This window comes from Chitinophaga niabensis, from assembly GCF_900129465.1.
In the GTDB taxonomy this organism is placed as follows: Bacteria; Bacteroidota; Bacteroidia; order Chitinophagales; family Chitinophagaceae; genus Chitinophaga; species Chitinophaga niabensis.
The window spans coordinates 2,501,195-2,616,537 of the sequence record NZ_FSRA01000001.1; the positions used below are offsets into that span (position 1 = coordinate 2,501,195).

Genomic DNA, 115,343 nt, shown 5'->3' on the forward strand with positions numbered 1-115,343 from the left:
CCAACCGCCTTGTAGAGATCATTTGTGCACTGCCGCCGAAAGATATTGCGGCCTTGCTCAATATGGTGCTGCAGGAAGAGCATACGGAAAAAGCCATGAGCATACAGTATGTTATGAATGGAGAGCCCTACAAAACTTTGAACAGCCGGGCAGTAAAAGGATATGCCGCGATCTCCGTACTGTCTGGATTGGCTTTTATCCTGGTTTTTTTCTATGGTTTTGCTCCCATACCTTTTGGTTGGTATTGTTTGCTGTTATTCCTGTTGTTCGGGCTTTGTTTCCTCTTATCCGGCTTTATTGGTTTGGCATTGAAAGCAATTTTTAATGACGAATGGGTACATAATGGTAAGTTTTACAGGAAAGAAGGCAATAAGTACCTGGGTTATGTGAAAGTAGCCTATTGCCCATACCCTCATTGTGATGGTTTCATTTGTGTACAGGAGCCGCCGGAAAAAGAAAAAAAGCGGTTTGAACTGGTGGGATGCTGTACCACAGAGCCCATGTTACATACATTCTCTTATAACGAAAACAATATAGGATATCCCGTTCATTTAGATTTTAGCGCTAAAAAATAGCGCTCCTTTTCATTTGTCATCCAATTGTATCAAAATCTTTCCCGCTCTCCTTTGGAGAGATCATACCTGACATACAAATGTCATATTAAGGCTGCGTGCTATACAGTTTGCGTCAGGAAATATTAGATTCAAAGTACGTGTGATAAGCTATTTATTTACCTGCCAAAATCAACCCAATGCGTACTTATTTGCTACTCTTCCTGGCAACGGTATGGTGCTGCCTGTATGTGGCGCCACCGGCAAAAGCCCAAAGCAGCAATGCTGCTCCTTCTCAACACCTTGTGTTCAGTTTTCCCGCGGATGCATCATTAAAAATGATGAAAGTAAAGATCACTCAAACCGCCTACACATCGTACTTTTCGGTGTTTAACTGGAGCGGTGGTTATGCCGGCCTGCAACACACGCCGGACAGTTCATCCGGCTCCGCCAGGATCCTGATCGCCTCCCAATGGGACCCCAACACAGCGGGAGGTGTGTTAGCGCGTCAGGCTTACCTTGGCGCAGGCACCATCTACAGCCGCTTTGGAGGCGAAGGTGATGGCGCAAAAACCATCAATCCTTACAACTGGACGCTCAACACCTGGTACAACTTTGTGATCAGGGCCTGGAAACTGAACGGAGAACTGTTTATTGGCACCTTTGTGCAGAACCTCAGCACCAATCAGTGGTTCCACACTTCTACGCTCGCCATCCCAACACGCGCTACCTTTTTAGGAGCGGGTTCAGGTGCCTTCCTTGAAAACTGGCATGGCAGCGATCCGCGTTTCGATGGAAGATTTGTACGCAAAGCCTATTTCAAGGATTGCTGGAACCGGACCGATGCAGGCGTTTGGCAAAAATCCAGCAGCCGCTATTTCAGTTGTAATGCAAACGATGCATATCGCAATGGTATTTATGATCTGGCTTACAATGCCGGATTCGACAGCGGGGAAGATGCCTATTTTATGGAACATGGTGGCAATGTAACCCCCAGTGCAGCCTTCAATGGAGGCCGTACGCTTAACCTGCCCGATCAGACCAACCAGCCGGCTACTCCCACGCTTACCATTGGCGAAGTAAGCACCGTAAGCGCCTCCTATAACGCAGGTGCCGTAACCGTCAACTGGACAAACAATAATACCAAAAGCCCACAGTTTTCCTCCACGGTTGAGGTACTGAACGCTGCTAACACGGTGACAGGCTCTTCAACAGAAACACTGCCGCAAAAACGCAGTGCGGTGATCACCGGCACATTATCAGCCGGTACTTACACTGCCCGCGTTACCATCACAGATATATTCGGCGGTGTATCCACTGCTAAAACCACAACGTTCACAGTAAGATCCGGTGGAATATCCGGTAACTGGTACAAGATCAAAAACGTTCACAGCGGTAAATACCTGGGGATAGAAAACAGCAGCACCGCTAACCTCGCCTACATTGCCCAATACGCAAATGGCAGCAGCAACAACCTGCAATGGAAACTGGTATCCCTGGGAAGCAACTATGTATTGGTAAACCGCAATAGCAGCAAAGCCATAGACATTGCTAACAGTGATCAGACTTCAGGTGTACAGCTCATACAGTACACCGTTACCAATGGACTCAACCAGCAATGGCAACTCGTATCTGCCGGATCTGGCTCCTATCTTATCCGCACCGCAATGAGCAGCGGGAACATCATTGACAATCCGGGAAGCAGCACAGCAGATGGTACAAAAATGATACTCTATGCAGCAAACGGTACTACCGGTACCCCGAACCAGCGTTGGTTACTGGAAGATCAGGGTGTAGCTGCCGCGCAAATGCTTTCCTACTCAAAAAACAGTACTACTGAATCAACAACCCTGATGGTTTCTCCTAATCCCGCGTCCTCATTCGTGTATGTGAACCTCCCGGCCAAAGGAAAAGAGATCAGGGTATTTAATGTGAGTGGCGCATTAGCGAAAGTAATAAAAGGAGACCTCTCCGGGAAAGTACGGGTAGATATATCCAGCCTTGACGCAGGAATGTACATTGTTCAATTTGAAGGGAAACAGGTGAGGTTCATTAAGCAGTGATCCAAAAAAACCGGGCAATCTGGCCTTCCATTTTGCCCGGTTTTAGATGCTACCAGGCAGGAATATTAAACTCCATATAGTCATCGAAGTAAACAGTTGGATTGGACCCCATAGAACTGTTTACATTGATAATATTACTAAACGTTCTGCTATACGAAGCAACCTTTGTTCCGTTACCCAGAAATGCTGTGACCGTGGCAGTATAATTATGGATCTTGGCTTGATCATATATTGCGGAAGTTGAAGAAGGTACCCGCATGGATATTGTTCCGCTTAACGGGGCCGGCGGATAGAAGGTCTGGGTTCTGCCCAGGGCACTCAATTCCAGGTAGTCATAATAACGATAAGTAGGGTTGTTGACCAGCACTTCGATATCTGCATCTATATTTACATTCACTTGCTGCCCACCGCCGGGACCACCGCTTTCCGAATAACCATAAATGTTATCGAAAAAATTATTGTCCGTACTCCATAAAGTAGCGGATGCCCTATCTGATTCAGTAGTAGGGCTCAGCAGCATCCTGGCCCGTACCTGGATATTTCCCTGTGGCATCATGCCGGAGCTCAGATCGAATTGCCAATAAACGGAGCCGGGCAGAAAAACACCGGGCAGGGTATCGATGCGTAAGGCGGTATACTCAGGTATGGTGGGATGATAATTATACCAGCGGCTCATGGGTGCTCCATTGGGATATACTTTTCTCCATTGCACATGAAAATAAGGGGTCAGCGAATAACCGGAGGTTCCCAGCAAAGGTTCAATGTTATTCAGGATCCGGAAACTGCGATAATGCGGCATGGGGGAATACGTTTCACTTACAGACTGCGCAGGCCAGTTAGTACCGGTGGTTCCCCATTCAGGATAATCATCCTCGTAAGAGGAAGTACCGTTAGCAAGGAGTTCCGGCTTTAGCTTTTCCGCAGGCAGCTCATCTGCTTGCCGGCTGCAGGCATTGAATAGTAAGAGGCATGCGGATAATGATAATAGGGTAAGGATCTTTTTCATAGCGGGTAACTTTATTTCCGGATGAAACTAATATATCCGTACATTAAAATAATGTCAAAAATTGAGACGATTTGCATCATGGGAACTTATCTTTAGCGCCGTAAAAAATACTATTGAATGATGAAAATATTGATCATCAACGGATCAGTCAGAGGTAATGAAGGAAACTCCTATGCACTCTCAAAAAGAGCTGAAGCGTATCTAACGGGGTTACAAACATCAGGCACCATATTAACCCTTACAGACCCTAAGCCAACCATTAGGGAAGTATACGATCTGATCTGCCGCTACAACGGCTTTCTGGTCGTAACCGGCGTTTACTGGAATAACTGGAGCTCCCCTTTGCAAAGGTTCATTGAAATAGTTACCACCTTCGAAAACTCCCCGGCCTTCTTCGGCAAACCGGTGGCATGTGCTGTTACCATGGATTCAGTAGGAGGAATTGAGGTAGCAGGCAGGATCCATGCCGTGTTTTCAGGGCTTGGATGCTGGAGTCCTCCCTGCTCTACTTTAGTTATTTCAAGAGTTGGACAGGAAGCGATCCAGGCCTCAAAAGAGCCTGCAAATGAAGATGTATGGCGTACGGATGATATGGAGATCGTTCTTAAGAACCTCGTCAGGGCGGCATCATTAAAAAACGATGCATGGGTATCATGGCCACATATTGAACTGAAGGTCCCGGACCAGCCCTGGCCGGAGCATGGTCCTTTGAACCTGGGCACACCGGAATTTATTACCAGCCCTTCACAGCACCACCCTTAAATGCTTTCGCTGCTGCCTGTACGACTGCTTCCGACTGATAGGCCTTTACGAAGTTCTTCACTTTTTCAAGGTCTTTATTATCTTCTCTTGCAGCAATCACATTCACGTAAGGAGATTCTTTCTCTTCTTTCAACAGTCCTAATTCAGCCGGATCTAAACCAGCCTGCGCAGCAAAATTATTATTGATGATCGCAACGATCACTTCTTTATCGTCTAATACACGGGGCAGTTGTGGCGCTTCTATCTCAACCAGCTTCAGCTGTTTCGGGTTCTCCGTGATGTCGGTTATTTTAGGAAGCAGGCCTACCCCCTCTTTCAATTTCAGCAGACCATTCTTTTGCAGCAACAGCAGCGAACGTCCTCCATTGGTAGGATCGTTAGGGATAGCAATAGTGCTGCCTGGTTGTAATTCATCAATGTTCTTTATCTTTTTGGAATAAGCTACAATGGGGTAAACAAATGTTTTACCCACTACAGCCAGCTTATACCCTCTTTGTTTGGATTGTGCTTCCAGGTAAGGCACATGCTGAAAAGCATTTACATCGATATCGCCCTGGTTAAGCGCTTCGTTGGGCACTACATAATCATTGAAAGCAATCAGTTCCACATCCAGGTTGTACTTCTCTTTTGCTTCTTTTTTAGCGGCCTCTGCTATTTCTCTTTCGGGCCCTGAAGTAATACCTACTTTGATATGGTTAGGATCATCACCTGAGGAAGAACTACCGCAGGACGCAAATAAAACCAATACAGCAATGGCTGTGATAAATGGAGATCTTTTCATATTATCTATGATTGAATTTTTTAGAAAGTCTGTCGCCCGTGAACTGAATAGCAAATACCAGCACTACCAAAAGCACCAATACTGTGTTCATAATAAAGGTATCATAACCAATGTAGCCGTATTGGTAACCGATCTGGCCCAATCCCCCCGCACCTACTGCTCCTCCCATGGCGGAATAACCAACCAGGGTGATCAGCGTAATGGTAGCATTATTGATCAGGGAAGGTAATGCTTCAGGTAACAGTACTTTTGTAACGATCTGAAACGGGCTGGCCCCCATGGCTCTTGCGGCTTCTATCAATCCATACGGCACTTCCAGCAGGCTGTTTTCTACCAGCCTGGCTATGAATGGAGCAGCGCCGATACTCAAAGGCACCAGTGCTGCGCGAACGCCAATGGACGTACCCACAATACTGCGTGTAAAAGGGATCATCCAAACAATCAGGATGATGAAAGGAATGGACCGGAATACATTGATCAGTGCAGAAAGGATACGATGGTACAAAATATTCTCCAGCAGCTGCCCTTTTCTTGTGAGGAACAACACAATGCCCGCGGGCAGGCCTAATACAAAGCCGAAAAACCCGGAAGTGAACGTCATAAAGATCGTTTCCCAAAGGCCTTTCAGCAACAACGAATTAGTAGCTACATCAAACATATCCCCTGATTGTATTTTTTATGCCTTGTTGATTGAAATACTGAAGGGCTTTATCATTATCCGGCCCCGTTCCCTGCAAATGCAGTAAGATCTTACCGAAGCTGGTATTTCCTACATATTCGATGTCTACCCTGATCAGCCGGTGCGGTATCTGCAATTGACTGATCAATTCATCGAAGGAAATATTTCCTGTCAACTCCAGTTCCAGGATAGGATTTAATCCTACTGCATAGCCCGGTTTCATTTTAACATATAAATCCTGCGGCACAGGTATATTGTCAGTATGAATAAATTGCTGCAGTATCGGATGTTTGTTTTCTGTAAGCAGTTGTGCCAGCGTACCTTTGGCAACCAGTTTCCCATGATCGATCACGGCGATATGATTACAGATCGCTTTCACTACGCCCATCTCATGCGTGATCAGCAGGATAGTGATCTTCAGGCGTTGATTGATATCCCTGAGCAGCTGGAGGATTGATTGAGTGGTAGCCGGGTCCAGGGCACTGGTGGCTTCATCGCATAAAAGCAGGTAGGGATCGTTGGCCAAAGCCCTTGCAATAGCTACCCTTTGCTTCTGCCCGCCGGAAAGGCTCCTGGGATATTCCCCCGCTTTGTCTTCAAGGCCCACTATCTTCAACAGTTCTCTTACCTTCTTTTCTATACGTGAAGGATCTGCTTTATCCAGTTCCAGGGGTAAAGCCACGTTATCAAACACCGTTCTGGAAGATAGCAGGTTGAAATGCTGAAAGATCATGCCGATCTTTTTGCGTTGCCGGGCAAGCGCTTTGCTGTCAAGCAGCATAAGATCAGTACCATTGATCAGGATCTGCCCGCCATCAGCCCTCTCCAGCAGGTTCACACACCTGATCAGCGTACTCTTGCCAGCTCCTGAACTGCCGATAATACCCACAATATCACCTTCTGCAATGTCTATATTGATATTATCAAGCGCCTTGAAAGGCTGATGCCTTTGCAGGAAGGTTTTTGAAATATTTCTTATCTGGATCATAAAAGAAAATCCCCGGTTTATACCCGGGGACTATATTAGTCTACTGCAAAAGTAGAGTAATAATCTATTTGGCCCAAATCAACTGCTCCTATAGGGAAAAATTTTTCCCTGCCTCCCAATCCGCCACAAGTTTTAACTTTGGAACCATGTACGAAAAAAAGATACCCGAACTGCTGGACTGCGGCCTGGCCGTAGCCCTGAAAGTAATAGGCGGCAAATGGAAAGCCTGGATCATAGATTGCATCAAACGCGGCGTGAGGCGCCCAAGCGCCATTCACCGCGAGATGGATGTGATCGCTCCACGTGTTATTAACATGCACCTGAAAGAACTGGAGGAACATGGGATCATTTACAAAGAGGTATTCGCAGATATCCCGGCCAGGGTAGAATACCACTTTACGGAAGTGGGTGAAAGCCTGCTGCCGGTGATAGAGCAACTGGAAAACTGGGGTAATACAAACAAGGAATATATTCACCGTAATAACCGCCTGTATACACCCGGCTCCTGCCAGCTCCTCCCGGCAAACGCAAAAGCTTCCTTAAATAACTGATCCCCGCATTACTTTGATGATAGCGGCATGTTCTTCCCCGCCATAACCCGCATCCACTGCCCGCTGGAACAGGTTTGCCGCAAATACCGGCAGGTCGGCGCTGATACCTGCCTCTTTCGAGTGCTGCACCAGCAGATGAAGATCAATAGTGGTAGTATTAATGGTACTTTCCGGATCACTAAAACGCCCCTCCTGGATCACTTTACCCATATGTATTGATTCTGTGGCCAGTATGGGGGAAATATTGGCGATCAGTGTACCAAATGCATCCGGCCGCAAACCTGCATTTTCACAGATGAGCGCACCATGGCAAAAGCCGATCCAGTTGCCGGCCAGGTATGCCAGCACCGCATTAAAAAGCACGGCGGAAGCGCCCGCCTCCTCGCCCACGTGATCTACAGTACCAGCCAGGGCCTGTAAGGCAACTTCATACTGTTTAAATGATGCGCTGGCTCCGGCTATGGTAATGGTGGCTTCACTGGTTCCGATCTGCCGGGGCCAGGCCATAATATCTCCATTCAGCGAAGTAGCGCCCTGCTGTTGTACCCAGGCATCAAATTCATTCGCCTCTTTAGGCGTACCGGTACTTAACTGCACAACCGTCCTGCCGCTCAATACAGCGGTATCTGCAGCATTTAGTATCGACCGGGTGATCTTGTAATCGGATACACATATCACCAGCAGCGGACTGGCCGCAATTGCTGCCGAAAGGTCTGTTACCAGCACCGCACCTCTTTCGGTAAGCGGAGCTGCCTTTGAAGTATCCCTGTTCCATACCGTTACCCGGAAACCTTTTGCGAGCAATGCACCGGCTATGGCAGCACCCATTGAACCAAGACCTATCACTGTTACTTTTTCTCCCGTCATGATAATTCGATTTTTAGTTTGAAATAATGCTGCAAATTACCTCCGCTGAAACCCGCCACCAATAAGGGAAAAAAGATTCAGGTAAGGGAAAAATTTATCCCTTCCTCAAAAAAAATATGAAAAGTTAACAATACTATAATATATTTGTCTACAATTCCAGTAGACTATATAGACTAATCAACTCAACCTATATTAAAAACGATCATGAAAAAAGTACTTCCCCTCCTTTTCCTTACAACCCTCCTGGTCAACGCCGCGATTGCTCAAAAAGTAATTAAGGGTGTTGTAAAGGGTGAAAAAGGATCCCCTGTACCCGGTGCCACCATTAGCCTGCGGGGTTCAACCAATCATGCCATTGCAGACAACAAGGGACAATTTAGCCTTCAGACCTATGCACCATTTCCGGTTACTCTTGCTGTTACCTCTATTGGCTTTGTAACCCGTGAAGTTGAAGTAACTGAGCAAAACCTAAGTTCAGTGGAAGTTATCCTGGTGGTGGACAACCGCCAGCTCAATGAAATTTCTGTTACAGCCCGTCGCCGTAATGAAAAGATCCAAAGTGTGCCTATCGCTATCTCTGTTGTACGCGGTGCGGCGATTGAGGATGCCGGCGCCTTTAACGTAAACCGGGTGAAAGAGCTGATCCCTACCGTACAACTCTATTCTTCTAACCCGCGTAATACCACACTCAATATCCGTGGTCTTGGGTCTACCTTCGGCCTTACAAATGATGGTATTGACCCCGGCGTTGGTTTTTACCTGGATGGTGTTTATTATGCACGCCCTGCTGCTACTACATTCGACTTTGTTGATGTAGAGCAGATCGAGGTACTGCGTGGCCCGCAGGGTACACTGTTCGGTAAGAACACCACAGCAGGTGCCCTGAACATCACCACACGCAAACCATCATTCTCTCCAGGCGCTTCTGCTGAAGTAAGCTTTGGTAATTATGGATACATACAGGCAAAAGCTTCTGTTAATGGTAAGATCGCCAACAAACTGGCCGGAAGGCTTTCCTTCTCCGGCACACAGCGTGACGGTACTATTTACAATGTGGCTTCCCAGAAATATATAAATGATATCAACAACCTCGGCGGACGGTTGCAGTTGCTCTATACTCCCAGTGATAATGTAAGCATCACACTCGCTGCTGATGCAACTCAGCAACGCCCTGAAGGATATGCCCAGGTAGTAGCGGGTGTTGTGACAACAAAGCGGCCTGCTTACCGCCAGTTCAATGCCATCATCGCCGATCTCAATTACAAACTGCCCAGCCTCAATGCTTTTGACAGAATAGTCGATCACAACACCACCTGGCGCTCCGGCAACGACCAGGGCGGCGTATCCCTGAACGTGGACGCGAAGATCGGCAACGGTACATTAACCTCCACCACTGCCTACCGCTACTGGAACTGGGATCCATCCAACGACCGCGACTTTACAGGATTACCTGTATTGTCATTGTCACAAGCAACTTCCAAATTTAAACAATGGACGCAGGAAGTTCGGTATGCAGGTAATTTCTCTTCCAAACTGAGTGGCGTGATCGGCGTTTTCGTGATGGGACAAGACCTTAAAACTGCTCCCGTGCATATCGAAGAATCCGGTAGCGCACAATGGCGCTTTTCACAAAGCACTACCAGCGAATTATGGAAAACACCAGGGTTACTGGACGGATTTGGTATCCGCACTACCTCCCGCCTACAAACGTTCAGCGCCGCAGTATTCGGGCAATTAGACTGGGCCATTACCAGTAAGCTGCATGTACTGCCCGGTCTGCGGTATAACTACGACGACAAGAAAGTAGACTTCAACCGCAAAACATACGGCGGTCTGCAAACCACAGACCCTGCATTGATCGCGTTGAAGAACATTGTTTATACGGACCAGGTGTTTAATGCCAAAACAGATGATACCAATCTTACCGGGCAGTTAACAGTTGCTTTCAAACCCAATGGCAACATTAATACTTACGCAACTTTCTCTACGAGCTATAAACCGGTAGGTTTGAACCTTGGCGGGCTTCCAACCGCTAATGGCCAGCCGATGCTGGAACTGGCTCAGATCAAACCTGAGTATGTGCAGCATTATGAAGTAGGTATCAAAACAACGCCATCTGCTGCTTCTACCCTGAACCTGGCTGTTTTCAATACAGATATCAAAGATTTCCAGACACAGGTACAAACAGCCGAACTGGGTGTGAACCGCGGCTACCTGGCCAATGCAGAGAAAGTACAGGTACGTGGTGCCGAACTGGATGGTAATATCAGGTTCAATAACAACTTCAATATCTTCGGCGCAGTAGCTTATACAGATGGTAAATACAAATCTTTCAAAAATGCACCAGTGCCTTTAGAAGAAACCGGTGGCACAAGTGCATTTAAAGATATCTCAGGTGGCAGACTGCCAGGTATATCTAAATGGAGCGGTTCACTGGGTGGCGAATTGTCCACCGGTGGCAAGTTCCTCGCCCAGGGTGGAAGATACTTCCTGGCACTGGATGGATACTATCGTTCTGAATTTTCTTCCAGCCCCTCTCCCTCTCCGTTCCTGAATGTGGATGGTTACGCGATCTTCAATGGCAGGCTCGGTTTCCGTGCAGCAAAAGGAGTATCTGTATTTATCTGGGGACGTAACCTGTTCAACACAGATTACTACGAACAATTACTGGTAGCTGCCGGTAATGCGGGACAATATGCTGGTGTGCTGGGTGATCCCAGGACATACGGAATAACGCTCCGTTATAATTTCAGCCCCGGTAACTAAGTTATTCAAAGCGCTATAACAAAACCCTTCAGGTCTTTGCATCTGAAGGGTTTTGAGTTTTAAGGATGTTTTCCATCCGGGTATTCCAATCCCAGGCAATCTGCCGCCCATTCAAGTTCAATAGTGATCAGTTTCCTGAATACATTTTTCAGCCATTGCGGCATCAGGTGATCTGATATGATGCGTTGAATAAGTACTGCACTTCCTGATGCGGCTTCACTTCCGCCCTCAGGCATTAAATGATAAGGCGCCGGCCCTCCTTCCAGGCAAAGTGCTGGAAGCAATAAAGCCAGGTCATGATCAGCATTCCCACGGGCCGCATGGCTCCAGTCAACAAAAACCGCCCCTGTGCCCGCAAAACAAACATTATCACTCCGTATGTCTCCATGAACAAGCTGGTCCCCTGTGATATCCAGATCTTTTTCAGCTTTGATCAAAGCCTCAGCGGCCTTATTAAGCCAGCGTTCCGAACACAAACCGAGATCTAAAAATGCAGCCGGGTCACCTGCAATCTCAGACCAGAGAGAATTCTTCCGGTTCTGTAGTGCCGGGAGCGCAGGGACTGCCTTTAATAAGGCAAGCGCATTTAATCCTTCAAAGAGCATCGCAACATCTCCCTCTCTCCATGTAACACCCTGATGGCTTGCGGGCCAGTAAGCATCACTCAGGTCCTCCGTTATCAGTATCGGAGGAACACCGGGTTTATCCAGCCAGTCAATAACAGATGGCATGCATTTACCTCCGATAGACGACAATACAAGATATTCATTGCGCAACCATTGTTCTGTATATTCATCCGTTGCTGCTTTAACAAAAACACGGCTGCTATCTTCCAATTGTACAGAAAACCTCAGTGCGGAGGACAAGCCACAATCCGGCACAGCCCATTGTTTTGTTCTTTTTCCCATTGCATCTTCCAGGAGATGCTGCAAGTATTCAGGAGGTGTTGCCATAGAAAAGTAAATTACAGATCATTTTCCAGCCGCTATCCAATCTGAATACTTTGTTTCTTCAGATACATCTGTTTCGCTTTCAAATAATAAATTATAGCCGTCAGGATCTGTCAGTTTGATCACCCATAATCCGTTTTCCACAACAGGTTCATTTACAGCTAACCCTTTCGATCTGAATGTATGATAGAGGGCAACGGCATCATTGCACATAAAACAAACACAAACACCCAGCCCTTTTTTATGCTCTGTATACTCACCCGTTTTCATATGCTCCTGCAGCATGATGGAAGCATGGCCAAATTGCAGCCAGCACCATTCTATCCTGCCGGCCGGTACCCACTTCATTTTCAGTTCAAAACCAACTTGATCTATATAAAAAGCCAGGGAGGAAATCATATCCGCGATCATGAAAAACGGCACAGCCTGCTTAATGTTCGGTTCAGTGTTCATAATCAATCAGTTTACGGTTCTCACTAAATTTACTAAAAAAAATTCCGGGTAAACATATCTTTGCCGGCACAATTGATCCTATGAAAAAAATAATCCTGCTCATTTGCTGCAGCTTTGCCATGCAACCCTTATTCTCGCAAAGCACAACCTGTTACCAAAAGCCGCTGTTCGCACCTATGCCCCAACATAGCCTGAAAGATTGCTGGACGGAGTTCAAAGGTGCCATGTCCCTCAAATACAAGACCGGTGAGGGGAAAGTGATTGACACTATTGTACGTGGCCCTTTTCATGCAGCCCGCTACCGCTTTGACGGGCAGGCAGCTAAACACCCGAAAGAAGAATACGTGATGAAATATTATGCCGCGTTAATAAAGAAAGAAGGCGGAACAGTACATCTCCGGGATGCCTCCCGCGTAGATGCAATCATTAATAAGAACGGCATGGATCACTGGATAAATGTGGCCTATACAATGGGTGGGGAACTGAGGCTTTCTACCATATCAGTATCAAATGCTGTGATAGATGAAGTGCAATCAGCACTTCCTGATCAATGAAGTAATAAATAAAAAAGGACAAACCAAATTAACGGTTTGTCCTTTGCTGTTTCTAATTAGCAAAATAATTCCTCAACTCCCCGGTATACTCCCCAAAGTTCCAGCGAACCTGATCCGCCTTTCCATCTCCGCTGATATCTGAAAAATAGAACTCCGTATCTGCGCTTTGAGAAGTACCTCTCAAAGAATAGATAGGGCCAACAAATGCATTTGTTGTTTCGGAATAATAAACCTTTGGCTCACCCAGGTAATTATCAGGATTCCAATAGATCTTATCGGCCCTGCCATCTCCGTTCACATCCGCAAAGTAGAAGGAAGTTGCAGATGTACCGCTGGTAGCACCTGAATTACTGAATGTGGAAGATGCGGTAAAGGTACCGTCTCCGTCAGATAAGTACACCATGGTTTTACCTGAGTTCAGCGTAGGATGCCAGAGTATTTTATCTACCTTCCCATCTCCATTCACATCTGCATAATAGAACAGGGTACCCGCTGTGGTGCTGGCACCTTCTGCACCGTTTGCCACAGTACCACTGAAACTGCCGCCAGTGGTAGCAAGATACACGCGCGTACGGCCGCCATCAAAGGTGGAATTCCAATAGATCTTATCTGCCTTGCCATCTCCGTTCACATCCGCAAAATGATACACCGTAGTAGTACCTGCACTGGTACCTTCCGGATTATCTACCACTGTTGCACTGAAGTTACCATTTGTGGTGGCCAGGTAAACCCTTGTATGCCCTGAATTCAAGGTAGGGTCCCATAAGATCTCGTCAGCCTTTCCATCTCCGTTCACATCAGCATAGTGATACCTTGTGGTAGCAAGTGTGGAAGCACCTGCAGTATGTACAACGGCAGGCGACTGGAAAGTGCCGTTACCATTGGAAAGGAATACCTGCGGTCTGCCGCTGTCGTATGTGCGGTTCCAATAGATCTTATCCTTTTTACCATCTCCGTTTACATCAGCAAAATAGAATTTAGTAGCAGAGCTGGCACTTTTACCATTTACATCTGCATGTGCACCGCCGAATACCGCAGGTACATAAGAGGCTACTACCGGCCAGTGATCAGAAGGCCATAAGGTTTGCCCTCCCACAGTAAAGCTGGTGGTGAGCACGCTGGAACTGGTGAAGGCCAGGTTCCTGGTACTCATGATGTAATCCAGCTTGCTGTTACCTGTGGCATCCCAGCCATGAAAGGTAAGATCCCCCTGTCCTTCAAAAAGTGCATCCACCATATTAAGGCCGCTGCCATCTTTTATTTTGTTGATCTCCGGAGTACCGGGCTGGCCGTTAAAGTCGCCCATGCAGATAACAGGCAGGTTCTGTGTGTTGTTGGTGTTAATGGCCAGCAGCACACTGTCTGCATTCATACTTCTTTCTGCAGAGCTTACGGTGGTCCAGTGGCTGTTCACCACAAAGTAACTGTTGGAGGTGTTCAGCTTATCCTGCAGGATCACCCATTTTCCACTGCGGTAATCAGGGGTATGCATAGTAAACCAGCCGGCATTGGTACGGGTGAACCTGGAGTTCTTGTACCAGATGGATTTGGGAGAGCCGTTAGCCAGCCCTGAATTGTAAACCCCGTAACCGGCGGCGGCCATTTGGGTATTGAAATAGGTTTCCATGGCATTATCCGCCAGCTCCTGTATGCCGAAAATATCCACATCATTGTTCAGGATCACCTGGAGGATGTAGCTTTTGCGTTCTTCCAGGGTAAAGGGATCCGCCGGGTCGGTCTTCCGGATGTTGAAAGACATCACCTTGATCTCATTCAATGGTGCCAGGGCTTGAGTACCCATAACGGATAAGGGAGAAATAACAGGGGCTGGCTCAGACAACTGTTTAGGTTTCATACAACTGGCAAAACAAAAGGCCGCAGCCAGCATGCAGGCGGTAACGTGGTGCAAATTTGGTTTCATGTGGTTTATTTTAAGTTGATATACAGACTGTTAGGGACACAGGCGCACGGGTTCTCTTCTAAATGGGTTAACTAAAAGTAAAGCTTATTAAACCAATCTCAACTAATTTAAATAAAAGTAAAGATTATTAAACAATAAAATAAACATTTCTTAACATCGCCACTCCCTCACCGGCCGACCATTATCTCAACAGGCCACACCATTTCCTTCTTAGCTCCTTTTGATCTTTTCCTGCATAGCTAGTTTTAAGGCATCATGACTACCGTTGAGAAAGTAAAAGAGATAGTTGCTGAAATGAAGCAGCTGCACTTATGGAAAACGGAAACACCTGCCTGGGTCACTGATTATGAAAAAGGAATGAACAGCCCGCCCGATTTTTCCGGCTGGCTACAATTTATTTTCCTGCCCAACTGCCTGCTGGAAATAAAAGAAAGGCCTGTTGCCTTACAGGCGAAGCAGTTCTTCGGAAGTGATCTGGGAAAGGGGAAATTGTTGCAGTTATTGATAGAATTAGATGCCTTGTATTAACCTCAAAAACATACACACCATGAAAGTAATCACCGCAGGCCTTTTGATCCTGCTTTTCGCACAATGTAAAAAGAGCAGTCCGGGAACCCCACCGGCAACAGATTCCACGGCAAGGCTTGCTGAAGGCCGTTATCTTTTCCGTACGCAGTATGTAAAGTGCGGGGCAGACAGTATTGCCTTTGCATTAGGGCTGTTTTCCAATTATGAAACAATAGGTTTCAGAAGTTTCACTAAACAGGAACTGCCGGACATGAAAGAGGCGGAAGATTTCATATGGCATCTGCAACCGGTATACCAGTACATAGCATTTGATCCGAACAAAAGACCGGAAGAATATGGTTTACTGGGATACCGGATCTACAAAGTATTTCCGGATGGAGTTTCCTGTTACTTTATAGGCATGATCCGGCCTTCTAACGGCCAGAATGATATATCAGATGATTCAGGGCCTAATCAAAGGCTGCAACGCATCCCTATCGACGAGGTCCCTACGCAGCTGATCGGCATTGGCGAGCCATTGAGTTTCCCTCCGGGGTATAATGAAAATAACCACCCCGGCCATTTTGATGAGTTTTCGGCCATCTTTGACCTGAACAGAACCGCCAGCGGTAATTTCAAGCTGCTTAATAACAGGCGGGAACACGTTTTTCATAACTGGGGCACAGCATGGAAACTAACCACTACCAATAACTGGGCAAACAATATCTGTGACCGCGCGCAGATACCACTTTGGAGGCCCAATGGGAATACCCCCTGCAACTTCGTGAACGAGGATAATGATAACTTCAGGAGATGTTACATCGATGAATTCAATTTTGAGAAAGTGGACTAAGGATGTGCTGCCCTGTAGGTAGTGAATGCACCCTGGCTCAGGTTCCTGCGCGCGGTCAGCACCGCTGCCACAGCAGGGTCTGTATCAGGCAGTAACCTCCTGTTCTCAATGATGGCACCAGGCACTTCAAATCGCTTCACCACTTCATCGCTTGCCGTATCTACAGACGTTCTGGGATTGATTAACGTATTGTATACACCGGGAAAGCGGCCCTGTAATTCTGTAACCAGGTAATCTATTTGCGCATCCATATTAAAAAGGATGTTCGCGCCCTGCGTCATGCCGCAATACTGGTGTTGAAACAAACCGCTGCGGCGGGGTTCGGTGGTCCATTGCGCAATACCCACACCCGGGTCTTCAGGTCCTACTACGCCACGGGTCCCGCGGTTCATGATCTGCTCTGGTGTAAAGTCGTGTACCGCACCATCAGATCCCCTTGCCCGCATAGGTGTGCCGGGCAAACTGCTTTCTATGTTATTAGGGATCACGCCGGATTCCGCACGAAGGTTTCCCACCATCCCCGCTGCACCATTCACCGGGAAGTGATATTCATTGATAAGCCTTTCCATAGCATACAATACCGGGTTTGCGATGGTGCGCTGCTCCCAGCTGAGGATAGGCCCCCTGGAGGCAACATGCGTTGCCAGTGTCTGCACTCTGGGGTCTGCAATGGTCACATCCGTGAGAATGCAGAGCAAAGGATCTTCCCGGCTACCATCAAATTCCCGGGAAAAAAGCGCCCGCTCGCAAAAGATAGACGCCGCCATCAATTCCGCATTCCGGGTAGGGTTATTGGTAAGGGGATCTATGCCTACAAATCCGCAGGACGACCAGACCTCCACACTACGCCATTCAGAAGCGGTTAAAGGGCCGCTCAGTGCATTACCCGCAGGCGCCGTTGCAGTTTGCGTAGCAGCCTGCCGCTGAATAACAGGCGGAGCACTGAAGAAATTATTAACACCACTGTTGAGGGGTGGAAAAAAGGAATTAGAGGAAACCGGGGTCTGCACAGCAGGGTCAGTTCTGCGCTGTGTTTTTTTTGGGGTAGCCATAATAAGGAAGTTACTAAATTTAAACGTAAAAAGCAACGGCCTTATGAAAACAGACCTTCTCCTGGAAAACATCAAAATGCACATCAGCCTGGATAAAGAAGAGGCCGGATACTTCCTGGGCCTTATCAGGTCCAATACCATCAAAAGGAAAGGTTTTTTATTAAAACAGGGAGAGATCTGCCGGTACGAAAGCTTTATCACAAAAGGCTGCCTGCGGGTATATACGCTGGACAATAACGGCGTGGAACACGTGGTGATGTTTGGCATAGAGAACTGGTGGGTCAGCGATCTTCGCAGTTTTCTGATGCAAACACCTGCACAATATATGATAGATGCCCTGGAGGATACGGAGGTGCTACAAATATCCAAACCCGATATCGATCAGTTATATGAAAAGGTCCCAAAATTTGAACGTTTCTTCAGGATCATTTTGCAGAATGCTTTTGTAGCCCACCAGCAACGGATAGAACAGAACCTTTCCTTCTCTGCGGAAGAGCGTTACCACTTTTTTACGGATAAATACCCCCATATGGACCAGCGCATCCCACAAAAGCAAATAGCATCCTACCTGGGTATTACCCCTGTTTTCCTGAGTATGCTCAGGAGAAAACAACTAAAAAAATAAACTGGTTTAATTTCCGGCACAACAGGAATCAGTTGCTTTGCAGGTATGAAACTATTGCAGGCAACAGCTTTACTGTTATTAATTTCCTCCTGCTCCCAACAGGGGAACAACAAAAGGATCATAGAACGGTATTATAACGAAGTATGGAACGAAGGAAAACTGGCGGTATTGGATGAACTCTTAAGCAAAGATTATATCAATCATACACCCAGCACCCCTAATCCACCACCCGGCCCTGATGGGTTAAAACCCATCATTAAAGCTATCAGGAAAGGCTTCCCGGACCTCCACTACGAAATAAAGGATATCATCGTTACAGAAGGCAAAGCCGTTGCCCGGGTGGTGATGACCGGCACACAAACGGATACGCTGTTTGGCATGCCACCTACCGGAAGAAAGATCAGCGTTAACCAGATCAATATCGAACAGATAGAGAACGGAAAGATCACGCAGCATTGGCGGGTAACAGATGAGTTAACGATGATGAAGCAATTGGGGAAATAAGATCATTTCCGCGACAACACATCCAGCACATCCCTCCTTCTCCTGCGGGACACTACGGCATTACTGCCATCGCTCAGCCATAACAAACCTTCCTTATCCAGCTTCTCCACGTAATGCATATTCACGAGATAGGATTTATGTACCCGCATAAATCCATGGTCCGTTAGTATCTCTTCAAAATCTTTCAGCGTTCTGGATACGATCAGCGGTTTATGATTGATGAAATAAAAGTGTGTGTAATTATCATCTCCCTCACACCTCAGGATATCCGCCGGATCGTAGAAGAAAACACCCTCCATTGTGCTCAGGGCCAGCTTAAAGGAGGCCGCATCTTTTTGCTGCAGGTTACTGATCAGGTTATCCACCAGCCGGCCCTGCTCCCTGGGTTGCAGGTTCTGGCGCACGATATGACGGTTGATGGCATTCTGCAGATCAGGTATGTCTATGGGTTTGAGCAGGTAATCCAGCGCACTGAAGCGGATGGCTTTAATGGCGTACTTATCGTAAGCAGTGGTGAAGATCACATCAAAATCCCAGTTACCGATCCTGTTCAGCAGATCGAACCCGTTCATGTGCGGCATTTCAATATCCAGCATCAGCAGGCTTGGTTTGAATACAGGTATGATATCCCTGGCTGCTTCCGGCGACAGGCAGATCTTAATCTCTTTCTGACCGGAGATGTGTTTTTCAATCAGCAGGTGAAGGATATTCCCGGCAGATGGCTCATCGTCTACGATCAATATTCTTATCATATCTCTGTGTTTTCAGGGTATGAAATAACAATGCGTACAATGGTGCCTCCTTCTTTACCATCTGTTATTTCGAGGAAGGCATTATCTATATTCTCAATCCTTTGTTGTGCCAGCGCTATTCCTTTGGAGTCCGTATGCCGGAAACCTATCTTCCGGGCCTTAATGGCAATCGCTTTTTCCCGTCCTATACCATTATCGCTGATCAGGCAAACCAGCCTGCCATTATCTTCTTCAAAATTAACGCTTAATCGCTTCTCTCCTTCTTTCTGCAGTAAACCATGCCAGATGGCATTTTCAATGAAGGGCTGGATCAGTAAGGAAGGGAACAGGGTGCTGTCTGCATCTATCCGTTCATCTGCCTGCACGGTATAATGAAATGAATTTTTGAAACGCAGGGATTCCAGTTCCAGGTACAGCCGGCACATCTCTATCTCATTGCTGAGTGGTACCATGTTCTTTTCAGACATGTTCAGCACCATCCGCAATAGTTTCGAAAACTTGGCCAGGTATTTATAAGAAGCCGTATAATCCTCCGTTACGATCAATTCCTGGATAGCATTCAGGCAATTGAATATAAAATGCGGATTCATCTGCGCACGTAAAGCCTGCCCTTTTAATTCTGCCATTTGCTGGCGGATCAGGGCCTTGCTTTTAACGGTTTGGATCCTCCGCCAAAAGAGATACAGCACCAGGGCCGTCACTGCAGCTGCCGCCAGGATGCGGAACCACCAGGTCTGCCACCAGGGAGCAAGGATGCGAAAGGAACTGCTGGCTTCATTTGCAGAACGTTTACCACTGAAATCGATCGCTCTTACTTTGAAGGTATATGATCCGGGCGCCAGGTTATTATATTTTGTGGAATGCATGTATCCTGCGGATACCCAATGCTTATCTACACCCTCCATCCGGTATTCATAACGGGTATAGGAAGGATTCAGGTAGGAAAGCGCTGCAAAATCAAAAGAGGCTTCATTGTCTGTATAAGGAAGTACCGCAGCAGCAGCTCTCGTAATAACCACAGGGAACGAAGGGGAAATATAATGCAGGCTATCAGGATGAAAACGGATAAAACCATTATCAACACCTGTTAAAAGCTCTCCTCCCGCTGCCAGTGTAAGCGGGCTGTACAGATCAGAGAAATTCAATCCTTTTATACGGTTGAAATTGTCTATGATCCTGCCATCCGGGCTGATCTGTGTAAGGCCCTTGAAGCTGGCGGCCCAAATGTTCCCGGCCTTGTCCGTCTGAAGGGAATAGATATTATTCTCCGGCAAACCTTCCCTGGTAGTGATACGGGAGATAGCATGGCCATCAGCTGCACAACGGATAATACCACCTGCATAGCTGGCCAGCCAGAGCATCCCGTTTTTATCTTTAACTATATCATTGATCAGCGAAGGTTCTACTGAAATATTTTTGAACTTTTTACTATTGAGATCATAAGCATACCAGCCCTTTTCAAAAGTACCTATCCATAGTTTATTTTGCGCTTTGTCAAAATACAGGGAGGTAGGCAGCCTGCTATTGAAATTATCTGCCGGCGTGATCTTACGGCTGGTCTTCTTTTGCACATTATAACAATAAAGCCCGTCGTTGAAGCAGGCAAACCAGAGATTGCCTTCGCTATCTTCTGCCATATCTGTGAACAAACGGTTCTTTTGATCTGCAAGAAAAGCGGATACACTGAAACGGCGGGAAGCACGGTCATAGTTAAAAGCATGCGCACCTGCCAGCACCCATAACATACTCCTGCTGTCCTCAAAGATCACAGAGCAGTGATCCAGCGGGATACCCTGCACCTGGCTGATGCGCTGTGTTTTCCCGGAACTGCTGTCCCTTATCAGCAAACTACCGCTGGCAGGGGAACTGATGAAATACACGCCGTTACTGTGAAACACGGTATGGATAGCATGCTCTGTTCTGTACAGATCATTCTCCGGAGAAGGTGGTCTTTTGAAAGCAGGTAATACCTCCGTAAAAGGAAACAGGTTCATGGCAGGATTGAACTTACCGATCCCGTTACTGGTGCCGGCCCATACAAGGCCTGAGCGATCGCGGTAAACTGTGCGTACCATCCCATCCGGCAGGGAATAAGGATCGTCCGGCCGGTGTTTTATCAGCATGGTTTCCCCGGTTAAGGTATTCACTTCTATCACATCCTTTCCCGCCGGCAGCCAACGTTCATACTGTGTTTGAACCGGCTGATAAAAGCCCTGCCGGGTAGATGGAATAGCCGTCCAGGGGAGATCTCTTTTTGTGCCATCCTTCAATGATCCGATCTGCAGGGTGTTAGCAGGGTTCTGAATGAAATAGTAATGCGTTCCTCCTGTTTCTAACTGAATAAAATGATCTGCTTCATAACTTTTATGAGGAATGAATTCACCCGTAGTAGTGATATAACTGAACAAGCCAACGGAAGTACCCAGCCACAGTTCATTGTCCGACTTATACCAGATCTTCCGGATGCTGTTGTACTTTTTACGGCGGTGTGGAAATGTATCGGCGATGTATTTCTTCCAGGGCAGAAATACAAATACCTGTCTGCTGATATCATAGTAACAAAGGTCCTGCACGTCTGCCGCTATCCAGACCCTGTTCTGCTGATCGATATACGTATCCCAGATCAGATCGCTGGGAATGCTGTTGCCATTTTCCGGCAGGAAAACAATATTGCTGTCCCTTTCCGGAACAATCACATTCAGGCCGCTTTGCGTGGCCACCCATAACCTTCCTGCTGCATCTTCTTCTATATCGTTAATAAACGGGCTGGACACAGAACGCCCGGGGATCCCGGGTTTGTACGGAACGAAGGAATGACCGTCAAAACGGTTAAGCCCGTTCTCTGTACCTATCCACATAAATCCCTTCCTGTCCATCAGGAAACAGGTAACGCGGTTGTCCGACAAACCATTGCCTTCGGTAAAATTTTCAAACTGGTAACCAGCCTGCGCTATGGCGCTGAGGGATGAGACCTGTATGATCCCCGTAAGTATATATAAGGTTAGACGGAACAATATCTGCAAAAATATAATAAAATAACCCGCTGCCATTGCCATTTCCTCGGCATGGCATACCATTCCCTCATTCATCTGCCTAAACATACCGCTCCATCGCTCATCCTTTCCGCTCTCTTTTCCAATACGCAGAAAGCGGGTATACTGCCTAGCTTTAGGCACAGAAAATTATTCTATTAACCCCAAATCTTATTGGCTATGACAGCATCAACTTATGCGCTGGAAAAACGGATCGACCTGTTTTCCGTTGTTGACCCCGACCCCAAAGCAGGCGCGCAATTCAGGATTGAAAGGATCGTTTCCTACGACAATGGAAGTACCTGGGTGGATAACTGGGTCCGCAACAACGTGGGCGTTTTTTCCTCCTCAATTGCCGCCTGTATAACCGGAGACAGCCTGGACACCTTCATTGTAGGTAAAGGCATGGACAATAAATTCTGGTTCGCCCGCCTGCAGGAATATTACGAGTTCAAAAATGTGGGCTTTTTCGCCATCGGCGCAGGCGTATTCCAGGGTAAACCTGCTATCTGCAGTTACAACAATTCCATTTCCCAATGGACGGCTGGTACGCCTAACAATTACAACACCAGTTACAACGGCGTGAAATTGCTGGTCTTTGGAAGAGGTAACGACTCCAAGATCTGGTGGGCCTATTCCAATAGCGGCGGCAACCATTTTGACATGGCCTGGGATGCCATAGGCACCAAACAGTTTGTTTCTTCCCCTGCCTGCTGCTGCTCCGCAGATGGAAAATTAGTGGCCGTTTTTGCAAAAGCCGCAGATAATAAATTTTGGTGGACGTATTCCACCGATGGCGGCAATAGTTTCAACCCTGCATGGAAAGCCATCGGTACAGGTGTATTCACTTCCGCCCCTGCTGCCTGCTGTTCCGCCGATGGCAAACGCATCTATGTATTTGGCAAAGGCAACGATAACAAAATATGGTGGGCCTATGCTACCAATGGTGTGCAAAAGTGGGATATGGCCTGGGACCATATCGGCGAAGGTGTTTTCAAAACCATGCCCTCTGCTAACTGCTCCTGGGATGGCAAGATCATTCATGTGTTCGGAAAAGGGATGGACAACAAGATCTGGCAAGCCCGTACGCACGACTTTGGCGGCTTCTGGGATATTGCCTGGCGCGACATCAACGATAAGAAATTTCCGGACAGCGATCTCTAATCTCAAAAATCCACCATCATGGGAGACATTGTAAAAATCCAAAAAGCACTGGATGATAAAGCAAAAGCAGTGCTCAGCAAATATAAACTACCCAATATTGCAGGCGTGATCGTAAGGGATAACGGCAACACCGTTATGCATACCGTACAAGGCGTGAAGGACAATAGCCTGAGCCTTACCACCGCCAGCAACAAAGCAACAGCATCTTCCTACTTTAACGTAGGCTCTATTTCGAAACCCATCACCGGCTTCTTAATTTCCTGCCTCATCAAAAAAGGCATCCTGAGCTGGGATACAAAAATTAAAGACATCTTCCCGGAGTTTTCTTCAAAACCTTTCAGGGATCGCTGTGGTATGAACAGCACATTCCTGGACACAAAGATATTGGAATTGCTTTCTCACACTTCCGGCATGAACGGCTATTATTACGACCAGGAGAATAACAATAATACTGCCACCCGCGATACTGACCCCTTCCGGCATATCCAGGACCTTGGCCTTAACGCCGGTGGCAATAGCCGGGATAAAGAATGGAAGAATTACGGCGCTATGATCTATCTCCGCTATTTGTACACCATCCTGAGCCTGAAGAAAAAGAAGTACCTGTTCAGCAGTCCAAAAAACCTGGGGTACCAGAACACCGCAACAAGTGGTTATGGCAGCACCGCTACTATCTGTGCATCTATGGCAGAAAGGAAAACAGGTAAAAGCTGGGAACAGATCATGAACGAATTGCTGGTTGATCCGCTCGGCAATAAACTGCAGATCACGCATGGCCCTTTACCCGGTGGTATGCAATTCCATGGATATGACCCTGCTTCAGGCAAGTATACTCCCTTCCTCCCTTACAATAACGACCTGGCTGCCTATAGCAGCAAATTTGTGGTGGGTGGGGTTCACTGTACGGTATTGGGCATGGCGCAATTCATCAAATACAATTTACGCGCAATCAATTCCTCCGCCATCTTTGATGTGGCACAGTACCAGATGCCGGTTACCAATGTAGCCAGAGGCGGGCTTTTCCTGGGAGGAGGCGCCCAGAATGAACCACTTAACCACAATGGCGCAACCGGTGCCAGCCTGGCTAACCTGTATATCTACCCGCATAGCGGCAGAGGCTTCAGCGTGATGATGAACTGCGGCGGCGGGCCTGCCGGTGCAGATGCCGGGGTAGCTATGGGCGAAATGATGCAGGAGCTACAGAATATTCATACCAACTGGGAAACCATATAAACACCTGCAGATCCAGACATAAGGCAGGGTGGAGCAGCAACCACCTTGCCTTTTTTTATCAAAAGTACATAAGGGGCAATCCGGTACAAAACAAGGCCGCCGCTTTTGCCGCAATATGCCGGAAAAAGTTTTCCCTGATGCGGCATAGTGTATTCATAGTGTATTGGTAGTGCGTTGGTAGTGCGTTGTAAGTGTATTGGTAGTGTATTGTAATAGCGTTCTAACAGTATTGGTAGTACGGTGCATATACGGGTCCTAAGCCCTCGAGAAGCCCTTGAGAAGCATACGAGAAGTATAATTACAGTAAATACTGCCCGTCTATCGCTTCTACCGGAGAAGGCAAAGGCTGGTGCCCCAGCATCTCCAGCAGGTTGATCTCCACTGTGCGCGTGATACTATCCAGCGGCAGGCTCATCATGTTCTGTTCAAAAGGGTTCATGATACTGATCCCGTTCTGATGTGTTACATGGAATACAAATCCAAACAGCCATCCGAAGATAACGGACCAGTAGCCGATATGCTCTGCCAGCATCAATGTGTTCATGATCACAAAGATCCAGATGAACACGCGGGTGAAGAAAAGATAACTGGGTGGGAAAGCGGTATTGCGGATGCGTTCGCATTTACCCATATCATTACATTGGTTCTTCAGCAGTTCATTCATATCCCTGAAGAGAAAACCATCTATTGCACCCTGGGCACGTAAAAGCTGCAGGTCTGCTGCCTGGATATCAAGGATGGCATTCGGTATATTACTGCTGTTGGCTACATCTTCTGCTTCCTGCCTGCTAAGGTAACCTTCGTAATAGGGATCACCTGTTTTACGCAGGTTTGCTTTGAGTGCATAAAGGAAACCAATATGGCGGAAGATCATCCTGCGCGCTACATGCGGCGCTTCATCACTGGCGCCCTGATCACAGAAGTGCAGCAGGTTGCGCCCCCAGGAACGGGAATCATTTACCAGCGAGCCCCAGATCTGCCTGCCTTCCCACCATCGCCCATATGCCTGGTTATTATTAAAACCGATAAAAAATGCTATGGCTGTTCCCAATACCGTGCTGAAGGTAACGGGGATGGCTACATGCCGTTTCAGCCAGTAGGTGTCCGCCAGGTAAGCCAATGTACAAAAGAACAGTATCAACAGGTCCAGCCGCCAGGTGAGGCGGGAGATCTGTACAAATGTGAGTTTATCTCTTAGCAACATAGCGCAGGCGATATTTAGGATTACTTACATAAGTTACGTCAAAAAAAATAATTGCGCATTTTTGCATATCTCCTCCGGCATGGGCTTTCTACTTTTAAAATAAAAATGAAGCTGCTGTTATTGGAAAAGCGCTCAAAGCCAACGGGCCTAACACAATCCTTTACAGCAGATGGGAATGTTGGGCAGACGCGTTGGCTTTGGTGCCAATGTAATGCATGATAAAGCCGGGCTCTTATAGCGTACAAAAGTAGTAAAGGAAGTGAGTTACATTTTGGTCTGCCCCTGGCATTGCAGGTATAACGCCTTAATACAAAAGATATCAATGGCGATCCCAACGATCCTTCACTGGGTGCTTTCAACCGCAGGGATAAATATTTTGAAAGTGATTTCGGAATGGCCTATACACATGGAGGCCTCACGTAAGTGTGGGTGCAGGGTTTAATTACCGCCCCACAGTGGCCATACAGGGTATATATGTTTCGCAGGCATCAGGGTACAGGAATATATTGGGGAATGCTTTTGAACTCAATTTACAGGTGAACCTTTTCAGGTAAAGAAAACTTCTTTTTATTCAAAAAAAATCGTACCTTATGTTAGTCATAGAAATACATTGAATTCAGTTCCCTCTTTTTCGCATTCGCGAACATTTTTTTCCACACTTGTTTTAACATATTGAATTTGCTGCGTTTTTATCTCATCACGGTAAATTCATCAACATGCTAATACTTATCTTTCTTGTCGTACACTGGTACGCGGCACTTTTTGCACAGACATTTTTCCAGCACAGATATACTTCCCATGGCGCATTTAAAATGAGCCCATTCTGGGAAAAGGTCTTCTACCTGTTCTCTTACTTCTCCCAGGGCTCTTCTTACATGAGCGCCAGGGCTTATGGCATTATGCACCGCATGCATCATGCTTATACAGACACGGAAAAAGACCCGCATTCTCCCCAATATTCCCCTCATGTATTTGCCATGATGTGGCGGGCAAGGATGGCTTATCAGCGCATCGTAAAAGGGAAAAATAAAGACAGTGAACATTTCACCAAAGGGCTGCCTGACTGGCCTGCATTCGACAAGTGGGCGGGGTCTTTCTACAGCCGTGTGTTATGGGTGCTGGGATATACTGCCATTTACATATTATTCGCGCCCTCCTTCTGGTTCCTTTTCTTATTGCCCGTTACCATTGCTATGAGTGCCATACACGGGGCTATCATTAACTGGTATGCACATAAATACGGCTACAAGAACTATGAACTGAAGAATACTTCCACCAACCTGCTGAAACCAGACATTCTCATGCTGGGTGAATCTTATCATAACAACCACCACAAACATCCGTCCCATGTGAATTTTGGCACAAAGTGGTATGAGTTTGATCCCGTTTATCCTGTTATCCGTGTTTTGAACTGGCTGCATATCATCCGCCTTGCACATTAAAAAAATGGCCCGTGGTATTTAACACACGGGCCTGCTTTCATACAAACGGTAATATTCTATTTACCGGCAAACGCTTCTATCTCTGCTATAAAATTATTCTTCACCGGTCCCTCCAATGCGGTGAGCCGCAAATACCGTACAGTCACCGCAGAACTCACGGGATAGCTCTGGGGTGTTTTGGTGGCGCCGGTGAATACAAGGTTATCTCCCATTAAGCTCCAGGTATTCCCATCTGTACTGCCTTCCAGTTTAAATTTGGTCATGGCATTTGTATTGTTCTGCCTTGCGGTGATCTCTACAGATACCAGCTTAATGGCTGTTTTCATATCGATCCTGATCCAATGCGGATACGGCGGATTTGTTACAGAATAATCAGAATGCCAGTAGGTGGCGATCTTGCCATCCAGCAACATCGCGGCGCCGGCAGCTTCAGCAACGGTTTCTTCGCTGGATGCGGTGGCCGTCCAGGTACTGCGGTCTGCTTTTATTACAGTGGACCTGTCCCGGAAGGTGACTACTTCTGCTTTGCCGCAAGCACCGAGCACAGCGGCCATCAACAGGATATATACATTACTTTTCATTTGCTTACGGATTTTGAGTGAGGTTAGCATTTACCAGCCTTTCACGGTTAGGGATGAAATAGATCACCCGGTTATCCGTTGGCTGAATGGTTTGTGTAATATTGGTGGAAGGTGTATTGTTCAGGGAATGTGTGCCGGGATAATTCCTTTCCAGCGGGCGGTTATTCCTGAACAGATCGTAAGCGCGGTGGCCTTCGAATGCCAGTTCCAGCCGGCGTTCATCTATCACTACGTCCAGGGCTGTTCTGCCTTCCAGCGCAATGCTGGCTAAGGTGGGCAATGCAGCGCCGCTTAAACCGGCACGCTGGCGGAGTACATTCACATCATCCAGTGCCAGTTGCGCAGCGCCCGATTTGGCATTCGCTTCCGCACGGATCAGGTACATTTCTGCAAGGCGCAGGTATACCGGGGAACTCAGGTTGGTAAGCCCTTCCTGGTAATTGTATTTATTGATGTAATACATGGGCGTATTAGGCACCAGGCGTGTATTCATACGCACATCCGGAGCAGGCACGGTATAAGGCCAGGCCAACACAGGGCCGGCATTTGTATAAGGGGATATAAAAGCATGCCGCAGGTCTGCCGGTTGTTTATCCATGAAATCCACAAACTGTTTACTGGCGTAGATCTCTCCCCAGCCGGTTTGCCCCTGCCCTCCTTCGCTATAATACATGGAACCGATAGCACTGAAATCCCGGTTCTCTGTTTTGATATGGCGGATGCAGAAAATGGTTTCTTTATTCTCTTCCGGCACCCCGCGGAAATAGTTCTTATAGGCATCTCCGGTGAGTAGTCCGTAACGGGGAGAAGTGATCAGCTTATTGGCGTACTCAATGGCTTTGGGATGATCTTCTTTGTACAGGTATACGCGGCTGAGTAAAGCCCAGGCTACTTCTTTGGATGCGAAGTTGTTGTTCTTGGCCTCCGTCATCAGGTCTGCCGCTTTCAACAGGTCCGCGATCACCAGGTCGTATACTTCTTTCACGGTATTCCGTGCAGGAAATTCTTCCTTTGTATCTTCCTTTACGATAGGTACGGCAGGGCCTGCCCCTGCACCCTGCGGGTAAGGTCTTCCGAAAACACGCACCAGGTTAAAGTACATCATGGCACGGAGGTAGAGGTTCTCCCCTTTTAACTGGCGGAGCACCACAGAAGCATCGTCCGGCACAAAGGAGATCACTTTATTGGCGGAGTTGATCACAAAATAAGACTGCTGCCATACGTTGTTCACATGGCTCATATCCACTAAGTGCGTATAACGGTAGGCGTTAGACAAAGCGTCTGAAGAAGCCTGTCCCTGGGCAATGTTATCTCCCTGGTATTCTGTGAGGAAGTGAATACTGCGCACATAATTTGGATTCTTCAGTACGGCGTATGTGCCAATGGTGGCGCTCTTTACATCGTCCACATTCTTCAATGCCTCGTTCTCATTTTTGGCGGTGGACGGTTCATAGTATTTCTTGCAGCCTATGGTGGCGGTGAGCAGGAATATGAATATTATTGATGATTTCATGTGTTGCTTTTTTAGAACCCGATGTTTACACCCAGAAGGTATTTTTTGCTGATAGGATATTTAGTACCGGAAACACCTTTGGTGGCACTGCTGGTGGTCACAAAAGATACTTCAGGGTCCATACCGGAGAAATGCGTACCTGTCCAGAGATTATCGCCGCTGAGGAATACCCGGATGCTGCCGATCTTTAATTTTTGCAATACGCTTTCCGGCAGGTTATACCCCAGGGTGATGTTACGCAGGCGGATGTAACTGCCGTCTTCCAGGAAACGGGAAGAAGGTTCGTTTGCCGCTTTATTACCGCCCAGCAATGGTTTGGGGTGGGTGGCAATATCGCCGGGTTTGGACCATCTGCTCCAGCCATCTGCCAGTACCATCTGGTTGTAACTATCGTAGATACCATCTGAATCAAAGAACTGGCGGGAGCTGTTGAACACCTGGTTGCCTTTCACAAAATTGAAGAAAGCGCTCAGGGACAAACCTTTCCAGCTGAAAGTATTCAGCATACCGCCGGTGAACTTAGGCGCAGAGGAAGTACCAGTATATTGAAGTGTGGCCGCATTATATGAATTGGTGTAAGTGAGATAGGTTTTGCCATCTGCGTCGGTGATGATCTTTTCCCATAAAGGGTCGCCATTGGCGGGATCTACACCGGCCCAGATACGCATATACCATTTATCCATATCCTCGCCAAGCCCCACCGGCTGGTTGCTTCCGGGAGAGGCAAACTTATCCTTGCCATTCAGTTTGAGTACTTCGTTCCTGTTTAAAGCCAGGTTAAAACTTGTTTCCCATTTGAATTCACCCACGAGGTTACGGGTATTGAGGGTGAACTCTATCCCGCGGTTACGCATGGAACCAATGTTTTCCATGATGTTGGAATAACCACTGGTGAGTGGTAATGGTTTCAGCATCAGGAGTGAACGTGCCTGTTTATCATATACATCTATGTTCAGATCAATGCGTTTGAAAAAGCTGATATCCAGCCCCAGGTTATTCACACGGATCTTTTCCCAGGTAAGATCAGGATTGGCTTTCTGGGAAGGATAAGAACCGGATTGCCCTGCATAAGAAGCAGATTGATCGTAAGTATACAAGCCAAGGGAGCGGTAATTGTCTGAAGGTGGATTACCTACTGTACCATGGCTGCCGCGCACTTTCAGGAAAGTGATCACATTATTAGCTGCCATGAACATTTCATTACTGATGATCCAGGAAGCGCCCAGCTGATAGAAATTACCACCGGGTGTATTGTTCCCGAACTTGGAAGAGATATCATGTACATAGGAGGCCAGGAAGAAATACCGGTTATTGAAGTTGTAATCTGCCTGTGCCAGCCATTTGGTGAAGCTGTATTCACTGCGCCCGCCGGTAGGTGTTGTTTTAGCTTCCGTAGCGGTGGACATGGCTGTCATGCCCGCAGGCAGGCCACGGCCGGAGATGCCATTTTCATCCCCATAATACTTTTCTGCCTCCCCCACACCTAAGAGCGTGAGGTTATGGTCTCCAAAATTATTTTCATACCGGAGCCTGTTGGAACTGATCAGGGTATTGTTGTAACTGATATTGTGCATCAGTAAACCCTTATCCGCTGTTCCTTCTTTGGAACGCTGATCATAATACTCCGTGGATTTATAGTTATAGATATTAGCCCTGTTATAGCTGGATAAGGTGATGTGTTTAGTGATGGCATAATCCAGGTTCAGGTCGCCATTAAAGCTCATGGCACGGTTGAAGGACAGGTTGTATTGCAGGGAATGCAGGAAGTTCTGCTGCTCCCGTCCCAGCCATCCTGTGCCGCTGCCGAAACGGGGCGTACCATCTGCATTGTATGGTTTATCCCATGGCAGATAGGTATAGGCGCCATAGAGCGTACTGCTGTGATGGTTATTATTTTTGAGGTACTCTCCGTTCAGGAGCACTGCCATTTTAATCTTATCCGTGAGCTTATGCGTAATGTTCACCCGGAAGTTATAAGCGGTCCTGCTATTGGTGAGCAAAGTACCTTCTTCTTTATAATAATTACCCGCCGCATAGAACTGTGTTTTTTCACTGCCGCCTGAAGCAGAGAGTGTATAACTCTGCGTCATGGCCCTGCGGAAAGCAATATCCTGCCAGTCCGTATCTGTTTTTAACACGGTATCCGAACGGGTGGTGAAAGTTTTCTGGTAATCATATAACTGTTGGGAGTTCATGAGTTTGAACTTGCCGTTATTGGCTTCATTAAAACCTACCACGCTGCTCAGCTCGATCCTTGTTTTACCTGCTTTACCCTGGCGGGTGGTTACAATGATCACGCCATTGGCAGCACGGCTTCCATAAAGACCGGTAGCTGCGGCATCTTTCAGGATGGTAACAGACTCCACATCGTTAGGGTTGAAGGTGCCCCCGATATTGCCATCTACCACAATGAGCGGATTAATACCGGCAGCCAGGGTACCCTGGCCACGGATCACCACATTCACGGCAGCAGCAGGGTCTCCGGAAGGAGCGCTCACCACAACACCGGAAGCCTTACCCTGTAAAAGACTGTTGAGGTTATTGGAAGTAACGTCCCGCAGTTTTTCACCGGAAACGGTAGCTACTGCGCTGGAAAGGTATTTTACGTTCTTGGAAGAATAGCCCACTACCGTTACCCCTTCAATATCTTTACTGGCAGGTATCAGCTGCAGGTTGATGGCTGTTTTGCCCTGGATAGGCACTTCGCGTGTTTCAAAACCTATAAAGGAAATAATGAGATGTGCATCATCAGGTATATTGGAAATGCTGAATACTCCATCTGAATTAGTGGTAGCGCCTTTGGGCGAGCCTTTTACTTTTACGGATACACCGGGCAGCGGTACTCCCCTGTCGTCTGTAATACGGCCACTGATGGTCACCGGTGGTATATTGGGCAATTCATCTACCGGTTTTCGGGAGATAATGATCACCTTATCCTCTATGGTATAATCCAGTAACTGGCCCTGCAGCACTACTTTCAGGAAGGCTTCCAGGGGCTGGTCTTTGGCCTGCACATTAATGCTGGCACCATCCCGCAGGATAGTTCTATTATAGAAGAATACATAGCCGGTTTGTTGTTTAACAACCGCAAATACTTTTGAAAGCGGTACATCCTTTCCTGTAAATGTAACGGTCTGTGAGCGGGTGCTGGCGCTCACATGCATACAAACGGCAAAGAGGAAAACAGTAGTGATCTTCATCGTGTTCACGATTGTTGTAAAGCAGGGCCGCCGATATGGTACCGGAGCTGACCTTACCTCGCTTAGTTTTTTGGTTGCACCTCCCTGCTTCCCGCAATAGAAGGCATACTTACAAAAAGTGTAGAAATTCATACTTTTGTAGCGATTTTAGGTTGATTAATAAGAATGTCTTGCCAGACCTTTTATGAAAGAAGCCTGAAATTATCCGCAGGGAAATGTTTGCAGCATTTCCCTGTTTCTATTTCCGGGCTATCATTGCGTTTTATTCATAACAATACTTTTCCTGCGCCACATGTGGCGGAGTCCTTCAGGTTCTATATGTTGCTATTATGGTTGTACGATGAGCCTGCGCCCCTGTTCGATCCTGAATTTAACGTCGACTTTGGTTAATATTTTTGTGACCTGTGATAATTGTAATGTTCTGGGTAGTTCTCCCTCAAACTGCTGCTCAGGTATCTTTCCTTCGTAAATAATTTCCAGATCGTACCAGCGGGCCAGTTCACGCATCACTTCCTGCAGGCTGGCGCCCTGGAAATTAAAGAAGCCTGCTTTCCAGGCTGTTACCTGTTCCAGGTTGGCATGATCTAAGATGAGAAGATCTCCCCCATCATTACTGATCTGCGCCTGCTGGCCGGGAGATAATAAACGCACCTGCTCATGTGAACGGATGCGTACAGATCCTTCCAGCAAGGTGGTATGAATACTGGCTTCGTCTTCATAAGCGTTCACATTGAACTGTGTGCCTACTACGCGTATATCTGCATATTCATTGATCTGTACAATAAAAGGCTGGGCAGTGTTCCTGTTCACTTCAAAGAATGCTTCTCCTGTTATTTCCACCTTACGTTCTTTACCGGAGAATACGGTGGGGAAACGAAGGGAGGAAGCGGCATTCAGCCATACTTTCGTTCCATCCGGCAATACCAGCTGAAACTTGCGCCCCCGGGGCGTGGTGATGGTATTATAGCTGATGGATTCAGCTTCTTCTGCATGATAAAGCAGGCTGCCATTATTCAATACTACCTGTGTACCGTTCTGTTTTGCCACAAGTCCGTTGCTCAGGGAATCCAGCACAATGGTTTTGCCATTGGCGAGTGTAAGGATGGCACCTTCTTTACCCGGGTTAACATCATGTGCGCCCTTGGGTGCATTCACCACCATCCCCTGGCCAGACCTTTGTTGTAAACCATACCATGCGCCACCGGCCAGGCAAAGCACCAGGATAGCAGCAGCAGCAGCCCACCAGCGTGGCCTGCGCGAAACTTCTGCCGCTTCTGCCGGGGATTGCTGTAATATACGGTCCACCATATGGTCTTTTTCCCCGGTACTCAGCGTGGTTTCCGCTTTCAGCGAATCCCAGGCTTCCTTTAACAAAGGGTTCAATGCATCGGGGCCCACCTCTTCCAGCAGATGCAGGAATTCCTCCTTTTCTGCGGGTGTGCACTGGTTTTGCAGCCAGCGTTGGAATAATTCAGGTAGTCTTGAATTCATAGTGGTATAATAGGAACAACTAAAAATTGAAAAAGGGGCTATTGGCCAGGAAAAAAATTTCAGTGCCTGCTTAAAAGCAATGCCATCAGCAGCAGATCAGGATGCCTGATCACATATTGCATAATAGATTGGGTAGCATACCGGATGTATTTTTTAACCGTTTCCCGGGAGAGGTCCATTTCCTGCGCAATTTCCTGGTACTTTTTGCCTTGTTTGCGGCTCAGGAGCCATACTTTTTGCTGCTGGGCAGGTAATTGCGCAATCGCTTCCTCTACAATGCCCAGGCTGGCCTCGATATCCTGCGGCTCCAATTCCGGGTACCGGGTCTGCTCCCACTCATCCTGGTGTTTTCTTTCCCTGGCTATCTTTTTCAGGGCGTTCAATGCATGATTACGGGCAATAACAAAAAGGTAGGTACGGAAATTACGGATGCCTGATAAGGTTTCACGGGCCATCCAGATCTGGAGGAAGATATCCTGCACTACTTCTTCTGCCAGTTCCTTTGATTTAGTAAGTTGCCAGATGTAAGTATGAAGGTGATCTGCATATTGATGGAACAGCGCACGGAAAGCACTTTCACTGCCCTGTGATACTTCCTGTAAGAGTGGTTCACTGATATCTACAACCTTATTACGCAATGTTAGCTCTTTGTTGGCGGTTGTAAACATATCAAAAAAAGCGGGTGCGTGTAACATAGGGCTTTAAAAATATTTCAGCTATCTTGTTAATACTATGATCTACATTACACAACTCATTTATGTAAAACCCGGCCAGGAAGCCATTTTTGATGAATTTGAAAACGTGGCCATTCCTATCGTGGCCAGGTACAATGGCCGCATGCTCTTCCGGATCCGCCCAACGCAGGAGAACCACATCATGCAACCGGTTGAAGCTCCTTATGAAATACACCTGGCAGCCTTTAACAGCGAAGCTGATTTTGAAGCCTTCAAGGCAGACAAAGAACGCACAAAGTTCCTGCACCTGAAAGATGCCTCCATTGAGAAGATGTTGTTGATAAAAGGAACTGCGTTGTAACACCTGATGCTGATCGGAAATGTTTTGTTTAAACATATAGACATTTATCGAAAAAGCAATAGTTTTGCGACATGAAACTGAAGATCAATCACAATAGCCATACCCCTTTACATATCCAGGCAGAAGAGCTGTTACGCAAGCTGATAGCGGAAGAAGAATACCAGAACGGGAAAATGCTGCCGAATGAAGTAGATCTCTCCAAACAACTGGCTATTTCAAGGTCCACCCTTCGGATGGCACTCAATAAACTGGTGTATGAAGGGCTGCTGATCAGGAAAAAAGGGGTGGGCACCAAAGTGGCTGAAATGGCGGTAAGTTCCAAGTCTATGAACTGGCTGAGCTTTTCGCAGGAAATGGCAGCACGTGGTATTGTGATCAAAGATTATGAAATGCATCTTACCTGGGTATTCCCGGATGAAAAGATTGCCAACTTCTTTGAAATAGGAACGGATAAAAAAATACTGAAACTGGAGCGGCTCAGGGGTAAGCCGGAATGGCCTTTCGTGTACTTCATCTCCTACTTTCATCCCCGCGTTGGATTAACCGGCGAAGAAGATTTCAGACGCCCCCTGTATGAGATCTTTGAAAAAGATCATTCCGTGATCGCCACTTTATCCAAAGAAGAGATCAGCGCAACAGCTGCTGATACTTTTATTGCATCCAAACTCGGCGTTGATAACGGCAGCCCCATCCTGTTCCGCAAACGTTATGTATTTGACCAGGGAGAACGCCCTATTGAATATAATCTTGGCTATTACCGGGCGGACAGTTTTGTGTATGCTGTAGAAAGCAGGCGTTAGCTCCAATAACTGGCAGCGCCCAGCAGCGCAGCCTTTTCCCCAAGTTCAGACAATACGATCTGTACATCTCCCATCTGCTGCCGCAGGTTGTGCAGAAAATGCTCATGTGCATGGGAGATATTTCCACCCAATACGATCATAGCCGGCCGGGGTGTTACCTGTTGCAGGAACAATACCAGGTTGTTGCTGAATTCGCGGAACACCGTGGCGGCTGCAGTTGAGGTAGCAGCCAATGCAGCAATGTTCTTTACATTCTCTTCTTTTATTCCACTCAATGCTTCGTAGCGGGCAACGAACCACCTGGTGCTGAAATGCTCTTCTGCTCTTGATCCCAGGAAAGGTTTATTCCAGAAACCAGCATCTGCTGCGTGACCATTAGTGGCAATGGCGGAGCCAAAGCCGGTACCCAATGTAAGTCCTATCACCGGGCGCTGTTCTTTTACAGCACCATTAAAAAGCTCTCCCTGTAAAAAACAGGCCGCATCGTTATGCATAACAATATCTTCCTTTTTCATGCCTAAAGCTTCCGCTAACATAGCTTTCACCGGTAAGCCGTACAGGGCCTCGTATTTATGCAATCCCCGGATCCGGGAAATACCTTGCTCATAATCAAATGGCCCCGGCATGGCAATCCCTATCTTATGTTTGCCACGCATACTTTGTTTCATCACTTCACACCAGCTGTGTATGATCTCTTCAGCACTGCCATTTGAATTCACTCTTTCCCGGTGATAAGAACCGGGTAATAAGTTCCTGCTTTCCAGGTCTATCAGAGCCGTGGTAATATGTGAACCACCTATATCTACACCCAATACGCTCATATATGCCTCATTGTTCTTTGTATCTCTTCGAAAGATTGTCCTTTTGTTTCGGGTAATAATTTATACACGGTAATGAATGCCAGCACGCAGAAGGCTGCAAAGAACCAGAAGGTTTGCGCTGTACCGAGCTCATGCAGCAGGATAGGCGTGATCTGCCCTACCAGCGTATCTGCCAGCCACATCACCATAATACTTACAGATAATGCCCTTGCCCTGATATGGTCCGGGAAGATCTCTGCTGCGATCACAAATTTCAGGGGGCCTATGGAGAATGCAAAAAAAGCCAGGAACAACATCACGCAAAGCAGCAAAGGCAATCCCGTAGCACCGGTAAAAAAACAGATGCCGGTTAAAGCAAGGCTCACAGCAGCACCGGCTGTACCCCAAAGATAGAGCGGCCGCCTGCCCAGGCTATCCACTTTCCATATTGCAAAGATGGTAAAGAACACATTAGCTGCGCCGAAGATGATCTGGCTGATAAAAGAATTGCTCAATGTGATACCTGCATCATGCAAAATGCTGGGGCCATAATAAATGATGGCATTGATACCGCTGAACTGCGAGAAGAGCGGCAGCAGTATACCTATCAGCATGGCTCTCTTTATTTCCGGGGCAAACAGTTCTTTATAACTGCCTGTTGTTTGTTTTTCCCTCATTAACCAGCGCGGGCTTTCCGGCACCTGTGTTAAACCTGCCAGGAATAATACCGCAGGGATAACGCCAACGCCGAACATGCCGCGCCATACTTCTTTTACAAATAACCAGTTAGTGCTCTTCCCTGCATTGGCCAGTGCATAATTAAGCAGCATGGCATTACTCAGGTAAGCTACAAGGATGCCAATAGTTACAGCCAGCTGGTAATACGTAACAAGTCTTCCTCTTTTATCATCGGGTGCTATTTCAGAGAGGTATAAGGGCACTACTGTAGAAGCAATCCCCACGGCTACACCACCCAGTATACGGGCTGTGATCAGCCAGGCCAGGTCTGCAAACAATGCGCAACCAATGGCAGCCAGCAGGAATAGAAATGCGGCGATGAACAATAATTTCTTCCTGCCCAGCCTGTCGCTCAGATCGCTGGAAATGATCACGCCCAGGATACAGCCTGCCAGTGCGGAAGACACAAACCATCCTTCCTGCAGGGCATTCAGTCCGAACTGCTCCCGTACGAAAGGTAAAATGCCGGACACCACGGCCATATCGAACCCAAACAGGAAACCTCCCAGGGAGGCCACTATTGTGGTCATAACGAGGAATGATCTATTCATACACGATATTAAAAACAGGATGTTCTTCTTTCAGAAATGCTTTGATCACTTTAGCACGGCCCCTGCCCAGGTTAGTGATGGTATAAACATCTGCATCTGCCGGTATCACAAATGTTTCTGCATAATGATACACTGTTTCTGTGCCTGCTGCTGTTTTGATGGAGATGGAAGTTCCTTCTACCAGCATCATCACTAAACAGATCCCTTCCGTTTTAAAACTAACAGTAGTATCCAGCTCAATACGGTGCACATCATAAAAATGTTCCCGGTGTGTGGGCAGATGGATTAGTTGCCAGTTCTCTCCTTCTTCCAGTAACGCCGGCACAGCGATCAGTTCTTTTTCTACTGCTGCACCCTGCCTGCTGAACTGCAGGTTATGGAATGCATGTTCAATATTGATGGCCCTTGGTTCTCCATCCAGCCCGAGCCGCAGCCAGTCATACATCTTAAACGTAAAGATGTAGGGCGTTGCGCTGATCTCCAATACCAGGTTATCTGCGCCTGCGCTGTGCACCGTACCGTTAGGGATCAGGAACAAGGCATGTTTGCTGGCTGAAAAGGCCTGTACATATTGCAGGATGTTCACCGGCTGGTTGAACAACACACTGTTATCCAGGTCTGCCCGGAAGGCAGCAGGATCAATATTTTCATGGAACCCGAGGTAAACTTTTGCATCCTCCTTACAATCCAGGATGTAATACGTTTCATCCTGCGTAATGGTTTCGCCAAAGTGTTCCCGGATGTAAGATAAGGAAGGATGGCATTGAATGGAAAGATTTCCACCATCAAAAGTATCCAGGAAGTCGAAACGGATGGGGAACCCGTAGCGGAAAATGGCTGCGTGTTTTCCAAGGATAGCTGTATACTGCCGGTACATCAGCCATTCAAAAGGTATTTCCAGCAGGTATCCATCGCTTTCAAATACAACACCGTTTTCCGGTACGATCATTTCAAAAGACCAGGCATAATTCACTGCCTCCCGCGAAAGGCCGGGTATCCTTTCTTTCATCCACTGCCCTCCCCATGCACCGGGCTCAAACCATGGGCGCACCCGGAAGGTATCTCTGCAGATCCTGTCTATCCCTGCCAGCAGGTCCTGCTTGTGTACCCAGGTAATAGCTTCTCCCCGCTGCGTATCTACAAATATTTCTATCCGTGGTAACAGGGTCTGTTTATGTTCATTCAGGATCACCCAATCCACAAAGTAAGCCTGCTTGTACATTTCTGCAAAAGCATTGCTGCCATTACTGCCCAGGTTGGCAGCAGCGCCTGCACGCATGCGGTATTGCAATTCATTCTTTGGCAGGTCCAGGTAGATCACCGGTGCATTTTCATTTGCCAGTGCGGCACCGGTGCCCATGATAATATGCAGACCTTTGTGCAATGGCTGCATGGCCGCCAGTTTATCTGCATCGAAAAGATCGCGGATACGCAGGCTGGTACGTGTTCCCCAAACGGTACCCTCCTCTCCGGTAAAGGGCGCTATCATCGCATTGATATCTTCCTTTAAAGCATCCTTCGCGAAATGCCATTGTACGGTTATGCCCCTGTGGTTAAATTCCTCCTGTAAAGTATGATACAATTCATCCCACCATATACCGGTATAACCATCTATACATACCTGCTGATGCAGGAGCATCCATTCCACCAATCCTTCGTAATCCGCATGGATACGTCCCCTCCCCAGGGTGTGGGTGGGATGGATATCATATGCTCCTGCAGTATGTTTACTCAATTGCACCGGTAAAAGCGGTTGTACTGCTACCCGCCTGTTTTCCTCCTTAATGTTCCCCATTTTTCTTATTTAGTTTCTACACGTACCATGATGACGCCCTTGCCCGGCAGTTCAACACGATCTTCCAGTTTATTTTTATATTCTTCCAGCATATTGCTTTGCCATACGTTGACCTTGCCTTTAAAGGTAACCACAGCAGGCTGTTCCTGTGTATTGACCAGTTGTACCACCACACCTTTTCCATCTGCCGCAGGTTTAATGCTCTCTACGTACACTGCTTTATTGTCAATAGAAAAGAAAAGTGATTCGGTGGCAGGCCCTGCAGCAGGTGTTGCCACTAAAGAACGGTGATTACTGAAGCCCCGCTGATTGGCTGCAACTACGTCATACGCATCATGCACCTGCAGCGCATAACGGAACACCGTTACGCCTTCCTGGTCCCTCCGGAAATTGGTATGCCAGAGGTTGTTCATTACCCAGGAATAAATGGCCGGGCTTTGCTCCATGTAACTGATCCACTTCGGTGAACGTGTGAGGCCACCCAACAATCCGGCACTGGTTTGCGTGCCTATCTCAAACAAAGGCGCATCCAGGCTGGACCAGGTAACGCCAAAGTCTTTGTTGGACACATCTACCCAGCGTTGTACGGAATACCAGTTCCTGTTAGCATGTTGTAACTGATCTTCCTCTGCTGCCACACTACCCCAGGGAATACTGTAGCGCACCTGTGCACCAGGTACCTTAAAAGGAAATGCAAAGTGTACACCTTCTTTTTCAGGCACTGCTTTTTTATCCAGGGTATTGATGATCTCTACACGGTCTACTCCTGCCGTTAATCTTACTTCTCTCTTCAGCGAATTAGCGCCGGGTGCGTCAGACACTACTTCAAGACTTACCACTAAAGGTCCTTTCTCTTTAATAGTGACCTTTGCCGGCCCTGCGAACCGGACCTTCTCTTTCGCCGCGTCAGGCAGGTAAGTGTATTGGTTCAGGCCGCCGGAGTCTGCGAGGTTACGCCCTGCTTTCTCTAGGCTGATAATGTGGCCGGTTTTTTCGTCCAGTTTTATTGTATAGAATTTATTCTGCAAAGTTGTGGTGGTTACAGTAGCCCGTTCTCCTGCATATGCCTTACCATTATGAATGGTAAAACGTTGTTTTGAAAAAGCGGGGATCTGTTTCACGAGTACCGCCAGTTCTCCTGTACTTAAACGTTGTGAAGGAACTGACCTGCCACTCGCATCTTTCACCAGATCTCCGGCAATGCTTTGTTCTGCGGGGATCAGTACCACATCTGTACGTTGCTGCCCTAATGTATTGTATACATCTACTCCACTGGCAGCAGTTACATCTGCCGCAGCTTTTGCCAGCAGGTCTTTTGACTGTGCCAGGCCTGTTAACGCAAAAGCCTGCTTGTAGCTCCATTGTGCAATGGCTTTGGGATCTGCAGGATTGGATACGCTGTTATGTGCCCCCCAGGTATGTTCGTTGAACATCAGCACATTATTCCAGGCAGTATCAAAATCACGTGCGGGAAATGCTTTCTTATTACGTAATGCCCAGATAGCTTCTGCCTGTAACAACCTGTCTGAGTTATTACGGTTAATACCTGTTTCCCTTGCCGCAGAAGCAATACCATCCGTCCAGTACTCCGTATAATCTCCTGATACTACAGGTACTTTGGCTCCATATGCTGCTTCAAAGTCATGAAAGAAATCTTTCACGGAAGTGATCACCAGTTGTGGGGAAGCATATCTTTCATTCCATTCTTTCACCGCATCCGGTAGTTCCGGATCAATGGGTGCATTATCACTCATGGCCCAGGTGAGGATGGTCATGTTATAAGGGAATAACTTCTGGTCCAGTTCGCCTAAATAATTAAAGAGGAAAGGGTTGAGGAAGTTCTCAGAAGGTTTGCCGGTATAAAAAGGCAAGGGATCTTCTACCGTAAAGAAGTTAGGGATCTTGTTGCCCTTCAGGGAATAACCGATAGAGTAAGGAGAGCTTTGCCAGTAAAGGAGTTTCTGCCCGCCGGGAGATTGCCAGTAGAAAGGCCTGTCCCGCCACTTGTAGGAATTACCAATGCGGTCTCCGGCATTGGGTGCGCCCCAGAAATACTTTATGCCTGTGATATCTGCCTGGCTGGACAAGCCCCATGAAGCACCGGGTACATCTCCCTGGAACATGGTATGGATCTCTACGCCATGCTCCTTGGCAGTTTTCACCGCGGTATGGAACATCTGCATCAGCTGGCGGGAATCTGTGATACTGGTATTGATGTTGGCATATGCCCCATCAATATTGATCCATCCTTTCTTCACCGCTTCCCAGAAAGCTTTCTTCTTTGCTTCATCTGCGCCGGCCAGGTAATGATCTACTACCCAGAAAGCTTCTGTATTCCATTTAAAACGCGCGCCCTCAGGATACTGTTCTGTTTTCTTTGCAATCTTGATGGCTTCATCAATGTTATCCAGGTGGATCTTCATCACCTTTGCCTGCACATTGGTATAACCAATGTCCACATGCGAATGCGGCAGGAGGTATACTTTCCATTTCTGTGTGGGTGCTACCATGCAGCGGCTGTTGTATACCCTGCCGCCGGATGTTAGCTGTACACTCAGTTGTGTTTCCCTGCCCACCGCGTCTCCCGGCAAGGGCAGTTCATATAAGCTTATGCCCTTTTCACTGGCGGGTACCAGCACACTATCCAACCTGCCGTTAAATTCCATACGTACCGTTGCTTTTGCGTAGCTGTTACCGCCATGAAAAAGCAGGCGTACCATCCTGGCTTCCTTTCCGTCTTTCTTCAGGTAAGCTACCGTAGGTTGCAGCTCAATGCCGGTGAATGTGTCCTGCGCAGTTACGGCGGTAAAGCAACTGATCCCTGCCAGCAACAACAAACTTTTCTTACTCATAATGTTCTCTTTTATTCCCAGGTAACGTTCTTACCTGCTGCTGAAAAATTGCCTGTTTTATCTTTCACGGTTAATCCAAGGTTCAGATCAAATGGCCACAGTGCCACAATGTTTGCCTCTGTTCCTGTCAATGCCTTATCCTTATTATCCATTATTTCTGCGGCAGTTAAAGGTACTTTCCAGAAGCGTACATCTTTGATATTTCCGTGCATGGCCCGCTGGTCTGCTGAATTGAACTGGAAGTTGCGGGACATGCCCATAAAGAAAGGCGAGGCTTCCGCCGTTTTAGGCGTGATCTCTGTTGCGGATGTAGCGGTGGCAGCTTCCACCCCGTCTATATACACCTTAATCGTAGTGCCGTTAAAAGTAAACGAAATATGGTGCCATGTGTTCACTTGTACCGCGTTATTACCTGTACCCGCACCAAACCAGGAACCACCATTCACATAAGCTTCCACTTTCCCTGCTTTGGTATAGCGTAGCAGAATACCCGTGGTGCCATCGTCTGCCGTGATAAAACTGCCGAGGCTGGCCGTACCATCTGTGTTGAGGTCCGCCAGTTTTACCTTACATTCAATGGTGAAGGACTTCACATTCGGTACCAGGTTCTTCAGCTGGCCCAGGTCAAAGTAAGCGCCGTTCACAAATTTAGGCACCCCGGCCTTTACTTTGTTGTTATTAAAGATCTCGATCGCCAGTAATAGCTTCTTTTTGGCATTGGCGTAAGCAGTATCCGTACCGGAATTCTGGAGGATGAATGTGGCCCAGTCCACCTGCGTTTGCAGGGTAACTTTGGAACCGGGGGCCGTCATGCCCAGTTCCGTTCCTTCAGTCGTTTTGGAGATCAGTTCTTTTGTAGATGCTATGATATTCACCAGTTCGTTCTTAAAGGCGGAAGGAGCATCGTCCTTTTTACAGGCGGTGAACAGTACAAGCAGTATAAATAATATCTTTTTCATGTTGGAAAGTTTTGGATGTTAGAAACCATAACCAGTATTTTGCCCCAGTGTGGAAGGATCAGGCATACCGTCGAATTGCGACTGCGGCACAGGGCGCAACACATGGAACGGCTGGATGTAAGCGCTTGCTTCCGGGTTATAGGCCCTCACTCTTGTGATCAGTGTGCCGGTACGTTTCAGATCGAACCAGCGCATCATTTCTCCACCCAGTTCACGCGCTCTTTCATCCAGAATAAAATCCACCGTCATTTGTGAAGCATCTACATCCATTTCTGCTTCATGCCCCGGTACCGTGGCGCGGTCCCGGATCACATTCACATCGTTTGCCGCAAGGCCCGGTTGTGATTTCATGATATAAGCCTCTGCCCGCATGAGATAAACATCTGCGAGGCGGATCACGGAATAATCTTCTGCGCTGTTTTCGGTAGACAGTGCGCCGGGTCTTGTATGATCATCAAATTTTTTAAATCCTATGAATACTTTAGGGTCTTTAGGAATGCCATTCGCACTGTAGAGGTCATTCACATCTTTGGCGGTATAACGGTTCACAGCCCTGGCCCTGTCTGCCGCGCTGAATACATAAGGCACAAAGAACAAGGCCGTATCCACATAAGGAGTCACCTGCAAAGGCAGTTTATTAGTGGGTTTGTTGTAATACCACACTGTCTGGAAACCATCTTTCCAACGGGCATCCGCATCACGGTTAAAGAGGCCCAGGTAGAACCTGGAAGCTACCATCTGCACACCGCCATAACCCGTCCAGATCAGTTCCGTTTGAATACCGGGGAACTGGTCAATGAAAGGAGAGAATGCCTGGAACCAGAAATTAGCACCTGCCTGGTTAAAGCTTTTATCCTTACCCCAGTTCACCTGCCAAATGAATTCTTTGCTGCGGTCAAGGGCCGCATTCCAGAGATCTTTCCATTTAGGGATGAGCGCGTAATTATATTTAGTGATCACATTGGAGCTGTATTCGATCACCTTATCCCAGTCCTTATGATATAAATGCACCCGTGCCAGGAAGGCTTCCACCACCGGTTTAGTAATGCGGCCTGTTTCTGTGGAAGTAAGCGGTACCGTGGTCAGCGCTTCATTCAGGCATTTGAATATCTCTGTATAAAATTCTTCTTCCGTACTGCGTGCGGCAATCAGCCCCTCATTATAGTCAGTGGTTCTAGGCAGATGCACCCCTCCCCAGGTATTCACGATGAAGAAGAGGAAATAAGCTTTTAAGGTCAGCGCCTCCCCTATCTTCTGGCTCTTTTTGCTCTCTGAGCTCCAGGTGATATTTTTAGCCTGCTCCAGGAAATAATTCGCATTCCATACGCCTTTATAATAGTGGTTCCACATATTCCCGTTCAACCCATATTGTGCATCCAGGGTACGGTATTCCGTTAACTGCACATTACCATTTCCGCCACCGCGCAGCCAAATGTCCGTTCCACTTTCCGTCATATAACCCAGGTTGCCACTGCCATATCCCATCAACCGTAAACGGTCATATAAAGAGTTCAGTAAGGTCAGCGCACCCTCTTCTGTTTTGAATACCTGTGTGGTAGCGCCATAGGATTCTTCATTCAGGTATTTTTTGCAGGCTGTAAATGGTAACAAAAACAAACATGCATATAATAGTGAGATCTTTTTCATGCTTCCAGTTTTAAAAAGTGAGGTTAAAACCAATGTTATAGACCACCTCTCTGTCAGACAATCCGCCTTCTGCGGTATAACGCCAGTAGCGTAAAGGTTCGGCCGCAGCAACATATACCCGGGCACGTTCTGCAAACGGGAGCAGCTTAGTGAAGGTGTACCCCAGTGTGGCATTACGCAGCCGCACGAAGTCATTCTTGTAATAGCCAATAGAAGAAATAAAATCAAGGGAACTTCTGCCGGCTAAAGGTTGCGGGTATTTGTTGGAAGGATTGTCAGGCGTCCAGTAATCTATCTTCGCGGCATTAAAACGGCCCATGTCGTTCGCCCACCTGGTAGTACTCCAATCGTCCCGCGTTAGGGCGCCAATTTCAGAATACACATCCAGCATCAGATCAAAATTGCGGTAAGTGAGTGTGGTGGTAAGGGATGATCCCAGCGTGGGACGTTCCGTACCTATGATCTGCCGGTCGTTCCCCGTGATTGCACCATCACCGTCCATGTCTTTTATTTTTATTTCTCCCGGTTTACGGCCGTAGATAGCTGCAATATGCGCTTCATTGGTTTGCCAGATACCGGCGGATACATAATCAAACGTAACGCCATTCACCGGGTAACCAATCCACCAGCCATTCTGAATATCTTTTGTTAAACGGGGATCGTAGAGTTCTGTGAGTTCTTCTTTGTTATGATAGAAGTTAAGGCCCAGGCTCCAGCGCAGGTCTTTTTTATCAATAGCCACTGCATTCAGTGTGATCTCCACACCGGTGTTCTGTGACTTACCAATGTTGGCCCATACGTTGTTGAAACCGGTAGTATAAGGCAGTTTACGCCTGTTCAGCAGGTCAGATGTTTTGGAACTGTAGAAGTCCACACTACCGGTGATACGGTTTTCGAACAAACCGAAATCAAGGCCGGCATTGAGCATTTTGGTCTTCTCCCATTTCAGTGTTTCCACAGCCAATTGATCAGGTTCCAAAGTAGGATAAGGAATATCCCCACCAGATCCTCCGAAAATAGTATAGCGGGTAAGTACTGCGCCATAGGTAGCATAGGGACTGATGGCATTATTACCTGTTAAACCATAGCTGGCGCGCAGTTTAAGATTAGATACGGGCTTTACCTTAAAGAAGGGTTCTTCGCTGATATTCCATGCGGCGGCGATAGAAGGGAAAAGGTCCCAGCGGTTACGTGGCGCCAGTTGGGAAGCACCATCATAACGCATGGTACCGGTAAGGATGTAACGGTCTTTATAAGCATACTGCACACGGCCTACATAGGACAACTGTTGTGAACGTACAAATTCACTGCCCAGCGTTTTATTCTGTGTTAAGGCATCAATGTTATACCATTTGTATTGTGCCAATGCCTGATCGCTGCCGGAAGCATTGCTGCTGAGGCTCCTGCTCTCCTGCAATTCAAATACACCAAATGCATCAATGGCATGATCGCCAAATGTTTTCTTATAGTTCAGGATATTGTTCCAGGCATAACGGGAACTTTTGCCATTGCTGATGCTGGCCTGGTTCAATGCTTCCGCAAAAACGGCAGAGCGGTTATCTATATAGGAACCGGCATCTGTAAACACCTGGTCCATGGAAAGATTGGTCCTGAAGTTTAAGCCAGGCAGGATGTCCACACTAAAGAATGCTTTGATGAAAGCCTGGTAGGCGCTCGACTGGGAATCCCATGCATCCCTGTTTTCGTCGAGGAATGGATTCTTGAGCAATGAATCGCCGATAGGGAAAGCGATCAGCTCTCCGTTCTCATCATACAATTCCACGGTGGGAATAAAACGGAATAAACGGTATCCGAAGCTGCCTGGTTCATTCTGCTGTTTTTCATAAGAAAGGCGGCTGGATAAACCAATGCGAATGTTCTTGCGGATCTGCATATCGTGATCAGTGGAAAGAATGAAGCGGTCGTATTTGGCCATGTTCTTTCCACGGGCTTTATTGTTCAGGTAGTTGAAAGAGATCTTCTGCGAACCTCTGTCGCTGCCGGAAGTAAAGGTGATGGTATTGTTCGTCTGGAAGCCCAGTTTATCGTAATAGTCTTTAGCGAAATTATTATCTACCTGCCCCAGTTTATCCAGTTCCACTGTAGAGAATATTTTAGCATCGTCTGCTGTGGAATTCCAGATCCCTGCGGCCCTGTTAGCATCCCGTTTGAACTGGATGTATTCTGCCGCTTTCATATTGCGGAGGTTGCCCCAGTAGTATTTGCCTACGCCGGTATATGAATCCACAGAAATGCGGCTCTTTCCTTTGATCCCCTTTTTAGTGGTGATCACAATGATACCGTTGGCTCCTCTTGATCCGTACAGGGCAGCAGAGGAGGCATCTTTCAGCACGTCCAGGGAGGCAATGTCGTTTTGATCGATGGTGTTGAGGGAACCGTAATACGGCATTCCGTCTACGATCAGTAAAGGGGTATTGCTGGCGGCTACGGAACGGTTACCGCGGATGCGGATGCTGCCGGCATCAGAACCGGTAGCCCTTACGCCTGCAAGGCCAACAAGACTGGACACTACGTTATTGCTTTGCATACGGGTGAGTTGTTCCGGTCCCATGGAAGCAACGGCGCCGGTGAGATCTTTCCTGCGCACGGTGGTATAACCGATCACTACCAGCTCTCCCAGCTTTTGCGGATCTGCCTGCAGAGAGATGTTGAGCACCTTTCTGCCGCCTACGGCCAACTCCTGTGTTAAATAACCAATACTGCTGGCTACGATAGTGTCTGTTGCTGCATTTAATGATAAGGTGAATCCTCCGTTGGGATCGGAAACGGTACCTGTGTTCCTGTTCTTGACCCTGACGGCTACGCCCGGGATCTGTGTTTGATTGACGGCGTCTGTAACCACACCCTTCACTACATCCTGCGCATACCCCTGCAGGGCAAGCAGCAAACATAACATGCAGAGCATTGGTCTGAGTGAAGCACTTTTCATAAGTGTCTAGTTTTGGTTTGTTGATAAAATGAATTCGTCCGTGGATACTGTAGATATGTACATACAATGGGATGACCCTAAACTCACTGATTAATAGTAAGTTAAGTTGACATAATTCGTCTCTTTGCTAAGAGGATTTACTTCATATGTACAAACATATATACAATGTACAAACAAAGCAAATTATTTTTTGCCCCGCTGGGGTAAAAAAGGGCTGTAATGAAGGAGGAATGGCTATCTTAAGCCTCTAAAGTAATTTCCGTAAAACTGCGGCCAAACTCCTGGCCATAACTTTCTTTGTATTCTTTGGTGAATTTGAGGTAGGCATCCTTGGCCATTTTATGCCTTCCGGAGATGATGAGGCAACGGCATTTATATCCCAGGGCTTCCTCATTGAGATTATCAAAATGCAGGATGGCATTAGTGACCTTTACAATGAACTCCGCTTCCGCCTGCAGGTCTGTAACGGCAATGTATTGCAACAGCAGGTCGGTAACCTGGCCGGAGATATTGGCTTTGATATCGTCCAGCCATTCATAATGTACGGTTTTCAGGAAAGAGCCGCGGTGTACGATCTGCAGGAGTTCATTTATGGCAGGTTTCTGCAGGGCTGGCTTATGTGCCATCCATTCTACGTAATGCTGATAGTCTATCTTCATGGAATCCTGCAGGATCTCGAACTTCCATTTGCCGGACTCGCGCCCGATGTGGCAGTCTCCTATCTTTTCCAGGATAGCCTTTAATTTCACGATGTTCACGGAATAGTTGTTCCGTGCATCTTTTGCAGGCTTATCACTCCACAGGGCTTCATAGAGTTCTTCTGAAGAGATGCCTTTTCCATCTTTATAAGTATAGATCAGGAGCAGCAGGAACAATTCCTTTAATAAAGGCGTGAACTGTTTTGTGATATCATTTCCACTTTTATCAAACACTTCAAACTGCCCGAAGAGATAAATAGTGGAAAGTTCAGCGGCTGCTTCCGGCGCTTCTTCATCAGGCAGCAGTACTGCGCGTTCTGCCGGTACAGGTACTTTCTTTTTACGGGCAAAATTATAAGCGAGCAACAGTATCACCAGGCCACCTGCTATGTACATCCAGAACCCAAAACGTTGTTTGCCTGCGGGTGCCCGTTCCGGCACTACAGGATTAGGCGGGAAATCCAGCGTATAGATCTTCAGGCTGGTAACATCATCCCGCTCATGATAAAGCGTTACCGTCACCAGTTTTTTGCTGGCGGGGCAGTAATACAGGTCTGCATAAGAACGGATATCATAGTAAGCATAAGGAATGGTGTCTCCCATCAATTGATAGGAAGGTGTTTCCAGTGAACCTTTTATGAGCTGTAATTTCGAATTGAACTTGTCTGTAGGATAGATGAGGGTATAATAATCCCGGCTGCCCGGATCGATGATCAGGCTGTTGGCAAAACAGAACTGGCTGGCAGGTTCCGGTAAATGATAGATATGTGAAAAGGTGCTGTTGCGCACGCTGTAGGCCATCAGGTCGTAATTATACTTTGGGTTGATGGCCTGATCGCCTGTATTGCTGCCATATCCGCCCAATATGTAAGCAGTGTCTGTAGCTGCATTTGTACCTAAGGCAGCCAGGTAACGGGGCATAAAGGCATCGCCTTTTACAGCCAGTGAATCCCATTGCTGCGTAGGGATATGGTAACGCTGTACTTTATTTTTGTATTGCAGCTGGCCATATCCGCCTATTATATAGATAGCTGTATCTACAGTAGAATAGAACTTGTTGGCCTGCCACCATTCTGTAAGCTCTCCTGTTGCAAAGTTCACATCCCAGGTGCGGGTTGCCGTATCATAAGTGCTTACCTTCTGCTGGTCAATATAAAAGTTATATAACTGTTTATTAAAAACGGACTGATTGCCGGCGGGTAATACCTCACGCCCTTTAGCCAGTTGCACACCTGTAAAACGGAGGTCCTTCAAACTGAAACGGTAAAGGGAATCTTTGGCTACGATGTACAGCACTTCCTGCTGTTTGTCGAAGGCCACACTGGGAGATCCGTTGATGGTAGCAGTTTTAACTGTCATCCAGTTCTGGTGCCGTGGTTTTATCCAGGCGGGGTTCCTGATCAGCGCTGTTCTTTTCCCTGCACTGTCTCCAGCCTCAGTACCTCTTACCTCGGATAACGGAAAGTAGTGTTTCACCTTCCCGTCTTCGAGGATGCGGATATCTTTAATGTTCATCGGGGGCGTATCCAGTGTTTGATACCCTTCATAATTATTGGTGCCGAAGAAGATCTGGCAACAGGGGCTTTTATAAAGGTTCACCTTGCCTTTGCAGATGAACTTGTCGTTCACGTAAAAGGAGGCTTCCTGCTGCGGTTCGTCAAAACGTATGCTGAAACGGCTCCAGCCGCCGTATAACTGAAGGGTATCTATAGTTACGTTGCCGGCTAATGTTTCTCCAATGATGAAATTGAAGGTGGCCAGCCTTTGATTATATACCACATCAATATTCTGACGGTTCCCTGTGATCACACGCATGATGTAACCGAAATAGGTTTCCATATTCGGCTTGAACTTCAGGTCGAACGAAATTTCGGTGCCATTATGTAAACAGATCTCCTCGGCTGGTGTAAGGTGAAGGGAGGTTCTTTTTTCTGGTACTACTTCATGGCTGGAAAACCCCAAGCCATGCGATTGGCTAAAACCGGCATGGCAGACGAGGAGGATAGCGCTTAAACAACAAATTATTTTCCACATGGGAGACCAAAAAGCTTCTTTGCATACAAAATACTCATTTTTCTTGGTCGGAAAGCGACGATTCCTGATCATACGGCCAATCTTCATTGAATTCTATAACGGGAAGGTTTCAAGATAAAGATATTTTCAGTTTTTCCGCATTGGGGTAGCAATTACACTTAAATAAAAGCATTAATTAATGCGCTAATTTCTATAGTAGAAGAAAAAAACACTTACTACAACTCCCTGAATTACAACAATATTTAACCTTTTTGAAAATTAATTTCCCTATTAGTTCATTCATTAACCCTTTTGTTAGTGCGATGCCGGTTTCTTGCATACAGATTCCACTTATTAAATGAAATGATTACCAGGTTATGAAGAAAACTGTATTACTGGTGCTGGCATCCTGCCATTTATTCCTGGCAGCGCTTGCACAACAACCACTAGATTATATAGATCCGGCTATTGGCAATGTAGGTCAGTTACTGGAACCTACCCGGCCTACCATTCAACTGCCTAACCAGGTGATCCGGATGGCTCCTCAACGAAAAGATTACCTTGATGATCAGATTGCCAGCTTTCCGCTTACGATCGTTTCTCATCGTTTAGGCCAGGTGTTTGCCTTAAGGCCGCTGGCCCGCCCGGGTAAAATGACCTACGACCATGACCTGGAAGTACTGAAGCCCTGGTATTACAGCACTTACCTGGTAGAAGATGATATCACAGTGGAGTTCACCCCCGCGAAAAAAGCAGGGATCTTCAGGTTTGAAGGCACCAACACACTGTTGCTGGACGTATATAATAATGGTCAGTCATCTTATGCCTTTCCTTCCGCCACGGAAATAACCGGGCTGGAAACCTATCATGGAGACATTAAGGTGTATATGTACGGCGTGTTCAATACCGCAGCAACACATACAATACAGGGAAAGAAAGCCACCATCACCTTCCCTTCTTCCACAAAGAACATTGAGTTCAGGTATGCCATCAGTTATGTAAGTGAGGCACAGGCTAAAAAGAACTTCGAAGAATTAAAGAACAGGTCTTTCCGGCAGGTGGCAGACGATGGAAAGAAAACATGGAACAGTGTTATCTCCCAGATTAAAGTGGAAGGTGGTACGGAAGCCCAGAAACGTTCTTTTTATACCGCGCTCTACAGATGTTATGAAAGGATGGTAGACATTTCAGAAGATGGCAGTTATTACAGCGGTTATGATAAACAGGTGCATAAAGAGAACCGCCCCTTCTACGTAGATGACTGGTCCTGGGATACCTACCTGGCCCATCATCCATTACGGACAATCCTCAACCCCGCCCAGGAAGCAGATATGCTGCAATCTTATGTGCGCATGTATGAGCAAAGCGGCTGGATGCCCACCTTCCCGGTACTCTTTGGCGATCATGCCTGTATGAATGGATTCCATTCTTCTGTAGTGTTCCTTGATGCTTACCGGAAAGGGATCAAAAACTTTGATGTGGCCAGGGCCTATGAAGGGATGCGCAAGAATGCAACGGATGCCACTATGCTGCCATGGGCCAATGGTCCTAAAACAGCATTGGATGATCACTATCACGCCAAAGGTTATTTCCCTGCATTGAAACCCGGTGAAAAAGAAACCATTCCACAGGTGCATTCTTTTGAAAAGCGGCAGGCGGTTGCTGTTACATTGGGAAATAGTTACGACGACTGGGCACTTGCCCAACTCGCCGCCGACCTGGGTAAAAAAGAAGACGCAAAGTTGTTTGCACCAAGAGGCCAGAATTACAAAACGCTCTGGCATCCGCAAAAGCAACTGTTCATGCCGAAAGATATCCAGGGCAACTGGGTCAATATCGATCCCAAGTTTGATGGCGGTATGGGAGGAAGAGAATTCTATGATGAGAATAACGGTTATACTTATAAGTGGCAGGTACAGCAGGATATCCCCGGCCTGATCAGTTTAATGGGAGGAAAGAAAGGTTTTGAAGCCCAGCTGGACCAACTCTACCGGGAAGACCTGGGCCGTTCCAAATATACTTTCCAGGCAACGTTCCCGGATGCTACCGGTTTGGTGGGCCAGTTCTCCATGGGTAACGAACCGAGCTTCCATATTCCGTACCTCTATAATTTTACGGATGCTCCCTGGAAAACACAGAAACGCACCCGCTTCCTTTTAGATGTATGGTTTAAGGATAACATCTTTGGGATCCCCGGCGATGAAGATGGTGGCGGTATGACGGCATTTGTGGTGTTCACTGCCATGGGCTTCTACCCTATTACCCCCGGCCTGCCTGTATATACTATTGGCAGCCCTGTATTCAGCAAAGTAAGTATTGACCTCCCGGGCGGCAAACAATTCCGCATCACGGCAAATGGTTCTTCCGTTGTTAATAAATATATACAAAGCGCAAAGATAGATGGCAAGGAACTGAACACGCCTTTCTTCACCCATGAACAACTGGTGAACGGCGGGCATCTTGAACTGGAGATGGGACCCAAACCTAACAAGCAATGGGGTACTGCAACTTACACCCCGCAATCGCTTTCCGTCAAATAATTATTAATCCATCATAATTCTGACTTATGCCCTTTTTCTATTTTTTACCGCCATAGTCTGCATGAAGCAGTCAGAAACAGTGAAATAACCATAATTCAACCAAATATTAACGTTATGAAAAAAATCTATTACCTATTGATGCTGCTTAGCATTTTTCCGCTCTGTGCGCTGGCACAACAGAAAACCATCAGTGGGAAAGTAACAGATGCCAAGGACGGCAGCGCCTTACCTGGTGTAAATGTTTTCACCACAGATGCTGCCGGCAAAAGAACAGGGGTTACCACTAATTTACGGGGAGAATATTCCATAAATGTTCCCGCCGCAGCCACCGAAATATTATTTGTTTACCTGGGTATGAACACTGTCACTGAACAGATCAATGGCAGAAGCACTATCAATGTTGCCTTAAGTGCATCAGATGCACAATTGGAACAAGTGGTGGTGGTAGGTTACGGTACCCGCAGAAAAGAAACCCTCACAGGTGCGGTGAGTAATATATCGGCCAAGGAGATCCAGACCACTACTAATATCAGTTTAGCGCAAAAATTACAGGGAAAGGTAGCCGGTTTGCAGATCCGCCAGTTAGGTGGTGAGCCCGGTACTTTCGACAATATGATCAATCTCCGTGGTTTTGGTACACCGCTCTTTGTTATTGACGGGATTGCCCGTGATGGTGCCGGTGAATTCCAACGGCTGAACCCGGATGATATTGAGAGCGTGTCTTTCCTGAAAGATGCCTCTGCTGCCATCTATGGTTTACGTGCTGCCAACGGGGTAGTGATCGTTACCACTAAAAAAGGATATGTAGGCAAACCGCGTTTTGATTATACCGGCGTAGTAGGTATGATGAAACCAACGGATGTACCCTTAATGTCCAGCGCCGCCCAATGGATGCAAATGCGGAACGAAGCAGCCATCTTTGCAGGCGGCTCTCCCTTCCTCACCAAAGATGAGCTACAGAAATGGATAGATGGTGTGCCGGGTTATGAAAGTACTGACTGGTACGATGTGACCATGAAGAAACATGCCCTGCAGCAACAACACAATCTTTCTGCCGCGGGCGGAACAGAGAAAACACAATACTTCATGAGCCTTGCCTATGCAGAAGAAGGCGGTTTATTGAAAAGTAACGACATGGGCTATAAAAGGTTCAACCTGCGTTCCAATATTACCACTGAGTTGCATAAGAACCTGAAAGCAGAATTATTCCTCGCCGGCAGGTATGATAAAAGAGAGGTACCGGGTGAAAACTTCTTCAACATATTCAAAGGTACACGTGTAACGCTGCCAACGGAAAAGCCCTATGCCAACAATAACCCGGATTATCCCGCAGTAGTAACACCTTCCAATCAGAACCCGCTGATATTGTCCAACCGCGATATTACCGGTTACAATGAAAGCGTAACAAGGAATGTACAGTCTACCCTGGTATTAACGTATACGGTTCCCTTTGTACAGGGCCTCAGCCTGCGTGCTTCCGGTGCGTACGATATGACCAGTTATCAGAACAAGGATGTATCCAAGCCCTATAAGCTTTACACTTATGTAGGCAACCAGTATATACCGCAACCACAAAGGGTGGGTACGGCGAGCATATCCAACGATTTTGGGAATTACAACCAGCTCAACCTCCAGGGTCAGATAAACTACGCCAGAACATTTGGTAAAGCCCATAATGTTACCGGCCTCCTGGTAGTAGAACAAATGCAGAACTGGAGCAGAACCGGTTACCTGAAACGTTACTATGAATTTTTCACCAGCGATCAGATCCCTGCCGGTAGTTCTTTAGGTGCAGAGAATAACGGAGGTGAAGGCCAAAGTGCCAACCTTTCTTATATCGGCCGTTTCAGCTATGACTACAACAGGAAATACCTGATAGATTTTGCGTTCAGGCAAGATGGTTCTTTCCGTTACCATCCCAGCAAAAGATGGAGTTTCTTCCCTGTGGTTACGGGTGGATGGAGACTGTCCGAAGAACCTTTTATGAAAGAAAAGGTGCCGCTTATCTCCAACCTGAAACTGAGAGCTTCTTACGGTCTTGTGGGCAGCGACCAGGGTAATCCATTCCAGTACATTGCGGGTTTCTCTACTTCCGGTGGTGGCAGGTATGAATTTGAAAATGGTGCTTTAACGAATGGTGCGGCCTCTCCTGCTATTGTAAACGATCAGTTGCAATGGAACACTTCCAGGGTAACAGATATTGGTATAGACCTCGGATTATTCCGCGGCAAACTGAATATTGAATTTGATGTATACCGCAGGGACCGTGAAGGGCTCCTGGCTTACAGGAATGTATCCCTCCCCAATACCTTCGGTGGCACATTGCCACAGGAGAACCTGAACTCAGACCGTGTACAGGGGCTTGAATTCACGATCAACCACAATAACAGGATCAACGATTTCCAATATAACATTTCAGCCAACTTCAACTATTCCCGTACCATGAACATGTATGTGGAAAGAGGCGCTTATGGTAATAGCTTCAGAAGATGGAAAACAGGCAGCGACTACCGTTACAATGATATTGTATGGGGCTTCACTTACCTGGGCCAGTTCCAGAACCAGGATGAGATCAACAGAGCGCCGCTGCAAAATGGCGATCAGGCTAATATCCGCGAACTGCCTGGTGATTTCAGATACCAGGATACCAATAACGATGGTTTGATCAATGATAATGATCAGCTGCCTTTATGGATGGGTGCTAATGGTACCAACGATAACCAGAACCCCCAGGGTAAAAATCCCAAGATCAACTACGGCCTTTCTCTGAATGGTTCCTGGAAAGGAATTGATGTGAACATATTGTTCCAGGGTGCCGCGATGTATACTGTTCGTTTCAGCGAGGTCTATGCGGAAATTATGGCCTTCAGAGGGAACACCCCCGCTTACTTCTTTGACAGATGGCACAAGGCTGACCCTTATGATCCAAACAGCGCATGGGTACCGGGCAAATGGCCTGCATCCAGGTTCAATGGAGATGTGGGCAGCATGTACCGCGAAAGTTCTGTATGGCGCAAAGATGCTTCTTACCTGCGTTTAAAAAGTGTTGAACTGGGGTATACCATCAGCCCTAAAATATACAGGGCATCCGGCATCCAGCGGATCCGCATATTCGCGAATGGTTTCAACCTCTTCACCTGGGCAGATTCTTTCGTAAAAGCATTTGATCCGGAAAGACTGGAAGGATTGTTCAATGCAGGGTTCAACTACCCGCTCACCAAGAACTATAATGTTGGTGTAAACCTTAACTTCTAAAGCCATGGTCATGAAAATCTATAAATTGAAAATGTTATTGATCGTTACAGGCATGATGCTCTTCAGCTGTAACAGTGTGCTGGAACTCCAGCCTACAGATAAGATCAGAGCAGAAGACCTCTTCGGCGATCCACAGGGTGTGAAGCTCTATATGGCTAACCTCTATTACCAGCTGCCTATTGAAGACTTTGCTTATTTCAGAGCAGGCTTCAATCAGAACGGCGGCGATCCTAATAACGGCGGCTGGTCTCCAGCCATGGCTGCGGATGAAGCCATGCACTCAGAGTTCGGCGATTTTATCGGAGACGGGGATTATCATTACTGGGAGCCGGGTTATAAACTGATCCGCGACGTAAACCTGCTGATAGATGCTATCCCCACCCTGGATATCCTCGCACCTGAAAAGGCGGTATTGACCGGTGAAGCTAATTTCATCAAAGCATTTGCTTACTTCGGGCTTGCCAAAAGATATGGCGGTGTTTCCCTGATCAAGGCCACACAAAAATATACCGGCAATGTGGAAGACCTCAAAGTTCCCCGCAGCACTGAAAAAGAAACATGGGATTATGTACTGGAGCTCTGCGATATAGCCATTGCCAACCTTGGTGCGGAAAAAGGCAGGCGTGCATCCAAATGGGCCGCTTATGCTTTAAAATCACGCGCTGCTTTGCATGCTGCTTCCCTTGCTAAATTTGGCAGCAGGGCACCCATGTCCGGCAATGCAGTTACACAAAAACTGGTAGGGCTGGATGCTGCCGATGCTGCAGGTTATTATGCTGCCTGTATCGCTGCTTCCCAGGCTATCATGACTTCCGGCGTACACGCTCTTTACATGCCTAATCCCGGTTCTGTAGACGCAGCAGCTGAGAACTACCGCGCATTGTTCCAGGACCCTAATGTGGCAAAAGACAATGAAGCTATCCTCATCAAAGGATATACTTTACCGGGTAACAACCAGGGGCATAACTATGATATCTGGTACCAGCCTGCACAGGTAGCTAACGGATGGCCTCACCCCGGCAGGATGAACCCAACGCTGGACCTTGTGGATGCCTATGAAGCTTATGCCAACCCGGGCCAGGAAGCGCCCATTGTTACTACGGCAGAAGGGAATGTAACAGATTATAACGGTTTCAATCCTGCATTGAACTATATCCGTTATGATTCTCCCAACGATATCTTCAAAGGAAAAGATGCACGCCTCTGGGCTACCACCATCCTTCCAGGCACCAACTGGAAAGGCATCCCCATCATCATCCAGGCAGGATATGTGAAACCGGATGGCACAACCGCTATCCGCATCAAAGACCAGATAGATGTGGCGGGCACTACTTATTATACGTATGGTGCAGCCAGTACTACACAGTATTCCGGCTTTGATACCTATGGTGGTAATAATACACGTACAGGTTTCGGATTCAAAAAGTTCATGAACCAGAACAGTCCTATTGTTCCGGGCTGGAACCAAAGCACTTCTGACTGGGTTGAATTCAGGTATGCAGAAGTACTGCTGAACTTTGCAGAAGCTGTAGTGGAAAGTGGTACCGGCGATGCTGCCGCTGCTGCCAAAGCTATCAACGATATCCGCAAACGCGCAGGGCATACCGTAGATATTCCTTTAACTGCGGCAAATGTACAAAGGGAAAGAAGAGTGGAACTGGCATTTGAGAACAAACGTTTCTGGGACCTGATCCGCAGGAGAGAATTCCATACCACTTTCAACAACCGGTATATGCACACCCTGCTGCCGTTGAGAGACCTGAGGACCTCACCTGCCAAGTACATCTTTGTACGGGTAAACACGCCGAATTCCAATACCAGGACCTTTGAGCCAAAAGCTTACTACCGTTACATTCCGGGCATCGGTGCCAATGGTCTTGTTCAAAACCCGCAGTACTAATCTTCAAAACAGATTATCATGAAAAAGTTAAGTTCTATCATACTGATCGCAGCACTGGCCCTGGCTTCCTGTGAGAAAGATAATTACGACGGGCCCAATGCGGGATTATCAGGCAACTTTATAGACGCCACCACCAAAGCCCTTGTAGAGCAGGATATTATCCGTGGTACGGAAATAGAGATCCTGGAAAAAGGTTATACAGAAGCACAATACCTCATTGTTAAAAACGATGGTACTTATGCCAACACCCTGTTGTTTGCCAATACTTATACCGTTAGGCCGGTAAGAGGCAACTTCATTCCCATTGAAGCACAGGAAGTGAATATCCAGGGGCAGACTAAACTGGATTTTACGGTAACACCTTTCATCCGCGTGAACAATGTGAGCATTGTTAAAACCGGTACCAAGGTGGTAGCCACTTTCAAACTGCAACAGAATGTGATCAACAATGTGCAGAAGATCGGCCTCTATGCACACCAGGATTCCCGCGTGGGAGAACCCATGCGCCAGGTGGCAACTGAGCGGGATATCAATGCAGTAGTGGATGCCAATACGGTCTATACATTAGAGATAGACCTCGCTGCCAACAGCACGATCCTAAAACCCGGCAAGCCTTTTTACTTCAGGGTAGGTGCAAAGATAGACATGGGTGAAACCAAGTTTAACTATGCCCCGGCTGTTAAAATAGACTTGTAAAAATACTGGGGGCTGATCACGACAACTCGTTTTTCACTGTTCTGGTTCGTTGTGTCAGTCCCCATTTAACTTTTTAACATGAGAAAATACGCACTGATAGCAGCAGCTGTTCTTTTAACCCTCAGCTGTTCTAAAAAAACATCCAGCGGTCCTCCGCCCAATCCACCAGGGCCACCAGACCCTCCTGTTCAGGAAGTTGTATATGATGAAACCGGCTGCCTCTTCAAATCCTACAATGGATTAGTAATGGCCGGATACCAGGGATGGTTTGCGGCAGAAGGAGATGCATCTGAAAGAGGCTGGTACCATTTCCAGAACGGCAGCTGCGGCGGTTTTAAACCAGGCTGTTCCACTGTTGACTTCTGGCCGGATATGGCAGAGTACACAAAAACATACCCCTCTCCTTTTAAATTTGCCAATGGGAACACGGCACATCTCTATAGCCCTTATGACGAAGAAAGTATAGACCTGCATTTCAAATGGATGCAGCAGTATGGGCTGGATGGTGTTTTCATGCAGCGCTTTGTAGGAGAGATCAAGAACACCAATGTAAAAGGCAAAAGGCATTTTAATAAAGTACTGGAGAACGCTTTAAAAGCAGCGAAGAAATATTCCCGCGCTATCTGCGTGATGTATGATCTCAGCGGTTGCACCTCAGAAGATGTAGCTTACCTGGAGCAGGACTGGAATGAATTACAGACCCTGTTCAAACTGTTTGACAATGTGGCCAATCCCACCTACCTGCGCCATAATAAAAGACCAATGGTCACTATCTGGGGCGTGGGCTTCAATGATAACCGGAAGTATACGATAGCGGATGTAGACAGATTGGTGGATAAGATAAAAGGCCCTACCAAAAAGGTTTCCGTGATGCTGGGCGTTCCCTACTTCTGGAGAACTTTAAAGAATGATACGGAGAACTCTACCCTGCTGCACACGCTCATTAAAAAAACAGATGTGATCATGCCATGGGCAGTTGGGCGTTATAATAATGACAACTACGCCAATGTAGCCGGTGGAGAACTGGCAGGAGATATTCAATGGTGTACTACCAACAAAGTGGATTATGTGCCATTGGTGTTTCCCGGTTTCAGCTGGGGTAATCTCAGGAACGATCCTTCCCTCTATAATTCCATTCCACGCCTGAAAGGAGATTTTCTCTGGAAGCAGGTGGCAGGAGCAAAACTGTCCGGCGCAAGATCATTGTACGTAGCTATGTTTGATGAAATAGATGAAGGCACCGCTATTTATAAATGTGCGCGGGAAGGAGAACTTCCCTTACATGCAGATAAACGTTTCATTGGCATTGATGCAGACCTTCCTTCAGACCATTACCTCTGGCTCGCAGGCCAGGCTACCAGGTGGTTCCATGGAGAAGGCGGCTTTACTAACACCAGACCTGTAAGATAAAAAGATATGAGACTACTATTCACCACGTTGCTGATACTGGCTAACACCTTGCTCTTTTCACAACTAAAACACAGTAAGCAAACCAGCTATCCTACTTATAAAGGACTTGTAATGGCAGGTTACCAGGGATGGTTCCGTGCGGAAGGAGATGGCTCCAATGCAAGACGGTTTGCTTATGGGAATGAAGACCGCAGCGGCATAGACATGTGGCCGGATGTAACGGAGTATGAAAGAACATATAACACTCCCTGGAAACTAAAGAACGGAGAACCTGCAAAGTTCTTCAGTTCTTATGATAAAAGTTCTGTAGACCTTCATTTTAAATGGATGCAGGAATATGGTGTTGATGGCGTGTTTATGCAAAGGTTCTTCAACAATGCCAAAAACCGGGATTCCATTTCGGGTGTTATTATGAAGAATGCCTTTGCCGCCGCCACCAAATACAAAAGGGCTATTGCGGTGATGTATGATCTTTCCGGCCTGCGGGGTTCGGGAGAAGACTGCTCTGCATTGATAGAGGACTGGAAATATATGGTGGACCAGCTGAAGGTGACCAACGCGCCCGGCTATCTGCATCACAACGGCAAACCGCTGGTGACCATATGGGGTGTTGGTTTCCCTGACCGCCCGTATAACATCCGCAATATTGGCCTGGAAAAGCTGATGGACTTCCTGCAAAATGATCCGGTGTATGGAGGATGTTCTATTATGCTGGGTGTACCCACTGCCTGGCGTACCCTGAATGCAGATTGCATCAATGATCCCTACCTCCATCAACTGATCCGCAAATCCGATATTGTATTACCCTGGATGGTGCAACGTTATTCCCCATTGCTGCATAACGATATGGACCGTTACCGCGATAACCTGATAGATGACCTGGCCTGGTGCAGGGCAAATAAGGTAGATTATGTGCCTTGTATCTATCCTGGTTTCAGCTGGCATAACCTGAGCCGTTACGAGTTCCCTGACGATGTGAAACCTGTAGGTTCTATCCCCCGCCAGGGTGGCCGTTTCTATTGGCAGCAGGTAGCTACCGCTTTAACTGCAGGGGCTTCTATGCTGTATGTGGCTATGTTTGATGAAGTGAATGAGGCTACGGCTATCTTCAAAGGCAGCAATAATCCACCGGTGAGTACAAAAACCTCCTTTATTGATATGGATGGCATGCCCTCAGATCATTATCTCTGGTTAACAGGGGAAGCAGCTAAAATGCTGCGGAATGAAAAACCCCTGAGCCTGAAGATGCCGGTCAGGAAATAACAAACCTGAATTCCATAGAGGGGATGTATCATTTTTTTGATACATCCCCTTTTTTTATACATTTACAGGGATTCCACATTCCACGATAAACTTTTCATTACATGTCAACATCCAGAAGAGATTTTCTCAAACTGAGTGCGTTGGGCGGTACAAGCTTGCTCCTGCCCCATTTCCCGGCATTCGCCCTGCCTGCAGACAATGAATTACTTACCTTAAGCGATCAGCTGGTACGCCAATGGGGAGCGCAATTACTGGCCTTACAGGAAAACAATGGCGGTATTAAGTGCCCTGCCTGTAACACTGTACATGGCAGATGCGGGGATGCTATTTATCCCCTGCTATACATGGCAGATAAAACCGGGGACAAGCAATACCTGGATGCGGTACACCACCTGTACAACTGGATGGAAGAGAACGTAAGCACTCCTGACGGCGCCTGGATCAATGAAGCGAAAGTAAACTTCTGGAAAGGTATCACTGTTTTCACTTCCGTTACACTGGCTGAATCCCTTATTCATTTCGGGCACCTGCTGGATAAGGCAACGGTAGAAAAATGGAAGGCCCGTTTGCTGAAAGCAGGGGAATATGTTTACAATACCTTTAGCATCAATTTCGGCAATATCAATTACCCTGTTTCTGCCAGTTATGCGCTGTGCCTGTTAGGTAAATACCTGGACCAGCCACACTTTACAGAAAAAGGCAAAACACTGGCGCATGAAGCCCTGGCCTCCTTTACACCGAAAGACAATTTCCTCTTCGGGGAAGGAAAACCAATACCGGCCAAAAGCACAAAAGGATGTTATGCGGTAGACCTTGGGTACAATGTGGAAGAATCCCTTCCTTCCATGGTCCTATATGCGAAGCTGATGAATGATAAGGTGGTAATGGACAAAGCGGTACAATCCATGAAAGCGCATATGGAGTTCATGCTGCCGGACGGCGCATGGGATAACAGCTGGGGAACCCGGAACTTTAAATGGACCTGGTGGGGCAGCAGGACCAGCGATGGCTGCCAGCCTGCATATGGTCTGATGGCAGACAGGGACCCGGCTTTCTATACGGTAGCCCTGAGAAATACCCGGCTGCTGGCACAATGCACATATAACAACCTGCTTCATGGAGGGCCCCATTATGTACAGCATGGCGTACTGCCCTGTGTGAACCATTCCATGGCACACAGTAAAGCATTGGTAACCCTGCTGATGCATGCCAAAGAAGTAAAGCCCTCCAAAGCCAGGCTACCAAGAGAAAGTGCTTACGGCATAAAAGCTTTTCCGGATATCTATACCTGGCTGATTGCAAAAGACAAGTGGCGCGGTACAGTGACGGGATATGACCAGGAATATGTAATGAAAGGCGGGCATGCCAGTGGCGGTGCATTATCCCTGCTGTGGCATGAAAAGGCAGGCACCATCCTGGTGGCCAGTATGAACAGGTACCAGCTGCAGGAAGCCATTAATATGCAGCCGGATAAAGATCCCAACAGTATGTGCCTTACCCCCAGGTTTGAAACAGGCAACTTCCGCAATGTAAATGACCTCAAGGCCACGGTGACCACAACACAAACAAATGAGCGCATCACCTTGGAATCCCGCTCTTCCCTGGTGGATGAAAATCAGTCACCGGCACCGGATGCCAGCTGTAAAACCAGGTATACATTTAGTAAGGATGCCGTACTGATCCATGCCAGCACCTCAAATAATGAGGCATCGTACTTTCTGCCGGTGGTGAGTAGCAACAACGAAAAGATCAGCATCCTGTCTGACAAAAAGATAGAGATCCATAAAAAAGGAGGATTGGTTAAGATCGAAGCGAATGCCCCGATGAAGGTGTTAGCGCGGGTCTTTAATTTCGTGCCGGGAGTGGAAGCACTTCCTATACAGTTCACCGCAAGGGATATTCAAATCAGGATTTCCGTATCTTAAGCTACATCGTAAGGTATCCTTACCAGCATTTCTATCTGGCCTTCTCCTGCGCCGGCAATATCAAAACTGCCTTCGTGGAGTTCCGCCACATAGGAGATCAGGCCACAGATCCGCTGGTCCAGGAAGGCCTGCAGGTTACCCGGCTCAAATGTTTTGATGGAAGAAGAAAAAGACTGATCGCCTGCATTGGCGGTATAGGTACAAGTGAATACGATGTGATCTGCTTCAAAACTGCATACCAGGGAGGGCGTTGTTTTATCGAGGGAGTTCCTGCGCATACGGAACAAGAGGTTCAGTACCAGTTGTTTCAGCAGGAATTCGTCCACATACGCTACCTCTCTTGTATTGTGCGCCTCAAATTTCACCCAGGATGCAAACAGAGGCGCATACCTATCGTCCCGGATAAGGTTCCTGAGCAGGTGCGCCACGTTGGTGGGCAGTCTTTTAGCGGTGATCGTTTTGTTTAAAATGTGCTGAATGATGCGGACATTCTGCATCAGGAATTCCAGTTCGATGACCTGTAATTTAATAGATCCTGTCTGCCGGCTGATCTTGTCGCCGGCAACAGCTCTTTCCCCATATAGCTCTATTAATTCAACGCTGGATAAAATGCTTGAAAGAATGGACCTTATTTCATGGAAAACGTCTTCTATTAATCCCTTGGTATCAGGAAAACTATTGGCTCCGGTGGAGGCTTTCATTATGCAACCCTTGGTTTATGTATTCAGTTTTGAAATAACTGCCCTTCCCCTGGCAGGTTAACGTGCTTATTAAAATTACGTTATTTATTCATAATTGTTCATTTCTGAGCAATCCCTTATCAAACAATTTTTCCAGCGAACGGTTCATTTCAAATCCTGAAATGGTGTCAATATGTTTCTGATGATGTACATCTGAACCAATAAAATGCACCAATCCTTCTTCCAGTAACTGCATGGCCACCTTCTGCACGCGGCTCCCGTAATATCCCATCAAAGATAAAAGGTTCACCTGCAAAAGGATGCCTGTTTCAAATAGTTCCCGGTATACTTCAAACTGCTGATGGAGGTACATATACCTTTCCGGATGCGCCAGGATGGGTTCATACCCTGCCATCTTAAGATCAAAGAAGATGGTCCTGTAATTGGGAGGATGCGCTACATAGGAAAATTCCACGAGCACATATTTTCCGTTGATGGTGAGCAGCGGCGTTTTGTCTGCCAGCAAAGTTTCAAAATAATCATCCATCATGTATTCTGCGGCAGCATCCAGTTCTATGGGAATGCCTTCTTTTTCTACCGCCGCCCTCAATACTTCCAGTGCGGGGAAAATAGTATCCGCGCTGTTGTAATAGAGGCCGGAGATCACGTGTGGTGTGGTGATCAGCTTCTTATAGCCCAATGCCGAGAGCTGACGGATCAGCGACAGCGAGTCTTCTATATGCTTTGCCCCATCGTCCAGCGCGGGTAACAGGTGCGAATGCATGTCGTGCAGTAACAGATCAGAACGCATTTTTCTCTCCTCTTATCGTATTCGCTACGGTTAAAAATATGATACGCAGGTCCAGGTAAACAGACCAGTTCTCCATATACCAGATGTCGTATTCCACGCGCCTGCGCAATTGCAGGTCTTCTGTGATCTCGCCACGGAAGCCATTTACCTGTGCCCATCCGCTGATGCCCGGTTTCAGGAAGTGGCGGATCATGTATTGCTGAATGATGCGGGAATATTCTTCTGTATGTTTCAGCATATGTGGCCTTGGGCCGATAATAGACATATCACCCAAAAGTACATTCAGGAATTGCGGCATCTCATCCAGGTTGGTTTTCCGGAGGATGCGGCCTACGCGGGTAAAACGACTGTCGTTACGCGTAGCCTGTTTGGCATTGGCTTCTTTATTCACGTACATGCTCCGCAACTTCAGGCAGCGGAATGTTTTGTTGTTCCTGCCGGTGCGGTGCTGGATAAAGAACACAGGGCCTTTGGATTCCAGGCGGATCAGCAATGCCAGCAGGGGGATCAGCCAGCTCAGGATGAATATCACCACAATGGAGCTGAACACCAGGTCGAAGATGCGTTTGCGGATGCGGTTCGCAATATCATCCAATGGCTCTGAGCGCAAAGAGATGATGGGCATGTTATGGAAGTAATCCACGTAGATCTGCCGGTTCACGAACATCTTGAAATCAGGCACAAAGCGGAAGTGAATAAAATGCTGTTCTGCTTCATACGCCAGCGTATACAGGTATGGGAACTGTTCCGGCGATAAAGTGGAATAGATCTCGCGGATGTTATTGGATTTTGCATAAGGCACACAATCCTTCAGGCCTCCTATCACCGGGTAGTAGGAGAGTTCCTGTACTTTGCTGTATTCTTCAAAATACCCTTCAAACTTCAGGTTACTTTTTTCTGCCAGTAAATTATCTGCCAGTTTCTTGGAGAGATCGTTGTAGCCGAGGATCACCATCTTCCGCTCTATTTCCTTGCTCTTAAGAATGGAATTAGTGACCCAGTAAAATATCAGGCGGCTGATCACTACCGCTGCTACAAACAGCAGGCAGTACATGATCACAAAAAAGCGGGAATATAAATGCCCGTATAAAAAGAGGAAGGAAAGCAGTACCAGGAAGTACAGCAGCAATCCCTGGATAGTTTTCCTGGCCATTTTTTCGTAGGACAGTTGCTGGCTTACGGCATAGATACCCGTAGTGTATAAGGCAACCGCCCAGGCGATGTTAGAGACCAGCAAAAAAGCATCGGCCCCGGTATGTTCCAGCAGATCATACTGCCGCCAGTTGAAGCCTGCAATAAAAAAGATGGCATTCAGGAAGACGAAGTCCACCACGATGATCTGGATCAGAAATATTTTTAAATACCGGTTAAGCATAATAGTTAATAATTGCGTTGAACAACATATTCTTCAAACCTGCGCATCACCCTTCCTATAGACAGGTGCTCTGCTGCATAAGCACGTGCCTGTTGTGTAACCTCCCGGGCTTCCTCTCCCACTGCCATACGGATGCCTTCATTCAATGCCTCCTGGTCTTCCGCATTCACTACCAGGCCAATCCTGTGCTGCTGCACCAACGTGTGCAGGCCGGACCCGGGGTTGGCCGTGATCAGGGCCATGCCGCCTACTGCCAGGATAGTGGTGAGTTTGGAAGGCATCACCAGGTCGCTGGCACTGGCTTTTTGTATCACCAGGTGTACATCGGCCATGTTCAGAAAACGGTTGAAGGTTTCAAATGACTGCAGGGGCAAAAAGGTTACCCTTTGTAATCCCATCTTTTGTGCCTGTTGCTGTAACTGCTCTTTATAAGGCCCCGAGCCGCAGATCAGGAATTGCAGGTCCTTCCTGTCCTGCATAGCCTGTGCAGCATACAGGATAGATTCCAGGCCCTGTTTCTCTCCTATAGCACCAGAATACAATAACACCTTATCTGTAGCAGAGAAGCCATATTCCAGCTTCAGGGCTGTTTTATCTTCCAGGGGATGGAACAATGCCGTATCAACCCAGTTAGGAAAAAAGAAGATCTCCTTTTCCGCCTTCTCTCCTATCTTCTGCATCATGCCATCTGAAATACTGCTTACAATGTCCGCCTGTTTCAGGATGTATCTTTCCACACCCAGCAGCATGCTGATAGCGCGTTTGGAACGGATCATCTGCAAATCCCTCGCTGCTTCTATCTGCATGTCCTGTATATGATAGAGGAATTTAGCTCCGCGGAGCTTTTTATAGAGTACTGCCAGCAGGCCTAATTGAAAAGAAGGTACTACCGCGATCACCACATCATATTTTTTACCGGGGATCAATTGCAGTAACTTGAAAAAAGCGGAAAGGCAAAAGGAAAGGTCCAGCAGGATACGTTTTTTACCCGATGGTTTAGCGGGAACATATTGCGGGCAGCGGTATACCTTCAGCTTACCATCCCGCAAAATCTCCTTCTTATACCAGGACTTTACCTTTTGGTAAGGTTGCTGTACTGCCCATTGCGGGTAATAAGGATAAGAAGTGATCACCGTACATTCATAACCGTTATCCACGAGCCAGTTGATCATTTCGCCATTGTATTTACCAATGCCTGTTGGCTCCGGTGCAAAATTTCCGCCTATCAGTAATAACCGTTTACTCATTTCATATTACGTTTACGAACAAAGGATGCAGGATTTCCTGAATAGATCTGCCATGCTTCCATATTTTTTGTGGCTACGGAATTCACCGTAAGGATAGCATGAGAGCTGCAGGTAACGCCGGGGCATACAACAGATTCTGCACCTATCCAGGCACCATCTTCAATCTTTATCTTACCCAGGCGGTATGGAAAATCAGGCAAAGTATAATCATGATTACCGGTGAGCAATAACACGCCCTGAGAAAGGCATACATGATCTCCGATGGTTACATCTTCCAGGTTATCTATCCATACAGATTCTCCTATCCAGCAATGGTCCCCGATCTCCAGGCGCCAGGGGTTCTTGATCCGTACTTTTGTTTTGATCACAAGGCCCTTTCCCACTTTGGCACCGAAGAGCTGCAAGAGCTTTCTTTTAAAGCTATAAGGCCATGGCAGTGCGCTGTTAAAAATGTAATAGTTCACAAAGTACCAGGTGAATACTTTCCAGCCCGGCCCTGCTTTATAATTGCCTACGTTGAATGTTGACAGGTCTGTTCTCATGGCTTAGAGAGAAATATTATAATCAGATCTTAGTAATGCTTTTAGCTTCTCTTTACTGGTATCCCCGTTCAGTTTATCCTCAAACTCTTTCATGTTCACATCCACCAGCAAACGGTACCAGTATCCCTGCATGAAGTGGAAAATAAAGCCCTTATATCCATCCATGAATCCAAAACGCAGGAAGTAGCGGAAAAAGAAATACATGGAAGCCCTCGCACCGGGGGAAAGCGTGGCATATACCTTTTCTTTGAGAAAGCGTTTTCGTTTAGCCTGGGAACTTTCGCTGGTGATCAGCCGTTCGTCTGTTTCCAGGAAACGGTATTTTATGTTCAGGAGGTCTACCATCTCCCGGATGGCGTAGTTATTATGTTTGTTCACCCACCAGTGAATAGAGTTCAGGTTGTGGTCTACAATATGTTCTTTGAATAACATGGTATCGCCGCCTGATAACACAATATGTTCATCCATCCAGCGTTGTTCTATACTACCCTGTGCATTGCGCCAGATACGCAGTAAGGTATGCGGATAGAAACCGCCGTAACGGATCCATTTATCTTTGAACAGCACTTTCCTGCGGATGTAGATACCGGTTATGTTATCCGGGATAACGGCTGTTTGAATTTCTTTGATCAATGCCGGTTCCAGGTATTCATCTGCATCCATCCGCATTACCCAGGGGGTAGTGATACGGCAGTTCTCCAATGCCCACTGGAACTGGTCCGCATAGTTCAGCCATTTACGGGTGAATACTTTTGCGCCGTACCGTTCTGCGATGGCTACCGTATCGTCTGTAGAAAAAGCGTCTATGATATAGATATCATCAGATACCTGCTTCATACTGTCCAGGCAGCGGCCAATGTGTTTGGATTCATTATAAGTAAGGATAACGACTGCGATCTTCATTAGCTTAATTGCTTGTACATGGTTACGTAATCTGTAGCCAGTTTTGTTTCATTAAAATCATGGTAGATGATCGCTCCTGCATCTTTGCGGATCCGCCTGCGTTCCTCCCAGTTGCTGTAAGCTGCTGTCAGCTGCGAGCGCACCTCTTCCACATCATCAATACCGGTGATCCATCCCAGGCGGTTCTCATCCACATATTTTGACAAGCCCACATGTTCACTCAGCAAAACCGGGGTACCTACAGCCAGCGACTCTACCACTACAAGTGCAAAGTTTTCGTTGTGAGAAGTGAGGGCGAACAGATCGGATTCAGCAAGGAAGGTGAATTTATCTTCGTTGTTCTTCCATCCTGCCCACTCTACTTTATCCTCCATTTCCAGGTCTGCCACTATCCGGGACAGTTCCCTGAGGTAAGTTTCTTCTCCTGAACCAGCTATCTGCAGTTTATAAGAGAAGGGTACTTTAGAGAGGGCGTGCAGCAGGATGTCCAGTCCTTTTTTCGGATCTATGCGGGAGAGGAAGCTGATCGTAAAGTGGTTGTTCTCTTTCCGGAGAAAGTTACCGGCAGGGAGGTCTACCAGGTTAAAGATGAGATCGCCCTTCCATTTTTCATTCACCTGCAAACATTCCTTCCATTCCATGGGAGATGAAACATGCAGGTGGGTTTTAGAGAGCAGGTATTTTCCAAACAGTTTGTGCATGATCCTTTTCTTCAGCTGGTTCCTGCTGTTGAAAACATAATCGCACATCATGCCATGCGGGCTCAGTACCGGCTTCACTCCTCTCATGGTACAGATCAGGGCAGCGCCCATTACCAGGAAGTTCCACCAGGAGTGAATATGCACAGCATCAAACTTTTTAACGGTAGTCCAGGTTTTACGCCAGAGTGCCGGGGAGATATGTGTATGATCTTTTGTGATCCTTTTAAAATACTGCACTTTCACACCCTCCATTAAAACAGGTTCATGCAAGGGCACATCCAGCTCTGTTTTACCATTTGCCGTAGTGGTATACACCGTCACCTCATGCCCTAATACCACCAGCCGTTCTGCTAACCGTGCAATGGTCACAATAGGGCCACCATATACGTAGGCTGGTTTATAAGAGGGAACTATAAAAAGAATCTTCATCCTGTTTAGAATTTTGCGCCTTTGTATGTGAGCTTCTTAAAGATGCCCTTCAGGTTCAATACCTTGGCCACCATTTCATAGAAATACCTGGAAACAGAAGTACCACCCAGGTTGAATTCTGCCATCATGCGGTGATGCTCATGCACCATTTTATCTGTTACGGATACGGAAAAAGAATTGCCATGCAGGCGGTACTCTCCCAAAGGCAAAGGCACATATCCTTTGATCACGCCGGGGTCCAGGCAAACAGATAAAAGGAACTTGGAGTCTGCCACATATTTCAGCGATTTATCAAAACCGCCGTTGCGGTCATAGATCTCTCTCGTCCAGAAGGAACTTTGCTGTGCAAAAGGCACCCTGCGGATACTGCGGATAGCTTTATGATTGAAGTTGACACCTTTGTAGGAGAAGATGATATTGCCTGTTTCATTGATGTAGTTCACATCGCCGAACACCAGATCACAATCTTCCTCTTCAAACTTCTGCACCACCTTTTCCAAAGCGTAGGGCAGCAGGCGATCGTCCGCATTGATATAGCAGAGGTAATCACCGTTCGCTTTGTTGAATCCTTTCCTCAGGGCATCGTACATGCCTTCGTCCTTTTCGGAGATCAGTACATCTATCAGGCCCCTTTTCCTTTCCAGTATTTCCATCGTTTTGTCTGAGGATGCCCCATCCACCACAATGAGTTCGTAATTCTTGTAGGTCTGGCCCAATATGCTATCCAGTGTTTCATGGATATACTCCTGCCCATTGTATACGGGAATAACGATTGATACTAATTTTGACATCGGTCGCTTATTGGTTTCTGAATTTTTTAATGGTAGCGGGATTACCTGCTACGATGGCATATTCCGGTACGTCTTTCGTAACTACGGCACCTGCGCCAATAATGGAATGTGAGCCTATATGCACACCGGGCAGAATGATCACCCGGGTACCTATCCACACATCATCTCCTATCACTACCGGCCTCCTGGGTGTTGCACCCTGTTCGCGCATGGGAATATCAATACGTTCGAAATTATGGCCGCCGGAGAGAATGCTCACATCCGGGCCAAACATTACATCGCTGCCAATGATGGTATCATTACCGATCCAGCAGTTGGTGTTCAGGCCCGTGTAATCGCCTATCTCTACATGTTTACCACTGCCAAAGTGTACATTCCTGCCGATCTTGATGTGCCTGCCGCTGCGGTGAAAAATGCGCGAAGCCAGGAAGGTGCGGAAGGACATGCATAATCCACCAATAGGCCGTGGGGGATCAGGCAGCCAGATGGCAATGCTGTAATAGAGATAGAGTAAAAAGCTTTTATACAGGGAAATATTAGACCTGCGCAAAAAGTAAAGGGGATTATCCCTGTACATTTTCACCTTGCCTGTTCTGGCGTCTGTTTTCTCGTGAAATAATGGTTGCGTTGACATAATTAATTATTATAGAGTGCCCATTCCGGCACTGTCATCTCTTTCAGTTCATAATATGATGTAAGCAGTATGGCTGCAATGCCCGGTATATACAGCCGCAAGGCCTGGAAGGGTGAGAACAGGAAGGTCCACATCAACCCTATGGTCATTAACACCAGTACCGGGTATAAGGCTAACTCCTGTCCGTTCCGGATAAGGTTGAAACCTATTTTCATCAGCAGCCAGAACAAATAACAGATGGCAAGGAAGCCCCCAATCCCCCAGTTCACCCAGGCCCCCATCAATACAGAGTGGCTGGGTACGAGGTGATCTATTTCCCTGGCGGATTGCAGGTTCATCTCTTCATCGTGGTACATCAGCAGGATCATGTAATACTTTAATGTTTTATCCGGTGCCCAGGAGCCATGGCCGAAAATGGGCTTGTCTGCAATGGCGGCGCCGGCAGCAAAAGTTTCCGCACGCCCTGTTATTAAGAGGCCCAGCGGGTTATATGGATTATCCAGCCTTTCCAACTGTTCTCTTGAGTGGTCCCCTCCTATTTCTCCATCCAGCACTGCCCTTACATAAAAGAAGTAGCAGATCTGGAAGAGTATGGCGGCAATCACGGAGAAGAGGATGATCTTTTGCCGCGAGATGGATACTTTACTGTTCAAGAAATAAATGATAGCGGCACTGATAAAGAAGATCAATCCGGTGGAGCGGGAATCCATGGCAAAGCACAACAGGCTGAAACCGACCAGTGAGGATAACACCAACTTCTGCTCTCCCCGCTGATACAGGTAATAGACCAGGAGGTACATGGCATTGGTTAAAATGGGTGCTATCTTGAATTTAAAATAACTCATATCCGAATCCACGATATCATCTGTATAGATGATGTTCTTGATCATGGTCATGAATATGAAGAATAAGATCGTTGAGGGTTCATTCAATGTTTTGAATAAAAAGATGAAGGACAACATGGCGATGATAGTACCGGCCCAGCCGCGGAGATAGTTCTGCGGTGTGCTGTGTACGATCAGCAGGTCCGTCACCACCTGGAACATCAACAGCAGCAATAAGGCTGCCAGCATCTTTTTCAGATAAGGATATTCGTCCAGGTCGCTGGGTTTGTAAGTGAAGGGCGTTGCCAGGATCACGAGGAATTCATTCAGCCATAACTGTCCTACTAAGGATACTTTTAAAGTACTTAGCATAGTGTACAGAAAAACGCCGGTCTTCTTCAGGTTCATTGCGGTAACAGTTGTGCATTAATGATCTCTTCCATTCTCTTCTTATTCACGGCTGCGCTGTATTCCTGCATAAAATCTTCGCGGAGTAAGGTGCCTAAATGCTGCCCCTTACCATTAAAGGTGAGCAGGGCGTTCTTAAAACCTTCCGCTGTATTAGCGATAATGAAGTTTTCGCTCCGCACCCCTTCTACTCCTTTGGCCGTGCTGATCACGGGTGTTTTGAGTGCCATGGCCTCCAGGCATTTTAAACGGGTACCACTGCCATGGAGTAAAGGAATGATCACGCCACTGGCCATGCCGATGAAAGGTTTTACATCCGGCACTTTGCCTATTGCTTTAATGTTCTTCCATTCTTCCGTTCCTTTCAGCTTTTTCAGGGCTTCTTTGGAATGCCGGCCTACCAGCAATAACTGGAAACGTGCAGCCAGTTCATCGTTCCATACATTTTCCACGAACCATTTCAACCCTTCATAGTTCATGTACATGGAAAAATTAGCGGTCATCACCAACACATTCGGATCCCTTACTACATCCAGCTCATACTCTCTCTCGTCCAGGAAGTTGGGGATCACAAAGAGCTTTGAAGGATCGATGAACGATCTGTGGTAGGCTTTATCTACTTCGCTCACCACCAGTACGGCGGCGGCCTGGTTGAAATATTTCCTTTCGTGCAGTTTTTCCACGGCTACCAGTTGCGACCTTCTCAGCTTTTTCACAAAACCCTTCGCAGGCACCTGCTGCGTGTGCAGTGCCTGCGCATTATGGGTGCCCAGGATTACGGGAATACGCCGGTTCCTGAAATAACTGATGTATTGACCGATGTAACCATAGTCCAGGAAAGCAAGATCTATTTTCCTGTTCTGGATGATCTTTTCAAACAATTGTAATACGGAAGCCGTGCGTTGAAAGTGATGCCTGCCTGTTAGCCGGTCTGCCAGGCCCAGTGCTTTTTCTTCATGCGTAAAGAACTCCACGCCTTCTATCCGGTACTCCTGCAGGTCCGCCTTTTCTTCATTACCGATGATGGCAAATACCTGGTGGCCGAGTTCAGACAGTACTTTCAGCAGGTAATAGCTCCGGAGCTTTTCGCCGCCGTTTTGCGGAAATGGAGAAATATTGGTAAAGAATAAGATGTTCATCTGTTAATTCGCTTTAGGTACAGCCAGCCGGGGATGTACTTTAGACATTACTTTAAAAATGATCCCTTCCAGTTTTTCCTTTTCATAAGGCGTTAAGCCCATGAGGCGGATAAATAAGGTCAGGCTCACCACTGTTATGATACCGGTACATAAAAGGCGGGCAAATCCTTCTTCCATGAAATAGTAAGGGACCAGGGAGAACAATGTGGCCAGTACTACCGGCAGCATGGCATTCAGCACTACCCTGCGCAGAAAATCGGCTACTGGCATGCCCGTATGCCGTTTTGCCGCGAAGATCCTGTAAGCCGTGATCACACATTCAATGAATATGCTCAATACCAATACAGAAGCCGGCGGCCATCCTGCTTTCAGCAAAAGATAAGCGCCGGGCAGGTTTAGCAGCAGCAGGATGCTCATGATCACCTGGTATTTCCCTATCCTTCCAACAGCATGTACCGCCATCTGTAAACCGGCAGACAACTGGTAAGCCAGGGAGGCTACAATGATGAGCCGGCAGAAGATAACAGTATGTTCAGGAATGTTATTCAGCCAGAGCTTTAACACAAAAGGCATTTCGATCAGTGCAGGAATGGCAAAGAAGGCCATCAGGTAAAAAGAGAACTTACAGGCCATCATAGACAGCATGATCATCCTTTCCCTGTTACCACTGCCTTCGCTTTTCACCAGTTGCGGGTTCAGGGATTGCAACATGGTCACTGCAAAAAAACTGAGTTGTGCGTTCACCTGGTTGGCAATAGCAAAGGCTGCATTGATCACCGCGCCAAAGAAAACGTTCAGGATCATGGCCACACCCTGTGTTTTAGCAATTACACCGGATGCACCTATCATACCCCAGCCGGAATAAGCAAACATTTCTTTCAGCAATTGCCTGTCAAAATCACGCACGCTCATTTTGCTTTCTTTGTATTTCAGGGCGCAGTACACCCGCTTTGCCAGGAGCAATGCTACCGTGAGCAATGCCAGCACAGCACCATACAGGATCAGCTTATCCGTTGCCACGTATTGCAGGCATATGGCAATACTGAGCTTCACCACAGATTCCAGGATGCCCAATACTGCCACGAGGAACATGTTCTCATGTGTATTGATGATCGCATCATAAGGAACAGATATAATAGTGAAGAAAGCACTCAGTGCCATAAAGTGAAAGATGAGCTTAGCGGCAGGCAATCTTGCTGCCGGGATGTTCAGCACATTACTGAACAGGTAGAGGCCCGCTATTTCCAGCAGGCCCACAACCACAATACCTATCGCAAGATGCAGCCATACACTGGAGTTAAAGGCAGTTTTCAGTTTCTGCTCATCGCCTGCTCCCAGGAAAAAGGACATATACCGCTGGGTGGACATGGTCATGGAGCTGTTCAGAAAAGACAGCATGGCCACAATACCGCTTACCAGGTTAAAGATGCCGTAATCCTCCACACCCAATGCATTCAGCACCAGCCTCGTTGCATACAATGCAATGAACATGGAAATGAGCATCTTTCCGTATAGGAATCCTGTATTTAAAACTACCCTGTTGGCTGCCTGCATAAAATTAACCGATCAGATGTTCAAACTGCGTCACCTCTTTCTTCCGGAACACTTCCAGATCAGCAGCTACCATTTCTTTCACGAGGGCGGGCAGGTCGTATTTAGGTTCCCAGCCGAGAACAGTTTTTGATTTGGTAGGATCGCCGATCAGCAATTCCACTTCCGTAGGACGGAAATAAGCAGGGTCTACTGCTACTACTTCTTTCCCTACAGGTAAAATGTATTCTTTATTCCGGCAGGCGGAAACAATACCTATCTCTTCCGCACCTTCACCAATGAATTCCAGTTCAATGCCCAGTTCATCAAATGCCATGCGCACAAAGTCGCGCACGGTGGTAGTAACACCTGTGGCAATCACATAATCGTCTGCCTTATCCTGTTGCAGGATGCGCCACATGGCTTCCACATAATCTTTCGCATGGCCCCAGTCCCTGCGGGCATCGAGGTTACCGAGGAATAACTTATCCTGCATGCCCAGTACAATAGCTGCTACTGCACGGGTGATCTTACGGGTTACGAAAGTTTCACCGCGCAGGGGGCTTTCGTGGTTGAAGAGGATACCGTTGCAGGCAAACATGTTATAGGCTTCCCTGTAGTTTACGGTGATCCAGTAAGCGTAGAGCTTGGCTACTGCATAAGGGCTCCTTGGATAAAAAGGCGTGCTTTCCTTTTGCGGCACTTCCTGCACCAGGCCATAGAGTTCTGAAGTACTGGCCTGGTATACCTTTGTTTTATTCTCCAGCTTGAGGATGCGCAGGGCTTCCAGGATGCGGAGTGTTCCAATGCCATCGGCATTGGCAGTATATTCCGGCGTATCAAAGCTCACTTTTACATGGCTCATCGCGGCCAGGTTATATATTTCATCAGGTTGTGTTTCCTGTATGATGCGGATGATATTGGTACTGTCCGTCATGTCCCCATAATGGAGCCGGAAGCGAACATTTTCGCTGTGGGGGTCCTGGTACAGGTGATCGATACGCTCTGTGTTGATCAGCGAAGCGCGGCGTTTTACGCCGTGTACCATATAGCCTTTCTCCAACAATAATTCCGCCAGGTAGGCGCCATCCTGTCCGTTTACACCAGTAATTAAAGCTACTTTCATTTGATTGTTTTTTAGAAGTGTTATAAGTATTATCCGATCGCGTTCATGACGGAGAATTGTTTTTTCACGAAGTCGCTGTAAGCGAGGGTAAGACCTGTTTTGAGGTCTGTTCTATGCCGCCAGCCTAACTGATGCAGTTTGGATACATCCATCAGTTTGCGCGGGGTACCATCTGGTTTGGAGGCATCAAAGATGATCTCTCCTTCGAAGCTGGTCACTGCTTTTACTGCTTCCGCGAGTTCCCTGATGCTGAGGTCTTCCCCTGTTCCGATGTTCACCAGTTCCCTTCCGTTATATTCCTGCATGAGGAATACACAGGCATCTGCGAGATCATCTGCAAAAAGGAATTCGCGTTTGGGTGTACCACTGCCCCATACGGTGACCGTATCTTTTTTATTGACGCGGGCTTCGTAGAACCTGCGGATCAGTGCAGGCAGTACATGGGAGTTTTCAGGATGGTAATTATCGCCGATGCCATACAGGTTAGTGGGCATCACACTAATAAAGTTGCAACCATACTGGTCCCGGTATGCTTCACATAATTTAATGCCCGCGATCTTGGCGATGGCATAAGGTTCATTCGTCTGTTCCAGGGGGCCTGTGAGCAAACTACTTTCCTGCAAGGGCTGTGGTGCCATGCGGGGATAGATACAGGAACTGCCGAGGAACATCAGTTTGGTAACCTTGTATTTCCAGGCGGCATGAATGATATTGGAAGCGATCATAAGGTTATCGTAGAGGAATTCTGCCCTGTAAGTATTGTTAGCATGAATACCGCCCACTTTGGCTGCTGCCAGGAATACATAATCCGGCTGCTCTTCTGCAAAGAAGGCATCTACTTCTGCCTGTGAACGGAGGTCCAGCTCCCCGGAAGTACGCAGGATAATGTTCTGGTAGCCCAGTGCGATCAATTTCCTTTTAATGGCACCTCCTACCATTCCGCGGTGCCCTGCTATATAGATCTTATCTGTTAGTTTCATCTCATAATAATTCCGGGCGATTCTCTTTCACCCATTGATGTAATTGTTTTATTTCCTGTCCTTTTCCCTTCTGCATGATCAGCAATGCGCCGGGGGTATCTACCACTACCATGTTTTCCACACCTACCAGTGCCACCAGCTTCTCTTTCCCGATCACCATACTGTTCTGCGGATCACTGTTGATGAAAACTGCCTGGTGATTGCTGTACTGGTAATGTTGCGTTAAAGCTTCCGAGAGGGCTTCGTAGCTGCCTACATCACTCCATTGCATATAACTGGGCACTACTTTCACACGCTGGCTCTTTTCCATCACGGCATAGTCTATACTATCTGCAGGAATGGCCTCCATTGTGCCGAGGGAAACGGTGCCGGTCTGCAACCATTCTTCTGCAGCGATGGCAGCAGCTTCGTAAATAGCCGGTGCATACTTTTGCAGTTCTTCCAGCATTACGCCTGCTTTGCAACAGAAGATGCCGCTGTTCCAGAGGTAATCCCTGCTTTCCAGTAACAGTGTAGCGGTTGGCAGATCTGGCTTTTCCACAAAGCGCAGCACATCATATCCTTTGTATTGTATGTAACCATAACCGGTTTCAGGATAGTTAGGCTGCAGGCCAATGGTAACAAGGTTATCCGCTTCTGCGAGTTCCTTTGCAGTGGCTATTGTTTGTGCATAGAGGTCTGGTGTACCGATCAGGTGATCTGCCGGCGTGATGAGCAACACCGTTTCAGGGGCTGTAACAAATGCCGCCAAAGCAATGGCAGCGGCCGTATTACGGCCAACAGGCTCAGCCAGCAGCATAGGGTTTTCTGCCCCTGCTTCCTGTAATTGTGTGGCTATCATGTGCTGCTGTTGGGCATTCATGATGGCCATAATATTTGTACAGGCAGTTCTGTTCCTTAAGTAAGTGAGTTGTAACAGGCTCCGGTCTTCAAACAAAGGCAATAGCTGTTTGGGTGTTTGCTGGTTAGACAATGGCCAGAGGCGGGTGCCGGACCCGCCACAAAGTAAGATATGATGCATGGTTCTTTATATATAAGTTTGTTCGAGGGCTTCGTCTACAGTTACCACTTCGTTGGCAGCGAGCGTAGCGATCATGGCATAACCCAGGCTATGGAGTACGGCCTTCACTTTATTCCTGCTCACTTCAATGATCCTTCCGCGATGATGCATTAAAGGGCCTGCAGTGATCTCCACCATATCGTTCTGGCGGATAGGTACTTTTTCCAGGGTCACGTTTTTGTGGTCCCGCAGAAAACTTTTGATCAGCTCAATTTCCTGGGATTGTATAACGGCAGGTTTACCCAGCCAGTATACAAAGTTCACCACCCCTTCCACTTCTCTTACCAGCGATTTCATGCGTTCCGGGATCCGTACAAATACATAGGAAGAGAACAAAGGTTCTTCCACGATCTTCCGCCGGTCGCTCCAACGTTTTTCCACCTGGTTTAACGGGCAGTAACATTCCACCTGCTTACGGGTAAGCGTTTCTGCTACTTTTTTCTCCGCTCTTGACCTGGTATACAGTGCGTACCAGGCATGCACTTCTTGTTGCATAAGGTTTCAATTTTTGGTTAACGATTAGTTGGTCTTCTTAACGCGGGTTTACCAAAGGCAGTAAAGATTCGGGTAGGCAGAGCTTCGCCTCCTCAGTCACATGAGTATGGTTTCACAGCTATGAGGCTGTTAATTATATATTGAAAATACTTCTGATGAACCGCTTGCGTTTACCGTTCTTCTTAGGTTCATCCACATAACCATATCCGTAACCGTAACCAGCTGCTGCTACGCCACGCGGGCGTACACCATTGAATACCAGGTTAAGTTTACCCACTTCTTTATTGCGATATAATTCGTCTATTAATTTGAGATGCAGTTTAGGTGTAACCTGCTGGCGCAGTACATAGAGGCATGCGTCAGCAAAAGGTGCCAGCAAACGGGCATCTGTTACCAGGCCTACCGGCGCTGTATCGATGATCACATAATCAAACATGGTTTTCAGATGCGAGAGCATTTCTTCCAGCCTGCCGTTCAGGATCAGCTCTGTTGGGTTAGGTGGGATCACACCGGCCGGTAATACAAACAGGTACTCATTACCCGGCACCGGTTGCAGCATCTCTGATATACTGTTGCGGCCTACCAGGTAATTAGTGATGCCCGGTTCCCGTTTGATGCCCAGCATTTTACTGATCATGGGTTTACGGAGGTCAAATTCCAGCAACACCACTTTTTTACGGATCAGTGAAATACTGGCGGCCAGGTTGATGGATACAAAGCTTTTACCTTCTCCTGAAATAGAAGAGGTGACCAGCAGGGTTTTGTTATCCCCATTCAGGCCGATATAGGAAAGCGATGTTCTCAGGGAACGGAACTGCTCTGCCACCAGGCTGCGTTTTCCATCTCCTATCACCAGGGCTTCGTTATTATCGTCGTACATGATCTCTGCCACAATGGGTGCTGCCGTTGCTTTTTCTATCTCAGCCTTTTCAACGATCTCCCTGTTGAGCATATCCCTGATGGTGATGATAGCAGCTACCAATACAATACCTGCTATAATAGCCATAGCAAGTACCGTCATCTTTTTAGGACTGAAGGGTACAGCGGAAGATTCTGCTGCGTCTACGATACGGCTGTCTGAAATAGCAGCTGCATAAGCAAGTGCTGTTTCTTCGCGTTTTTGTAAAAGGAAGGTGTAGATATTGTTCTTGATCTCTCTTTCGCGGCTTACTTCCACCAATGCTCTTTCTTTACCCGGCACACTCCGCAGGATCCCCATGAAACGGCCATTGGCACTTTCCAGTTTCTCTTTACCGGCGTTCAGGTTAGCACGGAGGCTGTTGATGTTCTCCATAATGCTGGGGGTAAGCTTCGCGATCTGGCGGTTCAGGGCTCCTAACAAGGGACTGTTCTCGCCTGTTGTTTTCCTCAGGCGCTCCCGTTCCATTTCTGTTTCGTAGAGTTTGGCCACCAGCTCCATCAATACCGGATCACTGAGGCCTAAAGTAGCGGGAACAATATTTTCGCCCTCTCCTTTTCCGCTTACATATTTTTCAATGGCATCCAGTACAGATAACTGCATGTTTGCTTCACTCATTTTTGAATCGTTCTCCTGCACACTTTCCAGGAACAGTTTGCTTTGTTCACTGATGTCTACAATCCCTTCCTTTCTTTTAAACTGTTCTACTTTTGCTTCTACCTGGCCCAGCTCCTGTGTTACAATGTTCAGGCGGTCTTCCACAAAGGACATAGTGCTGGCAGCTACCCTGTTCTTATCTTCTATGGCGGCGGCATTGTATACTTTGATCAGTTCGTTCAGGATGTCTTCTCCCCTTGCGGGTGCCACATCGCTGTATTCCAGTTTGATCACTGTACCCATTTTAGAAACGGGTGCTACGCTGAGCCTGCTGAGGATCACCTGTGTCAATTGCTTTTCGTCTGTGATCCGGAGATAATAGGTATTATCATCCGGCAATACGCCGGGATGCGCTTTGATGAGCATTTTACCCCATGGAGTGGCAACCGTGTCATTCAATGGATATGTTTTATCGTACAGGGAAACGGTTGCTTTTGATGCGTTGTAAACAAACGGCACTATTTCCGGTTTGCCGGGTTTGATCTTACGCGGTTCCAGGAACCTGAACTGCAGCGGTGCATTCTCATATGCGATCAGGTCACGTACTTTTCCTTTCTGGTATACTTCTCCATATAATTGCAGGTTCCTGGCAACTTCGGTAGCGAGTGTGCGGGAGTACAGGATCTGCATTTCGTTCTCAATATTCTTATCAGATCCAAAAAGGTCCAGGGAGGCCAGCAGGTCCTTTTCTCCCAGTTTTTTGGATTCTTCCTTTACCAGTAATGTGGCGGATATTTTGTAGGTAGCAGTGGCATATCGGAGATACAACATCGCAACACCTACGCCCAACGCAGCGGCCAGCAGAAATAATGGCCAGTACGACAGATAACGATACCTGATCAGCGCCATCAGGTCTATTTGTTCCTGTGGCTGCTTACGTCTATGGTTACTATTGAACTGTTGCATAATTTTTCTATTTCACCAACCGGTCCAGAACAATCACCAGTAAAGACAAGCCGCTTAACACGATGGGTATAACGGTACTTGACTTGCTGGCATTAGCTACTTTGGATTTATTGGGTTCCACGTAAATAACGTCGTTAGGTTTGAGGAAGTAATAAGGCGATGTGAGCATCTGGGCATCGTTGAGATTGAGCCTCTTTGTTATACGTTCCCCTTCTGTTTCACGGATCAGCAGCACATTGTCCTTCTTTCCATAGATGGTAATATCACCTACCATGCCCAGCGCTTCCATGATGGAGATCTTTTCACTCGTTACATTCACTACGGCAGGTTGTGCCACTTCTCCCAGTATAGTGACCCTGTAGTTGAGGAAACGGATGCTTACTACAGGGTCTACCAGTAGTTTCCGTTCCGCAAGCTGATTTTGAATGGTATCCGTCAATGCTTTTTTTGTGAGGCCTTCTGCTTTCAGGGAGCCCAATACAGGAAACTGGATATATCCCTGCTGGTTCACCAGGTAGCCGGCTACGGGGTTAGCAGCTGTAACAGCGGCGCTGTGGCCACCTGCTGCAGCTGAAGGAGTGGCTGCCCCGGGTGAATAGGTGTTAGGCAGATTGTACAACATGGCCTCCTGGGGGTTCATGGCGCTCACATTGATCTGCAGGATGTCGTTCTTTTGAATAACAGGTTCAAAATCACCTTTCACCCTTGCGAGTGCAGTGTCGTTCACATTATTAAAATATGCCGCTTTCTTTGTACTAACACAGGAGAATAACAAACAGCTGAAACTTAGCAGTAATGAGGTTTTAATAATAAAGAATGGTTCTCGTGTCGGGCGCATTACATCAATTTAATATTACTGTTCTTATATGGTTATGATCACAGTGCAATATTAAATCATGATAAAAAAATAAAACTTACTCAGAGAAGTACAAATAGGGAGATAAGGACGAATGTTACTACTTATTAAAGTAGTATTGCGGCAGCAATGCAGATTAGGGAACAAAACAGGCTGTTGGACCAGATCTTGGAGATCAGCTCGGATTTACTGGCTACGTTGAGCTTCTGGTATACTTTCTTTAAATGCTGGTTAACGGTGAATACAGTAACAAAGAGCTTTTCCGCCATTTCTTTATAAGAATACCCATCCTTCAAAAGTTGTAATAACTCGTACTCTCTTTTCGTGAGCCGGTCTTTCACACTTTCCAGCGGGTCTTTGCTAACATGATCTATCAGCATATGTGCGGCTTTGGGGGACAAGGTGCCACCCTGGTTGATGGCATCCAGGATGCTGTGATAGATCTCCATCAGCCTGCTGGTTTTTATAATATATCCACTGGCGCCTTTGCGGATGGATTCTATAACATATTCTTTTCCATCATGCCCTGAAAGAACAATGATCTTTGCGTCCGGGTAAATGCGTTTTAATTCTTCCATGCCACTGATGCCTGATTCGCCGGGCAGTGAGATGTCCAGCAGGATTGCTTTTACATCCGGGTCTTTGTAGGGAAGCGCTTTAAACTCTTCCATCGAGCGGCATGCAAATACAACTTTGCACTCCTGGAAATCTTCTAAGAACTCCTTGTAATTATTTAGTTGAAAGTGATTGTCTTCAATTATGCCAATAGTGATCATATAACGGTTAACGTTAAAGTGGTTTTCCTGCCGATATGTTTTGTCCTAACACTTATCAAATTTAAGTCCAAATCAGGCAAAAAAACGAAGGGTAATTTTAATTTATTGATAACAGGTCGGTTATATAGGGTCTAATTTTACTCATTTTAGTAATAAATATACGAAATTCATATTCAATGTAGAAATATATACCAGTATTGTGGGGAAGTTCCGTTGAAATAAAAATAATCTTAAAAAAGTGCCGGATTCTATGCTTATCTTACCTGTGCCTTTATTTATTCCCCGAACTAATGCAAAGACTTAAGACCAATCCTGCTTTAATGGCCCGCGCCATATCGAAAAACCGTATAACACTGCGATGAAGTCTCAGCAATATATTAAAGTTAGCCATCTGATGAATGGAATAAAGGAACCCGTTTTACTCATAGATCCTTCAGAGCTGATCGTACTAAAAGCGAATAATGCTGCCATAGACCTGCTGGGTGGAGGCAAACGAAAAGCGATCACGGACAAACCATTGCAGGCGCATTATGGTAATGGGCAGTTCCTTCCGGACACGATGTTCCCTTTGTTCCAGGATTCTTTTATTATTACTACTTCTATCCCCGGCACTAAAACGCTGATAGATTTCAAGGCGAGCCGTATTAATATTAACCGCAAACCATTCCTGCTGGCTATTGGCAAACCCGTTGAAAAAAAGCAAACTTTAAAACTGCAATTGCAGCACCTGGAGAAAGAGAAGTCGCTGCACGAGATGAAAGCTAATTTCATGTCTATGACCTCTCATGAGTTCAGGACCCCTTTAACAGCTATTGCTTCCGCAGTGGACCTGCTGGAAACGCGTTTGCAAATGGACGGATTGCTGAATAGTTTCTATCAGCATAATATTTCCAAAGTATCCGGGGAGATCTTTAACCTGAACAGCATGCTGGATGAGATCCTGACGCTCAGTAAGATCGTGTCCAACAACTATGAGGTAAAGAAAACAGCAGTAGATGTTGAGCAGGTGTTGAACTACCTGAAGTTCCAGTACTTCTCTGAAAGGAAGGACGAAAGAGTACTCAATGTGAAGATATCCGGAGAACCGCGCAAGATATATGTGGATAAAAGTCAACTGTCGAAGATCCTCACGAACCTGATCAGTAATGCGTTTAAGTACTCTGTGAAAAAGAATCCTTCTATCCAGCTTTCCTATCAGAAGCACAAAATGATGATCAGGGTTTTTGATTATGGTATTGGTATTCCGGCCAAAGACATTCCGCATTTATTTACTTCTTTTTACAGGGGAAGTAATGTGGACCATATTGAAGGAACAGGGTTAGGTCTTGCGATTGTAAAAACTTTTACGGAAATGAATAACGGCACAATTGATGTATCAAGCGAGGAGAATAAAGGAACCACCTTCACCCTGACATTCAGGTATGAAGACCATGTCTAAGCAAACCGTATATGAATAGAACGATCCTTCTCATAGAAGATAAAAGCAGTTTATCCGAAACGTTGAAAACGTTGCTGGAGTTACACCAGTTTAAAGTGATCCTGGCCGGAAACGGAGAGGATGGTATTAAGCTGGCGAGGCAGAAGCTTCCGGACCTTGTGATCAGTGATGTGTATATGCCTGTGGTGAATGGGTATGAATTACTGGAGTCTTTTAAGAACGACAGTACATTGAGCAATATTCCCGTGATCATGCTTACTGCTAAAACAGAGATTGAAGAAATTAACCTGGCGATGAGGAAAGGTGCAGCGGGATATGTGACGAAGCCTTTCCTGTTTAAGAATTTGCATGCAACGATCAAGAAGGTGTTAGTCTGAGTTTTTGCAGGAACCTTGCCGCGCTGCAGAGGGCGGAGGCTTTTTATTTTTGAGGTGTTGGGGGTTTATTGAATGTTGTTGTTATTGCTGAAGTTTTTGTTTTTTGAGTGTTTGCATGTTATTGCGGAGTTTTTTTGTTTTTTGAGTGTTTGCATGTTATTGCTGAAGATTAAACTTCCATTGTACTCCTAACATAAAACCCGCGTTGTTACCCAGGTCTCCCCAATCTACTGCTGCACCGCCGGTAAGTGTCAATGGCTCAAGTGGGGTTTGCCAGCTTACTTCCTGTAAAGTATACCATTGCGTGAGCGCAGGTTCAAAATGAGGTTCCAGGTAATTGCCATGGTTCTTTGTATAAGTGAGCAGCGTTCTGGCTTTCAGTGAATTGCCCAGCATATACATGGCACCCAGGTGTAAACCTGTTATCCTGTTGTTGACGATATTCCATCCTTTTCCGCTGATAGAGTCTTTTGGCTTCGACCAATCGAATGGTTTGATGTCGTTGAAATAATGCTGTGCTCTTTGGCGGTTGATGAATAAGGGGGTACCGATAATGCGGTCCTGGTATTCCCAGCCGGTTAAGTAGATGCCATTGTTGTAATAACTTTCCCTTACGTTCAGCGGGAAGAAGTCGTTCATCTGTTTGGTGTTCAGGTATTCTGCTGTGAACTTTAACAATTTGTTCTTATTGGAATAGCTGAATCCCAGCATGCGGTCTGTATTCTTAAATGTGATCCCCTGCCCTGTTTCAAACATGGATTGATTATACAGGTGCAGCTGCATGTTATCATTTTCCCAGGTAATGCCTCCCTCCAGTACACCACGATGGTCTCCAGGGCGATTGGGCCTGTACTCAGGGTTATTCACAGTACCATCATCCCCTTCTTTTCCAATGAACACATTCCAGAGATCTTTAAAGGAGCTTTTGATCTTTGGCAGGTCCGGACGATTCCCGCCCCAGAGTGCATAGTGTTGCAAACCGCCGTATAACTTCAGTTGCTTCTTCCCGATCCTTACGTAAATGGTTTTCTCATGCAGGAAAGCACCGGGGATGTATTGCTCTTCTCCCATCCAGCCATGGCTTATCTGCCCTTTAAACTGCAACCAGCCATTTGTAAAAGGTATATCTGCATAATCCGTTAAAGCAAAGCCCACTTTCGGAATCGGGCGTGCGTTACCGCTAATGCCCCATGATCCCGAGGAAAGGTCTTTATCAACTTCTCCTATCCTTTCTTCATAACGGCCTGCTCTGAATTCTAGTTTCTTATATCCTGCTTTAAGGAAACCTTCCTGGATGAATACGTCTTTGAACTGATTGTTATTATAGAGGTCTAAGCCGTAGCGGATATAGAAGTTTTCATTCAGCAGATGAATATCGCTGATCCTGGCATGTGTGGAGAGGTCTGCTTTTCTATCGCTGATAATGCCAAAGCGGTTAGAGACCAGCCATAGCGGCTGATAGTCTTTGCTGGCGATGGTACCAGTGGTACCTACTTTTACTTCCAGGGAATCTGTAAACTGGGCCTGTGCCCTGGAAACACCAAGTAGTGCAAAAATGATAAGAAGCTTAGTACCCTGCATGGCTGCAAGGTAGGATGATATTTACGGGCGGGACTTACTTAAATGAGTAGAAAATGAAGCGGATGGCCGGGAAAGGGTACTTATGGAAGGAAGTATACAAACCCTGCCGTGCCGGTTAACCAGCTTATCGGGTGACAATTCAAGCCTTCTATCTTCCTCAAATTGTCATGTCAAATTCATTATTTAATTTCATCTTATGTTCCTGTTAAATGATTTAATATTTTCAGTAGTGTTATTCCCGTAATGAGAGAAGGCCCTTGACCAAAATTGTATGATAAGTAAGCATTCAGACTGTGAGAACACCCGACTTTCTTCTTTAATTATTTGTGTTTGTTGATTCATGCAGGAATAACCTGTGCAATGACTGTATATAATATGCTGTGACCCGGCCCGCGGAGCGAAAGCCGCTACTATCCTTTTGTTTTTGATCATCTAAAATAAACCAGCTCAAATGAAACATTTCCTCTGCACTGCGCTGCTATTGGCGAGCCTGATAGCCATGTCCTGCAGCGCTTCCCGTAAAAGCACAGCGGCTGCCAGACAGGCGGCCACCAACACCTCCTGGATACAAATGATGGACGACCCGAACGTCAATTACTTTGAAGCGGTCAAAGTATTTGAAGCTTACTGGCAGGGTAAACCCAAACCCACTTCAGAACATGAACTGTTTTCCGCGGAAGACAAAGACCATGCGCTGAATAACAGCAGCTACAGTAATACACGCGATGCAGAAGACCCTTCGGTGAAGTATCGCTTCGAGTACAAGAAATTCCTTCACTGGAAAGAAGAGGTAGCACCTTATGTGCAACCCAATGGCCGGATCCTCACTGCGGAAGAACGTATTGATATCTGGAAACAGCAAAAAGGACTTCGTCAATAACCTTATTAACCATCATCAGCTAAACACATCCCATATGAGACGCACTTTCCTCCTTACCCTCCTGACCATTTTAGCCCAGACGCTATATGCTCAATCTAATCAACCCTGGACAGAAATAGGCCCCATCAAGTTCCCCATCAATCAATCCGGGCAGATCCATGGTATTGGCCGTGTAGTTCAAATTAAATTCCATCCCACTACCGCAGCGAAGATGTATGCTGTAAGCGCACATGCATTATGGAAAACAATTGATACCGGCAGAACCTGGTCTATTGTTCCCGGAACAGACGATATGCCTACAATGGCTTGTGCTTCTGTTTGTGTAGACAGAACGAATGAGAACATTATGTATCTCGGCACCGGCGATCCTAACTATTACAGCCAGTCATTAGGTGTTTGGAAATCCACCAATGGCGGCGCTTTATTCACGCGTATCGGTGAAAGCACCATTGGCACACGCATGGCGGTGGAGATCCTGCAATCACCTTCCGCGGCGAATACATTACTGGCGGCTACGAACGATGGCATATGGAAAAGCACGGATGCCGGCAGTACCTGGACTAAAACACAGGCTGATGTTAACTTTTGTGACCTGCGTGTGAATGCAGCATCCGGAAGCACTACTGTATATGCCATCACGCGGCAGGCTGAGTTTTACAAATCCACAGATTTTGGAGATACCTGGACGCTGATCCCTACCGTTAACCCTGTAACGCCCGGTAGCGGCAGCCGTATTGCGGTTACGCCTGCCAATCCTGCTGTGGTGTATGTGGGTTGCATTGGCAGCAATACAACCTTAGGCGGCATTATTTATAAATCAACGGACAGTGGCAATACATTCATCCAGGTCCGTGGAGATATTAACCCTAACCTTGCAGGCTACGATGGCAATTCCGGCGGGCAGGGCAATTACAATTTTGATATTACCGCAGGATGGAATGATGCCAATACCCTGTTCCTGGTTTCTCATATAGTCTGGCGCAGCCAGGATGGTGGCGTGACCTGGAGCAAGATGCAGGATGGCTGGTGGACAGAGATCCATACAGATATGCATGCCATCAGGTATCATCCATTGATCCCATCGCAAATATACAATGCGAACGACGGTGGTGTATGGATCAGTACAGACGGCGGCAGTCTCTGGTCCCCGAAATCTGATGGCCTTGCCTCCACAGAATTCTATCACATGGGTGCCAGCCATAAGACCATTGGTGTTATGGGTGGTGGCACACAGGATAACGGAGAAGTGTATTACAATGTCAATACCTGGTATACCAACCGTGGCGGGGATTATACGCCTTTTTATCAATTCGACGGACAGTTAACCAACAGTGCTTATTATGGTGCCACGCAACGCAGGCAATTGCTGACAAATACCACACAAGGGCTTGCATTGCCAGCCCCTGCTTCCGGCGCTGCGCGTATTGCATTTTCGAGGGACGTGAACATTGCTTTCACCGGTAATGACACCGTTTACCGTACTTCGAACCTGCAAACCAACCCTCCTTCCTGGTCTGCTATCTACAATACTTCTAAATCGATCAAAACGCTGGAGCCTTCAGTTAATAATGTAAACTACCTCTACCTGGTATTGAATACAGAATTCTATCTCTGCCAGAATGCGCTGGCAGCAACACCTGTGTTCACCAAACAGAGTGATGTGCCTGCCAGTATCAGCGGCGGCGTACAGATAGCTACCGTAGCAAATGATCCTAATGTGGTGTATCTCTCCTGTGGCAGCCGGATGTACCGTTCCACCAATGCCGGTGTGAACTGGACAAATATCAGTGGTACGCTTCCCACCATAAATATCCGCGAGATATTGACGGATACTACCAGTACGGATGAGAGCACTTACATTATCAATAACCTTGTTTATTATAAGAACAAGAATATGACGGACTGGGTGATCTATTCTCATGGAATGCCCTCCAACAGCCAGTATCGGGATATAGACATCTATTACTCCGGTGGCACCAAATTACTCCGTGTAGGTACTTATGGCCGTGGCATATGGGAAGTACCGCTGGCCACTACAGGCTCAGTACTGATACCCGGCGGTGTATATGAAATTAAATCAGCTGCTGCTTTAACCAGGAATGTGGATGTGCCGGGAAGTGCTACCGCCAATGGCACGGACCTCATCATTTATTCAGATGGCAGTACCAATAACCAGCGCTGGCAGATATCGCCACTGGGGAACGGGTACTATAAACTGATCCCCCAGCATGCTACGGGGAAAGCGATGGACGTGGAGGGTGCCCTTACTGCAAATGGTACAGCCGTTCAGATATATGACAGCGCTAATGTACCACAGCAACAATGGCTTATAGAAGGTGTAGGTGGCGGATATTATCGCCTGATGCCCAAACACGCTCCCGGCAAGTCGCTGGACCTGAATGGAGGCACTGATGCCAACAATACCAAGGTGCAGATCTGGGACAGCAATACCTCCAACGCACAAAAATGGCGGTTTGATCTGATCAGCAGCCCACCAGCACCACTGGCGCTCATGGCAGTAAATGCATCCAAAGAACAACAACCGGCCACTACTTATATTATCAGGTTATATCCCAACCCTGCCTCACAATCTGCCACCATCGAATTTTCCAATGCACAGGATGAAACCGCCCTGCTCACGGTTTCCAATACGGAAGGAAAAGTGGTGATGTGGCGGAAACAGCAACTGGTAAAGGGGATTAACAAGGTTTCCTTACAGGTGAATGAGTTGCCCAGGGGGATCTATTTTATTAAAGTAGATACCGGATCAGGGGCTGCTACAGAAAAACTGGTTGTACAATAATATAAATGGCTTTATCACATGAAAATAATCCTAAGTTTTGTAATCACTGTTACAATAACAGGAACTGCTTTAGCGCAACAAAAAGATACCCTTGCAGAAGTGATCGTTACGGCTAATAAGTTTGAAGAGAAACGCAAATACGTGGCAGCCAAAGTGGAGGTTTTGCAGTTGAAAGATATCGATCAATCACTCAGCAATAATACAGGCGGGCTTTTAGAGCAGAGCGGAAAGGTATTTGTACAACGCAGCCAGGCCGGTGGTGGCAGTCCTGTTCTCCGCGGATTTGAAGCCAGCCGCATTTTGCTGGTGGTAGACGGCGTGCGTATGAATAATGCTATTTACCGCACAGGGCATTTGCAGAACGTGATCACAATAGATGATGATATCCTGGACAAAGTAGAGATCATCTATGGCCCTGCTTCCACCATCTATGGATCCGATGCACTGGGCGGGATCATTCATTTCCAGACGCGCAAACCCTTACTCGCTGCTTTCGCAACAACGCTATCCACCAGGTATAGCAGTGCTTATGAAGAATACACGGGGCATGTGGATGTTAATGCAGGTGGCAGGAAATTCGCATCCCTTACATCCATCAGCTACAGTAATTTTGGAGACCTCCGGCAAGGCAGTAACCGCAATCCATTATACGGGGATTTTGGCAAAAGGAAATCATATATACAATCCATACAGGGTATAGATTCCATTGTAAAGAACAAGGATGAAAATATCCAGCGGCAAAGCGCATACAAGCAATATGACATCCTGCAAAAATTCCTTTGGCAACCTGCACAAAACCATAGCCATGAGCTGAACATCCAGTATTCCACCAGCAGCGACATTCCCCGTTACGACCGGCTTACTGATCTCCGGAATGGCCAGCTGCGCTGGGCAGAATGGTATTACGGGCCACAGGAAAGATTGATGGCAGCCTATCAATACAAAGCCAAAGCCCTGAAAGGCTTTTTCGATCAGCTGATGGCCGGCGTCAATTATCAAAAGATCCAGGAAAGCAGGATGCAGCGCGCTTATCGTAATGATGAACGGGAACACCGGGTAGAAGACATACAGGTGATAGCCCTGAATGCAGACCTGCGCAGGAGCATGGGCAGGAATGAGCTGAATGTTGGTATCGACGGTCAATTCAATATACTTCAATCCACCGCCTACCGGCAAAACGTTAGAACATCTGCCAAACGTTATGGATTGGATACCCGTTATCCCGATGGCAGTAACAACATGCATTACTCAGGCATCTATGCCCAGCATCTCTTCAAGATCATTCCCGGCAAACTGATCCTGAATGATGGGCTGCGGGTGAACTACGTGAGCCTCCAAAGTGAATTCAAAGACACGGCTTTACTCCATCTGCCATTTACCAGTGCCTCGCAGCGGAACATTACATTCAGCGCCAACGCAGGCATCATTTATCTCCCGGATGATAAAAGCAAATTCAGCTTCAGCATTTCAACAGGTTTCAGAGCGCCTAATATAGATGATATGGCCAAGGTATTTGAATCAGCAGGTGGTACACAATTAGTAGTGCCTAACCCCGATCTCAAGCCGGAGCAGACCTTCAATTTTGACCTGGGTATCAACCGCCGGTTCAGTGACTGGATATATGTAGAAGCGAATGCATTTTACAGCTTATTCAGGAATGCCATTATAACAGACCGCTTCTCGCTTAATGGCGCCACAGAAGTTGCCTACAATGGGCAAATGACACCGGTAGTGGCCAGCCAGAATAAAGCAAGGGCTGATATCTATGGCTTCCAGGCCGGGATCAATTTACGGCCTGTGGAGGCCTTTGACTTCTATAGCCAGCTAACATATACCTATGGCCGCTACCGTGGCAGGGATGATGTAAAAGTACCTATGGACCATATACCACCTGTGTTTGGCAAAACAGGGATCAGCTACCGTTACCGGTTCCTGGGCCTGGAGGCTTATGCTTTATACAACAGCTGGAAAAGAGCAAAAGATTACAGCCCTTCCGGGGAAGATAATCTTCAGTATGCCATGGCAGAAGGCATGCCGGCCTGGTGTACCCTTCATCTTTCCAGCACCTGGAAGATCAGTTCTTTTCTAAAAGTACAGGCAGCGCTGGAAAACCTACTGGACCAGAACTATCGTGTTTTTTCTTCCGGCATCAGCAGTGCAGGAAGGAATCTGGTATTGAAGCTCAAGGCAGAGTTTTAAACTATGCGCTATAGCTGAAAAGGGTTACAGGACTGCAAAAAATGCTAAAAGCCGCCTTATGATATGGGGCGGCTTTTAATTTATTTATGCAGTTGGGGCTACTACTTTTCAGCAGGCCCCATGCTTTTCCCGCCAGCTTTCTTCAAAGCATCTACTTCCTTCCTCAATTCAATTATATACAACATCTGCTCTTCTACTTTCTGCAAAAGCAATTTATTCATTTCACCTACATCTACGCCATTCTCCTTCACCTCAGCTTCTGATGGAATACCAGGCAGCCGCTTATATTGCAGAATGTGCTGCTCCGTCTCATATACAGAAGGTAGTTTATAGGTAGCATCAAAAACAAAATCCGCCCAGGATTCCTGTGTCACTTTCACCTTGCGGGCACCGATGGTTCCTTCTACTGCTAGTTTGTACTGGGGCTTGGCTGTGCCGATGCCTACGTTTCCCTTGTAGTTGATGCGCATCCTTTCCAGCAAAGAGTCCTGTATACTACCATCAGAAGTATACAGGACCAGATCTGTAGCCTGTATCAATGCATTATTGGCATAATAATTATTGATCCTTTCAGCGCGTATCCTTGCGCCGATCTGGTCTCCCACAATATCCCGCCAGGTACTGAAGTCGATGTTATAACCTCCTGTAACTGCGCCAACGGGTACATTATAATTTCCGGCGTCATGAGGAACTCCGAAGCGCATCCCATTCCCGGATATGGCTGCTATGCCAATATGGAGGCTATGACTGGGAGTACGGTGAGCAATACCCATATACCCGGTAGTACGGTTGATGGTAAGATATTCTCCCAGGTAATTCGGTCCGTAGGCAAAAATGGCAAAGTTGCTGCCCACACTCCCTACACCGGTTTCCTCTGTACTAACACCAAGGCCCCACCTTGGGTTACCTGCGTTCTCCATCATAAAATGCGCATTCCCGCCGGAGCTGGTTACCTGATTGGTCCGGAAATGGTTTGCCTTTCCGGTTCCATCGATATTAAAATTGGCATTTGCCTGTAAAGTGGTGGAGTTGGCAATCTGTGCACTGGCTGTACCGGTGATGAGGCAGATGCCTAAAGCGAGATATAGCTTCATAGATAAAAAGGATTGGGTTAAAGTGAAGGATCGAATATAGTAAATAAGTGGGGCCTTTCAGCTTGTTATTGACGGAGGGGCGTTATTGGTGTAATTGTAACATAACTTTAAAAGCCGCCCCTTAATACGGAGCGGCTTTTAATTATTTATGCAGTTTGGCAACATCCCCTACTATCTTCTCTCCTTCTGCATCCAGGAATACTTTGGCAGGTGTAAGCCCAACATAGCGTCCTCCTTCATGCGGCCGGGCCTCTATTACCTGTAAACCAACCAGCTTTCCGGATTTCACGTACCGGCCTTCCAGCTGCGTTGCACACTTACCTTCTTCCCCGGTAGGCAGGGCCAATATGCCTTTAAAATCGTTTTCATTGAACAGGCGTATTAATTCCTGCTGGTAAGGTCTTTCAAAATACCGGAAGAAACATTTCTGGGATTCGCCGGTTTCAACATGTTTTAAAGAGAAGATAAACTTCCGTTTGAACAGTTGCAGATCTTTCATAAGAAAGCTGTACAGATCATGGTATTCACCATTCTCTATCTCTTTTGATTGTAGCATGGTCTCTATTTATTTAGGTTCTCGAAAAACTCCTTAAAGGCCCGGGCTTCTGCTTCCTGGTTAACAGCCACCTCATTGCTCCCGAACATATTAGCCGCTTTCCCATTCACCGGAGGTACCTGGAAGATAAAGGTGTTGCCGTAGATGGTTTTGAATTTATACAGCCGGCGCAGGAAGGTTTTGCCGGCTTTCTTAAATGTTTTGGAATTGATCTTTATCGGCGCGCCGTAATCATATAACTCGGCATCTATGGGTACCAATACCAGGTCAATATTGATGGGATCTGGTTTGAACCCCACTACATAATTGTAATACCTGTAACGGCCATTGCCGAGATCGGGGCCCGCCGTCATATGTTTTCCATATGCCAGCTGGTAACCGTTCAGATCAGCTATGCTGAGCGAACGCATAAAAAGGGTGGCCATCTTTAGTTTAACTATTGCATCCTCTTCCGGCGAGGCCTGGAAAGCGGATTTGAGTTTCCCGAACAAGCTCATGGGGGCTGGGTTATTGCATGGTTGAAATAATGCGTTGAATTTCGCAAAATTTTATGGTTTATGCAATAGGGACAACATCAAGATAACATCAGTGATGGTACGATATTAACTAAATAGCCCAACGAAGGCTGAACGAACAGGTAACGAACCTGTGGTATAGGAGTACCCTATGTGAAACATGGGTAAAATAATATCAGAATAACGGAAACTGTAATATAAAAAAGGCGGTGTTCAAAACACCGCCTTTCCTTACCAATTATGGTGCAAAGCTCCCATAAACGGAGAACTCAGCAAGATGGGAATGCGGTGAGCCGGTTGCATTCCTCACCTGCCAGATCCTTATATATCTCATCACAGGTGCGCCTGCGATAGTGAAAGATTGTGGCCCTGTAATCTCAGCAAGGGTATAGTTGCCGTAGTTCTGCCAGGTGCTACCATCATCACTCCCCTGTACAATGAAGTCTGTAAAATCCTCTCTTACATAATCACTCCTGGAAGTTAACACCACCCGGTCCACTTTCACACGGCGGTTCATGTTAAATGCCAGCCAGTGCGGATAACCCGTTACCGGTGATTTACTGTGATTGGTATGCCAATAGGTTCCAATATCCCCGTCCAGTACTTTGGATGGAGCACCGTTAGGCTGCTGGCCTGTTAATTCATAAGTATCCGCTGTGGCCGTCCAGGTAGTACGGGCTATCTGCATAAAATTGCCAGGCATTTGCTGGTATTCCGTGTAGAAAGTATCTACGGCTAATGTATCAGGTGTGAATACAGTACGGTATTCAAAACCACTACTACCCTGCACCCCGGTAATGTAACTGGTATCTTTCTTCGCAGAAAAAGAAGCCGTTGCCGTTTGCCCGCCTACCGTGGTATAACGCACTTCTGTGGTACGTGCGCCATTTGTAGTATCTGCTGCTCCCCAGATGATGGTGAGCTTGTCGTCCTCCCCTATAGTGGCACTTGCAATGGCGCGGTTCAATAAAGATGCCTGGTAGCGGTCCCCGAATACGGAACCGGTGAGTTCTACGGGTACGGACTTATTACCATTCTCATCCATAGTTCTGATGGTATAGGAATAAATATTTTCCTGGAGATTGGTGAAGATATGGGAAATAGAATCCTGCTTGGGTGCGATCTGCACTTCCACGGAATCAGTAAAGTTATTCCAATAGATGCGTGCCTTAGTGATCTTAGGATCTGTACCTCTTTTCCAGGATACCATTGCCCGGTATTTACCCGGATGAAATTTAGCCTGGATGGGTTTACCGGGGTATACGATGCCGCCGGGTATAATATATTGCCTGTAGTTATCGTCCATCTTTTTACAGGCGGCTACTACCAACAAAGCAATGACGCCGATAAATATTTTTGTTCTCATATGTAGCTGTTTAAGCATTATTGAATCTGCCCCCAGAATGAAAGTTCTGCGATGGTTACCTGCGGGCCGCCGCCATAAGTAGCGGTGGTTTTGAAACGGACATAACGGTAGGCCTGCGGGATCTCCTGCACATCAAAGTCTTCTCCATTCGTATGTGCATAAGCGATATCTTCTGCACTTACTTTACCTGCCGGCAAACCGGATGGCTTGTATGACTGGAAACTGCCTATCATCGTCCAGTTAGTCCAGCCACCATTTGTATCCGGGTTATTACTTCCCCATAGTTCAAAGGATTTCACATTAGCGCCGGTATAGGTATAGTTAGGTGCGCGTTGGTGCATCTTCATCCGGCTGATCACCACTTTTTTACCAAGGTCTATTGTGAACCACTGCGGCGTTGATGTACTGTGCCGGGAGGCGAAGATGCCCTGGTCCACCAGGCCGTCCCACATCTTATCCAAAGTATAAGGTGGTTCTACGGGGATGGTTTCATCCGTTGGCAGGATCAGTGCTTTGAATGGTTTGGGTACCTTTTCTTCAAACAGTGGTGTGAGTGTTCTCACCAATGTATCAGATTTATTGTTCCACCTGTCCCGCAGATAGATGGCAAATTTCTTTTCTGAGGAAGGTAGTCCGCGGAAGGAAACAACGCCACCGGGAGCCCTTGTATAGAAAGTTTGCAGCGGTACCCAGATCCCGTTATTCAATGTATCTGCAATGAGTACAATGGCCAGGTTAGCTTCCAGGAGGTTCTGATAACGGATCTTCACACCACCGAATGCAGCTTCCAGCTTCAGGGAATCAAAGGCCAGGATCACAGGTGCCGTCAGGGGCTTCACTTTTAACACTACGGGTTCAGAGGCTTTCTCATTCCTTCCCACACTGTAGAGCTTCACTTCATGCTGACTGGTATCGCCATATCCTGCCAGCGCCAGCGTGTCAGTATAATAAGAGGATTTGGCTTCGTTGAAAACACCGGGTTGTATTTCATACACCGCCTTTACATAAGAGAGATTGGGATCTTTAGGCAGATCATAAGTGAGCACTGCTCCTCCGGGTGTATTCACGATCCTCACATTCGTTACGGGTGGGGGCGCTCCTGCTCCTGTTGCGTAATGGTCCAGCCGGTCTTCTTCCCTGCATTTACTGCAAAGGAAGATGAAACAGATAGCCGTGATAAAGTTTAATATCTTCATAAAAATTTACTTGTAGGATTTGAGTGAATTAGTTCCTTACCAGCCAATGTTCTGCACCAGGTTACGGTTGGTGATCAATGTTTCTTCTTTAATGGGCCAGAAATAATCTTTGAGCGTGAACTGCAGATTGAACAGTACTTTTTTCCGGTAGAAGAAAGCCGGATCGGATTGTTCAATGTCCCATCCTTCAATGCCCCTGCGGAATTCTGTCAATGCACGTTTCCAGCGGCGCAGGTCCCAGAAACGATGTCCTTCAAATGCCAGCTCTATCATGGTTTCCTGCTGGATGATCTCGCGCATGCCTTCTTTGGTAGTATACTTATTCGGGGTTTTGGAATAGTTATCCCAGGAAAACTGAACTGTTTTCAAACCGGCACGCTCACGTACCTTGTTGATGTATTCATGTACTTCCGGCGTGGGGCCATTCACTTCATTTAATGCTTCCGCATACATGAGGTACAGGTGTGCGAGGCGCATAACAGGCCAGGGATAAGAAGTAATAGTGTAATCATTCACTACCGATCCCTGTGTGTTCTGGTAATGCACCAGCTTCTTTACATAATAACCTGTTACAGAACCTTTATCCGGTTGTACTTTTCCATTGGGCTGCCCTTTTCTGCCTGCTACATAATAGAGGGCATTGGGACTGCCATCATCATAAAAACCTTGCCCATACCAAACGCCACCATCAAAACCAAGGCTGGAATAGAAACGCGGTTCCCTGTCGAAGTTCAGCGCGGCGGTGGTATATCCCTGGCGGATATTGAGCTTATGGCCATCCTGTGCAACGCGGGTGATGGCGGCAGACTGGTTCCATGTTTTATCTTCGGTGATGGGTACGCCTTTATCAGAATAGAACATTTCCACGATCTTCAAAGGCGGAGCCAGTTCTGATACAATACGGGGATTGTCTATGTAACGATGATCAACATTGGGAGTGGCTACCCGTTGAATGAGGTCTGCATTGCTTTGCGTATTACCCCAGATGATCTCGCTGTTCCATTTCTCTGTAATAACAGAACGGAGGCCCATCTGGATCTTTGTTGTATCCTTCAGCTGGAATTGCTGGAAGGCGGGATTGTAGGTATAGATCTTCATGCCTGCGGAGTGGCAGATATCGATCGCTTCTTTGCAGGCGGTAACGGCGGCCGACCATTTTTCCGTTACTACATTCGGATTAAAGAGCACTACGCCGTTATTGCTCTTCAGGGAAGCCTGGTCAGTATTCCCGTTGAACAAAGGGCTGGCAGCTGTGACCAGTACTTTTGCTTTCAGGGAATAGGCCATGGGTTTGGTGATGCGGCCCAATGCCCTTGCGGGGTTATTAATGATCAGGGGCAGGTCATCTTTGGCGATATCAAGTAACTGTACAATGTAGTTAAAGCATGAATCAACAGGATCGCGATACACTTTTACGGCATTCAGGTCTACATCTATCGGCAGGTTTTTCCTGATCAATGGAATAGGGCCATACATCCTTACGAGGGCAAAATGATAATAAGCCTTCAGGAAAGTGACTTCTGCTATCCATTCCTTCCTTTCCTGGTCTTCCAGGTCCGGTACTTTGTTTACATTTTCCAGGAAGATGCCGCAATCGCGTAAACCGCGGTAGAGGCTTACCCAGGAATTTTCGGAGAAAGGGTTCACGGTATTCTGCAAACCGCGTGCAATGTTAAACATCTGGTGATCAAACTCAGGGAAACCGGGATTGGTTAAGGCCCACATTTCGTCTCCTGCCAGCATGGCGGGGTCTTCCACAAGATTACCGTCCCGCGGCATATAGGAATAACAGGTGTATAGGTATTTTTCTGCTTCAGAGCGCATGGTGAATGCGTTCTCTAACGTGGCAATATTATCGGGTACCACATCCAGGTATTTTGCGCATCCGCCGAAAGCGAGCAACCCGATGAGTAGTATGATGTAATTGATCTTCTTCATGGTCATAACAGCATTAATTAAAAACAATGTTGGCGCCTATGTTGAATACCCTTTGTACCGGGTATCCTAAACCGTTACCAGCCATTTCCACATCCCATAATTTAAATTTGCTGAACAGCAGCAGGTTGGTGCCATTCACATAAAAACGGAACTGATTGGTGTGCAACCTTCTCTGGAAGCTGGCTGGCAGGGAATATCCTATTTCTACCTGTTTCAGGCGTACAAAAGATCCATCGCGCATAAACCAGGTACTGGGTTGTACGTTGTTGGCATTAACGGTGGGGCTGAGCCTTGGCCAGATGGCATATACATTCCTGTTCTCTTCAGACCAATGACTGTCTGCATATGCTTTCAGCAATTGTGTATTATTATTTCCCCCTACATCTCCATCTCTTTTAAAGGGAGCCGTAGCTACAGGATCTATCCAGAAGGATTGGTTACCTGCACCCTGGAAAAAAGCAGATACATCCCATTGCTTATATCCCAGTGAAAACCCTGCACCGTAGATGATCTCCGGCACAAGTGGAAAACCCAGCGGCACCTGGTCTGCATTGGTGATACGGCCATCTCCGTTCACATCCAGGTATTTGATATCGCCACCACCGTATGCTGCTCCGAATTCCTGGCGCGGTGAGTTTTCTGCTTCCTTATCATCTGTAAACAACTTCTCTGCAATGAAACCGAACTGCTGATTCAAAGGCGTACCTACACGATAACGCCAGCGTTCTGCATACTGCGGTTCCTCATACACCCGGTATTTACTCTTGGCATAAGTGAAATTGCCGCGCAGGGACATCCAGAAGTCTTTCGACCAGCTTTCCCGGTAATCCAGCGAAAGGTCTACCCCATTGCCGGAAGCTTCTCCCAGGTTTGCTTTGATAGGTGCGGAAAGGCCCATGGTGTTGGGGATGGAAGCACGCGTCATCAGGATATCGTCCCGGTATTCATTGTAATATTCTGCCACAAAGTTCAGTTTGCTGTAGAGGTTCAGTTCCAGCGCGATGTTCTGTTTCTTTGCACGTTCCCAGCTGATCTGTTCATTGGAATAACGGGATATGCCCACACCATTTTTGAACTCTGCCAGATCGCGTCCAAACCTTGCACCTCTGTTCCCGTCGTTCATGTTTACATTAGAGAGATAGAAGAAACGGTCCTGCGCAGATCCGATCTGGTCATTCCCCACTAAACCGTAAGAATAGCGGAGGCGCAGATTAGTGACCGTTCCTTTCAGGGGTTCAAAGAATGGCTCATTAGATATAGCCCATGCTACGCCGCCGGATGGAAAGAAACCAAAGCGGTTGGTTTTATAGAACCTTTCGGAACCATTGTAACCAAAGTTGAACTCTGCGAAATAGCGGTTATCGTAGGCATAGGTGAAACGCCCGGACAGGCCTACGTTCCGGGAAGGAAGTGATTGCTGGAGGTCTCCCGCATTGGCGTTGAGGCTTTGACGGGTAATGAAAACCAGCAGGCCACTGACACCATGTTTTTTAAAATCGCGGGTATAGTTCAGCATGGATTCCATGTAAAAAGTGGAATTCAGGATCTTGTTGCCTTCATTGTATCCAAGGTATTCCGTTCCATCATCGTTGATCTTGGATATGCTGTATTTATCAGTCAGCTGATCATAGCCGCTCACCCGGTACCAGAAAGGATTGTAAAAACGGCTGACATCGAAGCTCGAAGTGCGGTTAGTATTGACCATGGTGCGGAAGGAAAGGCCTTTTATCAGATCTCCGAGATCTTGTTTTACTTCAAACTGTGCCAGCATCTGGCTGCGGGATTGATCTCTGTATCCTTTCACCATATCTGCATATGGGTTCAGGTATTCTCCATTTTCTCCGTAGTTACCGAACATGATATGTTTCACATGGCGGTGTTGTTCATCCTGCGGAAAGTAGGCAGGAAATAATACAGGGTTAGCAGCCATTACTTTTCGGTACATCCATGCACCACCATCTATGGGGCCGGTGTAATCGTCAAAGTTTCCGCTGAGGCGTACGATCAGTTCCGTTGTTTTGGTAACATTGATGTTCACATTGGCACGGAGGGAATAGTTCTTGAGGTCTATATTATTGTTGAAGTTGTTGCGGTTATCAACTTTCAGGATCCCGTTATCCTTGCTGTAGGAGCCGGCTACATAATAACGTGCTACGTTGCCGCCACCGCTTACATTGAGGTTCACCCGCTGGTTCATGGTGTACTTCTTGAAAAGCATTTCGCGCCAGTCGTTTGCAGGATAGACCAGGGAGTTTTTACCTTCTGCGGTGTTGGCGATCTTCTCTTCCGTGTAGGGCAATGTACCCAAAGGGTCGCGGGTGAGTACGGCTTCATTGTGTTGTTTCATGAACGTTACCGGATCTGCCAGTTCAATGTTATCGGTGGGTGCAGAGATAGAATTCTCCAGGCGCAGGGAGATCTTGGCTTTCCCGGCCACTCCCTGTTTAGTGGTAACGAGGATCACACCATTGGCTCCGCGGGCACCATACAATGCCGTGGCCGTTGCATCTTTCATGATGGAAAAGCTGGCAATATCGTCTGGCTGTAAACGTGCCAGATCTGTTGTGGTAAGCTCAATACCATCTATGAGAATGAGCGGGCGGGTGTTGTTGCCAAAGGTGGTGATACCTCTTACAAAGAAGTCCGCATTATCCGCACCGGGTTCTCCGCTCCGCTGGTAGGCAATTACACCGGCAAGTCTTCCGGCCAATGCTGTAGTGAGGTTACTGGATGGAACTTTCAGTTCCTTTGGATTGATGGTGGTAATAGAGCCGATCACGCTTTCTTTCTTCTGGGTACCAAAAGCCACGATCTGCACTTCATTGAGGGCATTGGCGGGGTTGGGTTCCAGCTTTACATCCAGCGTGGTACGTTTTCCTACCACAATACGTTGTGGAATATATCCTATGAAAGAGAATAACAGTACTTCGTTATCGTTATTGATCTGCAAAGTGAATTTACCTTCAGCATCCGTAACGGCGCCGCGGTTGGTGCCTTCCACTTTTACCGTTGCCCCGGGAAGGCCACTGCTTACATCATAGATCTTGCCGGTAAGGATACGTTGCTGTGCTGCTTCTGCGGGTTTGCGTGGTTCATCCAGCGAGATCAAAATCTCTTCATTTAACGTGGTGTATTGCAGTGGCTTTCCTTTAAATGACTGGTCCAATACTGTTTTCAAAGGTGTGCTGTTCCCTGTTACATTCACCCGGATATCACTTCCGGCCACCTGGCCGTTGTACGTGAATTTGATTCCATAGGCATTGCTGATCTTGCGTAATGCGGAAGCGATCGGCTCATCCTTCAGTTGGATAGAGATCTCTTTTTTCAACACATCCTGGGCAAGTGTAAAGGTACTTAGGCAAAGCAGGTAAAATATAAAACACAATACTTTACCCTTACGTAGCAGGGCATACGTTTTCTTCATACAAATGCATGTATTAAATGGTGATGGAATAAGGGGGAACGAATTCTGGTTGACTTACTGCGTTCCTTACTTTAACATTTTCCTTTGTGAATGAAATATTTATTTCCTTTGGTGTTTACTTTAACACCCACAACGCGGCTTAATTTGCTGAGGAAGGTCTCTATGTCTTCGTTGGCTTTAATGCGCCCGTAGAACAGGCAGTCTTTTGCATCTTCCTCTATTATTATTGTAACATTGAATAAACGTTCCAGGTCTTTCATGATAATGCCCAGCTTCACATTATTATATTCCAGCTCTCCTTCCCTGCGCTGCAGCATCAGTGCGGCATCCGGATCATCTATATAGCTGAGGGTACCGGAGTTCTTACCGTAAAATGCTTTCTGCATAGGTGTAAGGCGTTGTTTTTCATTTAACATCACTGAACCGTTCAGCAGGGTAACGGTGATGAGGGTATCTTCCGGATAGGCATGTATATTAAACGCTGTTCCTAATACTTTGGTGGTTAATGATTGCGTATGGATGATAAAGGGATGCTGCGCATCGCTGCTCACTTCAAAAAAGGCTTCACCGGAGAGCTGCACAATGCGCTGATCTCCTTCAAACTGTTCAGGATATTTCAGCTCGCTGCATGGAGCCAGCCATACCAGGGTACTATCCGGCAGCCGGACCTTTTTACGTTCTCCCTTGCCGGTGAGCAAAGCTTTTTCCGGTACGTTACGGGTACCTGGCAGGAAGATCCTGGACATCACCAGGCCCCCGGCAGCCAATACCAGCACAGCTGCCGCCAGCCGCCAGCGATGAAACAGCGATACCGGCTTGCGCGTTTTGCGCACATGTTGCTTCAACTGCCCCAGCATCCTGGTTTTCAGGCGGGTGATATCCTCAGTGGAAGAAGCCTCCCAGGTGGCAGGCTGATCTGCTTCCCTGCGATACCAGTCCAGTAAGATCCCTCTTTCCTCTGTTGAAGCGGTACCATTGAGGTACTTTTCTATTAATGATAGTATTGTCTTTTGGTCCACAAAAACGATTTAGCAATCTTTAGCTGAATATATGTACCATAACTAAGGGGCTACCCTTGGTCTGCTGGAAAAAAAATAATTAAAGCTTGTGATCAAGGAGTAATAAGAGCAGTGGAGTGGCATCCTTCAGGTTGAGGCGGATGGTTTTCAGGGCTTTGGTGAGGTGCCCTTCGGCTGTTTTGGGGGAAATATCCAGCCGGTCTGCTATTTCGGCAATGCTCAAACCTTCATAACGGCTGTATTGGAATACGAGCCTGCATTTTTCCGGCAGCTGTTCTACGATGCCGCCCACATATTCTGTAAGGAAGCGGGCATGTACCCTTTCTTCTTCGTCAGCAAATACGGTGGCAGGGATAAAATTGTCTTTAATGATCTGCAGCTGGCGGCGCTGGCGAATGAGGTGTTTGAAAACGGAGAATTTAATGGCAGTGGCCAGGTATCCACCCAGGGAGTCGATCTGTACAATGTGGCGGCGGTTCCAGAGGCTGATGAACACTTCCTGCGTGATCTCTTCTGACAGTACCTGGTCTTTTGTAAGATTGAATGCGATAGCCATCAGCTTTTCCCAGAAACGCTGGTAGATCTCTGTAAAGGCATCTTCCCTCCCCTGTACGAGCAATTGAGCCAGATCCTGATCCGATAAATTACAATAGGACTTAATTTTGGCCACGTGAAGCGATTTAGCAGATATAGTTGGTTAAAGCTGAGCGGCTAAATCTAGGGATTAAAAATGAGAAAATCGGGAAAACAGGTAGGTACAGGATGCGGAATTAGAGGGTATCTAAAAAGGGCCGGTCCCTTTAGACCGGCCCCGGGTAATTACCTTTCGGGTACCCATAGTACGGCGTCCGCCACTACGGTGCCATCTGCATTTTCGTTGGAGAACTCCACGATGGCCGGGGTTCCTTTCTTCAGATCATAAGTGCCGATGGACACCCATTCCCCGGAAGTCTGGCCCTGCACCATCACGTCCTTTTTCTTCACAAGAATTGTTTGTTGTTGCTTGCCATTAAAAACTTTTATCGTAGTGGACGCCGCATTCTTTTTCACATGCGGGTAATAAATATAAGCATGGTATTTACCGCTCCTGAAATCATTTGCTGAAAACTGAACGGTGCGGATATCAGTTGCGCCGGAATCAACGGTGAGCATGTCTGGCCCGTAACTTCCGCCGCCTGTTCTTTTCCATGTGCCGTGTTGGATAACTGCGAGTGAATCGCGATTATCGATCAGGATATCCGGTTGCGCACCATTGGCTAATGGGTTCTTTTGTAATACATCCTTAATTTTAGCTGCATTTACCTGCTGCACACTTTGGTTATTGGCGATAGCGAGGTCTGCTGCAATGGCCGTGGCCTGCGCCAATGCCATAAACACCGGTTCCATGCGAATTGAACCATAAGCAATGTGCGTGGCGGATAAACAAACCGGTACCAGCAGATTGCTGCAATCTGCTGTTTTAGGGATCAACGCAGCATAACCTACAGGGTAAGGCGGGAAACCACCCACTTCCACATTCCCTTCATTCTTCACCATTCCATTCACCACTATACGTTGTGTATTGTGAGAATCCATGGTATATGCTGCCATGCCTACGGGATCAGTCACTACGGTTTTGCCGGTACAGTTTGCCTGCGTCATTACATACTGGCCTATCATCCTGCGGGCTTCGCGGATATATAACTGGGGAGACCAGCCGCCGTTATCTGTGTATTCATCTTTGGGATATCCCCACTTTTTCATGCTGGTACGCATCTCCTCCGGTACACGGGGATCGCTTGTAAAAAAGTATAAAAGTCCTTTGGTATAATCTTCGTGCTCCTTAATGATCCTGGCCCTCGTAGCATTATCGCCTTCCGGGTAATCATAGTTCATACCGATCATATCCGTAGAGAACCCTCCCCTGTTATTGATGTCAGTTTTGTTATTCGGCATCCGGCTCACGATGAAATAATCGCTGAGGCTTTGCTTTTGCGGTTGTGCTTTAAATAAACGTGCCAGCAACTCATAACGGGCAGGATCGTAATTATCCGGTTGGGTGATGGGGATGCTGTTGGCAGGATCGTTACTGAGGCAGATCCGGTAATTATAGGCCTGTACATTTTTATCTCCTGTTCCGGTTGCCTGCAAAGCAGCAGGACTGATCCCCCATAGCAAACCACTCGCCGGTACACCCGGGGTTTTGTAGGGGTCTACGCCGTCGGGGAATTGATGTTCATGCAATAACTGCACACCATTATAGGTTTCACCGTATTGGCTATTGGCTTCCCTGCCTACGGTGTAGGATACACCGGCTTTTGCCATGAGGTCCCCTTCATAGGAACAGTCGATAAACATTTTAGCTTCTACCACTAAACCGCTTTCCATTTGTATGGCGCTGATCTTCCTGTTAGTTTTTGTGGCACCGGAGATGCGCTGATCGTATAACACTTTCACTTTAGCCCTGCTGATATAATCCTGGAAAAGGCTTTCAGCCACGTGGGGTTCAAAGATCCATGATTCAAACTTTCCATAGTGTTTTCCGATACGGCGGTAGAAATCAAGGGATAATCCCCTGATCGCATATTTGTTGCCGATATCCGTATAACCCAGGCCGCCGGTAGTTAACCCGCCAAGGTGTTTACCGGGCTCCAGGAGCAATACGGAGCGGCCCATCATTTTGGCCGTATAAGCTGCTATCACACCGGCGGAACTACCGCCGTAGATACATATATCCACCTTCTCCTTAGCGCCTGCGGCTGCGTTACAGAATATCAGTATAGAAATGATCAACACTCTCATGATTGCAATAATTTATTTAGGTAAGCTGGATAACTTTCTTTCGTAACACTTCCGTCTCCGTTAGTAATGCTATCGCCAAAGCAAACGATCCTGCTTTGCGGGAGCTTTTGAAGAAGGATGTGTTCATATACCGCCAACCCTATGAAACGGTAGCCATTGGGAGTTGGATGGATGCCATCTGTTTTTTGACTATTAGCCTCATTCTGGATCAGCGAGTCTTTATCCAAACCTACCTTGCCTACTTTTTCAAAGAGTATTCCTAAGTCCAGCAATTCCGTTTTATATGCTGCAGCCAGGCTTTTGATGGTTTCGTTTACGGCAGCCCTTCTTTTAGCAGGCCCGTCTGTTCCATAGAAAGCAGGATCGTGACGGGTGAGCAGGTAAGGTTCATAGAAAGGCAGGATCGTCATCAGCAGCACTTTACTTTTGGATGCCTGGATCTTTTCTATGAGTGTTGCCATATTCTTCCGGTATTGCTCCAGCGGAATGTATTTGCGGCTGTTCATGTCGTTTGTACCGGCCATAAGTACTGTGAGCGCAGGTTTGTGTGCGAGGCAGTCTTTATCGATCCTTTTTAAAAGATCGTCTGTATTATTGCCCCCTACGCCGGCATTGATCACTAAGGGATCGTTGTATGAAGCGCGCAGGGTCATGGCAATGGTTGCCATGAGGGACGTGGACAGGAAAACTCTTCTATGCATTTACTCGGGTTTGGCGGTCAATTTTACCGTGGACGCAGCAAATATATCAATTGCATTTGGAACAGGCAAGTAGAGTGTTTCGTATTCCAGTTCGTTGTTCAATACATTAGCCGGGATATTGGTGATCATTTCAGAAGAGGGTACCTGTAAAGTTTGCGTTACGCCTGCCAGGTCTTTATACCGCAGCCGCAGGCCAAAAGTACGGGGATCCGCCACTACCCATTCAATACGGGTTTTGCCTGCGCTGTATACCGCTTTTTTAAAGAGCCTGTTCACGAGGTTACTGGTATAGAAAGCACCATACACGTCTCCGGTGGCATTATTCTTAATAGATACATTCCCTTTTGCATTATAGGAATATACATCAAAGCTATATGGCCCTTCCGCCATGTTGTTTAATAACACGGTGATGGTATCCACTCCGGCAGTACGTGTTACAGCTACCTCCATGGAATCCTGGCGCTGATTCCAGTACACACGGCATTTAGTGATGCGGGAATCCGTTTTCAGTAACCAGGTTAGTTTAACGCGGTTATTGCCGGGATACACTTTAACGGAATCTACTTTTCCCGGGTACACTATCTCCCCTCCCGGGGCAAAGTCTTTATAATCTTTATCACTTTTACCGCAGGCGGCGATAAAAAGTGCGGTGATGGTCAGTATGAAAATATGTTTCATCGATCGTTTTTTTTCTTTGATGAATAGGTTAGCGCAGCTGCCCGAATATGGTCATCTCTGCCATCCAGAAATAATCTGAATTACCCCATGTCTGTAACATCTTAATGCGGATATACCTTACAGGGGGGGCATCCAGCGGGAATTTGAACTCATGGCCAGCTATTGCTTTCAGGATATCATCATTAGAGTTGGTACCAATCGGAAGACCGGAGGGCTTCACGGTTTCACAGTCCATCAGTTTCACCCAGCTGCTGAAGCTACCATCTGCTGAGGGGGTAGTGCTACCCCATACTTCAAACTGATGAGGATCACCTGCGCTGTACAGCAGCGCCTGTTCATCCGTAGCACCCCTTGGGACAAAGTTTAAGCGGCTCAGTTTAGCCGTTACGCCCATATCAAAAGTGATCCAGTGCGGAACACCGGAGCCGTTGGCTGTACGCAACCAACTGCTGGAGCTACTTGAGCCGCCGGCGATCACATTATTCCACAGGTTACTCATGGGTTGATTGTTAAACAGGACGGCATCTGTCGGTAATTTATAGGCCTTGAACAGTTTCTTATCCAATTGCTGTTCAGCGAATGGTGTAATGAGCTTACCGATGGTGTCAGAGAGATTACCCCATCTGTCCTGCACATACAAACCAAACCAACGTTCCTTGTCATCAAAACCGCGGGTGGAAAAGAACCCGCTCTTCTGGCTGGTATAAAACTTATCTGCCGGTATGATGGCACCTCTTTCATCTTTGGTGAGTACCCCTATTGTGATATTGGAAGAATCATTGTTGACAAAACTGGTGGTGATACCGCCAAAATCTGCTTCAAATGAAAGGGAGGCCAGTGTTTTTTCTATGGGAGGCGTTAAAGGGTTCACCTTCACGGTAACAGGTGTGGAAGCTACTTCTGTACGGCTCACGGCATACAACTTCACTTCTCTTTCGTCCGTATTGCTAAAACCATCCAATGTGATAGTAGTGTTATAGAAAGTGGAGATCATTTCCATTTTCTTTCCCGTTCTGATCTCAAATTCCGCTTTTACATACAGGAGCTCCGGATCGTTGGGCAGCGTGTAGCTGAGTATTACTTTGCCGGGCAGGTTCTGCACCTGCACATTACTTACCGGGCCGGGGGCTTTGCCGCCTTCTGCCAGTGGTTTCAGTTGTTCCTCTTTGCAGCCCAGCACAAATACTGCAAGTAAGATTATTATGTTGCGCATTGTAGTTTCATTAAGGTTTTTAATTACCATCCGGGATTCTGCACCAGGTTGTTATTCACAATGAGATCATTTTCCATGATCGGCCAGAGATAATCACGTTTCCTGAAAGTCATGTTAAACAATGATTTCACGGTGTAATATTCTGCCGCGGTTTTGCCGCCATAGTTCCATCCGGTGATGGGCTCATTCAACACACGTTCAGCTTCCTTCCATCTCCGGAGGTCCCAGAAACGTGCCCCTTCAAAGGCCATTTCTATCAGGCGTTCCTGGTGTATGATCTTGCGCATGCCATCCTTTTGCTGGTAAGCGCCCGGATTGGTAGAGAACTGCGTCCAGGATTCCGCTACGGTTTTGAGGCCGGCGCGTGCCCTTACGAGGTCTATCCACTTCATTGTTTCTGTAGTGGGGCCTTCTGATTCATTCAGGGCTTCCGCATACAACAGGTACATATCGGCTAACCGGATCACGGGCCAGGGATAAGTTTGAAAGGTGATCTCATTGGCGTTGGAAACCGTCTGTGTGTTGACCAGTTTCTTAGGCCAGTAACCGGTGATGGAATAGGCCCATGCATGGTTATTGGCTATCTGGCCCAGCTTTGCTTCAAGGTATGTATTTGTGGTATCGCTGAAACGGCCGTGACCATACCATCTTCCACCATCAAAACCAAGGCTTGCATAAAAGCGTACCTCTCTGTCGAAATTCAGTGCTGCGGTTTGATAAGCGGGTTTGATCCTGAGAAAGTCTCCTGCTACGGCGGTTTTTATATTATACCGGTTCACGTAATCCCATGTCTTATCTTCTGAAATGGGTACACCATTTTTTGTATAGAACTGTTCTGCAATCTTAAGCGGTGCACCAAAGCTGGATAATGTACCTGTTTGTTTATCTCCTGTAAACAGGCGGGGTAAACACTCCTGCTGCAGGCTGCCTATCAGGTTGCTTGTGCTGGTCCATACAATTTCTTTATTCCATCTCTCGCAAACACTATTACGAACGCTCAATTCCACTCTTGTATCGTTAGAAATTGTAAAGGGATAGTTGGCGAGATTGAAAACATACAGTTCATTACCTACGGCGTGGCATTCTTCAATGGCTACTTTACAGGCTTCCGCTGCTATTTTCCATTTCTGTTCATCATATTGCGGATTGAAAAGGCTCACTCCTTCCTTTCCTTTAAAAGTACCATAGTCACTATTTCCATTAAACAAAGGACTGGCCGCTGTTACCAGCAGTTGTGCCTTCACGCATAATGCAATGGACTTTGTTATCCTGCCGGCTTCAGTGGCTTCATTATCGATCCGCGGCGGGAGGTCTGCAGCTGCTTCATCCAGCAAGCGGGCGATATAGTTTACGCAGGAATCTACCGGCGCCTGTTTCACTCTTACTTCCGAGGTGCTGCTGGTAATGGGAAGGTTTTTATCTATTAAGGGAATAGGCCCGTACATCCGGAACAGGAAGAAATGATAATAGGCTTTCAGGAATTTCACTTCCGCCGCCCATCTTACTTTTTCATATTCATCCATGTCCGGCACCTTACTGATATTTTCCAGGAAGGTGTTGCAATCCCTGAGGGCCACAAACATGCCTCTTCCTCCCTGCCCGCCTCCAAAATAATTGGAGTAGGGATTCACTACGTTCTGAAATCCCTTGGCTATATTCCAGGCCACTTTATTAACGTTCACATTGAAATCATTGGCCCATATTTCATCACCACCTAATATGGTGAGATAATCATATGAACTGACAAACCTTGGCTGATAACTGTAACAGGTGAAAAGGAATTGCTCTGCCGTATTGCGCATTCTGAAAACATGATCTACCGTTGCAATATTATCCGGTACAATATCCAGATAATGACAGCCAAAGGTGAATGGCCAGAGGAGTAATACGATCGATATTTTTAAGTACTTCATTAGATCTCTTTTTAAAATGATAACTGCGCACCAACATTGATCACTTTTTGCAGCGGGTAACCTAAACCGTTACCACCCATTTCCACATCCCAGTCTTTAAACTTACTGAGCAATAAAAGATTGATGCCGCTGGCGTATATCCTTGTTTTGTCAATCTTGTACCGTTTGGTGAATGTGGTGGGCAGTGTATAGCCCAGTTCCATTGTTTTCAGGCGCAGGAATGCTCCATTGCGCATGAACCAGGTGCTTATCTGTGTATTGTTTGCCAGGGGTTGTGAACTGAGGCGCGGCCATTTGGCATAGAGGTTCCGGTCCTGTTCAGACCAATGGTCATCTGCATAAGCCTGCAATAAAGCCCTGCTATTCACAAAAGGAGCTGTATTCGCGGCATCTATCCAGAAGGATTCTCTTGCGAGACCCTGGAAGAAAGCAGACACATCAAAGTTCTTCCAGCCCAGTGAAAAACCGAAACCATAAACGATCTCCGGCGTAGTGGGATAACCAATGGGCACCATATCCCGCGTGGTGATCTGGCCATCGCCATTTACATCATGATATTTGATATCCCCTGCTCTGTACTCTCCGAATCCCTGCGCCGGCGAATTCGCTACTTCTGCATCATCGCCGAATAAACGCTCTGCGATATATCCCCGCTGCTGTGAAAGTGGCCATCCTACTCTCGACAAATATTTCTCTGTGTATTCCGGTTCTTCATACACCAGGAACTTACTGGTAGCATAGGTTACGTTACCTCTTGCCTGGATCCAGAAGTTAGGGTTAAAGTGATGACTGTAATCAACGGAGAGATCAAATCCTTTACCAGTAGCTTCTCCCAGGTTAGCTTTCACATCTGAGCTGGGGCCTAATGAGCCACCCAGCACACCCATTGTTACGGGGATAAAGGCGCGGGTCATCAGGATGTTCTTGCGGTGTTCTGTGTAAACATCCAGGAGTATGTTTATTTTATTGAACAGGCCTATTTCCAGACCATAGTTGGTTTTTACGGCGGTTTCCCAGGTGATATCGTTATTACCATAACGGTTCACAAAAATACCATTGCGGCCATAAGTATAGGTTGTACCAAATACAGATCTGCGTGCACCGTCATTCATATTCACATCTGCGAGGTAAAAGAAGCGGTCTTCCGGAGAACCGATGGCATCATTTCCTACGAGGCCATAGGTGTAACGCAGCTTCAGGTTATTCACCACGTTTTGCAGTGGCTTCCAGAAATTCTCGTTGGATACGATCCAGGCAGCACCCACAGAGGGGAAAAAGCCAAAACGTTTAGACTCGTAGAAACGTTCAGAACCATTATAACCAAAGTCGAACTCCGCGAAATACTTGTTATCATAAGAATAAGTATATCTGCCGGAGAGGCCAATGTTGCGATGCGGCAATGACAATTGCAGGGAGCCGCCATTTGCCGTGATCTGGTTGTTCATCAGAAACACGAGCAGGGCACTGACGTTATGCTTTTCATCAATGGCTTTGTTATAGTTTAAAGAAGTTTGGATATAGGTGGTGGAATTAATGGTTTTATTTCCTTCTGTATAGTTAAGATATTCCGTACCGGTGGTAGGATTCAGCATATTCAGGGTGTAACTATCTGCATACTTATCGTAACTGCCTACCTGGTACCAGAACGGATTGTAGAAACGTTTCACATCAAAATAAGAAACGCGGGATGTATTGAACAGTGCGTTGAGCACCAGCCCTTCTGTGATCATTGAGAGGTTCTGCTTCAATTCAAACTGCGCCACCAGGTTGGAGCGGGTGGATTGCATATACCCTTTCACCATATCCGCATAGGGATTGATAAAATCACCTCCATCCCCGGCATTGCCGAACATGATATGCCTTACAAATGAATGAGCGGAATCCGTTGGATAATAAGCCGGGAATAACACAGGGTTGGCATAGATCACTCTCTGGTACATTTCCGAGCCGGAATTCAGCGGACCGGTGTAATCATCAAAAGTGCCGAATAACCTCACCCCCACTTCTGTTGATTTGGTGAGATTAATGTTCACGTTGGAACGCAGGGAATATGTTTTGAGGTTGATATTATTGTTGAAGTTATTGCGCTTGTCCACTTTCAACATACCGTTATCCTTGTTCAGCGTAGCAGCCAGGTAATAACGGGCAATCTTACCACCACCGGAAACATTGAAGTTGGCGCGCTGGTTCATGGTATAATCCTTGAACATTTCCTTCCGCCAGTCTGTGGCGGGATATACAAGCGGATTAGTCCCTGCAATGGTATTATCTATTTTTTCCTCCTGGTAAGGTAACTTTTCCAGTGGTGTACGTGTAAGCACGGCTTCATTGCCTAAACGCATATAGGTGATAGGATCTGCCAGCTTCACGTTCTTTGTGGGGGCAGACATAGAATTTTCCAGGCGTACAGAGATCCTTGCTTTGCCTTCCACCCCTTCCTTGGTAGTAACCAGGATCACGCCATTAGCGCCACGTGCACCATATAATGCAGTAGAGGTAGCATCTTTCATGATGGAAAAGCTGGCAATGTCGTCTACCTGTAAACGCGAAAGGTCTGTAGTGGTAAGTTCCACCCCATCTATGAGGATCAGCGGATCTTTTTTATATCCAAAAGTGGTAACACCGCGAATGAAGAAGTCTGCATTATCTGCTCCCGGCTCCCCACTCCGCTGATAAGCGATCACACCAGCCAAACGGCCGGCCAGTGCTGTGGTTAAGTTACTCGATGGTACTTTCAGCTCTTTAGGATTAATGGTGGTCATAGCACCTACCACTTCTTTCTTTTTCTGTGTACCGAATGCCACGATCACTGTTTCTTCCAGTTGGTTGGAAGCATAGGCCAGGCGAACATTGATCACATCCCTGCCGCTCACGGTGATCTCCTGTTTGTCAAATCCCACCATACTGTAAATGAGTACCGTGGCATCGTCCGGAACATCTAGCACATATTTACCATTCAGGTCCGTGGTGGTTCCCACGCTGGGTGTACTTTTCACCTGGATGGTAACACCCGGCAGCGGCATACCGGAAGTATCGGTAACAATACCTCTTACATCCTTTCTCGCGGTATTCTCGCCAATGGTGGTAATGGCAATGAGGTTCCCTTCCAGCAGCTTGTATTCCAGGTTGGCAACCGGCAGTACTGTTTGCAGCACTTTGAACACGGATTCCCCCTCCACATTCAGGTCTATTTTCCGGTCGGTCTTTAACTTCCGCTCACTGAAAATGAAGTGATACTTTGTTTGTGCTTCTATGAGCAACAACACTTTCTTCAGGTCTGCTGCCTGGAGGTTCAGGGACACTTTATCCTGAGACCGCACGGTGGCTGAAACCTGTAGCAAAGACAGCAAAATAAAAATGAAGGTCAGTTTCATAAACACGAATGCCTTTATTAGCGCATGCTGAGGCCTGAAAGCATACACTAAGTGCTTTTTTTTCATAACTTCGTAGAATTAGTAATTGATTAATAGGAAGCCGCTGTCCCTTAAATACGGCAACTTCCATTACATGCTAATGAGCGAGGGATGGTTAGAACATCTCTCGTTTTTTTTGCTACAGCAAAGGCATTTTATTTTGGTTAATAAATGATCACACGATCTTCTATAATTTTATAATTGAATCCCTCGGTTAGTTGTAAAGCTTCTAATGCCTGTATTAAAGTTTCTTTCTTAAACAGCCCTGTAAACCTCAGCTGTTGTATCGCAGTATTTTCAAATTGTATCGTTACATTGTACCAGCGTTCCATCCTGGTAGCAAGGTTGGCAAAGGATTCATCGCTAAAGATGAGCTTATTGTCCACCCAGGCGGTTTCAACAATAACGCTGTCTTCTTTCGCGAAGTAGGTGGCGCCGCTGATCACCGGTTCCCCCGGCATCTCGCTCACGCTATCCTGCTTGTTGGCAATAATGAACTTCTCCGCAGGTTTTAACCGGAACTTTTTCCCCGGTGCTGTTGCCAGCGCAACTTCCACTACCCCTGAAATAAGTGTGGCTTCGGAGGTACTGTCGTCC

Annotated in this window: 88 protein-coding genes (2 of these 88 running past the window's edge); 27 read left to right on the forward strand and 61 right to left on the reverse strand. The window is 46.9% G+C overall.

Annotated elements, in window-relative coordinates:
• Nucleotides 1-575 carry the 3' portion of a hypothetical protein gene (locus BUR42_RS09720; protein ID WP_074239042.1) on the forward strand. It extends 385 nt beyond the left edge of the window, so 575 of the gene's 960 nt are visible here — the last part of the coding sequence; its start codon lies beyond the left edge, outside the window; the stop codon is at nt 573-575.
• A 176-nt stretch (nt 576-751) separates the two neighbouring features.
• Nucleotides 752-2,614: a DUF3472 domain-containing protein gene (locus BUR42_RS09725; protein WP_074239043.1), complete on the forward strand. Its 1,863-nt coding sequence runs from the start codon at nt 752-754 to the stop codon at nt 2,612-2,614.
• 49 nt (nt 2,615-2,663) lie between these two features.
• Here the strand turns inward: BUR42_RS09725 and BUR42_RS09730 are convergent, their stop codons facing one another.
• The gene (locus tag BUR42_RS09730; protein WP_074239044.1) at nt 2,664-3,620 is read right to left on the reverse strand and encodes a hypothetical protein; all 957 of its coding nucleotides are present in this window, start codon (nt 3,618-3,620) and stop codon (nt 2,664-2,666) included.
• A gap of 117 nt (nt 3,621-3,737) precedes the next feature.
• Between BUR42_RS09730 and BUR42_RS09735 the strand changes: the two genes are divergently transcribed.
• Entirely contained in the window at nt 3,738-4,382 is a 645-nt protein-coding gene (locus BUR42_RS09735; RefSeq protein ID WP_074239045.1) for an NAD(P)H-dependent oxidoreductase, read from the forward strand.
• Here BUR42_RS09735 and metQ read toward each other — a convergent pair.
• The 3 genes from metQ to BUR42_RS09750 are packed head-to-tail and all read right to left on the reverse strand — an operon-like array spanning nt 4,354 to nt 6,830.
• Nucleotides 4,354-5,163: a methionine ABC transporter substrate-binding lipoprotein MetQ gene (metQ, locus tag BUR42_RS09740; RefSeq protein ID WP_074239046.1), complete on the reverse strand. Its 810-nt coding sequence runs from the start codon at nt 5,161-5,163 to the stop codon at nt 4,354-4,356. The two genes, BUR42_RS09735 and metQ, sit on opposite strands and share 29 nt — an antisense overlap.
• A gap of 1 nt (nt 5,164) precedes the next feature.
• Entirely contained in the window at nt 5,165-5,821 is a 657-nt protein-coding gene (gene metI, locus BUR42_RS09745) for a methionine ABC transporter permease MetI (protein ID WP_074239047.1), read from the reverse strand.
• Nucleotides 5,814-6,830, reverse strand: coding sequence for a methionine ABC transporter ATP-binding protein (locus BUR42_RS09750; RefSeq protein ID WP_074239048.1), 1,017 nt, complete (start codon nt 6,828-6,830; stop codon nt 5,814-5,816). The genes metI and BUR42_RS09750 overlap by 8 nt, the downstream gene beginning before the upstream one ends.
• A gap of 146 nt (nt 6,831-6,976) precedes the next feature.
• Between BUR42_RS09750 and BUR42_RS09755 the strand changes: the two genes are divergently transcribed.
• Complete coding sequence (locus BUR42_RS09755) at nt 6,977-7,381, forward strand: winged helix-turn-helix transcriptional regulator (protein WP_074239049.1); 405 nt, start codon at nt 6,977-6,979, stop codon at nt 7,379-7,381.
• Here BUR42_RS09755 and BUR42_RS09760 read toward each other — a convergent pair.
• A complete protein-coding gene (locus tag BUR42_RS09760) occupies nt 7,370-8,248 on the reverse strand; it encodes an NAD(P)-dependent oxidoreductase (protein ID WP_074239050.1) in 879 nt (292 codons plus the stop codon). The genes BUR42_RS09755 and BUR42_RS09760 overlap by 12 nt on opposite strands.
• Before the next feature lie 204 nt (nt 8,249-8,452).
• Between BUR42_RS09760 and BUR42_RS09765 the strand changes: the two genes are divergently transcribed.
• Nucleotides 8,453-11,014: a TonB-dependent receptor gene (locus BUR42_RS09765; RefSeq protein ID WP_074239051.1), complete on the forward strand. Its 2,562-nt coding sequence runs from the start codon at nt 8,453-8,455 to the stop codon at nt 11,012-11,014.
• A gap of 59 nt (nt 11,015-11,073) precedes the next feature.
• On the opposite strand, the gene BUR42_RS09770 is transcribed toward BUR42_RS09765, so the two are convergent.
• Both BUR42_RS09770 and BUR42_RS09775 read right to left on the reverse strand, forming a co-directional pair.
• Nucleotides 11,074-11,967, reverse strand: coding sequence for a phosphotransferase (locus tag BUR42_RS09770; RefSeq protein ID WP_074239052.1), 894 nt, complete (start codon nt 11,965-11,967; stop codon nt 11,074-11,076).
• An 18-nt stretch (nt 11,968-11,985) separates the two neighbouring features.
• Entirely contained in the window at nt 11,986-12,417 is a 432-nt protein-coding gene (locus BUR42_RS09775; RefSeq protein WP_074239053.1) for a VOC family protein, read from the reverse strand.
• 80 nt (nt 12,418-12,497) lie between these two features.
• Here BUR42_RS09775 and BUR42_RS09780 point away from each other — a divergent pair, with 80 nt between their 5' ends.
• Nucleotides 12,498-12,971 carry a hypothetical protein gene (locus tag BUR42_RS09780; RefSeq protein WP_143197398.1) on the forward strand — a complete coding sequence of 158 codons (474 nt, stop codon included), beginning with the start codon at nt 12,498-12,500 and terminating at the stop codon, nt 12,969-12,971.
• 52 nt (nt 12,972-13,023) lie between these two features.
• On the opposite strand, the gene BUR42_RS09785 is transcribed toward BUR42_RS09780, so the two are convergent.
• Nucleotides 13,024-14,892, reverse strand: a complete 1,869-nt coding sequence (locus BUR42_RS09785; protein WP_074239055.1) for an FG-GAP-like repeat-containing protein — start codon at nt 14,890-14,892, stop codon at nt 13,024-13,026.
• Nucleotides 14,893-15,147: 255 nt separating this feature from the next.
• On the opposite strand from BUR42_RS09785, the gene BUR42_RS09790 reads away from it, so the two are divergent.
• On the forward strand, nt 15,148-15,420 hold the full coding sequence (locus BUR42_RS09790; RefSeq protein ID WP_074239056.1) for a YqcC family protein: 273 nt from the start codon (nt 15,148-15,150) through the stop codon (nt 15,418-15,420).
• A gap of 19 nt (nt 15,421-15,439) precedes the next feature.
• On the forward strand, nt 15,440-16,252 hold the full coding sequence (locus BUR42_RS09795) for a hypothetical protein (protein ID WP_143197399.1): 813 nt from the start codon (nt 15,440-15,442) through the stop codon (nt 16,250-16,252).
• Here BUR42_RS09795 and BUR42_RS09800 read toward each other — a convergent pair.
• Nucleotides 16,249-17,304, reverse strand: coding sequence for a phage tail tip lysozyme (locus BUR42_RS09800; RefSeq protein WP_074239058.1), 1,056 nt, complete (start codon nt 17,302-17,304; stop codon nt 16,249-16,251). The genes BUR42_RS09795 and BUR42_RS09800 overlap by 4 nt on opposite strands.
• A 43-nt stretch (nt 17,305-17,347) precedes the next feature.
• Here BUR42_RS09800 and BUR42_RS09805 point away from each other — a divergent pair, with 43 nt between their 5' ends.
• Nucleotides 17,348-17,929 carry a Crp/Fnr family transcriptional regulator gene (locus tag BUR42_RS09805; RefSeq protein ID WP_074239059.1) on the forward strand — a complete coding sequence of 194 codons (582 nt, stop codon included), beginning with the start codon at nt 17,348-17,350 and terminating at the stop codon, nt 17,927-17,929.
• Between the two features lie 45 nt (nt 17,930-17,974).
• Nucleotides 17,975-18,433, forward strand: a complete 459-nt coding sequence (locus BUR42_RS09810; protein ID WP_074239060.1) for an ester cyclase — start codon at nt 17,975-17,977, stop codon at nt 18,431-18,433.
• Between the two features lie 2 nt (nt 18,434-18,435).
• Here the strand turns inward: BUR42_RS09810 and BUR42_RS09815 are convergent, their stop codons facing one another.
• Together BUR42_RS09815 and BUR42_RS09820 are read right to left on the reverse strand one after the other, a co-directional pair.
• Nucleotides 18,436-19,185, reverse strand: coding sequence for a LytR/AlgR family response regulator transcription factor (locus BUR42_RS09815; protein ID WP_074239061.1), 750 nt, complete (start codon nt 19,183-19,185; stop codon nt 18,436-18,438).
• A complete protein-coding gene (locus BUR42_RS09820) occupies nt 19,182-22,361 on the reverse strand; it encodes a ligand-binding sensor domain-containing protein (RefSeq protein WP_143197400.1) in 3,180 nt (1,059 codons plus the stop codon). The genes BUR42_RS09815 and BUR42_RS09820 overlap by 4 nt, the downstream gene beginning before the upstream one ends.
• Before the next feature lie 36 nt (nt 22,362-22,397).
• Here BUR42_RS09820 and BUR42_RS09825 point away from each other — a divergent pair, with 36 nt between their 5' ends.
• Nucleotides 22,398-23,381 (forward strand): PLL family lectin, encoded by a 984-nt coding sequence (locus BUR42_RS09825; protein ID WP_074239063.1) that lies wholly within the window; start codon nt 22,398-22,400, stop codon nt 23,379-23,381.
• A gap of 18 nt (nt 23,382-23,399) precedes the next feature.
• Nucleotides 23,400-24,614, forward strand: a complete 1,215-nt coding sequence (locus BUR42_RS09830) for a serine hydrolase domain-containing protein (RefSeq protein ID WP_074239064.1) — start codon at nt 23,400-23,402, stop codon at nt 24,612-24,614.
• 298 nt (nt 24,615-24,912) lie between these two features.
• On the opposite strand, the gene BUR42_RS09835 is transcribed toward BUR42_RS09830, so the two are convergent.
• Nucleotides 24,913-25,818 (reverse strand): bestrophin family protein, encoded by a 906-nt coding sequence (locus BUR42_RS09835; protein WP_074239065.1) that lies wholly within the window; start codon nt 25,816-25,818, stop codon nt 24,913-24,915.
• A 716-nt stretch (nt 25,819-26,534) separates the two neighbouring features.
• On the opposite strand from BUR42_RS09835, the gene BUR42_RS09840 reads away from it, so the two are divergent.
• Nucleotides 26,535-27,260: an acyl-CoA desaturase gene (locus tag BUR42_RS09840; protein WP_074239066.1), complete on the forward strand. Its 726-nt coding sequence runs from the start codon at nt 26,535-26,537 to the stop codon at nt 27,258-27,260.
• 56 nt (nt 27,261-27,316) lie between these two features.
• Here BUR42_RS09840 and BUR42_RS09845 read toward each other — a convergent pair whose 3' ends face one another.
• The 5 genes from BUR42_RS09845 to BUR42_RS09865 all read right to left on the reverse strand — a co-directional run bounded on the left by BUR42_RS09845 (nt 27,317) and on the right by BUR42_RS09865 (nt 34,740).
• Nucleotides 27,317-27,841, reverse strand: coding sequence for a discoidin domain-containing protein (locus tag BUR42_RS09845; protein ID WP_159442244.1), 525 nt, complete (start codon nt 27,839-27,841; stop codon nt 27,317-27,319).
• A gap of 4 nt (nt 27,842-27,845) precedes the next feature.
• On the reverse strand, nt 27,846-29,354 hold the full coding sequence (locus tag BUR42_RS09850) for a RagB/SusD family nutrient uptake outer membrane protein (RefSeq protein WP_074239068.1): 1,509 nt from the start codon (nt 29,352-29,354) through the stop codon (nt 27,846-27,848).
• Nucleotides 29,355-29,365: 11 nt separating this feature from the next.
• Nucleotides 29,366-32,554 (reverse strand): TonB-dependent receptor, encoded by a 3,189-nt coding sequence (locus BUR42_RS09855; protein WP_074239069.1) that lies wholly within the window; start codon nt 32,552-32,554, stop codon nt 29,366-29,368.
• A gap of 327 nt (nt 32,555-32,881) precedes the next feature.
• Nucleotides 32,882-34,045, reverse strand: a complete 1,164-nt coding sequence (locus tag BUR42_RS09860) for a FecR family protein (RefSeq protein WP_074239070.1) — start codon at nt 34,043-34,045, stop codon at nt 32,882-32,884.
• A 59-nt stretch (nt 34,046-34,104) separates the two neighbouring features.
• A complete protein-coding gene (locus tag BUR42_RS09865) occupies nt 34,105-34,740 on the reverse strand; it encodes an RNA polymerase sigma-70 factor (protein WP_084185484.1) in 636 nt (211 codons plus the stop codon).
• Nucleotides 34,741-34,777: 37 nt separating this feature from the next.
• On the opposite strand from BUR42_RS09865, the gene BUR42_RS09870 reads away from it, so the two are divergent.
• Nucleotides 34,778-35,080: a DUF1330 domain-containing protein gene (locus BUR42_RS09870; protein WP_074239071.1), complete on the forward strand. Its 303-nt coding sequence runs from the start codon at nt 34,778-34,780 to the stop codon at nt 35,078-35,080.
• A 71-nt stretch (nt 35,081-35,151) separates the two neighbouring features.
• On the forward strand, nt 35,152-35,880 hold the full coding sequence (locus tag BUR42_RS09875) for a GntR family transcriptional regulator (protein WP_074239072.1): 729 nt from the start codon (nt 35,152-35,154) through the stop codon (nt 35,878-35,880).
• Here BUR42_RS09875 and BUR42_RS09880 read toward each other — a convergent pair.
• The 8 genes from BUR42_RS09880 to BUR42_RS09915 all read right to left on the reverse strand — a co-directional run bounded on the left by BUR42_RS09880 (nt 35,877) and on the right by BUR42_RS09915 (nt 50,709).
• Nucleotides 35,877-36,701 carry an ROK family protein gene (locus BUR42_RS09880; protein WP_074239073.1) on the reverse strand — a complete coding sequence of 275 codons (825 nt, stop codon included), beginning with the start codon at nt 36,699-36,701 and terminating at the stop codon, nt 35,877-35,879. The genes BUR42_RS09875 and BUR42_RS09880 overlap by 4 nt on opposite strands.
• Nucleotides 36,698-37,969: an MFS transporter gene (locus tag BUR42_RS09885; RefSeq protein WP_074239074.1), complete on the reverse strand. Its 1,272-nt coding sequence runs from the start codon at nt 37,967-37,969 to the stop codon at nt 36,698-36,700. Before BUR42_RS09885 ends, BUR42_RS09880 begins: the two co-directional genes overlap by 4 nt.
• A complete protein-coding gene (locus BUR42_RS09890) occupies nt 37,962-39,764 on the reverse strand; it encodes a class I mannose-6-phosphate isomerase (RefSeq protein ID WP_074239075.1) in 1,803 nt (600 codons plus the stop codon). Before BUR42_RS09890 ends, BUR42_RS09885 begins: the two co-directional genes overlap by 8 nt.
• Before the next feature lie 5 nt (nt 39,765-39,769).
• The gene (locus tag BUR42_RS09895) at nt 39,770-42,616 is read right to left on the reverse strand and encodes a glycoside hydrolase family 38 N-terminal domain-containing protein (RefSeq protein ID WP_074239076.1); all 2,847 of its coding nucleotides are present in this window, start codon (nt 42,614-42,616) and stop codon (nt 39,770-39,772) included.
• 11 nt (nt 42,617-42,627) lie between these two features.
• Entirely contained in the window at nt 42,628-43,575 is a 948-nt protein-coding gene (locus BUR42_RS09900) for a LamG domain-containing protein (protein ID WP_074239077.1), read from the reverse strand.
• Nucleotides 43,576-43,593: 18 nt separating this feature from the next.
• Nucleotides 43,594-45,222, reverse strand: a complete 1,629-nt coding sequence (locus BUR42_RS09905; RefSeq protein WP_074239078.1) for a RagB/SusD family nutrient uptake outer membrane protein — start codon at nt 45,220-45,222, stop codon at nt 43,594-43,596.
• 10 nt (nt 45,223-45,232) lie between these two features.
• Nucleotides 45,233-48,172, reverse strand: coding sequence for a SusC/RagA family TonB-linked outer membrane protein (locus tag BUR42_RS09910; protein WP_084185486.1), 2,940 nt, complete (start codon nt 48,170-48,172; stop codon nt 45,233-45,235).
• A gap of 239 nt (nt 48,173-48,411) precedes the next feature.
• The gene (locus tag BUR42_RS09915) at nt 48,412-50,709 is read right to left on the reverse strand and encodes a Kelch repeat-containing protein (protein WP_159442245.1); all 2,298 of its coding nucleotides are present in this window, start codon (nt 50,707-50,709) and stop codon (nt 48,412-48,414) included.
• A 551-nt stretch (nt 50,710-51,260) separates the two neighbouring features.
• Between BUR42_RS09915 and BUR42_RS09920 the strand changes: the two genes are divergently transcribed.
• From BUR42_RS09920 to BUR42_RS09950, 7 genes are all read left to right on the forward strand, one after another.
• The gene (locus BUR42_RS09920) at nt 51,261-53,423 is read left to right on the forward strand and encodes a GH92 family glycosyl hydrolase (protein ID WP_074239080.1); all 2,163 of its coding nucleotides are present in this window, start codon (nt 51,261-51,263) and stop codon (nt 53,421-53,423) included.
• 114 nt (nt 53,424-53,537) lie between these two features.
• Entirely contained in the window at nt 53,538-56,678 is a 3,141-nt protein-coding gene (locus tag BUR42_RS09925; protein WP_074239081.1) for a SusC/RagA family TonB-linked outer membrane protein, read from the forward strand.
• A gap of 10 nt (nt 56,679-56,688) precedes the next feature.
• Nucleotides 56,689-58,578 (forward strand): RagB/SusD family nutrient uptake outer membrane protein, encoded by a 1,890-nt coding sequence (locus BUR42_RS09930; RefSeq protein ID WP_074239082.1) that lies wholly within the window; start codon nt 56,689-56,691, stop codon nt 58,576-58,578.
• A gap of 18 nt (nt 58,579-58,596) precedes the next feature.
• Entirely contained in the window at nt 58,597-59,274 is a 678-nt protein-coding gene (locus BUR42_RS09935) for a DUF3823 domain-containing protein (protein ID WP_074239083.1), read from the forward strand.
• A gap of 78 nt (nt 59,275-59,352) precedes the next feature.
• Nucleotides 59,353-60,684, forward strand: coding sequence for a glycoside hydrolase family 99 protein (locus BUR42_RS09940; protein WP_074239084.1), 1,332 nt, complete (start codon nt 59,353-59,355; stop codon nt 60,682-60,684).
• Between the two features lie 6 nt (nt 60,685-60,690).
• A complete protein-coding gene (locus BUR42_RS09945) occupies nt 60,691-61,947 on the forward strand; it encodes a glycoside hydrolase family 99 protein (RefSeq protein ID WP_074239085.1) in 1,257 nt (418 codons plus the stop codon).
• 101 nt (nt 61,948-62,048) lie between these two features.
• Nucleotides 62,049-63,872, forward strand: a complete 1,824-nt coding sequence (locus tag BUR42_RS09950; RefSeq protein WP_074239086.1) for an ulvan lysase-like protein — start codon at nt 62,049-62,051, stop codon at nt 63,870-63,872.
• On the opposite strand, the gene BUR42_RS09955 is transcribed toward BUR42_RS09950, so the two are convergent.
• From BUR42_RS09955 to BUR42_RS10045, 19 genes are all read right to left on the reverse strand, one after another.
• A complete protein-coding gene (locus BUR42_RS09955; protein ID WP_074239087.1) occupies nt 63,869-64,573 on the reverse strand; it encodes a hypothetical protein in 705 nt (234 codons plus the stop codon). The two genes, BUR42_RS09950 and BUR42_RS09955, sit on opposite strands and share 4 nt — an antisense overlap.
• 88 nt (nt 64,574-64,661) lie before the next feature.
• Nucleotides 64,662-65,363, reverse strand: a complete 702-nt coding sequence (locus BUR42_RS09960; protein WP_074239088.1) for a tyrosine-protein phosphatase — start codon at nt 65,361-65,363, stop codon at nt 64,662-64,664.
• Complete coding sequence (locus tag BUR42_RS09965; RefSeq protein WP_074239089.1) at nt 65,353-66,738, reverse strand: undecaprenyl-phosphate glucose phosphotransferase; 1,386 nt, start codon at nt 66,736-66,738, stop codon at nt 65,353-65,355. Before BUR42_RS09965 ends, BUR42_RS09960 begins: the two co-directional genes overlap by 11 nt.
• Before the next feature lie 5 nt (nt 66,739-66,743).
• Entirely contained in the window at nt 66,744-67,985 is a 1,242-nt protein-coding gene (locus tag BUR42_RS09970) for a WcaI family glycosyltransferase (RefSeq protein ID WP_074239090.1), read from the reverse strand.
• On the reverse strand, nt 67,982-68,527 hold the full coding sequence (locus tag BUR42_RS09975; RefSeq protein ID WP_074239091.1) for a WcaF family extracellular polysaccharide biosynthesis acetyltransferase: 546 nt from the start codon (nt 68,525-68,527) through the stop codon (nt 67,982-67,984). Before BUR42_RS09975 ends, BUR42_RS09970 begins: the two co-directional genes overlap by 4 nt.
• Nucleotides 68,528-68,530: 3 nt before the next feature.
• A complete protein-coding gene (locus tag BUR42_RS09980) occupies nt 68,531-69,430 on the reverse strand; it encodes a glycosyltransferase family 2 protein (protein ID WP_074239092.1) in 900 nt (299 codons plus the stop codon).
• The gene (locus BUR42_RS09985) at nt 69,430-70,560 is read right to left on the reverse strand and encodes an XrtY-associated glycosyltransferase XYAG1 (protein ID WP_074239093.1); all 1,131 of its coding nucleotides are present in this window, start codon (nt 70,558-70,560) and stop codon (nt 69,430-69,432) included. Before BUR42_RS09985 ends, BUR42_RS09980 begins: the two co-directional genes overlap by 1 nt.
• A 5-nt stretch (nt 70,561-70,565) precedes the next feature.
• A complete protein-coding gene (locus BUR42_RS09990) occupies nt 70,566-71,351 on the reverse strand; it encodes a glycosyltransferase family 2 protein (protein ID WP_074239094.1) in 786 nt (261 codons plus the stop codon).
• A 7-nt stretch (nt 71,352-71,358) separates the two neighbouring features.
• Nucleotides 71,359-71,985 (reverse strand): acyltransferase, encoded by a 627-nt coding sequence (locus tag BUR42_RS09995; RefSeq protein ID WP_200798242.1) that lies wholly within the window; start codon nt 71,983-71,985, stop codon nt 71,359-71,361.
• A gap of 2 nt (nt 71,986-71,987) precedes the next feature.
• Nucleotides 71,988-73,217, reverse strand: a complete 1,230-nt coding sequence (locus BUR42_RS10000; protein WP_074239095.1) for a hypothetical protein — start codon at nt 73,215-73,217, stop codon at nt 71,988-71,990.
• The gene (locus BUR42_RS10005; protein ID WP_074239096.1) at nt 73,214-74,356 is read right to left on the reverse strand and encodes a glycosyltransferase family 4 protein; all 1,143 of its coding nucleotides are present in this window, start codon (nt 74,354-74,356) and stop codon (nt 73,214-73,216) included. The genes BUR42_RS10000 and BUR42_RS10005 overlap by 4 nt, the downstream gene beginning before the upstream one ends.
• Nucleotides 74,357-74,359: 3 nt before the next feature.
• Nucleotides 74,360-75,910, reverse strand: coding sequence for a lipopolysaccharide biosynthesis protein (locus tag BUR42_RS10010; protein WP_074239097.1), 1,551 nt, complete (start codon nt 75,908-75,910; stop codon nt 74,360-74,362).
• A gap of 4 nt (nt 75,911-75,914) precedes the next feature.
• Nucleotides 75,915-77,012, reverse strand: coding sequence for a GDP-mannose 4,6-dehydratase (gene gmd / locus BUR42_RS10015; RefSeq protein ID WP_074239098.1), 1,098 nt, complete (start codon nt 77,010-77,012; stop codon nt 75,915-75,917).
• Nucleotides 77,013-77,041: 29 nt separating this feature from the next.
• Nucleotides 77,042-77,992 carry a GDP-L-fucose synthase gene (gene fcl / locus BUR42_RS10020; protein ID WP_074239099.1) on the reverse strand — a complete coding sequence of 317 codons (951 nt, stop codon included), beginning with the start codon at nt 77,990-77,992 and terminating at the stop codon, nt 77,042-77,044.
• Between the two features lies 1 nt (nt 77,993).
• Complete coding sequence (locus tag BUR42_RS10025; protein ID WP_074239100.1) at nt 77,994-79,013, reverse strand: mannose-1-phosphate guanylyltransferase; 1,020 nt, start codon at nt 79,011-79,013, stop codon at nt 77,994-77,996.
• A 6-nt stretch (nt 79,014-79,019) separates the two neighbouring features.
• On the reverse strand, nt 79,020-79,547 hold the full coding sequence (locus BUR42_RS10030) for a UpxY family transcription antiterminator (RefSeq protein ID WP_074239101.1): 528 nt from the start codon (nt 79,545-79,547) through the stop codon (nt 79,020-79,022).
• 133 nt (nt 79,548-79,680) lie between these two features.
• Nucleotides 79,681-82,029, reverse strand: a complete 2,349-nt coding sequence (locus BUR42_RS10035; protein ID WP_074239102.1) for a GumC family protein — start codon at nt 82,027-82,029, stop codon at nt 79,681-79,683.
• A 7-nt stretch (nt 82,030-82,036) separates the two neighbouring features.
• A complete protein-coding gene (locus tag BUR42_RS10040; protein WP_074239103.1) occupies nt 82,037-82,867 on the reverse strand; it encodes a polysaccharide biosynthesis/export family protein in 831 nt (276 codons plus the stop codon).
• Between the two features lie 125 nt (nt 82,868-82,992).
• Nucleotides 82,993-83,661, reverse strand: a complete 669-nt coding sequence (locus tag BUR42_RS10045) for a response regulator transcription factor (RefSeq protein WP_074239104.1) — start codon at nt 83,659-83,661, stop codon at nt 82,993-82,995.
• 394 nt (nt 83,662-84,055) lie between these two features.
• Between BUR42_RS10045 and BUR42_RS10050 the strand changes: the two genes are divergently transcribed.
• Nucleotides 84,056-85,099, forward strand: coding sequence for a sensor histidine kinase (locus BUR42_RS10050; protein WP_074239105.1), 1,044 nt, complete (start codon nt 84,056-84,058; stop codon nt 85,097-85,099).
• Nucleotides 85,100-85,110: 11 nt separating this feature from the next.
• A complete protein-coding gene (locus BUR42_RS10055) occupies nt 85,111-85,476 on the forward strand; it encodes a response regulator (protein WP_074239106.1) in 366 nt (121 codons plus the stop codon).
• 156 nt (nt 85,477-85,632) lie between these two features.
• Here BUR42_RS10055 and BUR42_RS10060 read toward each other — a convergent pair whose 3' ends face one another.
• On the reverse strand, nt 85,633-87,057 hold the full coding sequence (locus BUR42_RS10060) for a capsule assembly Wzi family protein (protein WP_074239107.1): 1,425 nt from the start codon (nt 87,055-87,057) through the stop codon (nt 85,633-85,635).
• Nucleotides 87,058-87,508: 451 nt separating this feature from the next.
• Between BUR42_RS10060 and BUR42_RS10065 the strand changes: the two genes are divergently transcribed.
• The 3 genes from BUR42_RS10065 to BUR42_RS10075 are packed head-to-tail and all read left to right on the forward strand — an operon-like array spanning nt 87,509 to nt 92,939.
• Nucleotides 87,509-87,937, forward strand: a complete 429-nt coding sequence (locus BUR42_RS10065) for a hypothetical protein (protein ID WP_074239108.1) — start codon at nt 87,509-87,511, stop codon at nt 87,935-87,937.
• A gap of 34 nt (nt 87,938-87,971) precedes the next feature.
• Nucleotides 87,972-90,740, forward strand: coding sequence for an RICIN domain-containing protein (locus BUR42_RS10070; protein WP_074239109.1), 2,769 nt, complete (start codon nt 87,972-87,974; stop codon nt 90,738-90,740).
• 18 nt (nt 90,741-90,758) lie between these two features.
• Nucleotides 90,759-92,939, forward strand: coding sequence for a TonB-dependent receptor plug domain-containing protein (locus tag BUR42_RS10075; protein WP_074239110.1), 2,181 nt, complete (start codon nt 90,759-90,761; stop codon nt 92,937-92,939).
• A gap of 101 nt (nt 92,940-93,040) precedes the next feature.
• Here the strand turns inward: BUR42_RS10075 and BUR42_RS10080 are convergent, their stop codons facing one another.
• From BUR42_RS10080 to BUR42_RS10155, 16 genes are all read right to left on the reverse strand, one after another.
• A complete protein-coding gene (locus BUR42_RS10080; RefSeq protein WP_074239111.1) occupies nt 93,041-94,033 on the reverse strand; it encodes a hypothetical protein in 993 nt (330 codons plus the stop codon).
• A gap of 142 nt (nt 94,034-94,175) precedes the next feature.
• On the reverse strand, nt 94,176-94,589 hold the full coding sequence (locus BUR42_RS10085; protein WP_074239112.1) for a hypothetical protein: 414 nt from the start codon (nt 94,587-94,589) through the stop codon (nt 94,176-94,178).
• Nucleotides 94,590-94,594: 5 nt separating this feature from the next.
• Nucleotides 94,595-95,086: a hypothetical protein gene (locus BUR42_RS10090; protein ID WP_074239113.1), complete on the reverse strand. Its 492-nt coding sequence runs from the start codon at nt 95,084-95,086 to the stop codon at nt 94,595-94,597.
• A gap of 256 nt (nt 95,087-95,342) precedes the next feature.
• Nucleotides 95,343-96,470: a DUF4998 domain-containing protein gene (locus BUR42_RS10095; protein WP_159442246.1), complete on the reverse strand. Its 1,128-nt coding sequence runs from the start codon at nt 96,468-96,470 to the stop codon at nt 95,343-95,345.
• 17 nt (nt 96,471-96,487) lie between these two features.
• The gene (locus tag BUR42_RS10100; RefSeq protein ID WP_074239115.1) at nt 96,488-97,666 is read right to left on the reverse strand and encodes a DUF5000 domain-containing lipoprotein; all 1,179 of its coding nucleotides are present in this window, start codon (nt 97,664-97,666) and stop codon (nt 96,488-96,490) included.
• Nucleotides 97,667-97,702: 36 nt separating this feature from the next.
• Nucleotides 97,703-99,610 (reverse strand): RagB/SusD family nutrient uptake outer membrane protein, encoded by a 1,908-nt coding sequence (locus tag BUR42_RS10105; RefSeq protein WP_084185491.1) that lies wholly within the window; start codon nt 99,608-99,610, stop codon nt 97,703-97,705.
• A 7-nt stretch (nt 99,611-99,617) separates the two neighbouring features.
• The gene (locus BUR42_RS10110; protein ID WP_084185492.1) at nt 99,618-103,028 is read right to left on the reverse strand and encodes a SusC/RagA family TonB-linked outer membrane protein; all 3,411 of its coding nucleotides are present in this window, start codon (nt 103,026-103,028) and stop codon (nt 99,618-99,620) included.
• 71 nt (nt 103,029-103,099) lie between these two features.
• Entirely contained in the window at nt 103,100-104,047 is a 948-nt protein-coding gene (locus BUR42_RS10115; protein WP_074239116.1) for a FecR family protein, read from the reverse strand.
• 79 nt (nt 104,048-104,126) lie between these two features.
• Entirely contained in the window at nt 104,127-104,717 is a 591-nt protein-coding gene (locus tag BUR42_RS10120; RefSeq protein ID WP_200798243.1) for an RNA polymerase sigma-70 factor, read from the reverse strand.
• Between the two features lie 149 nt (nt 104,718-104,866).
• A complete protein-coding gene (locus tag BUR42_RS10125; RefSeq protein WP_074239117.1) occupies nt 104,867-106,828 on the reverse strand; it encodes an FAD-dependent oxidoreductase in 1,962 nt (653 codons plus the stop codon).
• Nucleotides 106,825-107,529 carry an SGNH/GDSL hydrolase family protein gene (locus BUR42_RS10130; RefSeq protein ID WP_074239118.1) on the reverse strand — a complete coding sequence of 235 codons (705 nt, stop codon included), beginning with the start codon at nt 107,527-107,529 and terminating at the stop codon, nt 106,825-106,827. Before BUR42_RS10130 ends, BUR42_RS10125 begins: the two co-directional genes overlap by 4 nt.
• Nucleotides 107,530-108,207 carry a DUF4998 domain-containing protein gene (locus tag BUR42_RS10135; RefSeq protein ID WP_074239119.1) on the reverse strand — a complete coding sequence of 226 codons (678 nt, stop codon included), beginning with the start codon at nt 108,205-108,207 and terminating at the stop codon, nt 107,530-107,532.
• A 28-nt stretch (nt 108,208-108,235) separates the two neighbouring features.
• A complete protein-coding gene (locus BUR42_RS10140; protein ID WP_074240526.1) occupies nt 108,236-109,420 on the reverse strand; it encodes a DUF5000 domain-containing lipoprotein in 1,185 nt (394 codons plus the stop codon).
• A gap of 23 nt (nt 109,421-109,443) precedes the next feature.
• Nucleotides 109,444-111,333, reverse strand: a complete 1,890-nt coding sequence (locus BUR42_RS10145; RefSeq protein WP_074239120.1) for a RagB/SusD family nutrient uptake outer membrane protein — start codon at nt 111,331-111,333, stop codon at nt 109,444-109,446.
• Between the two features lie 11 nt (nt 111,334-111,344).
• Nucleotides 111,345-114,773, reverse strand: a complete 3,429-nt coding sequence (locus BUR42_RS10150; RefSeq protein ID WP_084185494.1) for a SusC/RagA family TonB-linked outer membrane protein — start codon at nt 114,771-114,773, stop codon at nt 111,345-111,347.
• 137 nt (nt 114,774-114,910) lie between these two features.
• Nucleotides 114,911-115,343 carry the final stretch of a FecR family protein gene (locus BUR42_RS10155; protein WP_074239121.1) on the reverse strand. It continues 584 nt past the right edge of the window, so the window shows 433 of its 1,017 coding nt (coding positions 585-1,017); the start codon falls outside the window, past its right edge; its stop codon occupies nt 114,911-114,913.

What these genes read in the sequence shown, in the direction of transcription:
- BUR42_RS09725 (WP_074239043.1), top strand. Translation starts at nt 752, where the DNA reads ATGCGTACTTATTTGCTACTCTTCCTGGCAACGGTATGGTGCTGCCTG.
- BUR42_RS09730 (WP_074239044.1), bottom strand. Translation starts at nt 3,620, where the DNA reads ATGAAAAAGATCCTTACCCTATTATCATTATCCGCATGCCTCTTACTA.
- BUR42_RS09735 (WP_074239045.1), top strand. Translation starts at nt 3,738, where the DNA reads ATGATGAAAATATTGATCATCAACGGATCAGTCAGAGGTAATGAAGGA.
- metQ (WP_074239046.1), bottom strand. Translation starts at nt 5,163, where the DNA reads ATGAAAAGATCTCCATTTATCACAGCCATTGCTGTATTGGTTTTATTT.
- metI (WP_074239047.1), bottom strand. Translation starts at nt 5,821, where the DNA reads ATGTTTGATGTAGCTACTAATTCGTTGTTGCTGAAAGGCCTTTGGGAA.
- BUR42_RS09750 (WP_074239048.1), bottom strand. Translation starts at nt 6,830, where the DNA reads ATGATCCAGATAAGAAATATTTCAAAAACCTTCCTGCAAAGGCATCAG.
- BUR42_RS09755 (WP_074239049.1), top strand. Translation starts at nt 6,977, where the DNA reads ATGTACGAAAAAAAGATACCCGAACTGCTGGACTGCGGCCTGGCCGTA.
- BUR42_RS09760 (WP_074239050.1), bottom strand. Translation starts at nt 8,248, where the DNA reads ATGACGGGAGAAAAAGTAACAGTGATAGGTCTTGGTTCAATGGGTGCT.
- BUR42_RS09765 (WP_074239051.1), top strand. Translation starts at nt 8,453, where the DNA reads ATGAAAAAAGTACTTCCCCTCCTTTTCCTTACAACCCTCCTGGTCAAC.
- BUR42_RS09770 (WP_074239052.1), bottom strand. Translation starts at nt 11,967, where the DNA reads ATGGCAACACCTCCTGAATACTTGCAGCATCTCCTGGAAGATGCAATG.
- BUR42_RS09775 (WP_074239053.1), bottom strand. Translation starts at nt 12,417, where the DNA reads ATGAACACTGAACCGAACATTAAGCAGGCTGTGCCGTTTTTCATGATC.
- BUR42_RS09780 (WP_143197398.1), top strand. Translation starts at nt 12,498, where the DNA reads ATGAAAAAAATAATCCTGCTCATTTGCTGCAGCTTTGCCATGCAACCC.
- BUR42_RS09785 (WP_074239055.1), bottom strand. Translation starts at nt 14,892, where the DNA reads ATGAAACCAAATTTGCACCACGTTACCGCCTGCATGCTGGCTGCGGCC.
- BUR42_RS09790 (WP_074239056.1), top strand. Translation starts at nt 15,148, where the DNA reads ATGACTACCGTTGAGAAAGTAAAAGAGATAGTTGCTGAAATGAAGCAG.
- BUR42_RS09795 (WP_143197399.1), top strand. Translation starts at nt 15,440, where the DNA reads ATGAAAGTAATCACCGCAGGCCTTTTGATCCTGCTTTTCGCACAATGT.
- BUR42_RS09800 (WP_074239058.1), bottom strand. Translation starts at nt 17,304, where the DNA reads ATGGCTACCCCAAAAAAAACACAGCGCAGAACTGACCCTGCTGTGCAG.
- BUR42_RS09805 (WP_074239059.1), top strand. Translation starts at nt 17,348, where the DNA reads ATGAAAACAGACCTTCTCCTGGAAAACATCAAAATGCACATCAGCCTG.
- BUR42_RS09810 (WP_074239060.1), top strand. Translation starts at nt 17,975, where the DNA reads ATGAAACTATTGCAGGCAACAGCTTTACTGTTATTAATTTCCTCCTGC.
- BUR42_RS09815 (WP_074239061.1), bottom strand. Translation starts at nt 19,185, where the DNA reads ATGATAAGAATATTGATCGTAGACGATGAGCCATCTGCCGGGAATATC.
- BUR42_RS09825 (WP_074239063.1), top strand. Translation starts at nt 22,398, where the DNA reads ATGACAGCATCAACTTATGCGCTGGAAAAACGGATCGACCTGTTTTCC.
- BUR42_RS09830 (WP_074239064.1), top strand. Translation starts at nt 23,400, where the DNA reads ATGGGAGACATTGTAAAAATCCAAAAAGCACTGGATGATAAAGCAAAA.
- BUR42_RS09835 (WP_074239065.1), bottom strand. Translation starts at nt 25,818, where the DNA reads ATGTTGCTAAGAGATAAACTCACATTTGTACAGATCTCCCGCCTCACC.
- BUR42_RS09840 (WP_074239066.1), top strand. Translation starts at nt 26,535, where the DNA reads ATGCTAATACTTATCTTTCTTGTCGTACACTGGTACGCGGCACTTTTT.
- BUR42_RS09845 (WP_159442244.1), bottom strand. Translation starts at nt 27,841, where the DNA reads ATGAAAAGTAATGTATATATCCTGTTGATGGCCGCTGTGCTCGGTGCT.
- BUR42_RS09850 (WP_074239068.1), bottom strand. Translation starts at nt 29,354, where the DNA reads ATGAAATCATCAATAATATTCATATTCCTGCTCACCGCCACCATAGGC.
- BUR42_RS09855 (WP_074239069.1), bottom strand. Translation starts at nt 32,554, where the DNA reads ATGAAGATCACTACTGTTTTCCTCTTTGCCGTTTGTATGCATGTGAGC.
- BUR42_RS09860 (WP_074239070.1), bottom strand. Translation starts at nt 34,045, where the DNA reads ATGAATTCAAGACTACCTGAATTATTCCAACGCTGGCTGCAAAACCAG.
- BUR42_RS09865 (WP_084185484.1), bottom strand. Translation starts at nt 34,740, where the DNA reads ATGTTACACGCACCCGCTTTTTTTGATATGTTTACAACCGCCAACAAA.
- BUR42_RS09870 (WP_074239071.1), top strand. Translation starts at nt 34,778, where the DNA reads ATGATCTACATTACACAACTCATTTATGTAAAACCCGGCCAGGAAGCC.
- BUR42_RS09875 (WP_074239072.1), top strand. Translation starts at nt 35,152, where the DNA reads ATGAAACTGAAGATCAATCACAATAGCCATACCCCTTTACATATCCAG.
- BUR42_RS09880 (WP_074239073.1), bottom strand. Translation starts at nt 36,701, where the DNA reads ATGAGCGTATTGGGTGTAGATATAGGTGGTTCACATATTACCACGGCT.
- BUR42_RS09885 (WP_074239074.1), bottom strand. Translation starts at nt 37,969, where the DNA reads ATGAATAGATCATTCCTCGTTATGACCACAATAGTGGCCTCCCTGGGA.
- BUR42_RS09890 (WP_074239075.1), bottom strand. Translation starts at nt 39,764, where the DNA reads ATGGGGAACATTAAGGAGGAAAACAGGCGGGTAGCAGTACAACCGCTT.
- BUR42_RS09895 (WP_074239076.1), bottom strand. Translation starts at nt 42,616, where the DNA reads ATGAGTAAGAAAAGTTTGTTGTTGCTGGCAGGGATCAGTTGCTTTACC.
- BUR42_RS09900 (WP_074239077.1), bottom strand. Translation starts at nt 43,575, where the DNA reads ATGAAAAAGATATTATTTATACTGCTTGTACTGTTCACCGCCTGTAAA.
- BUR42_RS09905 (WP_074239078.1), bottom strand. Translation starts at nt 45,222, where the DNA reads ATGAAAAAGATCTCACTATTATATGCATGTTTGTTTTTGTTACCATTT.
- BUR42_RS09910 (WP_084185486.1), bottom strand. Translation starts at nt 48,172, where the DNA reads ATGAAAAGTGCTTCACTCAGACCAATGCTCTGCATGTTATGTTTGCTG.
- BUR42_RS09915 (WP_159442245.1), bottom strand. Translation starts at nt 50,709, where the DNA reads ATGGAAACCTATTTCGGTTACATCATGCGTGTGATCACAGGGAACCGT.
- BUR42_RS09920 (WP_074239080.1), top strand. Translation starts at nt 51,261, where the DNA reads ATGAAGAAAACTGTATTACTGGTGCTGGCATCCTGCCATTTATTCCTG.
- BUR42_RS09925 (WP_074239081.1), top strand. Translation starts at nt 53,538, where the DNA reads ATGAAAAAAATCTATTACCTATTGATGCTGCTTAGCATTTTTCCGCTC.
- BUR42_RS09930 (WP_074239082.1), top strand. Translation starts at nt 56,689, where the DNA reads ATGAAAATCTATAAATTGAAAATGTTATTGATCGTTACAGGCATGATG.
- BUR42_RS09935 (WP_074239083.1), top strand. Translation starts at nt 58,597, where the DNA reads ATGAAAAAGTTAAGTTCTATCATACTGATCGCAGCACTGGCCCTGGCT.
- BUR42_RS09940 (WP_074239084.1), top strand. Translation starts at nt 59,353, where the DNA reads ATGAGAAAATACGCACTGATAGCAGCAGCTGTTCTTTTAACCCTCAGC.
- BUR42_RS09945 (WP_074239085.1), top strand. Translation starts at nt 60,691, where the DNA reads ATGAGACTACTATTCACCACGTTGCTGATACTGGCTAACACCTTGCTC.
- BUR42_RS09950 (WP_074239086.1), top strand. Translation starts at nt 62,049, where the DNA reads ATGTCAACATCCAGAAGAGATTTTCTCAAACTGAGTGCGTTGGGCGGT.
- BUR42_RS09955 (WP_074239087.1), bottom strand. Translation starts at nt 64,573, where the DNA reads ATGAAAGCCTCCACCGGAGCCAATAGTTTTCCTGATACCAAGGGATTA.
- BUR42_RS09960 (WP_074239088.1), bottom strand. Translation starts at nt 65,363, where the DNA reads ATGCGTTCTGATCTGTTACTGCACGACATGCATTCGCACCTGTTACCC.
- BUR42_RS09965 (WP_074239089.1), bottom strand. Translation starts at nt 66,738, where the DNA reads ATGCTTAACCGGTATTTAAAAATATTTCTGATCCAGATCATCGTGGTG.
- BUR42_RS09970 (WP_074239090.1), bottom strand. Translation starts at nt 67,985, where the DNA reads ATGAGTAAACGGTTATTACTGATAGGCGGAAATTTTGCACCGGAGCCA.
- BUR42_RS09975 (WP_074239091.1), bottom strand. Translation starts at nt 68,527, where the DNA reads ATGAGAACAGACCTGTCAACATTCAACGTAGGCAATTATAAAGCAGGG.
- BUR42_RS09980 (WP_074239092.1), bottom strand. Translation starts at nt 69,430, where the DNA reads ATGAAGATCGCAGTCGTTATCCTTACTTATAATGAATCCAAACACATT.
- BUR42_RS09985 (WP_074239093.1), bottom strand. Translation starts at nt 70,560, where the DNA reads ATGAAGATTCTTTTTATAGTTCCCTCTTATAAACCAGCCTACGTATAT.
- BUR42_RS09990 (WP_074239094.1), bottom strand. Translation starts at nt 71,351, where the DNA reads ATGTCAAAATTAGTATCAATCGTTATTCCCGTATACAATGGGCAGGAG.
- BUR42_RS09995 (WP_200798242.1), bottom strand. Translation starts at nt 71,985, where the DNA reads ATGTCAACGCAACCATTATTTCACGAGAAAACAGACGCCAGAACAGGC.
- BUR42_RS10000 (WP_074239095.1), bottom strand. Translation starts at nt 73,217, where the DNA reads ATGAACCTGAAGAAGACCGGCGTTTTTCTGTACACTATGCTAAGTACT.
- BUR42_RS10005 (WP_074239096.1), bottom strand. Translation starts at nt 74,356, where the DNA reads ATGAACATCTTATTCTTTACCAATATTTCTCCATTTCCGCAAAACGGC.
- BUR42_RS10010 (WP_074239097.1), bottom strand. Translation starts at nt 75,910, where the DNA reads ATGCAGGCAGCCAACAGGGTAGTTTTAAATACAGGATTCCTATACGGA.
- gmd (WP_074239098.1), bottom strand. Translation starts at nt 77,012, where the DNA reads ATGAAAGTAGCTTTAATTACTGGTGTAAACGGACAGGATGGCGCCTAC.
- fcl (WP_074239099.1), bottom strand. Translation starts at nt 77,992, where the DNA reads ATGAAACTAACAGATAAGATCTATATAGCAGGGCACCGCGGAATGGTA.
- BUR42_RS10025 (WP_074239100.1), bottom strand. Translation starts at nt 79,013, where the DNA reads ATGCATCATATCTTACTTTGTGGCGGGTCCGGCACCCGCCTCTGGCCA.
- BUR42_RS10030 (WP_074239101.1), bottom strand. Translation starts at nt 79,547, where the DNA reads ATGCAACAAGAAGTGCATGCCTGGTACGCACTGTATACCAGGTCAAGA.
- BUR42_RS10035 (WP_074239102.1), bottom strand. Translation starts at nt 82,029, where the DNA reads ATGCAACAGTTCAATAGTAACCATAGACGTAAGCAGCCACAGGAACAA.
- BUR42_RS10040 (WP_074239103.1), bottom strand. Translation starts at nt 82,867, where the DNA reads ATGCGCCCGACACGAGAACCATTCTTTATTATTAAAACCTCATTACTG.
- BUR42_RS10045 (WP_074239104.1), bottom strand. Translation starts at nt 83,661, where the DNA reads ATGATCACTATTGGCATAATTGAAGACAATCACTTTCAACTAAATAAT.
- BUR42_RS10050 (WP_074239105.1), top strand. Translation starts at nt 84,056, where the DNA reads ATGAATGGAATAAAGGAACCCGTTTTACTCATAGATCCTTCAGAGCTG.
- BUR42_RS10055 (WP_074239106.1), top strand. Translation starts at nt 85,111, where the DNA reads ATGAATAGAACGATCCTTCTCATAGAAGATAAAAGCAGTTTATCCGAA.
- BUR42_RS10060 (WP_074239107.1), bottom strand. Translation starts at nt 87,057, where the DNA reads ATGCAGGGTACTAAGCTTCTTATCATTTTTGCACTACTTGGTGTTTCC.
- BUR42_RS10065 (WP_074239108.1), top strand. Translation starts at nt 87,509, where the DNA reads ATGAAACATTTCCTCTGCACTGCGCTGCTATTGGCGAGCCTGATAGCC.
- BUR42_RS10070 (WP_074239109.1), top strand. Translation starts at nt 87,972, where the DNA reads ATGAGACGCACTTTCCTCCTTACCCTCCTGACCATTTTAGCCCAGACG.
- BUR42_RS10075 (WP_074239110.1), top strand. Translation starts at nt 90,759, where the DNA reads ATGAAAATAATCCTAAGTTTTGTAATCACTGTTACAATAACAGGAACT.
- BUR42_RS10080 (WP_074239111.1), bottom strand. Translation starts at nt 94,033, where the DNA reads ATGAAGCTATATCTCGCTTTAGGCATCTGCCTCATCACCGGTACAGCC.
- BUR42_RS10085 (WP_074239112.1), bottom strand. Translation starts at nt 94,589, where the DNA reads ATGCTACAATCAAAAGAGATAGAGAATGGTGAATACCATGATCTGTAC.
- BUR42_RS10090 (WP_074239113.1), bottom strand. Translation starts at nt 95,086, where the DNA reads ATGAGCTTGTTCGGGAAACTCAAATCCGCTTTCCAGGCCTCGCCGGAA.
- BUR42_RS10095 (WP_159442246.1), bottom strand. Translation starts at nt 96,470, where the DNA reads ATGAGAACAAAAATATTTATCGGCGTCATTGCTTTGTTGGTAGTAGCC.
- BUR42_RS10100 (WP_074239115.1), bottom strand. Translation starts at nt 97,666, where the DNA reads ATGAAGATATTAAACTTTATCACGGCTATCTGTTTCATCTTCCTTTGC.
- BUR42_RS10105 (WP_084185491.1), bottom strand. Translation starts at nt 99,610, where the DNA reads ATGACCATGAAGAAGATCAATTACATCATACTACTCATCGGGTTGCTC.
- BUR42_RS10110 (WP_084185492.1), bottom strand. Translation starts at nt 103,028, where the DNA reads ATGAAGAAAACGTATGCCCTGCTACGTAAGGGTAAAGTATTGTGTTTT.
- BUR42_RS10125 (WP_074239117.1), bottom strand. Translation starts at nt 106,828, where the DNA reads ATGAGAGTGTTGATCATTTCTATACTGATATTCTGTAACGCAGCCGCA.
- BUR42_RS10130 (WP_074239118.1), bottom strand. Translation starts at nt 107,529, where the DNA reads ATGCATAGAAGAGTTTTCCTGTCCACGTCCCTCATGGCAACCATTGCC.
- BUR42_RS10135 (WP_074239119.1), bottom strand. Translation starts at nt 108,207, where the DNA reads ATGAAACATATTTTCATACTGACCATCACCGCACTTTTTATCGCCGCC.
- BUR42_RS10140 (WP_074240526.1), bottom strand. Translation starts at nt 109,420, where the DNA reads ATGCGCAACATAATAATCTTACTTGCAGTATTTGTGCTGGGCTGCAAA.
- BUR42_RS10145 (WP_074239120.1), bottom strand. Translation starts at nt 111,333, where the DNA reads ATGAAGTACTTAAAAATATCGATCGTATTACTCCTCTGGCCATTCACC.
- BUR42_RS10150 (WP_084185494.1), bottom strand. Translation starts at nt 114,773, where the DNA reads ATGAAAAAAAAGCACTTAGTGTATGCTTTCAGGCCTCAGCATGCGCTA.